Source organism: Paenibacillus sp. NPDC058898 (assembly GCF_049316025.1).
GTDB lineage: Bacteria > Bacillota > Bacilli > Paenibacillales > Paenibacillaceae > Paenibacillus_AQ.
Map to the genome: position 1 here is coordinate 576,716 of NZ_JBMOSM010000001.1, position 115,343 is coordinate 692,058.

At 49.3% G+C, this 115,343-nt stretch carries 85 protein-coding genes and 1 pseudogene (2 of these 86 running past the window's edge); 11 read left to right on the plus strand and 75 right to left on the minus strand.

What is annotated here, in order from left to right:
• The 12 genes from ACOZB4_RS02490 to ACOZB4_RS02545 form a co-directional block, all read right to left on the minus strand.
• Positions 1-980 carry the 5' portion of a cache domain-containing sensor histidine kinase gene (locus ACOZB4_RS02490; RefSeq protein WP_379415227.1) on the minus strand. The gene continues 784 nt to the left of window position 1, outside the view, so the window shows 980 of its 1,764 coding nt (coding positions 1-980); the start codon lies at positions 978-980; its stop codon lies beyond the left edge, outside the window.
• A 296-nt stretch (positions 981-1,276) separates the two neighbouring features.
• The gene (locus ACOZB4_RS02495; protein ID WP_379415224.1) at positions 1,277-4,351 is read right to left on the minus strand and encodes a family 16 glycoside hydrolase; all 3,075 of its coding nucleotides are present in this window, start codon (positions 4,349-4,351) and stop codon (positions 1,277-1,279) included.
• Positions 4,352-4,847: 496 nt separating this feature from the next.
• Positions 4,848-5,084, minus strand: a complete 237-nt coding sequence (locus ACOZB4_RS02500; RefSeq protein ID WP_379415221.1) for a hypothetical protein — start codon at positions 5,082-5,084, stop codon at positions 4,848-4,850.
• 385 nt (positions 5,085-5,469) lie between these two features.
• On the minus strand, positions 5,470-5,676 hold the full coding sequence (locus ACOZB4_RS02505) for an alpha/beta fold hydrolase (protein ID WP_422759460.1): 207 nt from the start codon (positions 5,674-5,676) through the stop codon (positions 5,470-5,472).
• 210 nt (positions 5,677-5,886) lie between these two features.
• Positions 5,887-6,546 carry a hypothetical protein gene (locus ACOZB4_RS02510; protein ID WP_422759461.1) on the minus strand — a complete coding sequence of 220 codons (660 nt, stop codon included), beginning with the start codon at positions 6,544-6,546 and terminating at the stop codon, positions 5,887-5,889.
• An 810-nt stretch (positions 6,547-7,356) separates the two neighbouring features.
• On the minus strand, positions 7,357-7,806 hold the full coding sequence (locus ACOZB4_RS02515) for a hypothetical protein (RefSeq protein WP_379415214.1): 450 nt from the start codon (positions 7,804-7,806) through the stop codon (positions 7,357-7,359).
• A gap of 139 nt (positions 7,807-7,945) precedes the next feature.
• Positions 7,946-8,449, minus strand: a complete 504-nt coding sequence (locus tag ACOZB4_RS02520; protein ID WP_379415212.1) for a DUF3600 domain-containing protein — start codon at positions 8,447-8,449, stop codon at positions 7,946-7,948.
• Positions 8,439-9,002, minus strand: a complete 564-nt coding sequence (locus tag ACOZB4_RS02525) for a sigma-70 family RNA polymerase sigma factor (RefSeq protein WP_379415210.1) — start codon at positions 9,000-9,002, stop codon at positions 8,439-8,441. The genes ACOZB4_RS02520 and ACOZB4_RS02525 overlap by 11 nt, the downstream gene beginning before the upstream one ends.
• A gap of 766 nt (positions 9,003-9,768) precedes the next feature.
• Positions 9,769-10,917: a hypothetical protein gene (locus tag ACOZB4_RS02530; protein ID WP_379415208.1), complete on the minus strand. Its 1,149-nt coding sequence runs from the start codon at positions 10,915-10,917 to the stop codon at positions 9,769-9,771.
• A 175-nt stretch (positions 10,918-11,092) separates the two neighbouring features.
• Positions 11,093-11,326 (minus strand): XRE family transcriptional regulator, encoded by a 234-nt coding sequence (locus ACOZB4_RS02535; RefSeq protein ID WP_339264864.1) that lies wholly within the window; start codon positions 11,324-11,326, stop codon positions 11,093-11,095.
• 1,028 nt (positions 11,327-12,354) lie between these two features.
• Positions 12,355-12,687 (minus strand): winged helix-turn-helix transcriptional regulator, encoded by a 333-nt coding sequence (locus ACOZB4_RS02540; protein ID WP_379415257.1) that lies wholly within the window; start codon positions 12,685-12,687, stop codon positions 12,355-12,357.
• 56 nt (positions 12,688-12,743) lie between these two features.
• Positions 12,744-13,337, minus strand: a complete 594-nt coding sequence (locus ACOZB4_RS02545) for a TetR/AcrR family transcriptional regulator (protein WP_379415205.1) — start codon at positions 13,335-13,337, stop codon at positions 12,744-12,746.
• Positions 13,338-13,951: 614 nt separating this feature from the next.
• On the opposite strand from ACOZB4_RS02545, the gene ACOZB4_RS02550 reads away from it, so the two are divergent.
• A complete protein-coding gene (locus ACOZB4_RS02550) occupies positions 13,952-15,124 on the plus strand; it encodes an MFS transporter (RefSeq protein WP_379415202.1) in 1,173 nt (390 codons plus the stop codon).
• A 441-nt stretch (positions 15,125-15,565) separates the two neighbouring features.
• On the opposite strand, the gene ACOZB4_RS02555 is transcribed toward ACOZB4_RS02550, so the two are convergent.
• From ACOZB4_RS02555 to ACOZB4_RS02645, 19 genes are all read right to left on the minus strand, one after another.
• Positions 15,566-15,817, minus strand: coding sequence for a hypothetical protein (locus tag ACOZB4_RS02555; RefSeq protein ID WP_339290011.1), 252 nt, complete (start codon positions 15,815-15,817; stop codon positions 15,566-15,568).
• Positions 15,818-15,838: 21 nt separating this feature from the next.
• On the minus strand, positions 15,839-16,177 hold the full coding sequence (locus ACOZB4_RS02560; protein ID WP_379415199.1) for a hypothetical protein: 339 nt from the start codon (positions 16,175-16,177) through the stop codon (positions 15,839-15,841).
• Between the two features lie 194 nt (positions 16,178-16,371).
• Entirely contained in the window at positions 16,372-17,943 is a 1,572-nt protein-coding gene (locus tag ACOZB4_RS02565) for a response regulator transcription factor (protein ID WP_379415197.1), read from the minus strand.
• Between the two features lie 76 nt (positions 17,944-18,019).
• A complete protein-coding gene (locus ACOZB4_RS02570; RefSeq protein ID WP_379415194.1) occupies positions 18,020-19,867 on the minus strand; it encodes a sensor histidine kinase in 1,848 nt (615 codons plus the stop codon).
• Positions 19,868-19,943: 76 nt separating this feature from the next.
• Positions 19,944-21,578: an extracellular solute-binding protein gene (locus tag ACOZB4_RS02575; protein ID WP_379415192.1), complete on the minus strand. Its 1,635-nt coding sequence runs from the start codon at positions 21,576-21,578 to the stop codon at positions 19,944-19,946.
• A gap of 49 nt (positions 21,579-21,627) precedes the next feature.
• Positions 21,628-22,500 carry a carbohydrate ABC transporter permease gene (locus ACOZB4_RS02580; protein WP_213647420.1) on the minus strand — a complete coding sequence of 291 codons (873 nt, stop codon included), beginning with the start codon at positions 22,498-22,500 and terminating at the stop codon, positions 21,628-21,630.
• Positions 22,501-22,579: 79 nt separating this feature from the next.
• Complete coding sequence (locus ACOZB4_RS02585) at positions 22,580-23,536, minus strand: ABC transporter permease (protein WP_379415189.1); 957 nt, start codon at positions 23,534-23,536, stop codon at positions 22,580-22,582.
• Positions 23,537-23,761: 225 nt separating this feature from the next.
• Positions 23,762-27,613 carry a family 43 glycosylhydrolase gene (locus ACOZB4_RS02590; protein WP_379415186.1) on the minus strand — a complete coding sequence of 1,284 codons (3,852 nt, stop codon included), beginning with the start codon at positions 27,611-27,613 and terminating at the stop codon, positions 23,762-23,764.
• Positions 27,614-27,867: 254 nt separating this feature from the next.
• Entirely contained in the window at positions 27,868-29,553 is a 1,686-nt protein-coding gene (locus tag ACOZB4_RS02595; protein WP_379415184.1) for a sensor histidine kinase, read from the minus strand.
• 164 nt (positions 29,554-29,717) lie between these two features.
• Positions 29,718-31,160 (minus strand): response regulator, encoded by a 1,443-nt coding sequence (locus ACOZB4_RS02600; RefSeq protein WP_379415182.1) that lies wholly within the window; start codon positions 31,158-31,160, stop codon positions 29,718-29,720.
• A gap of 106 nt (positions 31,161-31,266) precedes the next feature.
• Positions 31,267-32,868, minus strand: coding sequence for an extracellular solute-binding protein (locus tag ACOZB4_RS02605; RefSeq protein WP_422759462.1), 1,602 nt, complete (start codon positions 32,866-32,868; stop codon positions 31,267-31,269).
• Between the two features lie 86 nt (positions 32,869-32,954).
• Positions 32,955-33,851: a carbohydrate ABC transporter permease gene (locus ACOZB4_RS02610; protein WP_212968345.1), complete on the minus strand. Its 897-nt coding sequence runs from the start codon at positions 33,849-33,851 to the stop codon at positions 32,955-32,957.
• A complete protein-coding gene (locus tag ACOZB4_RS02615; protein WP_379415176.1) occupies positions 33,845-34,795 on the minus strand; it encodes an ABC transporter permease in 951 nt (316 codons plus the stop codon). The genes ACOZB4_RS02610 and ACOZB4_RS02615 overlap by 7 nt, the downstream gene beginning before the upstream one ends.
• Positions 34,796-35,201: 406 nt before the next feature.
• Complete coding sequence (locus tag ACOZB4_RS02620) at positions 35,202-36,443, minus strand: Gfo/Idh/MocA family protein (RefSeq protein WP_379415174.1); 1,242 nt, start codon at positions 36,441-36,443, stop codon at positions 35,202-35,204.
• A gap of 76 nt (positions 36,444-36,519) precedes the next feature.
• A complete protein-coding gene (locus ACOZB4_RS02625) occupies positions 36,520-37,341 on the minus strand; it encodes a sugar phosphate isomerase/epimerase family protein (RefSeq protein ID WP_379415171.1) in 822 nt (273 codons plus the stop codon).
• Positions 37,342-37,379: 38 nt separating this feature from the next.
• Positions 37,380-38,549, minus strand: a complete 1,170-nt coding sequence (locus tag ACOZB4_RS02630) for a dihydrodipicolinate synthase family protein (protein WP_379415169.1) — start codon at positions 38,547-38,549, stop codon at positions 37,380-37,382.
• A gap of 199 nt (positions 38,550-38,748) precedes the next feature.
• Positions 38,749-39,900 (minus strand): Gfo/Idh/MocA family protein, encoded by a 1,152-nt coding sequence (locus ACOZB4_RS02635; protein ID WP_379415166.1) that lies wholly within the window; start codon positions 39,898-39,900, stop codon positions 38,749-38,751.
• A 257-nt stretch (positions 39,901-40,157) separates the two neighbouring features.
• The gene (locus tag ACOZB4_RS02640) at positions 40,158-40,994 is read right to left on the minus strand and encodes an AraC family transcriptional regulator (protein WP_422759463.1); all 837 of its coding nucleotides are present in this window, start codon (positions 40,992-40,994) and stop codon (positions 40,158-40,160) included.
• Positions 40,995-41,475: 481 nt separating this feature from the next.
• Positions 41,476-41,904, minus strand: a complete 429-nt coding sequence (locus tag ACOZB4_RS02645) for a MarR family winged helix-turn-helix transcriptional regulator (RefSeq protein ID WP_076321391.1) — start codon at positions 41,902-41,904, stop codon at positions 41,476-41,478.
• 158 nt (positions 41,905-42,062) lie between these two features.
• Between ACOZB4_RS02645 and ACOZB4_RS02650 the strand changes: the two genes are divergently transcribed.
• A complete protein-coding gene (locus ACOZB4_RS02650) occupies positions 42,063-43,373 on the plus strand; it encodes an amidohydrolase family protein (protein WP_339290035.1) in 1,311 nt (436 codons plus the stop codon).
• Between the two features lie 346 nt (positions 43,374-43,719).
• Here ACOZB4_RS02650 and ACOZB4_RS02655 read toward each other — a convergent pair whose 3' ends face one another.
• The gene (locus ACOZB4_RS02655) at positions 43,720-45,066 is read right to left on the minus strand and encodes a lytic polysaccharide monooxygenase (RefSeq protein ID WP_379415254.1); all 1,347 of its coding nucleotides are present in this window, start codon (positions 45,064-45,066) and stop codon (positions 43,720-43,722) included.
• Positions 45,067-46,592: 1,526 nt separating this feature from the next.
• Positions 46,593-48,362, minus strand: a complete 1,770-nt coding sequence (locus ACOZB4_RS02660) for a glycoside hydrolase family 2 protein (protein ID WP_379415160.1) — start codon at positions 48,360-48,362, stop codon at positions 46,593-46,595.
• 135 nt (positions 48,363-48,497) lie between these two features.
• On the opposite strand from ACOZB4_RS02660, the gene ACOZB4_RS02665 reads away from it, so the two are divergent.
• Both ACOZB4_RS02665 and ACOZB4_RS02670 read left to right on the plus strand, forming a co-directional pair.
• Complete coding sequence (locus tag ACOZB4_RS02665) at positions 48,498-48,845, plus strand: hypothetical protein (protein ID WP_379415158.1); 348 nt, start codon at positions 48,498-48,500, stop codon at positions 48,843-48,845.
• Between the two features lie 198 nt (positions 48,846-49,043).
• Positions 49,044-49,289, plus strand: coding sequence for a helix-turn-helix domain-containing protein (locus tag ACOZB4_RS02670; RefSeq protein WP_422759475.1), 246 nt, complete (start codon positions 49,044-49,046; stop codon positions 49,287-49,289).
• 668 nt (positions 49,290-49,957) lie between these two features.
• On the opposite strand, the gene ACOZB4_RS02675 is transcribed toward ACOZB4_RS02670, so the two are convergent.
• The 4 genes from ACOZB4_RS02675 to ACOZB4_RS02690 all read right to left on the minus strand — a co-directional run bounded on the left by ACOZB4_RS02675 (position 49,958) and on the right by ACOZB4_RS02690 (position 53,655).
• Entirely contained in the window at positions 49,958-50,389 is a 432-nt protein-coding gene (locus ACOZB4_RS02675) for a universal stress protein (protein WP_076321397.1), read from the minus strand.
• A 2-nt stretch (positions 50,390-50,391) separates the two neighbouring features.
• A complete protein-coding gene (locus ACOZB4_RS02680; RefSeq protein WP_379415152.1) occupies positions 50,392-51,627 on the minus strand; it encodes a CynX/NimT family MFS transporter in 1,236 nt (411 codons plus the stop codon).
• 221 nt (positions 51,628-51,848) lie between these two features.
• Positions 51,849-52,415 (minus strand): helix-turn-helix domain-containing protein, encoded by a 567-nt coding sequence (locus tag ACOZB4_RS02685; RefSeq protein ID WP_379415150.1) that lies wholly within the window; start codon positions 52,413-52,415, stop codon positions 51,849-51,851.
• A 313-nt stretch (positions 52,416-52,728) separates the two neighbouring features.
• Positions 52,729-53,655 carry a chlorophyllase/cutinase-like alpha/beta fold protein gene (locus ACOZB4_RS02690; RefSeq protein WP_379415147.1) on the minus strand — a complete coding sequence of 309 codons (927 nt, stop codon included), beginning with the start codon at positions 53,653-53,655 and terminating at the stop codon, positions 52,729-52,731.
• A gap of 488 nt (positions 53,656-54,143) precedes the next feature.
• On the opposite strand from ACOZB4_RS02690, the pseudogene ACOZB4_RS02695 reads away from it, so the two are divergent.
• Positions 54,144-54,254 (plus strand): annotated as a pseudogene (locus ACOZB4_RS02695) (DNA polymerase IV); the annotation flags it as partial.
• Positions 54,255-54,336: 82 nt separating this feature from the next.
• Here the strand turns inward: ACOZB4_RS02695 and ACOZB4_RS02700 are convergent.
• From ACOZB4_RS02700 to ACOZB4_RS02755, 12 genes are all read right to left on the minus strand, one after another.
• The gene (locus tag ACOZB4_RS02700) at positions 54,337-54,795 is read right to left on the minus strand and encodes a cupin domain-containing protein (protein ID WP_379415144.1); all 459 of its coding nucleotides are present in this window, start codon (positions 54,793-54,795) and stop codon (positions 54,337-54,339) included.
• Between the two features lie 589 nt (positions 54,796-55,384).
• Entirely contained in the window at positions 55,385-56,758 is a 1,374-nt protein-coding gene (locus ACOZB4_RS02705; protein WP_379415142.1) for a M20/M25/M40 family metallo-hydrolase, read from the minus strand.
• A gap of 313 nt (positions 56,759-57,071) precedes the next feature.
• Positions 57,072-58,352 carry an ACP S-malonyltransferase gene (fabD, locus tag ACOZB4_RS02710; protein WP_379415139.1) on the minus strand — a complete coding sequence of 427 codons (1,281 nt, stop codon included), beginning with the start codon at positions 58,350-58,352 and terminating at the stop codon, positions 57,072-57,074.
• A gap of 22 nt (positions 58,353-58,374) precedes the next feature.
• Positions 58,375-59,091, minus strand: coding sequence for a thioesterase II family protein (locus ACOZB4_RS02715; protein WP_379415137.1), 717 nt, complete (start codon positions 59,089-59,091; stop codon positions 58,375-58,377).
• 40 nt (positions 59,092-59,131) lie between these two features.
• Positions 59,132-60,103: a hypothetical protein gene (locus ACOZB4_RS02720; RefSeq protein ID WP_379415135.1), complete on the minus strand. Its 972-nt coding sequence runs from the start codon at positions 60,101-60,103 to the stop codon at positions 59,132-59,134.
• Between the two features lie 32 nt (positions 60,104-60,135).
• Complete coding sequence (locus tag ACOZB4_RS02725; protein WP_422759464.1) at positions 60,136-70,452, minus strand: amino acid adenylation domain-containing protein; 10,317 nt, start codon at positions 70,450-70,452, stop codon at positions 60,136-60,138.
• A gap of 14 nt (positions 70,453-70,466) precedes the next feature.
• A complete protein-coding gene (locus ACOZB4_RS02730; protein ID WP_379406143.1) occupies positions 70,467-71,270 on the minus strand; it encodes a type II CAAX prenyl endopeptidase Rce1 family protein in 804 nt (267 codons plus the stop codon).
• Positions 71,267-72,076 (minus strand): CPBP family intramembrane glutamic endopeptidase, encoded by an 810-nt coding sequence (locus ACOZB4_RS02735; protein ID WP_379406142.1) that lies wholly within the window; start codon positions 72,074-72,076, stop codon positions 71,267-71,269. Before ACOZB4_RS02735 ends, ACOZB4_RS02730 begins: the two co-directional genes overlap by 4 nt.
• Positions 72,077-72,080: 4 nt before the next feature.
• On the minus strand, positions 72,081-72,953 hold the full coding sequence (locus ACOZB4_RS02740; RefSeq protein WP_379406141.1) for a CPBP family intramembrane glutamic endopeptidase: 873 nt from the start codon (positions 72,951-72,953) through the stop codon (positions 72,081-72,083).
• A gap of 68 nt (positions 72,954-73,021) precedes the next feature.
• Complete coding sequence (locus tag ACOZB4_RS02745; RefSeq protein WP_379406140.1) at positions 73,022-85,210, minus strand: amino acid adenylation domain-containing protein; 12,189 nt, start codon at positions 85,208-85,210, stop codon at positions 73,022-73,024.
• A gap of 28 nt (positions 85,211-85,238) precedes the next feature.
• Positions 85,239-85,622 (minus strand): aspartate 1-decarboxylase, encoded by a 384-nt coding sequence (gene panD / locus ACOZB4_RS02750; RefSeq protein ID WP_339264943.1) that lies wholly within the window; start codon positions 85,620-85,622, stop codon positions 85,239-85,241.
• A 769-nt stretch (positions 85,623-86,391) separates the two neighbouring features.
• Positions 86,392-86,916, minus strand: a complete 525-nt coding sequence (locus ACOZB4_RS02755) for a CueP family metal-binding protein (protein ID WP_379406139.1) — start codon at positions 86,914-86,916, stop codon at positions 86,392-86,394.
• 261 nt (positions 86,917-87,177) lie between these two features.
• Here ACOZB4_RS02755 and ACOZB4_RS02760 point away from each other — a divergent pair, with 261 nt between their 5' ends.
• The 3 genes from ACOZB4_RS02760 (at position 87,178) to ACOZB4_RS02770 (ending at position 89,787) form a co-directional block, all read left to right on the plus strand.
• Positions 87,178-87,579 (plus strand): DUF1877 family protein, encoded by a 402-nt coding sequence (locus ACOZB4_RS02760; protein ID WP_379406138.1) that lies wholly within the window; start codon positions 87,178-87,180, stop codon positions 87,577-87,579.
• A 416-nt stretch (positions 87,580-87,995) separates the two neighbouring features.
• Positions 87,996-88,952, plus strand: a complete 957-nt coding sequence (locus ACOZB4_RS02765; protein WP_379406137.1) for an ABC transporter ATP-binding protein — start codon at positions 87,996-87,998, stop codon at positions 88,950-88,952.
• Position 88,953: 1 nt separating this feature from the next.
• On the plus strand, positions 88,954-89,787 hold the full coding sequence (locus ACOZB4_RS02770; RefSeq protein WP_379406136.1) for an ABC transporter permease: 834 nt from the start codon (positions 88,954-88,956) through the stop codon (positions 89,785-89,787).
• Between the two features lie 168 nt (positions 89,788-89,955).
• Here ACOZB4_RS02770 and ACOZB4_RS02775 read toward each other — a convergent pair whose 3' ends face one another.
• From ACOZB4_RS02775 to ACOZB4_RS02805, 7 genes are all read right to left on the minus strand, one after another.
• On the minus strand, positions 89,956-90,882 hold the full coding sequence (locus ACOZB4_RS02775) for a DUF2268 domain-containing protein (protein ID WP_379406135.1): 927 nt from the start codon (positions 90,880-90,882) through the stop codon (positions 89,956-89,958).
• A gap of 234 nt (positions 90,883-91,116) precedes the next feature.
• Entirely contained in the window at positions 91,117-91,248 is a 132-nt protein-coding gene (locus ACOZB4_RS02780; protein ID WP_379406134.1) for a hypothetical protein, read from the minus strand.
• 6 nt (positions 91,249-91,254) lie between these two features.
• The gene (locus ACOZB4_RS02785; protein ID WP_422759465.1) at positions 91,255-91,629 is read right to left on the minus strand and encodes a cupredoxin domain-containing protein; all 375 of its coding nucleotides are present in this window, start codon (positions 91,627-91,629) and stop codon (positions 91,255-91,257) included.
• Between the two features lie 58 nt (positions 91,630-91,687).
• Positions 91,688-91,882 carry a twin-arginine translocase TatA/TatE family subunit gene (gene tatA, locus ACOZB4_RS02790; RefSeq protein WP_379406132.1) on the minus strand — a complete coding sequence of 65 codons (195 nt, stop codon included), beginning with the start codon at positions 91,880-91,882 and terminating at the stop codon, positions 91,688-91,690.
• A 74-nt stretch (positions 91,883-91,956) separates the two neighbouring features.
• Positions 91,957-93,636 carry a GMC family oxidoreductase gene (locus tag ACOZB4_RS02795; RefSeq protein WP_422759476.1) on the minus strand — a complete coding sequence of 560 codons (1,680 nt, stop codon included), beginning with the start codon at positions 93,634-93,636 and terminating at the stop codon, positions 91,957-91,959.
• A gap of 67 nt (positions 93,637-93,703) precedes the next feature.
• Positions 93,704-94,483, minus strand: coding sequence for a gluconate 2-dehydrogenase subunit 3 family protein (locus ACOZB4_RS02800; RefSeq protein WP_379406131.1), 780 nt, complete (start codon positions 94,481-94,483; stop codon positions 93,704-93,706).
• A gap of 347 nt (positions 94,484-94,830) precedes the next feature.
• Positions 94,831-95,256 carry a DoxX family protein gene (locus tag ACOZB4_RS02805; protein ID WP_076321417.1) on the minus strand — a complete coding sequence of 142 codons (426 nt, stop codon included), beginning with the start codon at positions 95,254-95,256 and terminating at the stop codon, positions 94,831-94,833.
• Between the two features lie 405 nt (positions 95,257-95,661).
• On the opposite strand from ACOZB4_RS02805, the gene ACOZB4_RS02810 reads away from it, so the two are divergent.
• A complete protein-coding gene (locus tag ACOZB4_RS02810) occupies positions 95,662-96,654 on the plus strand; it encodes a lysylphosphatidylglycerol synthase domain-containing protein (protein WP_076321418.1) in 993 nt (330 codons plus the stop codon).
• Between the two features lie 221 nt (positions 96,655-96,875).
• On the opposite strand, the gene rsgA is transcribed toward ACOZB4_RS02810, so the two are convergent.
• The 10 genes from rsgA to ACOZB4_RS02860 all read right to left on the minus strand — a co-directional run bounded on the left by rsgA (position 96,876) and on the right by ACOZB4_RS02860 (position 108,518).
• Positions 96,876-97,955: a ribosome small subunit-dependent GTPase A gene (gene rsgA / locus ACOZB4_RS02815; RefSeq protein WP_379406130.1), complete on the minus strand. Its 1,080-nt coding sequence runs from the start codon at positions 97,953-97,955 to the stop codon at positions 96,876-96,878.
• Positions 97,956-97,969: 14 nt separating this feature from the next.
• Positions 97,970-99,001, minus strand: a complete 1,032-nt coding sequence (locus ACOZB4_RS02820) for a phosphotransferase (RefSeq protein WP_379406129.1) — start codon at positions 98,999-99,001, stop codon at positions 97,970-97,972.
• Positions 99,002-99,125: 124 nt separating this feature from the next.
• Positions 99,126-99,473 carry a hypothetical protein gene (locus tag ACOZB4_RS02825; RefSeq protein ID WP_379406128.1) on the minus strand — a complete coding sequence of 116 codons (348 nt, stop codon included), beginning with the start codon at positions 99,471-99,473 and terminating at the stop codon, positions 99,126-99,128.
• A gap of 583 nt (positions 99,474-100,056) precedes the next feature.
• Entirely contained in the window at positions 100,057-100,815 is a 759-nt protein-coding gene (locus ACOZB4_RS02830; protein WP_379406163.1) for a cyclase family protein, read from the minus strand.
• A 185-nt stretch (positions 100,816-101,000) separates the two neighbouring features.
• Positions 101,001-102,077 carry a Gfo/Idh/MocA family protein gene (locus ACOZB4_RS02835; RefSeq protein WP_379406127.1) on the minus strand — a complete coding sequence of 359 codons (1,077 nt, stop codon included), beginning with the start codon at positions 102,075-102,077 and terminating at the stop codon, positions 101,001-101,003.
• Positions 102,078-102,095: 18 nt separating this feature from the next.
• Positions 102,096-103,064, minus strand: coding sequence for a Gfo/Idh/MocA family protein (locus ACOZB4_RS02840; RefSeq protein ID WP_379406126.1), 969 nt, complete (start codon positions 103,062-103,064; stop codon positions 102,096-102,098).
• A gap of 95 nt (positions 103,065-103,159) precedes the next feature.
• Entirely contained in the window at positions 103,160-104,818 is a 1,659-nt protein-coding gene (locus ACOZB4_RS02845) for an extracellular solute-binding protein (protein ID WP_379406125.1), read from the minus strand.
• 90 nt (positions 104,819-104,908) lie between these two features.
• The gene (locus ACOZB4_RS02850) at positions 104,909-105,823 is read right to left on the minus strand and encodes a carbohydrate ABC transporter permease (RefSeq protein WP_379406124.1); all 915 of its coding nucleotides are present in this window, start codon (positions 105,821-105,823) and stop codon (positions 104,909-104,911) included.
• A 32-nt stretch (positions 105,824-105,855) separates the two neighbouring features.
• Complete coding sequence (locus ACOZB4_RS02855) at positions 105,856-106,806, minus strand: ABC transporter permease (RefSeq protein WP_379406123.1); 951 nt, start codon at positions 106,804-106,806, stop codon at positions 105,856-105,858.
• A 551-nt stretch (positions 106,807-107,357) separates the two neighbouring features.
• A complete protein-coding gene (locus ACOZB4_RS02860) occupies positions 107,358-108,518 on the minus strand; it encodes a GntR family transcriptional regulator (RefSeq protein WP_379406122.1) in 1,161 nt (386 codons plus the stop codon).
• A 380-nt stretch (positions 108,519-108,898) separates the two neighbouring features.
• On the opposite strand from ACOZB4_RS02860, the gene ACOZB4_RS02865 reads away from it, so the two are divergent.
• Positions 108,899-109,396 carry a DUF1579 family protein gene (locus tag ACOZB4_RS02865; protein WP_379406121.1) on the plus strand — a complete coding sequence of 166 codons (498 nt, stop codon included), beginning with the start codon at positions 108,899-108,901 and terminating at the stop codon, positions 109,394-109,396.
• Positions 109,397-109,626: 230 nt separating this feature from the next.
• Here the strand turns inward: ACOZB4_RS02865 and ACOZB4_RS02870 are convergent, their stop codons facing one another.
• On the minus strand, positions 109,627-109,998 hold the full coding sequence (locus ACOZB4_RS02870; protein WP_215157267.1) for a winged helix-turn-helix transcriptional regulator: 372 nt from the start codon (positions 109,996-109,998) through the stop codon (positions 109,627-109,629).
• Positions 109,999-110,243: 245 nt separating this feature from the next.
• Between ACOZB4_RS02870 and ACOZB4_RS02875 the strand changes: the two genes are divergently transcribed.
• On the plus strand, positions 110,244-110,819 hold the full coding sequence (locus ACOZB4_RS02875; RefSeq protein ID WP_339273539.1) for an NAD(P)H oxidoreductase: 576 nt from the start codon (positions 110,244-110,246) through the stop codon (positions 110,817-110,819).
• A gap of 8 nt (positions 110,820-110,827) precedes the next feature.
• Here the strand turns inward: ACOZB4_RS02875 and ACOZB4_RS02880 are convergent, their stop codons facing one another.
• The 8 genes from ACOZB4_RS02880 to opp4C all read right to left on the minus strand — a co-directional run.
• Entirely contained in the window at positions 110,828-110,977 is a 150-nt protein-coding gene (locus ACOZB4_RS02880; protein WP_379406120.1) for a hypothetical protein, read from the minus strand.
• Positions 110,978-111,292: 315 nt separating this feature from the next.
• Entirely contained in the window at positions 111,293-111,586 is a 294-nt protein-coding gene (locus ACOZB4_RS02885) for a hypothetical protein (protein WP_379406119.1), read from the minus strand.
• Positions 111,587-111,612: 26 nt separating this feature from the next.
• A complete protein-coding gene (locus ACOZB4_RS02890; protein WP_379406118.1) occupies positions 111,613-111,846 on the minus strand; it encodes a hypothetical protein in 234 nt (77 codons plus the stop codon).
• A 311-nt stretch (positions 111,847-112,157) separates the two neighbouring features.
• Entirely contained in the window at positions 112,158-112,709 is a 552-nt protein-coding gene (locus ACOZB4_RS02895; protein WP_379406117.1) for an OsmC family protein, read from the minus strand.
• A 115-nt stretch (positions 112,710-112,824) separates the two neighbouring features.
• Positions 112,825-113,145 (minus strand): hypothetical protein, encoded by a 321-nt coding sequence (locus tag ACOZB4_RS02900; RefSeq protein WP_379406116.1) that lies wholly within the window; start codon positions 113,143-113,145, stop codon positions 112,825-112,827.
• A 145-nt stretch (positions 113,146-113,290) separates the two neighbouring features.
• A complete protein-coding gene (locus tag ACOZB4_RS02905; protein WP_379406115.1) occupies positions 113,291-114,256 on the minus strand; it encodes an ABC transporter ATP-binding protein in 966 nt (321 codons plus the stop codon).
• Complete coding sequence (locus ACOZB4_RS02910) at positions 114,249-115,232, minus strand: ABC transporter ATP-binding protein (protein ID WP_379406114.1); 984 nt, start codon at positions 115,230-115,232, stop codon at positions 114,249-114,251. Before ACOZB4_RS02910 ends, ACOZB4_RS02905 begins: the two co-directional genes overlap by 8 nt.
• A 7-nt stretch (positions 115,233-115,239) precedes the next feature.
• Positions 115,240-115,343, minus strand: the final stretch of a protein-coding gene (opp4C, locus tag ACOZB4_RS02915; protein ID WP_379406162.1) for an oligopeptide ABC transporter permease. 781 nt of this gene lie beyond the right edge of the window; the window shows 104 of its 885 coding nt (coding positions 782-885); the start codon falls outside the window, past its right edge; it ends in the stop codon at positions 115,240-115,242.

The following is a 115,343-nucleotide window of genomic DNA, read 5'->3' on the forward strand; positions in this document are numbered from 1 at the left end:
AGAAGCCCTTGCAGCGGTTTCAGCAAATAGCGTGAAAATGCGCCCGAAATCAACGTGGTGACGGTAAAAGCAGCCAGCGTAACTCCGGCGATCAGCCATTTGACAAAAACCATGTCCTGGAGCACGTCGGCCCGGGAACGGATGGTGGTCATCGTCCAATCCGCAATGCCGAGACGGGCATAATTAAGCAGATAGGTCTGGCCTTCCATTTCAAAGGGCTGACTTCCCTCCGAGCGGCTCATCATGCCACTCAAATTACCCGTCTCAACTGCCTGCCTGACCAGCGGTTCCTTCACGGGGTAAACCGCCTCTCCATCAGCGTTCAGCAAGAAGCTGGACGCCCCTTCCGCGGTGTTCCCCTGGACCAGCTTGCGGAAACCGTCCTCTCGGATATTCACGACAATATAAACACCGCTGACCGGGGTGTCAAAGATCGGCTCCAGAATAAGCGAAATGACGCGTTCCTTGCCGGAGAAGAGCATATCCTCATGACCCTCCACCCACAGGTTCTTTTTCTCCTGTTCGATGCGCGCATACAGAACGGTATCCTCGAATGCGGTGAGCCGATTTCGGTTCATGGACGAAGGATAGAACTCGCCAATCGGCGTAAATACGTAGATCGATTGGATTAGCGGCTCGGCGATCCGAGCCTGCGAGAAAACGTTGTCAAGATCGTTCAGATGCATGTAATATCTGCTGGCATCCCCGGAGCCGGCATCCTTCAGCATATCGTAGAAAGGCTGGCTGATCATAAACGTCATCATAATCAACATCAGTTTGTTCAGCTTCTCATCCACAATCTGTGCGGATCTGACCACCGTGTCCTGCGTGAGCTTCAGTGCATTTTTTTCCAGCGTCGCAGTCGAGATATAATAAGACAGTCCTCCGGTCATCAGAACAGAAAGCACGATGACGGCCAGAAAAGCGACCTTGAGTTTGTTGCGGAACGATTGCCTGCGGAGGTACTCCAAGCTTTTCACGCCTTCCGTTAAATTCTTTGCTTTGATTATGTCACTGCAGCCCCTGTTCGACAACGTAAAAAAACGAAGCTGTCCCAGGCAGCCATGTCATGGCTTTAGGGGCAGCTCCTTCTTAGGATCCCATGAACGGTGATCGACCTGTGGATCGGCTTTTTTTGAAGATTATTGAATTTATAAGCTTTCAACGGAGCTGAACAATTCTATAATCGCAAGAAAAACTATTGCTAAACGCGGTCTGTCTTCTGTGAATGTACGTCGATAGACGTCTTTCTTACCGGTACAGAATGTTTTGCTGACTAAATCGGGTCAGGCGTCAGAACCAAAGCATCATCAAAAGTTACGCCAGCCGAGGTGGTCCGAAACCCTATTTTCCCTGCTGTCAGTTCTGTTTCGGGATTGGTCCATTCCATTTTTAGTTCCCCATCCACATAACCTTTTATTGTGTTCCCTTCAATGGAAGCCTTCATCGTATACCACTGGTTCGCCTGAGCTGTAAACGGGGTACTGGATACAAGGGTCATGACGTTGCCCACGGATTTGTACAACTCCAGCTTTTGGGCTGTGGAATGGATTCGGAACATATAGAAATTACCTGCATCCTGTACCCTGAAGAGAATGCCTGCGTTGGCATTGGTGATGGGCATTTTCGTTTTGGCTTCATACGTATAATCCGTCCACGAATCGCCGGCAGTAATGACTGCAGTGGCTGCTTGATTCTGAATCAAGGCTTTTGTGCCGTCAGTTGTCACATTCCAGGAACCTGAAGCAGACGTCCAACCTACCGTATTTCCATCTTCAAAATCGTCGCTGAATTGGATGACCGTAGGATCCGGATACACGGGAGGTTCATTCACGTCCGTAACATGGATCGTAAAGGACTTCTCAACATACAGTCCGCCTGAATCTGTGCTCCTCACCCGGATGCTGTAGCTGTCCTTGGCTTCGTAATCAGGCGTTACGGCTAGAATCAACATATTGTCCGATATGGTGAAGCTGCTGTTGTCCACATCCCCTGCACCTGCTGTCAGCATATAAGTAAATGTTTCTTCCGCATCAGGGTCGCTGGTGGAAAAAGTTCCAACCATGCCTCCCGCCGTCGTGTTTTCAACAACACTGTTGTGTGAAAGGGCAATCTCCTCAGGCGCTTTATTGATGAGGCTAACCACGGCATCGTCAAAATGGACGCCGGCCGAGGTGGTCCGAAATCCGATCCCCCCAGCCGTCAATTCGGTGACAGGATTGGTCCATTCCATCTTTAATTCTTCATCCACGTAACAGGATATCGTGTTCCCTTGCATAACCGCCTTAACTGTATACCACTGCTTCTCAATAGCAGTGAACGGCGTACTGTTTACAAGCGTCAGTTGTCCATTCACGGATTTGAACAACTCCAGCTGTTGATTCGATGAATGAATGCGATACATATAATAATTGTTTGCATCCTGCACCCTGAAGACCATGCCCGCGTTGGCATTGGTGATGGGCATTCTTAATCTGGCTTCATAAACGTAATCCGTCCATGAACCCCCGCTATTAGCGGTAATCAGGGAGGTGGTTGTCTGATTCCCGCTGGACAGCACGTGATTCGTGCCGACTATCGGGACGGTCCAACCGCCGGACATCGACGTCCACCCCGCCGTATTTCCGTCTTCGAAATTGTCGCTGAATAGCGGCGGCTTGGAATTGGCAAAAACGAGACCATATACATTGTTATTAACGGTAACATTCAAGTCGTCCAGGGTTGTTGCAAGCTTCCCTCCAACATAAACATCTGTGAACGTGACGCCGTTAACCCTTCCGCCTTTCGTGGCATTCCCGGAAATTCTGGATTTCTGGGTGCCGGTCTCGCGAACATTGATGTTCTTGACTACAACATTGCTTACATCGCCGGAAGTGCTGGTGGACACTCCAAGCCAATAGTTCCCGAATTGATTGATACCGACGCGTTCGATGTCGATATTCTCAAACGTAATATTTTGGGCGTAACCTTCCTCCGGAAGCGTATTCAGTTGGTAACCATGATCGATAAGCAATGCTCGGGCGCTTTGATACACATACGAATTTCGGATGGTTACGCCGATTTGCGGCTGGGCTACGCCCATGCCAATCTTGAAAGCCGCACATCTTGTCCATGCAAAAGCGTCATCAAAGACCACGTTTTCCAAATGTTCAAGCTCGCCCGGCCAGTCTTTGGACATCCCCGTCTGCAGCCAGGTTTTCGTGGAATAAGTGTCATCATCCGAGATGGCAATCGAATGTTGAACAAGCACGTTCTGACTTTCATTAATATCGATAACGTCGTTCTCGATTTTGTATAAATCCTGGAATCCCTTAAGATTGTTTATGGTTACATTGTCGGAACGAACCACCATAAACGACCAGAAACCGGCATCCCGCAATATTAAGCCGTCAAAAGTAAAATTGGATGTTGCGATCGGAACGAGCAGGTTATTGAGGAACCCTTCATTTTTATTAGGCGCCGGCATCTTTCGCTCTCGCATCGCAATGCCTTTTCCATCAATGGTTCCCCGTCCCCGTATCGTAATATTGGTGGAATCTACGGCAGTACGAATAAAATACGTTCCATCCGCGTTTCGTGAATCCTTGCGAAAATCAATCACGTAGTCTTCCCCCCTGCCCGTGCCGACAATGACGGCGCCTCCAGCCAGGTAAAAGGTTACGTTGCTTTTTAATGTCAGGTTCCCGCTCTTATAAACACCTGCCGGAACGAAAACTACGCCGCCGCCGGCTTGATGGGCGTCATCGATCGCCTGCTGAATCGCGTCCGATGCCAGCGATGATCCCGTGTTATCCGCGTGGTATGGCGACTGTGTCACATTAAAAATCCCGGCACCTGCGGACGGGGGTATATCCGTTTCCAAGGGGTCTGCCGCGATGACAATCTTCTTCCTCTGGTCATTGATTTTTACGATGACATAGGTTGAGGATGAAAGCGTGAACGTCAGCTTGTTTCCGTTAACTGTGCCTTCGATGTTTTTAGCCTGAGGACTGATGGAGAATGATGTAATCGGCACATTGTTGGTAACTTCGATTCGGACCGTGCCGGAAAAAGAAAATTGGGCATAGTCATAGTCAGCCAGATAACTGATTACAGGAATCGCTTTGTTATCGGCTTTCAATGAAAACACGCTGGATGCGGTATAGATGGATGGCATCGGGTAATTTTGTATCGTGGCCGGTGCTATGGCGCTCTGTACCAAAGATGTCGGATCAGCGGCATCCGTTATATCCATTGAAGAAATAGAATAGCTATCGATTTTGGCAGCTTCCGCAGCTCGGGGTAACAATCCTGTTATTATAACGGCAAGCACGACCAACAGACTAACTGCTTTTCTTGTAATGGTAATCATAAATACCTCCTCAAGATTATTCATCTGCCGAACAATAATAAGGCAGCGCAGCTCAGTTCGCCCGATTGTATTCTTGCTTGCGTTTTTTTGTGAAGGCGCTAACATTTTATTGGAAGCAAGCAACAGCCGCCCTTTCTGAGGTTCACCCCCCCCTCCATCCAAACTTTTCACTGTCACGATGGATTATAATCCCTGCCCGCATAAAAAGGAGTGGGGCAAGCCCACTCTCCAGGGATACATTTTAACTGTTCTCCATGCACGCAGGGATTGTTGAATTTCGAAACAGAACAAGTTGGTTCTCGTTGGTGAAGACTATCAAAACCTAAATCAAGAAAAAAATGATCTTACAAACAGCCCTCTGCAACGAACGAGAAGACCTCATATTTGGGTTCGTTTTATTGAATGTATGATTGAGGCAACACGAAGAGCATTCTTGGCTGCGCTTCGTGTTTTTTGATTCCAAAAAAAATCTCCTCGTAGCGAGGAGATCGGCACATTAGATTAGAGCAATCGCGAGCAGCGTGAACAGGCTTAATGTTAAAATGGCGCTGCGAGCCCCGAATCCGAAGGGGAAGAAAGCGGAGGTCGTTACAGTTCCGTCTCTTCGATCTGTCTCCAAGTACACATTATCACAATCCACTTTTACGATTCTTCCTACGTGTACACAACCGTCTCTTGTCGTAATGCGGACTTTCTGGTTCATGAATCGCATGCAGCTATAATAGGCTTCCATCTTATCACCCCTTTCTTTGACAACGTAGCATATGAAAGCGTTGGACAAAAGGTCACGGCAGTTATACCCTCTACAATGAATGAGATCGAAGGTTACCGATAATAATGTAGATTCCGCTGGTTTACGAAATTTTGAGAAATTAAACCCTGTCAGCACAAGGCTGGCAGGGTTTAAACACTGGAACTCAAACATTATAACGATGCGTTGTCATTGGAGTCGAACCAAATTATCTCTAAGGGTTTCAATTCAAAAACAGTCTTCTGGTTCACCACTGCGTTTAGAATTGCTAGAGAAAATCGTAAAAACCGTTTAGACTTGCCTCTGTATAAAGCATGTCATGTTGAAGCTTACTTCTCTCCGTTTTCATTTTTACTAAGTTGCACTTCTAATCATTGGTTTCCATTCTAAGAAATTCTGCTACATTAGAACCAAACGTTTCAGGCTCCTCAATAAAAGGGAGGTGACCACAATCCTGCATCACAATTCTTGTAGAATTCTTTATTCCTGTTTGGATTTCAGCTATTTCCCTATTAAATGAGTGATCAAGATCCCCAATATGGATTAGTGATAAAAGTTTCGATTGCTTTTTCACAACCATTCAGCCTTACCTGAAAATGCTGTTTAATTCCCTGCCATAGCATACTTACTCGATAGTTATGATGACTTATGACAGAAAACAAATTAACGACCATTTGTGAACATTCGAAAAAACAAGGTGGAGCTCTCACTGGCGCTGGCTGCAAAGCCAATAGGCGTCACGCGTAAAATCTCGCTTACCTTGCCTGCTGGGCAGACTTTATTATTATCTTCTTCCAACATGAAACACACCAATTACGGTTGTACCTTCAACATCATACAAAGGGATATCGCGACCATCTGGTGATCTACTGTTCTGTATCGCAATGGCATCCTGAGGTGACTTTGGTTGCTCACTGTCTAAATCTTTTTTCAACACGTATCCTGCAGTGCCATCTACACCTATTGCGCTGATTAATTCAGGTTCTGTTTCTGGAGAAGCAGCATCTGCGGAAGAACCGTATGTCTGTCCGTTTTTATTTTTGGGATAGTTCATATTCTTAGCTCCAATATGAATAGAACCAATTATGTTTACTCCATCAACATCATACAGTGGAACATTACGACTAAGTTCACCGAGATAATCTTTTTTCAGCACATATCCTGCAATGTCATTTATACTTCCCATATGGATTACGTCAGGTAGCAATTCAACCGAAGTGGCTTCTTTAACCGAACCATATGACTGCCCATTTTCATTTTCAGGATAGTTAGGAGAATTTGCGGGTCTTTGATTATTCGTGCTTTTAGCAAATGTGCTTTGGTACCCCAGTACACCTCCCACTACACAAACGATAATAACCAGACCAATCAATTTTCTGATGCCCTTAGAATGCACCCTCACATTTTTCACTCTTTTCTCACTCTTCACTCTGTAATCGTTCATTCCGTCCTTTTCATTTTTTTTCGTAAAAATAACCTCTTTCTATTACCTGGTTTGTATCTTCGGTCACTTCCTCATCAATATCTAGGTTAGCGACTTCATCTCTTGGAATTTGTTTTGGAAAAGGAGCATAATAAAATTCTCCATATTCAGTTACTACCCTTTCTGCTGGTTCCGTTCGAACTTTTCTGTCGTATTCAATTTGCCAATCTTCTAATGTTTTTTTGGTGGAATGGTGTCACTATCATTAATACAAGACAACATGATGCAATGATTATAGATCTTCTTAAATACTTCTTATTTTTCATGATCACTCCCCCTTCTCAGATGCTATTTGTTATTCAGGTGAAATTTGGAATAAAACCTCGAACACCCATTACTGTTTACTCTCGTGCTGCTTTTTTACTTGTTACATATCCTATAAAGGAACCAATCAAACTGGCAGCATACACTATTATTACACAGATGTATCCGAATGTTTCATATGAAACCGAGGGTAGGAAATACCTTAACCCATATACTGGTCCTAAAATAATTATTCCTACTGGTATTGAAAAAAGTATTGAATCTATAAGATACATAACAAAAACACATTCAATAGAGACAAGACAGTAAATGGAGGATTAAAGCCGTGCTCAAAGTTATGGTTTCTATAAATTTAGACATCTTCACTTTTCCGTCCCCTTTCTTGCATGGAGGTTATTTCCTTCAACTGAGTAAACACCAATAAAGCAAAAAAAGTTACATAACAAAATTCATTCTTTTCTGAATGATGGTTATAAAAGTGAAAATCTGGCGTCTTATATATTACAATTACAATATATAACAAATAATGGAACATGTAACTTGTTGCATACAATTATTTTCCTTCTCAAAAAAATTCATGGGGAGTGTGAAGAAATGAATATAATCATTGAGTATTTGTACAATCATAGATCCTAAATCAAATAAATCGCTAGTTGAAAACATCAGCTGATCACGTTGATGCCTTCTTGGTTTTATTGAGCTGTTGTCTCCCGTTAGTTGAACATTGATTTTGCCAAATAGACCATCACTAAATTTAAAATCCTCAACAATAGTTCTTGTTGTACTTATTCGATTTCGAATATCAATGCTAGTGACCTCTCGTTCTATTTTATAACCAACAGCATTGTGTTCTTCAATTGCAAACAAATATGTCTGTCTAGATTCATCAAAGAAATGAAGTCTAACTTTCGAAACGGGTTTACCGGGGACAAATGGATATGGTTCCTTAATCTCCAACTTATACCTTTGATCCGTGTGAGATGGTGCAAGTAGTTTGAAATCGGCAGCATTTTGTAATTTGTATGAATGATAAATTCACATATAATGTGTGAAAAAAAGGACCCATCCACATCGGACGGGTCCCTGCTTCTTTTTCTTACGGCTTGACGGCTCCGTTAATCTTCTCGAAGAACGGGGCCAGCATGGAGACGAGCTGCTCAAACTGCTGCTGTTCTTCTTTGGTCAGCTTTTCCTCATGTTTGATACCTTTTTCATCGGTCATCTTCAGCTTTAATTGCACCATCTGCTTGAACAACTCCATAAACTCATTCAATTCGTCTTCCGTGAGCTTGTCTTTTGCTACTTGAAGCATTCCCTCAATCTCTTGATAACTTTCCTGTGAACCGCCGTGCTGTTCAATGGTTTTAACAGATCCGAATATTTCATCGGCTAGATAGGAAGAAGCAAATACGGCAGAAGGAATCAAGATTGCTACAGCGGCAATACTTGCGAGCATGCGTTTTTTCATAGGAGATCTACCTCTCTTTTCGTTCACAAAATGTTGGTAGGACTGTCGGACACGTCCATACAAATCGGGTGGGCAGTGCATCGAATCTGCCACCTGGCGAAGCTCTTCACGCAATTCCTTATCAATGGACATACGCGTCTCCTCCCGTCATTTCGAATCGTTTCCGGAGTTCTTTCAGTGCCAGATGATGCCTGGATTTCACTGTGCCAACGGGGATCTGCAGAACTTCTGCGATTTCTTCCAGAGAATAGTCGTGAAAATAGCGCAGGATGACGACCACACGTAGTTTGTACGACAACTGGCGGACAAGGTTGAACAGCTCATGCTGCATTTCGAACTGCTGGACTGCTTTGTCCGTCCAGTCGAACTGTTCACAAGTCATCTGGCGGTTTCGTTCAAAGAGGCGAATTCGTCGCCAGGCCTTTCTTTTCCAATCCTGGACAAGACGGATAGTGATCCCGTGCAACCAAAACCGAAACGGCCGGTTCGGGTCGTACTTGTGAAACGACTGCCACATGCGCATGTAAACTTCATTCACGATATCCTCAATGTCCTGTTTGTTGTAGACGAGAAAAGCAACCGTCCGATAGACGTCTTGGTGAGTCGCCTGATAGACAAGCTGAAAGGCCGACTCGTCGCCCAACGTTGCTTTTTGAAGCCACGGAAGTAACTCTTTATCATTCATAGGGGCCCCTCCTGAACGTGTTACAACCCTTAATTCGCTCCCGTGGAGAAAAAGGTTCAGTAAGAGAATAAACTTTTTGATGATACTCACCATTTTAGGAACTTCTTAAGGTGTATCGCCAATTTTTTTGCACACGGTTACCCCTGTTGTCATGGACGCTGGTACTCCTCCAATGAAAAGCGCATTGCCCTTCAAGTAGAACAATCACATGAACTTTCTCTTTAATGGAATCTTATTAAAGGTTTTGGACTATTCTGCCCGTTAGCTTAGCACCAGGCAGGACATATGTACCCAACAACTTATTTTGTGAGCATGTAAAAAAGAGCTACTTTACGGCAGCTCCTTCAGTGTTTCTGTTGTAGACTTCCTTATTGAATTATCGTACCCGTTTGTTCAGCAACGAGAAACAATCTACTTCGAAATATATGTTTGATGTTTGATGTAAACTCGGGCTTATTTACGTAGTCCGCATAGTTTACGACTCCGTTAAACTCCAAATAAGCCTGATAGCGAAAGCGAACACTTGGCTGTGTAATCAAATCGAGAACTCTATCCTTCGCTACCCAACGGCTGTCGGTTGTTTCTTCAGAGAAAGATAATAATTCCCCACCAATAGACGTAAAACGAGTATAAAAAAGGCTAGCCAGAATTTCTGGCTAACCCAATAATCCGTAAATGCCGATTTATCGAATTCTCAAACGACAATTGTTAAGACTCGAGGCTTGCTGTAGAACAGATAATTCCGAGTGGCCGGTTCATCAACCAACTATCTATAAATCGTTGCCAAGAAGATTTGTCCATCCTCTTCCTCGTAATGAAATGACAGCTTGCCTGAACCAAAGTTGTAAATCATGTCATACACGCCCTCAGCCTCATTGAAAAATTCATCATTCGGTTTGCCAAGCCACAATTTAACTGTTGACGGGTACAAATTTCGCTTTTCGGCAAAAAGGTTGAATATCATAAGTCTTGAGCTGGAATCCAGCTCATGGAGATAGGAATCGAAGCCTATCGCATAGTTCTGATAGACATAAAATGCACCCCATTCACCGTTTTCCCGCAGCTTGGCTTTTTTAAGCGTACTTTGGAGCGATTTATGAGTCATGCCGAGCTTGATTCCTGGCTGGTCGGGAAGAATCCCTGTCTTGGCAGCAGCCTTCAGGCTTTCGAGATAAGCGCGGTCACCGATTCCTGAATTTGGCCAGGATGGATGATCATAATCCATGTATCGCGTCTCTGTCAAACGCAATTCCAGCTTGCTCACGTTAAGTTTGAACGTATTAACGGCATACTTGAAAACAGCGTTATTGTAAAACTTGAACTGCACCCGCGCATCTGACAGCATGCGAACACCGTCTTCCCGTCCTGCAGGATAGTAGTTATCCATTTTTTTGCCTTTATGATCGACGAACTTCACGGGCATCAGCGACCCCGAACGAATAATGAAAGGGGTAGCCAGATTGAAATTAGATGTCCCCCATTCTGTAATCATCAGAATATCCGGCGTGCCCTTTTCTTGGCTTCGAATCGTATAATGCCAGGTCTGGGGCAGCGTAACCGAATGCAGGCCAAGATTCACGGACTGTATCGTACCATACGTCGCTCCTTTTTTGACGAGAGCTGCTTTATATGTACCTGTGTATTCCTTGTCCCCCGGCTTATTTCCGGTCCAGTAGTCCATTTCGGTCAAGGTTGATGATTTTTCATCTTGAGCGTAAATATAAACCGTATAGGAGTTCTGATACGTATCCCTTAAATTAAAAGACAATCTGCTTATCTTTTTTAATTTCTCAACAGGTATGCTCTTCCCCTGTGCCTGTGCGGAATCTGCTGACATGAACATGCAAAGTCCTGCCAAAAAAATCGCCAGCAGAAAGGCGCACAGCCATGTTTTGTTGCGATAGTACTGAATCATCCTTCGATTTCCCCCTGTTAATAGAGATGATATGTAGTTTATGTCGTATTTAAGTGTATCATCTCCCTAGGGTATTTCCCATCAAAAAAAATGTCGATTATTCATTGTTATAATAATCATTGCTCAGCTTAATGGATCACATTTGTAGTCTTAATGCAACCTACCACTTATTCCATTAATTTCCTTTTACTTCATTATCGTTCGGAATTAATTCATACAAGGCACGAACATCACAACCGATGGAATCGGCGATCGATATGGCAATTTTGAGTGGCATCACTCTTTTGTTTTCAATAAAGTCGTAAACTCGTTCCGGTTTAAAAAGCAAGTCTTTTGCCAGCCATTCCGCTGACTTTCCGGATTCCATCAATCGTTCATTCAGTAAGCAACGTCCTAGTTCAAATTTCAAGAAGCGACGACCTCCCGCATAAGATAATACTTAACCTTAAGCGTTGTCCATTGCCAGCATGAATATACTTAATAAAGGGCCCCATAACGAAGGATTTCCCCATGCGTCTGGCCAATTTGTTGGGCGAGTTCCATCGCCGGGCTATCGTACCCGTTAGTGAAGCATTTCCTGTTCTTAGAACACAATGATGAATTACATAAATACATCTTTATACCATAATCCCGCAAAGAAGATGATGCCAAATAAGCACATTAGAGCAAATAACGATAATATACCGACCACAGAAACCAAGAATACTTTTTTTGAGAGTTTCTTAATGGTTCATCCCCACCCATTCCGCTTAATTAGCCATTTGTTAGACACACTTAACTTGTAATTAGTTCTTCATTCCTTTCCAGCTAACCTGGCTGATACTTCAATGAAACAAAAAGGAGCCAACTAGCGAAGCGGCTATTTTTTCTCCGATCCTCTAGTAAGGCCCATGTAATCTCAGGTTCATCTCCTATTAGGGTTATCATTAGCTCCTCTTAGACCTTAAATGTTTTCCTTTATCCAAGAACGCAACTTATCAGCAAAGAAAACGCGTTCATTTGGATCGGTCTGAGAACCCTTTGTCAGATAAAGTTGATCATTTTAGGGTTCTTCAGCCCGAACTTTTCCCACATCATACGAACCTCCAAGCTTTGCGAGCATATTCGCAGACTCTCTATTTATTATCCGAGCGTTCTCTTCGCTGTTCTAGCGGATCTTCGAATGATCGGTAGCACGAAAGCGGGACCAATGATCGCGATTGAAGCCAATATATGCAAAATCCAAAAACAATAATTTTCATTGTTCTTTCCTCCTCTTCAACGGACCCCTCTTATTTGATTAGCTCAAACCTTAGCATCACTTCAAACTGATGTTAAGAACCCACTTTAAAGTAGGGTACTTACTTAAAAGCAAGCATCAAAAAAAGCTGCCCGAATTCCCGTCGCAGCTTTTGCTTTCAGTGGATTGTAATTGTATACAAGTTCATTGAACCATGTTTATGATACGGACTCTTCATATTTCCGCTTATTATGATTTTCTCCCCAAGCATAAATGACTTCTGCTACCGGAATCAATGTTCTGCCGTATTCTCTAAGAGAATATTCTACCTTGGGAGGGATCGCAGAGTAGACCGTTCGATCGACGATACCCTCCCATTCTAAATCTCGGAGATGTTGTGAAAGCATTTTTTGTGAAACATCAGGTATAAGCTTTTCCAGATCGTTGAACCTCTTCTTGGATTCAATCAAATGCCATAAAATGATGGGCTTCCATTTGCCAGCTAAAACATGAATGAGTGTCTCAACTGGACATTCACGCCATTTCCAAATATGCAGCAATTGTATTTTGGTGTTTTGTGATGATGTTGATAGGGAGCAATCAAGGATTAACTGACGATAAGGTCTTTGGCTCCGTTCATTACTAAGGGCATAGATTGTTTAACGAATGATTCCGCACTTATTAGACGCCCCTCATTGTTCCAAACGTAAGCCGCCCCATACATCCCCCAGCTTAACATGATAGAAGCTGTATTTATTAAGAATTGCGAGTTTGGACTCGATTGCATCTTGTCTTTGTCTATAAAGGAAAGAAGTATCGTTTGAATTTTTTCCTTTATTTGAATTTCAAATACAGCTCCAAGCGATGTATACCTTCTTTTGCACATCGTGCTTAGATCTTTGTGAAAATCGCATACACCCAGAAAAATACTCTGAATGGTTTCTTCATTTAATACTTCGTGACCGCTTATTCTACTATTTATGATTTTCATAAAGGATTCCATTAGTCTGGCCTCTAGAATTTCGAATTTATCTACAAAGTGCGCATAAAAAGTCGCTCTGTTAACAGTAGCCCGCTCTGCAATATCCTTAACGGTTATCGATTCAAAGTCCTTATCTTGAATTAATGAAGCAAAAGCGTCTTGAAGCAGTCGCCGTGTACGTATCACTCGAGGATCAGCTTCATTTTTTTTAATTGTCATGGTTAAGATCTCCCCTAATAAAACGACATTATAGAAATGGTGTTGTCTATACAACGGTTTATGGTTATTGATGATTGCGCACCATTCGGTTGATATTATAGCATATAAATACAACATGTGTTGTTCAAACAACTACTGTTGTATTGCAGTGCAGAATGCCACTTTTCTAAAAGGAGGAGAGAACCCATGTCGGTTTCACTACCGTCAGTATCGATGGAGCACCAACTTTCTTTTGATGTTATTCGAGAACACGGGTCGGTTCGGATCCCGAGATCAAGATTTCGCGGGAGGAATTGACCGAAACATTGCGGTACTCGGAGATTTGAAGCGTTATAAATTGGCAGAGAAAATTTACTAAATGGCGGTCCATGCGGGTCACATGCCTGCAGAGACGGCTAAATCGTTCGTGGAATGCTATAGGAGTCGGTCAACAAGCTGGGGGCTCCTTTGATTTGATGATTACAATAAACCAATATATGAGTATATGCTCAAATAATGACATAGTCCGGATTTTCTATATTTATCCAAACCGACCGTCATAATGCTTTGTTTTTATATTTCGATATTTTTTTAAAAACATGGTTGTTATTTAAAACACATCAGGAGAGTGAATTATGAAGAGTATATGGAAAGTTTACGTTCTAGCCTTGATCAGCTTTTTAGTTGGAACATCCAATTACATCATTTCCGGTATATTGGACCGGATCGCAGAGACGTTGGGAACAAGCGTCGCGACAGCAGGCCAGCTCATTACGGTCTATTCCCTGGCCTATGCGGTCGGCACGCCTATTTTGATGGCGCTGACGGCCAAAATGGACCGGCGTAAGCTCCTCCTTTATTCGCTTGGCCTCTTTATTGCCGCAAATCTACTTACATTTATATTGTCTGGCTTCGGTCTCTTCATTACCGCCAGAATTATTACGGCGTTAGGCGCCGGGGTGGTCACTGTTAACGCGCTCAGCATTGCCGCCAAAATCGCTCCGCCAGGCAAGCAGGCCAGCGCCATCGCCAACGTCACCATGGGCATCACCGCTTCGCTCATCATCGGCGTCCCGCTCGGCAGAATGGTAGCCTCGGCTTTTGGCTGGAAAGCGGTATTTCTGGCCATCGCAATTGTCGGGGTCATCGCCATGTTTGTCATTGCTGCGGTTTTTCCACGGATGCAGGGCGACAAGCCTGTCCCTTTGATCAAACAATTTGCTTTGTTAAAAAAACCTCAGGTTTTGGTTGCTTTAGCGATTACTTTTTTCTGGTTGGGAGGATATTCCCTCGCCTACACTTACATATCCCCTTTTCTGCTAGAGGTGACTCTTTTAAATGATTCTTTGATTAGCGCAGCTCTGTTCGTGTTCGGCGTTGCCAGTTTGATTGGCTCGAAAGTCGGCGGCTACACCGCGGATAAAAGGGGCATCAAATACACGCTCGTTTCAGGGATGGTGCTTCACGTCATTTCGTTGATTTTGCTATCCTTAGTCGGACAGTCGGTCATTGCCGTATTCGCCATTTTGATCCTCTGGTCTTTTGCTGCCTGGTCATCCGCTCCGGCGCAGCAATTTAACCTGGTTTCGCTTGTTCCTGAATCCTCGGGCGTCATGCTGAGCTTGAACAGTTCCATGATGCAGCTTGCCATGGCTGTCGGTGCAGGAATCGGCGGGCTGATCGTTAACCGTGTTTCTTTGGCATCCATTACCTGGTTCGCGGCACTCGGCGTAGTCATCGCCATCATTGCCGCGTTTGTATTGTCCAGCATGGCATCACGGCATTCGGCGGAGCAGTCAGCGGATTAAGGGTATGCTAAACATGGAATATTTGTTAAAGGACTCTACTCACTAGGTTGATCTCTCGGATCTTATACATTCTTAACAAAAAAGGAGACTGCAAATGAACTGCACCCCAATTGTTGCACGCAACAATGCGGTGTGGTTTCTTGTTGTTTAGGAAAATGGGCCGAGGTCTCGAAAACTTCAGATATGATGCATGCATCGTCATTACGGGTGATCATTCAATAGATGGTTCCATAGAAGAAATACCTGGCCCGTCCCTCCGCTGCACCAGCGTTTTCTTTTCCTTCTATTCTCCACTACCTTTGAGTAAATCCTAAAAGTTTAAACACTTGTTCACTAATGATTTCAGCGACAGATTTTCCTGTAGCTTTCTTAATAATCTCAACCAAAATCTCAGGTTTTTTCCCTTCAAATGATATGTACCTTCTGCAAACTTACGTACTACTACCTTAATAAAAAGCCCGATACATCAGGCTTTTGAATATTTTTATATGTAGACACTTTTGTATCATTAGACACTGGTTTATAAAATTTAATCGAATCGGTAATTGGACCATGTTCTTGTCCTTTTGGGCAATCATACAAGTCCTTGTCCTCGAATCGGGATAAGAACTTGTACCCATAAAACAAAAAAGCCGCTAAAATAGCGACTTCAAGCGGAATATGTTCTTGTTCCTCGATAACATCTAAATTCATCTGGCCAACTCTCGTATCGTATTATGGCTCAATAATTTGTCTGCCCACATTCACATCGTCTACCTTCCATTGGTTATCAACAAATTTATAGAATACATAACGATCAACGAGTTCAAGATTACTAGGACCACTTTCAAAGTAAGCCGATTGGTGCATTCTCGCCGCGGTGGTACTTCTATAGGTAATATCGGCCTTTTTTGTTAGTATGGCGTTATTGTTAATGCTATTGCTTCGAATAATCTTGTTTATAAATGAGTCCGCGAAATAAGGCTTGAAATGTGTTCGAATTTGCGAATAGCTTGAGAGATCGGTGGCTTCATTTATCTTTTCATTAAGTACATTTATTCTCTCTTGACTCATTCTCCAAGGCTTCTACGGCTCTGTATGGATAAAGACCTGTTGCAGACCGATCCCAAATACTCCCCATGGTTACGCCGGATTCATTCGAAGTCATTGGCATCGAGGTAGCCTGCAAGTCATTCTCCCGGAGAAGTCTGAGTAGCACTTTTTTGTGATTTTTTGTATTTGTCGAATATCGCGCTTCTCCTTTCGCATCAAAATCCATCCGCGACTCCCTGCGGCGGCTCTGCTGTCCGCTTGCGGTATTCCTTGGGTGAGAGCCCTGCTACTTTGTTGAACATATGCGTGAAGTAATTGGAATCGTTAAAACCGATGGCTTGGGCGATTTCGAAAATTTTCATATCGGTGCTTTTGAGCAGGATCTTCGCTTTCTGCACGCGCAGGTTTTGGATATAGCCGGTGACGCTTTCGCCAGTTTCTTTCTTGAACAGGTTGCTGAAGTAGCTGGGGTTGAGATGAACATGCGCCGCCACCTTAGCCAATCCGCATTCGTCCATGTATTTCTCTTCGATAAACCGGATGGCTTGCTTGACCGGATTATCTTTTTTGCCGGCAAGCCAGTTGTTATGGGAGAGTAGGAATTCATGGATGTATCCCTGCAGCCAAGCCACAATCTCTTCGGGCGTCTCGCATTTGTAGACGGAACCCCACTCGATGGAACGTGCGGCCATCCGCCATACAGGAAACTGTACTTGCACCAGCCGGAGAAGGGCCGTGGCCAGGAGCAGGGCTTCGATTTTAGCGGTTTGCAGGGGCATACTACTGATCCGCACCTCTTGATCTAGAAGCTCCTTGTTCAAACGGCCATTGTCTCCCGACATAAGCCAAGATACGATTTCCTTCTCCTTTTCGTAAAGTGCCGTCTGGTTAAGTAAAGATTCATAGGCAGTACTGCGCTCAGAGGCCGCCTCCCGGCCCAGCCCGCTGCAATACCGCTCGTAAGCCTGACGCAGGTCCTCCGCCATGCGGCATCGTCCTTGTCCGCAGCAGGCAAGCGCCAGTTTCAGATACTGCTGAATCGAATCGGTGAGGATCTGCAACCAGGAAGAAGGCATTTCCGGCCGGGAATCCGTCCTGTCCACCAATAAAGCCCATTCCGATGAACTCAAGGAAAAAAAACGGAAGCCTCCGCCATTCCATTTATGCAAATGCTCCCTGACAATGTTGCCGAGAGCAAACTGCAATAGCGGCATATCCTGGGCGGAATAATGTTTTTCTGAGGAAATATAGGTAGGGATGCTAAGAAAGTAAAGCTCGCATTCCTTCATCCGTCCGAGCAAAACCTCCACCTCTCCGTTGTTGCAGGACATGCCCATAATCGCTGAGCGAAGCTGGCTGTCCTCATGCTGGCGCTTCCAATCCTCCACCAGCCGCCCGGACTGATTCTCTTCGATCAGCCGTACATAGGTCCGATCGAGCATGTTTAATATATCCGCTTCTACGCAAGGTTTCGTGATAAAGTCCAGCACTCCAAACTTGAGGGCGGACTGGGCGTAAGCAAAATCTTTGAATCCCGTGATGATCACAATCTTGGTCCCCCAGCCTCGAGCCTTGATTTCCTCGGCCAGTGCGAGCCCATCCATATGGGGCATGCGGATATCGGTTAACAGCAAATCCGGGATGCATTGCTCCATCGAAGACAGAGCGGCCAGGCCATTTGCCGCTTCTCCCGCCACCACCCACTCGGCGGACCGTTTCCCGGCCAGCTTGAGCAATCCTTTGCGAAAATTCGGTTGATCCTCGGCGATAAACAGCTTGGCTTTCATCCATTTCCCTCCTAAAAGTTTTGTGAGCGTTACCTCATGATAAGCTTCGAGCAAAACTCGCTTCGAAAGCATAGGCTTAGTACTCTTGCGGGATCGTCTGAATGGGAAGCTTGATGTGAACGGTCGTTCCTTTTCCCTTGACGCTGGAAATCTCTACTCCGTAAGGAGCCCCATACACCAGTTCAATGCGTCGCAGCACGCTTTTAAAGCCAATTCCCGTTTTGTTGTTCTCAGACAGCGCATCCTCAGCTTCCTTCAAAGCATATAAAGTGCTGTCATCCATGCCGCAGCCGTTGTCAGCCACCTCGATATGCAGCGCTCCATCCCGTAAAGCCGCCTTCACCCTGAGCACCCGGTCTTCATCCATATTTCGGAAGGCATGCACAAAAACATTTTCCACCACCGGCAGCAGCAGGCATCTCATCATCCGCAGACCTAGAAGCGATTCTTCGGCCTGAATGATCGTTTCAATCTGGCCGGTAAACAATTCGGTCTGAATCTTAATGTAATTCCGTATCTGCTGCAGTTCTTCTCCCAGCGTCGTATCGGTCTTGACGGATTTAAGCGAATACTTCAGCATCTCCGAGATGGCGTTGATCAGTAGAGCCGCCTCCGCCTGGTCGTCGTTATACAGCTTCCAATACAGTTCATTGAACAGGTTATGCAGATAATGAGGGTTCAATTGCGCCTGAATGGCTTTTAATTCCGATTCCCGCTGGCTGATCTGGGCCAGATACACTTTGTTGATCAGAGTGCTTACTTGCTCCGCCATGCTGTTGAAGCTCTCACCGATGAACCCGAGCTCATCGCCGGAACGGACACTAATCCGAGCCGAGAAATCCCCCGAACGCAATTTGCGCAGCCCCCGCAGCAGATCAGCCAGTGGCTTCAGCAAGGTTCTGGTAGAAATCGTAATCAGCAGTGCGCTAAGAAGCACGACGCCAATTCCGGCAATAACAAAGATATGGATGATGTCTTTGTTTTTGCGTTGAATTTCCTCCAGAGAAACCCCTCCATATAACGTGAAGCCTGCCGGTTCCAGACGATGGCGGACAAATAAATAGGTGACCCCACTCATCTTGACATATTGGGGATCGCCGGCTTCGATCAAGCGCATGAGTTGTTCCGTCTCCTCCTGATTCATATTAGCGTAGAGCAGTCCCTCCAGAGGTTCTAGCAGCAGTACCTTACCGTTGCCGTTCTCCGTAAGATCCCGCAGCACTTTGGACACCAGTCTTTCCTCCATGACCACCACCATGGTTCCGTACGGGATCAGCTTATCATTGAGCATCCGTCTGGCGGCAATTAGCACCGTCCGGCGTCCGCCGGGATCGACACTACTAGGCAGACTGGCCCGTCCCCAGACCAAGTTCCCCCGATGCGATTCCAGCTTGCCCATCAACATGGCCATTTCTTCAGGTCCGGGTTCCCCTGACGCCCCATTTTGGGAGCGAATAGCCAAATCTCCATTTTCATTGAACAGAAAGATGGAACGAATCGACGGCGTATCCACTTGCAGCGTGATCAGCTGCTCCTCCACGTACTTACGGTTCTTGTATTGCGTATAGAGATCCCCTCCGGGATCAAGGCTCTCTGTGACGAACATTTCTATAGAAGGGTTCAGTATAATGGATTGGGATACCTGGCTTACCTCTTGGAAGGTGAGCTCCAATCGGGCCAAAGCCTGTTCATTGGCAATGGAGAACTGCTTGCTGATCTCGTCCTCCATCAATTGGACATTTAAGCGGTAGACCAGCCACCCCGCTAATGCAAAGGCTAATGTGACCATACACGAGAGCAGTACAATCAGCTTCAACTTGAAGCTGCCCTTCATTTCTCCGGCAATTCTCCCCGGCCAACTTATCGGATTCAGTCTGGCTCCCTCCCCCAAACGATGATGTAATCCGATTGTAATCCCTTTCATCCTGAATTAAAACAAAACTTGGCCCGGCTTCTACCGGACCAAGTCCTTATTCTATTCCCCGTGCTCCGTCCGAACTTTACTTTAGTTGGGAGCGGACCATTTCCAGTACATCATCGCCCAGGAAGGCCGTGTCTTTATTTTCTTGATACCACGTATTCATGTATTCCTCAATCTGCTTGCCGCCGCCTTTCTCCCAGGCTGCTTTAGCATCCGCAATAGCCTGCTCGGCCGTATATTTGGACCCGCCTATGATTCCTTTGACAATGATGTCGCTCACTTCTTTGTTCACGTTGGTACTGATAACCACCAAGTCGCTTGTCAGAACCGGCATATGCTCGTAGTGACTCAGAGCGGGATATTTGGCATCCGGATTGAGCAAGAACTGGTCCGCTTGCTTCATCATTTCCAGCCCCGCCTTCTGATCCGGATCCTCCACATTAAATGCCGATACGGAGGTCAAAAATTCATTTTGGGGAAGTGAATAGAACATCGTGTAGTCCGCGGCCCAATCCACTTCCTTCGTATTCTTGTCGGGATCAATCACGATGGGCGCACCGTCCGCTGACTTGTTCCAATGTTCTCCCTCCAGCCCCTTTCTCAATGTCAGCGCTGTATCCGGCTGGAGCATAAAGTTGATGTATTCCATCACAGCCTTGGGATTTTTTGCTGCGGCGTTAACCACGGTTGTCATCTGAATCGGGTTGGTCACGTGATGGGTAAACTGTCCCATAGGGGACTCAGGCTGCATCATCGGCGCAATTTCCGCATCCGGGACCATCTTTCTGATGGTCTTGATATCGGTGACCGTACTCTCAAACCAGTTGTTGATTTGCGGAGGAAGGAATACGCCTACCTTGCCATTCAAATAATCCTTCTTAGCTTTGGAGCCATTCGTGTCTGCCAGGTAATCCGGGTCGATCAGTCTTTCGTCGAACAATCTTTTCTTGAATTTCGTCGCCTCCAGCGTATTATCCCAGCTGCGGATGATTTTGTCGTCAGCCGAGATGGCCCAACCGCTCGAGCCGAACATGGAATCCACCATGCCTCCGGAGGTATAGCTTATATTCGTTCCGTACGTATCCTTCTTGCCGTTGCCGTCAGGATCTTGCTCTACAAAAGCCTTCAAGACTGTAATCAGCTCTTCGGTCGTCTTCGGCACCTCCAGGTTCAGTTTTTTCAACCAATCCACCCGGATAAACGCCACGCTTTGCAGATGGGGCTCGTTAATTTTGCCGATTTCGTAAAGCTTGCCATCCGGCTTGGTGCCCACCTCGCGCAGCTGGGGATACTTCTCCAGCAATTTTTCATATTCAGGGGCATACTGCAAATAATCGTCCAGTGGCAGCAGTTGCTTCTGCTGATATAGGGAATCCCGGAAGCCCGTATCATAATCATTGACCATATCCGGTGCGCTGCCGGATGCGAACATCACATTTAGCTTCTGAGTCGATTCCGACCGGAGCACGGGCACAAACTTGGCCTCCACCGGAGAATGTTCATTAATCCATTTGGTCCAGCGATTCTCCTCCACGGTTCCCTCCGCGACCGGGATATTGCCTCTGTCATAGTTTGAAACGGTAATGACGGGTTTATCTCCGCTTCCCTCCCCTTCTTTTGGCTGGCTGCAGCCGGCAGCCCCCACCGTCAACACGATAGCCAATACTGCGGATGACCAGACCCTTTTGTTCCACTTGGATGTTTGTTTTAACATTTACAAGCTCCTCTCGACCCATGATCTATAATGAATGGATGTGTTTCCGCTAACCTTTAATGGAACCAAGCATAATCCCTTGAACGAAATACTTTTGCAAAAACGGATATACCACCAGCATCGGCACCACCATCACCATTACACCTACCGCCTTCAGTTTCTCGGAGATTAACTCCTGCTGCTGCATGATATCCATCGCCATCATGTTGTCCATGCTCTGAATCTGCAGCATGCTCTGGACAATGACCGTGAGATTCTGCAGTTCCGTCCGATTGATGTAAAGAATGACATTCATGAACATGTTCCAGTAACCAACGCCGTAGAATAACGTCAATGTGGCCAGCATGGGCAGAGATAAAGGCAAAATAATGCGCAAAAGCAGATGCGTCTCTCCGCAGCCATCAATCTGAGCCGATTCCGTCACTTCACTCGGAATGTTTTCAAAGAAGCTTTTCATGATTAACATGTTATAGGTACTGATCAGCCCAACGAACCATAAGGACCAATACGTGTTCGTCAAATGCAGATTGTTCATCACCAGATAAGTAGGAATCATGCCGCCGCTGAACAACATCGTAAACAGCGCGGCCGTTGTGAGCGGCTTGCGGGCATACAGATAGCGGCGGGACAAAGGATACGCCGTCAGAACCGTAGTCAGCATGCTAAGCGCCGTTCCGCCCAATGTGATGATGACGCTGTTGCCAAACGCCCGCAAGGCTGGCGTGTTCTGAAAAAAATATTTGTAAGCGGTGAAATCAAGGCCCACCGGCCAGAACAAGACTTGTCCCAGATCCACTGCCTGCCCTTCGCTTATGGACAAAGCGATCAAATGCAGGAAAGGCAGGATGCAGGTGAGTGCAATGATAATTAAAACCGTGTGAACGAAGACCGAAAAAACCCTTCCGCTAGCCGACTCTCTCAATGCAGTTCCCCTCCCTAAAAGTTTTGTGAGCCTTGCTTTCCGGATAAGCTTCGTACAAAACTCGCTTCGGAAGCATGGGCTAGAATAATCCCTGGTCGAATTTCCTGGCCAGTGCGTTAGCCGACAACAGCAGCACCAAGCCGACAATGGACTCGAATAGACCCATGGCCGTGGTCAGACTGAATTGGGCCTTCTGCAGCCCCACTTTGTACACATAGGTGCTGATGACCTCGGCTTTTTCCAGGACTGTGGGATTCTGCAAGTTGTAAACCTGATCGAACCCTACCTCCATCAAGCGACCCATGCCCAGGATCAGCAGAAGGATAATCGTAGGACGGAGGCCCGGCAGCGTAATATGCCAGATCTGTCTCAGCTTACCCGCACCGTCCAAGGCGGTGGATTCGTACAAGCTGGGATCAATGGACGAAAGGGCGGCGAGATAGATAATGGCACCGAACCCCATTTCCTTCCACATCCCGGAGCCGATAAAGATCGTAACCCAGGATTCGATGCGGTACAGAAACGGTACCGGCTCCATTCCCCATTGCTCCAGCAGCTTGTTAACGGTGCCGCCGTCGATCGAAAACAAGGTTAGAACCAGCCCTGCTACGATGACCCATGACAGAAAGTGGGGAAGATAAATAATCGTTTGAATCCAGCGCTTCAACCATCTTTTTCGAACCTCATTCAGCGCGATGGCGATAATGATCGGCGCGGGAAAACCGAAGATCAGATTCAGAATACTTAAGGAGAGGGTATTCCAGATGATCTGCAGCGTAGCGTCGGACTGAAATAAAATCTTGAAATACTTGAGTCCCACCCAAGGGCTGAACAAAATGCCATCGCGGAAATTGTAATCCTTGAAAGCGATCACAAGCCCGCCCATAGGAAAATACCGGAATATCACGTAATACAGGATCCCCGGTACGAGCATGAGGAACAGCGGAATATTCTGCCGAAACCTCTTGGTCTCGTAAAAGGCTTGTTTGGCCATCGGCACACTGTCCGTTTCGGCGGTCGCAGGTGTTGTTGGCATGTTCTAACCTTCTTTCTTGGTTAATTGCTTTTCGATGATGTTTATACTGTATCGCAGTCCCTCCGGTGCATACCTTAAGAATCTCTAGGTTTTTCTATAGATTTTTTTGTTTTTCGCGTACAGAAAAAAAAGGACGCGTATTCGCTCGCGTCCTTTTTTGGCGCTTCCCTTTCCCGTTTGCGTTAGCTTTTCATTTAGACGCCAGGGCTTGATACTTCCTTCTCATTATTGCCGGGACAACAAGAAGCGTGCGTCCCTAAGTAAATAATTTGCCGCATCGTTCGATATGTGTTTTCCTTTTTCCGCCTGCACCTCGTTAACAAAACTGTTCAAATTGCCGTTCTCCAATTTTTTCTGCAGGCTATTGGCAATTCCGGCATTATCGATCTCCTTGCTCTCGGCAAAACGCGTCACTAATGCCTTTAGCGAATGGATATTTGCTACGGTATAGAACACAACGGTTTTATTGCCTGAGTTGCCGGCTAGATCAACTGAAGACACCACAAGCTCATGCCTTCCTAGCGGCAATGAAAAGAGTGGGATCGTGGTGCCGATCGGATAGGAATACGTATCCAGCGTCACCGTCGTCTTGCTGTTGTCGACCCCTGATGCCGTATCCAGCGTAGTCACTAAAGGGGTCAAATCCTCGCTATCTTCATAGGTGCCGCCATCTCCAGGAATGACAACTTCTATAGTCGGGTCTTTCGTATCCAGCTTAAAGCTGACGGCTTTCGCCATCTCCTCATTCCCTGCTGGATCAACCGAACGATAGGTAACTGTGTAAGTGCCGTCTTGGCTGAATGTGATTGGTGCCGTATAGGTTTGCCAAGTTGTCCCGCCGTCCAGACTGTAGTCGGTTTTTGCAACGCTATCCCGTGGAGCTTTTGCTGACAAACTTACCGTCACCGGATGCGTATACCAGCCATTTTGGCCATTCGGAACTTCTGGCGAAAGAGCCGCGGATGTGATCGGCGCAGTTTTCGATCCTCCCGTAACCATGACTTTGAAATCGTCGAAGTCGATTGAAGCGTTAGCGTAGCCGTCGATGCCGAACAGCTGGCCGGTCAACTTACTGCCGCCTGTATGGCGGAAGAGGAAGTCAGTGGCCGCCGGAACAGGATCATCGTTAATATAAACGGTATAAGTCTTGGCGTCCCAGTTTGCCACCATTCTAATTTTGTACCATGTATTGTATGAAGTGTTCTTGACCGGCTTCTTGGACCCCCCATTCTGTACGATGATTTTACCCGTATCAAAAGCTGTGACCATGGAATAATTGCCGGTGCCGCTGTCATTTCTCACCATGGCACCATTGGCGTACTGAAAGCTGCTGTTTAATCTGGCACGATATTCGATGACGATGCGCTGATCCGCTTCTGCCTTGACCTCGCCTGCAAACGGCAGGAACAAATTTGCCTTGCCCGCAACAGCGGTTGTGGTCAGTCGAAGGAACTTATTCCCGTCCTCTTCTTGCACAGTGGCAGTAGTGCCATTGGTTAGAGCTTCGATGGTAATGCCGTAAGGGTACTTGCCCGTCTCATCGCCGGAGAAATCCCGGTAGGCGTTATAGGTCACGCCATCCTCGGTAAGGTTAAGTGAGCCAAGCAGGGTTACTTCCGCTTCAGCAAGGCGATGCAGCGCCTCCTCAAACTGCTCTTCACGCAGATCAGGGTCTACAGACATCTCTTCCGCATGATCCAGCTCAGCCAAGAGAGCATTATACGCATTTTGACTATAGGTTCCCAAGCCTTCGCCCAGCGGATAAGAGAAACCGACTATCCTGCTGCGCATGTTATCTACAATCTCATCAAGACCCCATCCCGGGATCACTTCTACGGAAACGGCAGCAGGAATCTTCTCGCCATTCAGTGTTAATATGACAGGCACCTGAATCGTGCCAAGTGAGTTGAAGTGTATTCCTTCCAGCTTCCAGCTGACCTCGGCGATGCTTATCTCACCCTTGTAATTGACGTCAACAACGCCGGGCAGCCTCGGTGTCACTCCGGAGGGAGTTTTTACTTGAGAAATAATCTGAGGAACCTGAGACGGATCGGGTGTTACTGTTAAGTTGAATTTTGCTTCCTTGCCGCCGTATACGGCTGTAATCACCGTATCCCCCGGCCCAGTGTCATATACCTGACCGGTGACCGTAACCTTGGCCACGTCTGGTTTGCTGCTGAAGAACGTGGCGTCAGCCGACACATCCTGGACTTCATAGGTGTTGTAGCGAGCTGTTAACTGCAGTTGCCCTGTCAGCCCGCTGGTCAGGATGTTGTTCAATCCGCTGATGGCAATGGACTGCACAGACTTAGGTTCAGCGGCAACGGTAACCGTGGCTGTGGCCGTCTTTCCGTTATATGTCGCGGTGATCGTGGCGCTGCCTGCCTTGAGTCCTTTGACCCCCATCCCATCAATATCAGCGACCTCTTTGTTGGAAGAACTGAAGGAAACTCCGCTGTCCACAGGGGAATAGGTAGTGCCTGTTACCGTATACACGGGCAAACTGCGGCTTTCACCTAACCCCAGCGTGTACCCCGGAGAATCGAATAGAATTTCCGACGCAACATCAAGCTTGAATATATCCATGCTGTCAATTTCGGCAAGGTTGGCACCCGTCGAGAAACGGATGGTATTGTTGCCTTGTTTAAGATAGACTTTCACCGTGGAGGCTCCCCAACGATTCCAGCCGGAATAGACGATGTTCAAACGGGCGCCGGAACTGCCGTTAACCGACAAGATATGTGAAGCATCCACCCCATTCGATGAGCCGTTGGCATTGCGCACAGACAGCACATAAAATCCCGCCTCTGGCACGTTGACTGTAAACTGGGCATAATCATTGGCGTTCTTGATATTGGCGATCTTCTTCTCGTCGGAAGCGGTACCTTCCCACCAAACGCCGGGGCCGGTTCCGCCGCTGGGATCTTTCACCAACAGGGCTGCTTCCGCCTCATAGCGCTGACGTGCCGGCTCCCCTGAAGGCTTGGCAATCGGTTTGTTTGGATCGACGGGCTCTCCCAGGTTTGGCGTTCCGTCTGCGTTCCAGATGAATTTCTGCGCTCGGACATTGCGGGTCCACCCTGATCCTGGCCAGCGGGCGGAATGGTAGATAATCCAGTCCTCACTGCCGTCGGGAGAAGTGGTGAGACTGTGGTGGCCCGGGCCATAAACGCCGTTGGCGCTGGAGAAAATCGGATTGTCCTGTTTTACCCAGGAGCTGGGGTTCATCAAATCATCGCCAATCTTGGCCGTGATCAGTCCGAGGCAGTAACTGTCTGTCCAGCTTCCGTTTGCGGAATAGACCAAGTTGATGGTGTTACCGCGTATATTGACTTGGGGACCTTCGTTGATCCTGCCCGGGGACGTTTCCCAATCATGGTCAGGCGTCGAAATCAATACCCGCTGCGAGCTGATGGTCCGTGGATCGCTCATTTCCGCTATATATAGGTTTTGGAAACTCCCATCCGTTTCCTCCCATCCGGACCACATGAAATAGTGTTTCTCATTTACAGTCAGCACAGTGCCGTCGATCGCCCAGCGGTCCGTGGAATCGGTTATTTTCCCTTTGAACTCCCAGGTTCCGGTCATCGGACTCTCACTGGCGTTCTCCAGCACATACATGCGGTGGTTTGCGTTGGTTCCGTTGTCAGCCGCGAAGTAAATATACCATTTGTATTTGCCATCGATATCTTTGAGATAGTGCATTTCGGGTGCCCAAACATTGGAACTGTACATTGTACCCTTAACCGGTGTCCAGGCTAGGCTCCTCTCGCCCGCTTCAATGCCGGTGATGGTCATCGATCTGCGGATCATGATGCCGCTGGCGTTGACAAAGACGTTGTAATAATAGCCGTCCGTATGCTTGTAAACCCAAGGGTCGGCCCCTGTCTGCATGATAACATTGTAGAAATCAGACACATCCTTTCCCTCCTGCCGGGATGCCAAATCCGCCTTATCTGGCGTTTGCTCTGCCGCCGCAGCCGCTCCGCTCCATTGCGGCAGCATCAGCAGCACTGCGAGACAAAGCAGCAGGTACCTGAATCTTTTCCTATCCCATAAAACCGCTTTCAACTTCATCCATCCCCCTGTCATTGATTTTTTCAGCCATGTCCTCATTCTACTTTCAGAGAAAATTTAAAAAATGTACTATCTTAAATTGTTTTGGTAACCGTTTTAGAAAAATTGTCTTGACCTTCGGATTATACTTAACCCTCTCAACGTCTGATTGTTATCGCCGGGAATTCAAAGAAAAAAAGGACACAATCCCCAATTAAGGGTTGTGTCCTGAAGAAAAACATTACATTGTAGTGTGTCCGGCTATCGACATAACCTTACTCTTCAAAAGGTTTGCGGTTGTTTAACAGCTTTGGAATCCTCACGGTCACGGTCGTCCCATGGCCGAACTGGCTTTGTATGGCGATCCCGTAACCCTCTCCAAACAATAGCCGGAGCCTGTTATGGATATTGGAAAGACCGATACTTGTAGCAGGTTGGCCATCTTGTGTAGGTTCCGGGGATGCCATGCCCAGCTTAGCCTGAAGGGAAGCCAATTGCTCCGGGTCCATTCCCTTCCCGGTATCCGTGATTTGGAAGCATACGTCCCCGTGCGCATCTATGCTCCCGGTAACTTGAAGCCGGCCCCCTTGATCCATCCGCTCAAGCCCATGATAGACCGCATTCTCCACAATGGGCTGGAGAATCATCTTGGGGGTTTGCATCTCCAGGAGTCCCTCGTCCACATCGATCTCGATGATAAATTTATTTTCATACCGGATGGCGATAATGTTCATATAAGCCTGAATACAGTCCAGCTCTTCCCTTATCCGCACAAGATCATCTTTTCTTATACTGTACCGGAATATTTTGGACATGCAAGATGCAATTTGCGCGATCTCTCTGCTTCCGTATTCCAATCCAATGCTGCTGATGCAATTGAGCGTATTATAGAGAAAATGAGGGTTGATCTGGCTTTGCAGGGCAGCAAACTCCGCCTGTTTCTGACTCAACTCAGATTCATATAATCTGGCCTGGGTATTGATCATATCGCTTGCCATCTCTTCCCTTTCATTGATTACCCGGTTAATGTCGCAGGCCAGCATGCCTACTTCATTGGTAGACCGGACTTTAATGCGGAAGCCCATGTCCCGGCTCCCCACTCTCTTCATATCCAGAACAAGTCCCATCACCGGACGCATCAGATTGTTCATAAAGAAACTGCCCATGATAAGCATGCTTAGAATCATCCCAATCCCCACGATAATGCTGACTTTCCGTATAGGGTTCATGTCTGCAGTAAGCTCTTGCACTGGAATCATACTCACAACCCGCCACCCGTCTGCCTGCTCCAAATCCTTAACCTGGACAAGAATATCTTCCCCATCGATAGTTGTTTTGACCCCTTTAAGCAGGATGCCCTTATCCATAGACAGAACTTCCCTGAATAACGCACCTCGGGCATTGGAATTGGTGGAAGCAATCACCTCATCCCGGCTATTCAGAATGTACAAGGTAGAGTTGGGCGTTAATTCCGTATTTTCCACAAGCCCCTGCATTTTGTCCATATTGACCAAAACGGTACAGTAACCCGTAATTTGGGAGAAATGGATTCCCCCGATGGCCTCCACAATCGGCGCTATATAAAAGAACTGTTCCGTTCCTGTTCTGTCGTCTTTTAGAATCGAGGTGAACATCCCCTTGTCCCGCAGCGAAGGATCTTCCTTATACTTCTGGATAAAGGTATCGTAACGATTGAGAAAAAAAATATCTCCGCTTGCTGATGCCAAACTGTAAAGCCGTCTTCCCCGAATATCATTAATTACAATTCCGTCCACGTACGAATTAAAGGATCTCATATATTCCATGAGATCCAATGCATTTGGACCGCTATTAAACGCCCTTTTGTAATCATCATCCACTACAGAAAATTCCTGAACCCGTCTGCTATTGACCGCAATGCTGGTGCTGACCCTGATATCACTAAATGCAGAATCAATTTTGCGGCGTGTTTGTTCTATCATCTGGTTACTGTAATGGGCGGCTCTCTTCTGGGTTAAATTAGAGAAACTATAATAATAATAAAATTCCATGACAGTAAATATGATGATTGAGAAAAAAAAGATAAGCCATATCTGATGCTTCAATTTCAGTTTACTGATCTTCATGGCCCGCCGCTCCGTTCATATCAACTTTTTCTGAATTTGGTGGGGGTCATCCCGCAATGCTTCTTGAACACTTTATTGAAATAATAATAATCGACATACCCGGCCTTAATGGCCACTTCTTCAATGGATAGATCCGTCCGCTTCAGGAGCTCACGGGCTTTCTTGATTCTCAGCTCCGACACATATTCAGAGAAGGTTTTGCCCAGATTTTTTCTGAATAATTGACAGCAATACACCTGGTTAATGAAAAATTGGGCAGATAAATCCTTCAAATACAATTTCTGCTCAAAATGATGGTTGATATAATTTATCATCCTGTTGAAGCAGGACTGGATGTCCCCTACCTGCAAAGAGCGGCTGTTTCCTATCCTGATGGAGTCGAGAACCTCATGTAAAAAGCTGCATAGCGACTCAAAGTGTTCAAATCGTTCCTTGATCTCGGAATAATTCAGGAATTCCAGTTCCATATCCTTCAATTCCTCAGAATATGCTTTTATAAGGATCCCGACGGCTTGATTCCACAGGTAGACAACCTCAGACATGCCCAGATGATGATCCCTGAAATATGCCTGCAGCCCTTTAATGTACGCTTCCACATCGTCAAATTGATTTCCTTGAAGGATGTGGTGGATTTCATCGATACATGGCTTCACCAGATGAAGCTTCGGCTCGTAGTGAACGACGCCCCCAGCTTCTTCAAGAAAAACCTGGGAAGCGGACAGGTCCGCTTCTTTTATGAGCTTGCTCATATGCTTTCGTTGATTAGAGATGCTGCTGACGCCCATAACATGGATGCCCGTCTTATTCAGAACCCACATATCCGAATGTCCTTCCAGACAATCCCTATGCTCCGTCATCAGGACAACTAGCATTTTTCGGGCTCCAGCTTCAACTTCCACAACATGAACAGGCTTTCCCTCCAAAGAAAGCAGGTTCCTAATATTTTTATTTTCTCCCCTGAAATAGATGGTCAACACCTGATAATAGTACACAGCTGCATCATCGGGAAGCGGTAGGAAGCTCTTTATCTCGTCCTCATTCGCCGAGGTCAGCGCATCCAGAAGGAGTTGGTTACGTGCTGTGCTTCTTCGGGAGAAGTGCATGGCCAGCTTCGCGATGAAGGGGTCAGCCTTATCGATATCCAAGGGTTTCAGGAAATAATCCAGCGCCCCATAGCGCAGCGCTTCCTGGGCATATTCAAATTCCGCATATCCGCTTACGATGACAAACTCAATGTCCAGCCCTTCTACTTTGGCTCTCTTCATCAGATCCAGTCCGGATATCTCAGGCATACGGATATCCGTAAATACCAAATCGGGTTCATTCGCTTTTATGGCATCCCATGCCGTGTAAGCGCTTTTAAATTGTCCGATAATTTCAAATCCATATTTATCCCAATCGAAGGCGTTGCGGATTCCTTTAATTGCCCACGGCTCATCATCTACAATCATGACCTTGTACATGGGTATCCTCCTGAACATATGGATTCCCCCGAATAATAGCAAAATTATTCGGGAACAGCAACGAAATAAGGATAAACCACAGACTGGTTTATCCTTATGCCATGGATTACTTGCTCTGTGCTTTGATATCTCTATAATTATTTATATTCTCATCCTGAACAGCCTGACCGCCGGCGTCCATATATTCTTTCACCAGCTTCTCGTACAAGGCGTCGAACTCTGCCGGCTTGGCAACGACCAGCCTGTCACTCATCTGCTTGTTCAAGTCACCCAACGTTTTGCCGTACTTGATACTAGCTTCGTTCGAGACGCCGTAATAGAAGCCTGTATAACCATCCGTCGTATTGATTTTGTATGAATCGACAGCCAGTTTTTCATAGCTCTGATCTCCGGCTGCTAAGGCTGCTGCGTATGTTCGGACATTCTTTTCGGTATCGCCCAGCTCTGCACCGTTTACAATTAGTGTATAATCCATATTCAGATTGCTCGTCTGCATATTTTCGCCGGTTTGCGCAATCCCTTGCGGGATGCCGTTTACAAGCTTATGGTTGACGCCTTCTTCACCAAACTGAAGGAAGAACAACACCTCCGGATCAGCCATCCAGTTCAGATACTTTATGGCCAGCTCCGCATTCTTGCTGCTTTTCGGGATGAATGAGAAAATCCCGTTTTCATTGTATATCTCTTTCAGGTATTTCCCCTCGTCGTTTTTGAAGGTATCTACAGCAACATAGTTGGCATCAGGTGCATTTTGCTTCAGTGGTTCACGAATTTTTTGTGAAAGTGGATAATCCCAGTTGGCAGCGTAGAAGCCTACCTTGCCATTGGTCACATCGGCATCCGCTTGTTTGGTTGTTTTATCCAGCGCAAAGTCGGGGCTGATCAGCTTTTCATTGTACAGTTTGTTCAGCCATTTATAAGCATCCTTAGTGCCGGGCTTCAGCCAATTGGTGGTGGTAACGAATTCCTCCTCCGACATCGGACCCCAGAACGAAGGAATCAGGTTGCCAAAGGTGTAGTTCATGCCGGAAGCCGCTGTTGCCCACGGAATGACACCATCCACATTACCCGGGTTCTTGTCACGGAAAGCAACGAGGGTATTATATAATTCATCCCGATTCGTTGGAGCAGGCATTCCCAGCTTATCCAGCCAATCCTTGCGAATAAACATGCCGTTCCAAGCAATCAGAGTCCGCTTACCTGGGATCGAGATTTGTTTGCCCTCATATTTCCCGTAGGAAAGAACTTTCTCGCCCAGATAAGACTTTAATTGCTGGCCGTGCTTCTCCAACAATTCATCCAGTGTATAGAGGCCACCGCTTTTTGCGAAACGGGTTACGGTATTCCCGTCATAGGTGAAGGAAATATCAGGAGCTTCGTTGGCAGCCATCAACACATTCAGCTTGTCGACTTCTTGGGAACGGGGGACAGGAACAAATTTTACAATGGCGTTATTAGGCTTCCCGAATTTTTCGTTGACATATTTGGTCCACGTGTTGTTGTTCAAGTCCGGTTGTCCCTGAATACCTCTGTCAAACACTTCCACTGTCAAGGTTACTGGGGAACCGGAACCCGTTTCCGATGCGTTGGACCCTTTTGATACCGTCTCCCCATTGTTATGGCCTGCGCCACCACAGCCTGCCATTCCTACGGCTAGAAGCACTGTGCTAAATAGAATTGCTGCTTTCTTCTTTATGCCCTTATACACTTTAACCACCCTTTCGTTCTTGTGATTGATTCTCTTAAATCATCCGCGAGGCCGGGATCCCCCCTTCATCATAATCTGTTTCCCCATCAACCCTTGATAGCCCCAGTCATCACACCATCCACGAAATACTTCTGCAGTTTAGGATAGATCAGCAAAATCGGAATCGTTGTAAACATGACACTGGCCGCTTTCAAAGATTCAGGGACAATATAGGAGCCGACACTTCCTTCTCCTCCTTGTTGGCTATCCAACTGCTGATTGGCCGATATGATCTGGTATAGCTTCATCTGCATAGGGTACAGCTCTTTTTTCGTAATGTAGAACAGCGCATCCTGGAATCCATTCCATCTGTCCACCGCATAGAAAAGGCTTAATGTGGCGATCGATGGCAACGAAAGGGGGAGCACAATCTTGATGAGAATGCCCAGATCCGAACACCCGTCAATGGCTGCTGATTCCTCCAGGCTCTCCGGAAGATTGCTGAAGAAGGTTTTCAGGATGATCAGATTAAACACGCTCATGGCACCCGGCAAAACCAGGCTCCAAACCGAATTCATCATGCCCAGGTTTTTAACCAGAATATAGGAGGGAATTAAACCGCCGCTGAAATACATGGTGAAGACCAACGCCGTCAAAATAAAGTTTCTTCCCTTCAGCCGCTTCTTCGTTAACGGATACGCTGCACATATGGTCAGGAACATGCATACCAAAGTGTAAAATATCGTAAGCACAATACTGTATCCAAGCGTATAGAGCATATCCATATCGCTCAATATGGTTTTGTACGTTTCTGCTGTGAAGTCTACTGGCCACAGTCCGACCTTTTGAGAAATAATCGCTTCGTTGGAACTGAAAGAAAGCGCAATCATGTACAGAAACGGTACGATACATGTGAAGGACAATGCCACGATAAATACAATGATGGCAATATCCGCTACAGTCATTTTTTTCATCTTGCCCCTATTGCTCGCCACCCTCACCATATCCCATCCTCGCCTAATTTTTTCGCAACAAAGTTTGCAGATAACAGCAGGATCAGGCCGACCACGGATTGGAACAATCCTACCGCCGTTGCCTGAGAGAAATCACCCGAACTAATACCAACTCTATACACGAAAGTACTGATAACATCAGAGTAATCGCTAACCAGTGAATTCCCCATCACAAAGGGACGGTCAAATCCGATAGAAACCATTCTGCCTATTTGAAGAATCAACAAAATATTGATGGTTGACTTAATGCCAGGCAGTGTAATATGCCACATTTTGCGAAGCCTGCTGCAGCCATCAATATCGGAGGCCTCATACAACTCCCTATTGATTCCGGTAATGGCCGCCAAATAAATGATGGTGCCCCATCCGATATTTTGCCATACGCCAACGGTAATATAAGTAATCAACCAAGGTGTTTTCTGCGACAGAAACTCGATTCTTTCAAAACCAAAGCCCGACAGGAAATTATTGATCATGCCGCCGTTAGAAAACATCAGATAGACCATACCGCCAATGATAACCCAGGACAAAAAGTGGGGCAGATACAACACGGTCTGGGTCATTTTCTTGAATTTTGCTTGTCTTACTTCATTGAGCAAAATCGCCAGAAGAATGGGCGCTGGAAAACCAGCGATCAAGTCCAGAACATTCAGGACCAGCGTATTCTTCAATGCACGGTAGAAGCTGTCCTGCTCAAAAATAAACCGGAACACATCCAGTCCTACCCATTCGCTCCCTCTAATTCCTTCAAAAATGTTGTAATCTTGGAATGCCATCACAAGGCCATAGATGGGTGCATACTTGAAAATCAGGATATACGCCATAGGCAGCAGCAAAAGAAAATATAACAGACCGTCTCTTCTGATATAGTACAGAAAGTTATTTTTCCTTTTTGTTGCGCCGTACTTTCGGGAGCTGTCTAAAACCGCTTTCATTTTTCCCATCCCTCCGACTGTAATAAGGAGCTCTCATGTTTATCATTTTACCTTCAGGATTAAATAAAAAAATGTACTCCCTTAAATCAATTTGGTAATAACTTAAAAAGGTAGTTGTATGTAAACTGTAGAGTGAGGAACTAGTCAGGTAAACAAAATAAAGAACCAGAGACCATTTGGTCCTGATTCATTTAAATAGGCAGCTTGCCTTCAAAAATACATAAAATGAATTTTTAATACATGTAACATTGTCGGCTTCCCCTTGCAACAAGAAACCCCATCTTTCACTGTTTTGGAATCCAAAAAAACAGTGAAAAGTGGAGTTGCCTCGGAAAAATATTGATATATGGTTTATCTTTAGATTAAACCTCGACATTGTAAAAAGAAGAGCCCTGAAGGAACGCCTCTAATAGGTCGGTCTTTCGTTATTTGTGCACATAGTGGCAGGCAGCTCGAATCGGCTGTAGCCCTCCATCCGGAACGGCCGGGTCGGCGTCGCCCAAGGAAGCCGATATTCACTGTACAGTTGCCGCTTCGCTGCCGCGTCTCTCATCTTCTCGGACAAGCTGGGCAGCAAGCGTACCGTGGAATCTCCATCCTCCCGCTCGGTCACGAATCGGCCGGGAATGGCACGAACGGCACGAGCCGACTCATAGGCGCCGTTGGATACCAGCACGAAGCTTCGGCTTGCCTTGAGCGGCGAGAAGAGTGGTTTCCCTGGGGTTTCAATCGCTTCCATCAGGTTCAGATACATGCTGCACATCAAATCGGTCGGACCAAACGCCAAATCCTCTTCGGCGTCCTGTGCGCGAATTGTCAGCTTGTTCTGGTAATTCCAATGCGCTTCCCCTCGCGTTCCGTGCACGGCAATCGAAGGCACTTCGCTTACTTCGTGACAAAGCATGGCGTAAAAATGAACGCTCACACCGTTAGCCATAACGGCGCGAATACAGGAGACATCGTCCCCCTCGATGTCATTGACGTGGTAAAGCTCGGCCTGCACCGATTCCGGGTACAAGTCTGCGGCGCCTCCTCCGGCCGCCAGCAAGCTATGGTGCAGCAAGTGGGCGAACGGATTGTTGAACGTCCCGTCCAGCACATGCTGGCCGTCGCTGACCAGTTTGCCGGCCCAGCGGGTTCGATCGTAGTAAGAGCGAAGCCGTTTCCACATGCCAATGCCGACCACATGCTCCACCTGCCCGAGCACACCGGAGCCGATCCTTTCCAGCAGCGCTCGGAACGCCTGGCCAGACGTATTCTGGAAGTTCACCTGGCACAAGCGCCCGGTCTCCATCTGCACCGCGATCATCTCGTCCAAGTCCTGGATCGTTACCGCCGGGGGCTTCTCCACCAGCACGTGAAAGCCCATCCGCATCACCTGGATGCACATCGGCTTGTGGGTGGGGATCGGCGTGACGATTACGACGAAATCGATATCTGGATGCAGCGTGAGCATCTGCACGTAGTCCATATAATGGACGGCCCCAAGCGCGGTCAACTTGCCGTAAGACTCCTGATGAGCGCCGACATTCGGCTCCGCAAAAGCAGCAACCTGCAGGCTACCCTCTTCGACCAGCTTCTGCATGATATTCACATGTTCAGCGCCGAATCCCCCGATCCCGATCAGCGCGGTGCGACAAATCTTCACATTCCTTCCCTCCAAAGCTATGCCTTGACGAGCCGGGAACGATTCTCCCAGCCCGCCAAAGCTGCAAATTTATAATTCATACATGCTGCAAATAACGTTCCTTGATGAGCGTGAGCGCCTCGTCTCCCGGCATATCCCATACCTGCCGGTTGAAGATTTCCACCTCGATCGCCCCCACGTAACTAGCCGCTTCAACGGCATGACGCATCCGGCGCAACTCGATAACGCCGTCCCCAATCATCCCTCTGCCCATCAGCAGGTCGGGTACCGGCACGATCCAATCGGAGACGTGGAAGCCGAGTATACGCCCCTTGGCCCGCTCAATTTGCACGTACAGCTCGGGGTCCCACCAGACGTGGAACGCATCGACGACGACGCCGACGTCTTGCGGGTCGTGCTGCTCCGCGAGCGTGTTGGCTTGCGCCAGCGTATTGATGACGGAGCGTTCAGCGGCGTACATCGGGTGCAAAGGCTCGATGCCGAGCTTGACTCCGTGCGAGCGGGCGAACGGTACAAGTTCCGCGATCGCTTCTTCGACCGTCTTGCGGGCGAAATCGATATCCCGGTCTGGCGCCGGTCCGCAAACGAGCACGAGCACATCGGTGCCGAGCTCGGCCGCTTCCTCGACAGCGCGGCGATTGTCGTCCATCCGCTCTTTGCGCGCAGGCGCGGTGGCCGCCGGAAAATAACCCCCACGGCACAGGCTGGAGACGCGCAGGCCCGCGTCCCGCACAAGCCGCTTGCTCTCGGCCAGGCCGGTCTCGGCCACTTTATGCCGCCACAGCGCGATCCAAGGCACTTCGGCGCGAACGCATGCTTCCACGGCCTCACGCATATTCAGCCGATCGGTCGTAATCTGGTTCAAGCTGAGTCTGTCTATGGAATGAAGCGGTTCCATACTGATCCCTCCCGGATTTCAAACATCTCTATAAATGATTACGGCCGAATACCCGCCAGCGCCAAGACAGGCTTCATCCGTTCGGCGGCAAGCTCCGGATCGGCCAATAGCCCGGCCCTGTCGGCAAGCACGAACAGCTCGGCCAAATGGACGATCGAGCGCGATCCCTCCGCTCCCCCGATCATGCGGAAATGCGGTTGGCGGCCGTTCAAGTAGGCCATGAACACAATTCCCGTCTTGTAGGCGTACGTCGGCTTCTGGAAAATATGACGCGACAAGGCAACGGTAGGCTCCATAATCGCCTCATAACTGACCAGATCGCCTGCGTCTAGCGCATGAAGCGCCTGGGCGGCGGCCGGCGCGATCGCGTCGAATATGCCGAGCAGCGCATGGCTGTAGCCCTGCCCATCACCCTTGATCAGTTCCGGGTAGTTGAAGTCGTCGCCGGTGTACATCTTGACGCCTTCCGGCAGCAGCCGGCGCATCTTGATTTCTTTACCGGCATCGAGCAGCGAGATTTTAATCCCGTCGACCTTGTCCGCGTTTGCCCGAATGACGCGCAAACAAACGTCCATCGCCTCGTCCAGATCGTCCTTGCATCCCCAATAGCCGGCCAGAGCGGGATCGAACATGTCGCCAAGCCAATGCAGAATGACCGGCTGTTTCACCTGTCCCAAAATGCGCCCATACACCCGCTCGTAATCCTCGGGCCCTTTCGCGCAGGCGACAAGCGCGCGGCTCGCCATCAGAATGACTTGACCGCCCTCGCCTTCGATGAAGCCGACTTGCTCTTCGTAGGCGGCTTCCACGTCGGCGATCGTGACCGACGGTCCCGGAAACAGATGGTCGGTTCCTGCGCCACAGGCGATTTTGCCGCCGACCGAGCGCGCTTCCGCGATCGAAGCGCGGATAAGCTCCTTCGAGCGGTTCCAATCGAGGCCCATCCCGCGCTGCGCGGTATCCATCGCTTCCGCCACGGCCAGACCGAGCGACCACAAATGGTGCCGGTAGGCGAGCGTCGAGTTCCAATCAATCTGCGAATGATGCAGCGGATCTGCGTCCGCAAACGGATCGCAGACGACATGGGCGGCCGAGAAGGCGATGCGGCCCGTAAACGGCTTGGCCGGCACGGAGAACGATCCTGCTTTGCCCGGAGTATATTCATACAACGCTCCCCCTGCGCGGGGGAGGAGCAACGATTTGGCCATCTGTATTCCCCTCCTTAAGAGGTAATTAAAAAATCGGCTTTTGATCACGAAGTATAGCTATGAAGCTTACTCGACGTCGTATCTTGAATTCAGCCGGGCCTTCCGCTACTCACGTAGGCTCACCTACGCTGCGTTGCTCAGTCCCTAGCTTCATCCAACCTTCTCGGTGCTGAAAAGCCGATTTTTTTAGTATTTATTTTTACAGGCTCAGCTTCGGCACGTCGATCCAGCGGCGTTCCTGCCACGACTGCAAGCTGAGATCGGCAAGCTGGGTGCCCTTCGCACCTTCGAGCAAATCCCACGGGAACGGCGTGCCGATGACGACATGCTTCAAGAACATTTCCCATTGCACCTTGAACGCGTTGTCGAACGACGTGTTGTCCGGAACCTGCACCCATTGGTCGCGGAACTGGAACGGATTCGGAATGTCCGGATTCCATACAGGCTTCGGCGTGTTGACCCGATGCTGCGTCTTGCAGTCCCGCAAACCCGCCACGGCGCTGCCTTCGGTGCCGTCGACCGTAACCGTGAGCAGATCGTCGCGGTCTACGCGCACCGCCCAGGACGAGTTGGCCTGCACGATAATGCCGCCTTCCAGCTCAAATATGGCGTACGCCGCATCGTCCGCCGTACAATCGTACGGAACGCCCTGCTCATCCAGACGTTTCGGAATATGTGTAGCGGCAAGACAGGAAACAGCCTTCACTTCCCCGAACAAATTCTCGAGAACATAGCGCCAGTGTGCAAACATGTCGACGATAATGCCGCCGCCGTCTTCCTTGCGGTAGTTCCACGATGGCCGCTGACCCTGCTGCCAGTCGCCCTCGAACACCCAATAGCCGAACTCCATCCGCACGGACAGGATACGCCCGAAGAAGCCAGAGTCGTTTAAGCGTTTCAGCTTGAGCAATCCTGGCAAAAACAGCTTGTCTTGCACGACGCCGTTTCTCACCCCGGCCTCAGCGGCGATGCGGGCCAGTTCAAGCGCCCCTTCGAGATCGACGGCCGTCGGCTTCTCGCAATAAATATGCTTTCCCGCGGCGATCGCCTGCTTGATGCTTTCGGCGCGGCGCACCGTCGTCTGGCTGTCGAAATAAATTTCATTGTACGGATCGGCGAGGCATGCTTCAAGATCGGTACTCCAACGTTCGACGCCGTGGGCGGCGGCCAGCGCCTGCAGCTTGCTCTCCTGCCGGCCGACCAGAATCGGGTCGGGCATGATGACGTCTCCGTCCGGTAGAGCGACGCCCCCTTGCTTGCGAATCGCAAGAATCGAACGGATCAAGTGCTGGTTGGTTCCCATCCGTCCGGTAACGCCGTTCATAATAATGCCGATGTTGCGAACTGCCACATTCATCGCTCCCTTCGCTTCGTATAACCGTATTGTAGTCGATGCGAAACCGCTTTTCTTACGATTACAGGAACACGATTCTCAATTTTGGAAGCGAATTGTTCAAGCAAAAAACAATACCCCCGCCGGCGCTTATCCGATGGGGGATGAAGGGGAAAATATGTTTCAATCAATCGGCCGGTCGTCCTTTGATCGTTATCTTGTTCGTTTGATCGCACATTGTGCACTCGCTGTCCATTTGACGGAAGGATCCCTGCCTACTCAGCTTGCGCTGGCGCGTTCAGCTCCCGGTACGTTTTTGGCGACAGCTTGGCGACCGCTTTGAACGACCGGTAAAACGTAGACACGGAATCGTAGCCGACCTCGAAGCAGATCGAAATAATGTCTTTTCCCGTTTCCACCAGCAACTTCTGTGCGACGCGGATGCGTACCTCGGTCAAATATTGCATCGGTGTCATGTTGTACCGTTCCTTGAAGATGTTGTTCACGTGCCGCGTGCTGATGTCCAGCTTGGAGGCGATGTCCCCCGCGGTCAGCGGATCAAAATACTTCGAATCGATATAGCTGCGAATTTTCTCGGCACGCAGCTTGTTGGAGCTGGAGCCCGCTCCGGCGGCCTCCGTTCCGGCCGAGCGAACCAGCAAGAGCAGCAGCTGAGACAGCTGGACTTTGAGCGAAAGCCGGACGAGCGGCGACAGCTCCCTGGACTGCTCAAACAGCATTTTCCTCAGCAGCTGACGCAGTTCGCTCGCAGCAAACAATCCCGGCTTCATCAGACAGGAAGCCGGGAAATAGGCGTGGAGCAGTTGCGCCCTCATATCCGGATCGAGCACCACCTCATCAAACGCCAACACTAGCAAGGTCAGCCTGGAGTCAGACATGACCGAGTGGACGGAATACGGCACGATCAGCGCCGTATTGTCGACCGCCAGCTTCCGTACTTCCCCCCCCAGCCGGATAGCTCCTTCGCCCTCCAGCACAAACAGCAGCTGGTGCGTCTGGTGATAGTGCTCGGACACAAGATGTCCGCCCGTATGCTTCTGCTCGTATAAATCTATCGCATTCCTGGACAAGTCAATCCTTTTAATCGTCACGGTGAAGCCTCCGGTTTTTTGAAGCGTTTCATTTATAGCCATTTTAGCGCGATCGGCGGCTTCTATACAACATTTTAGAATAAGCGCAGCCCGGACACCGCAAGTCCCCCCCAGTTGCAGCTTTATTGCGGTCTTCAGGTCCATCTATCCATGCTGTTCGCTCCTTTTTTCGCGGCAAAAGAATAAAGGGCGGTCATTAACGTCACATTCCTGCCTGTTAGCTTAATGAAACTGCATGGAAACATAGTTAGATATACTTATCTAATCGGTAATCGGTAGGCTCATGTTCTTGTCCTCGACTCGGGATAAGAACTTGTACCGATAAAACAAAAAAGCCGCTAAACTAGCGACTTCCAATGGGATAATATTCTTGTCCCTCGACCCCCCTTGGCTTCTATATGTTTTTCCTCGTCGTAAGCGTATAAAATTGGGACAAGCATATTTTGAAAATGTCTCCATAACTTCATTGGAATCATCTTCTTTATATGCGCTCATTGATTTTGATCAACAATTTCTTTAAGACTTGTTTCTCCTCATCGGTAAGGACTTGAACGATTTCTTCCTCCACCTTTTGGAATGAGTCTTGAAAGTCTTCAATCAGTTCAATCGCTTTTGGCAATACATATATATTTTTTTGCCGTTCATTATTGGCCGGGATTTTGCGCTCGATGAACCCTTTTTGCTCTAGACCTTGAAGCATGCTTGTAATGCTGGCCCCACGCAGATGAAACCGATCTGCAAGGTCCTTTTGAATAATATGATTATGTTGGTTCTCGTAAATATAGTCGATTACTTTTCCTTGTTGAGCGTTTAACCCCAGTTCTTTTATACTCTCATCCGCTCTTTTCTTTAACTTAAGACCGATAATCTGAAACAAATCCAGATAAGGCGTATCCTTTCGGGATTGCATGATCGTCCCCCCTTGTGATTGTTAGGAAACTAATTGTAAGCAACTAAACTATACAATGATCCTATAGGCTTGTCAAACAAATATTAGTTTATTGACAGTTAGTTATCTAACAGTTATACTCCGAATTGTTGAACGACAAACACTTGGGAGGAATTCAAATGGAGAAGATAACTCAAAATGCTGCGTTAGAACAAGTTATGGCGATTACAAATGTACGTATCTTTGATGGAGATCAAATTATTGCACCCAGACATGTTGTCATTAAAGGGGAATCCATTATTTCAGTGGGCGGAGACCTTCCGGCAGATGCAACGATTATCGATGGAGAAAATGGGACTCTAATGCCTGGTCTGATTGATGCACATGTCCACACCTCAATCGGCGGATTACGAGATGCCTTAAAATTCGGGGTTACAACAGAACTCGAAATGAACGGCGATTTTACTAAAAGAGGGCGCGAGATTCAGTTGAAAAATGTAAATGACGTCGCTGACGTCCGTTCTGCCGGCACAGCGATCAGCGCTCCGGGTGGACACCCAGATGAGTTACTGCCCGATGGAGATGAAATACCGGAATTCGTATTGAAGGAGCTAGAGAAGTTATCCGAGGAAGACCGTGAAGCGATGTTGGCCGCATACGCTCACGATCACGAAGAAATCCCGCAAGTGACGACGGTGGAAGAAGCGATTAAGCATGTGCATACCCAGGTGGAGAATGGAGCCGACTATATTAAGGTCATGATTGAAGAAGGAACGGTCATGGGGGCACCTGGCCTGCCTGTACTAAGCGACGAGATTTTAAAAGCAGCCGTGAAAGAAGCCCACAAGTTGGATAAGCTGGTCATTGCTCACGTCTTGACGGCTCTTTCATCGCAAGAAGCTATCGATTTTGGAGTCGACGGTTTAGGCCATTTGTTTATCGACAGACCCGAGTACACATCCGACTTAGTGAAGTCCATAGCGGGTTCAGGCGCTTTTGTTATACCGTGCTTGGTGTTGAATTCATCGATTATTGGAAATCCGGCATCGGAATTGGCGAATGATCCACGTGTTCATTCCAAATTAAGTCCGGACTGGATCGATATTTTGAACTCAAGCTTCAATACGTTTCCGCAAGGTAATATGGAAAATAGCTTTCAGAATGTGATGGATCTTCACCGTGCGGGAGTTGATATTCTGGTAGGGACGGATGTCGCGCCGGTTCCCGTTCCGAACCTTGGCGGTCTTGCTCATGGGGCCAGTGTCCACCACGAAATGCAACTGCTGGTGAAGGCCGGGTTCACTCCGATCGAAGCTCTTCAGTCGGCTACTATCAAACCGGCCCGTTGCTTTGGTCTTCACGATCGCGGCCGTATTACCGAAGGTGCGCGCGCTGATCTTATTCTTGTAAACGGTGATCCGACCACTAATATTTCGGATACCTTGTCGATCAAATCTGTATGGTTCAATGGTTCGCAGCAGCTAGGTTAATCAGATGCGATATCCCTGTATAAGGAAAGCTAAAACTCCATGCCAAAGCATGGAGTTTTAGTTGATTTTAATTGATTATTTTAAGTCGATGCTCATTGCTCATCGCAGGGAGCGGTTTGCACTTTGCCGCCCCCCTTCTCGTTGAACCGAATGCATTTCGGGAGGAGGCGAACGGCCCGGCAACAATTCCTTCATCCTATTCTCCCCCCCTTCTAGTCTTATATTTCGCACTGGTAGTATCAGTATGGTAGAGTATTGATGGAATCTATTCGATTGAATCAACCATGAAAAATAAGCCCGCCGCTCTTTGCAAGCGGCGGGCTTCCTGCTCATCTAAAGCATGCGTTTACGGTTGTAGCTGCCAGAGCGCGGGCACGTTACTCGGCTCCCAACCCGGCAAGGAGGTATGGGACTGGATGCATTTGTACACCTTGCCGTCATAGGATACGAGTGCATTGACCTCATAAGCGGTATTTGGCGCCCATGGCGTTGCACTCGGCCCGTCAGGCGTTGACACTGTCACGGCATTGCTGTCGCCAGATTCATTGTTCGACGGGTCGTAAGCGCGGACCGTAAACGTATATTGCGAGTTCGGCGACAAACCGGTAATGACCTTCTCGGTTGCCGTTCCAGTGACGGTAGCGATCACCGTGCTGCCGTTGTAAATCCGGTAACCAGCGATGCCGGAATCATCTGTGGATGCATTCCACATCAACGTGACTGATGTCGACGTTGGGGTGCCCATCACATGCAGGCCGGTCGGATTGGTCGGCGGCGTCACGTCAACCGGTAACTGCGTGGTCGTAAACTGGACACTGTTGCTGCTCGGCGATCGATTGCCGGAAGCGTCGAACGCCTTCACAACTATGTTATAAGTCGTGCCTGCCAATAGATTGGTGAGATTGGCGCTCGTCTGATTGGCAGGTATGGTGGCGATGACATTGACACCGTTGTACACCTCATAACCCGTGACGGCATTGTTGTCCGTCGAGGCCCCCCAAGTCAGCTTGGCCGTCGTTGTGCCAACGTTGCTGACGGCCAAATTAGTCGGCGCCGTAGGCGCAATGCTGTCGCCAGGACCGAATTGGGCATCGATGACGATGTACCAGGCATTTTGGGTATCCGCGATATCCCATACGCCGAGGATGACATTGTAACCGTCTCTTTGCGGCACGTTGCAGGAATGGGTTAACGTGGCCGGCGGCTGCTGGCCATTCCCGTTAATCGTGCAGAACGGAGTCAGATCAAACTGGGCGCGAGTCAAAGGTGCATTGGGATTCCAATCCGGCTTGGTGATGAAATAACGGTAGCTTGTCGTGGCATGACGAGCGGTAAAAATCCAAGTGAAGTTGTTGGTGCCGCTCGTCATGTTCACCTTGTTCCAGCGCGTAGCTGATTGCTGGTCAAGCTGAGCGAAGCCGGCAAGGCCGGCGCTGGCGATTTTGCCGTCAGGGGGTCCGGCAGCAGGAAACCCTTTCGGCCCCTCCAGGCTCTGAGGCTCATAGATGATCGGGCCGCAGTTGGTATTCAATCCGTTTTTACACTGGATCGCGCGGCTGGCCGGATCATTAATATATCCGTGAGCTGACACGGTCTTCGAGAACGCGAACATACAAGCGAATACGAGCAGCAATCCGCCGCCAATCAGCATGAATCGCAAGATGAAACGGGAATCCGAACGGGTTTGAAACATCATCACATTACCTCCCATGATTTGGTTTGGTCATGATGCGCCTTTCGTTTTTCGACACCATCTTTGTCGCGATATTTTGAGCTGCCTCCTCTCTTGAAAATAATCCTCTCAAAGCTGTGCATAACCGTTAACGTGCGGGCATCCGCTCCTTTTTAAGCCGATTTATACAAACTCCTTAGAGCTTATATACTCGTACAAAGTCATGAAAAACAATACCTAATCACATTGTGAGAAGCGTAAAGACAAGCGGGCTAGAAATCTTCGTGGGAAGGGGAAATTAAACGTGAGCAACTCTGCTCTACTATATAGAATCAGCTATGTAAACTGCTGATGAATGCTGACATTCATAGTGCGCAACGATGTAGAGATCAAAACCAAGTAGGTACGCTTATGGGTGAAGCCACAGAGGGGATAGTAATCATGTCTTAATATGGAGGAATCTATATATAGGCATAATCTAGTTTCGTCAAAATTGGAGTTGTGTTAGCGGAGTGTCATGAAGCCAATCGAAGTTGATGTATGGTTAAACAGAAACGAAAGATATATTACCAGTAATTGGTTGTATATAATTATTGAATAATAACCAAATCATGTCAAGGGTGTAATTTATCTACTCTTTGCTCAAGCTCCTGTGAAGGAGTTTAAATTTATCCTCATATTGCCCATTCTTCATACCGATTGGGTGAACGAAAAACTTGTGGCAAATCACCAATTTTCACAGTAGCAATCGGTGTCACGCCCTTAAGTGCATATTAACAAGACCAAGATCACCAATGTTAGACTGGGTACAGGAGCTTGATATAACTCTTTCCGTTTTTTTTCGTTTTGCCATTTGATTCATCCCCTTAAATAATTTATTTCATGCCCTATACATCGTAAGAAACTCTATCTTTGTTTTTCGAGAATTCTGCCTTCTTAGTAGTTTTCCTTCCTTTGTAACAGTCCAATAACTACTCTCACCCCGTACCTTTAATTTGTACCAACTACCCCCATTGCCAGCTACTCCACTATTTTGGACTCTATCCTTCTCAAATATAGCTGTGTCAAATTCCAACAATTCTAAATTAATGTATGTTGTGTCCACAGTTTCATGAGTTAGATATTTATCTAATCGGTAATCGGAACATGTTCTTGTCCTTTTCGGCGATAAAACAAAAAAAGTCGCTAATTTAGCGACTTCTATGGGACTATGTTCTTGTCCCTCGACAGTTTTGTTACGTTAATAGTAACTAATCTTCAATTAAAATACCCGTTACATCAATGAAAACGGCAGGTGATTGTTTGACCAGCTGCCTTTATAACATTATTCAACTATCGTTCCCCGCCGTATTATGAGGTAAGTAGTTGACCACTTTTGTTTTGGGGCTGTATTTGTCAGTAGCCGGGGCAGATCGGTCGTTCCCCTGGGGCTGTCTTCAGTCGGGAATGATATCAAAAAGTCGTATAATTAGCAGCTTCGCAATCACCTTTGTTTTAGGGTGGACTGCTTGCCGTCATCATATTTCACTTTTTTCTTCCTTGCTTCCCTACCCCAAATTAATCTCCCTGATCTTTTCCAGCGCCACTTTCGGTTTTCGGTCTTCGGTAAGCAGGCCGTTAACCTCATGCTGGACGTCCGTAATCTGCGTATAACAGTAGCCGGAAATAAACGGAATAGCTTTAATCGCTCTGGTTATGCTGCCGAATCGCTCCAGGAAAGCTTCCTCATTATCAACCAGATTGCCGTAACCCCAGCCATGCTCGCTCTTGAAAGCAATCCCTCCAAACTCGCTGATGATAATCGGTTGCCCTTTATAACTGTAGCCTTGGGCGAACGCAAATTTCCACTCGTTGTACGTACCGCTGCTACCCGTAATCGAGTCTTTATCCTTGTAGGTTTTGTACAAATCTTCGCCCCGCTCCACATAATCATGAAGAGTCAAAATATCAGAAATGGTGTGCTCCCATCCATCATTGGTAATGACTGGACGATAAGGATCGATAGATTTGGTCAAATAATAAATACCTTCCGTAAATTTTTGCTGCCGTTCGTCATGATTAATATTCTGAATGCCCCAAGATTCGTTAAAAGGCACCCAGGTAATAATGCAGGGATGATTGTATTGCTGCTGCACAACCTCAATCCATTCCTTGGTAAAACGCTCCACAGCCTCATCGTTATATTCAAAAGCAGCAGCCATTTCGGACCAGACCAGCATACCTTTGACATCACACCAGTATAGGAACCGAGCGTCTTCAATTTTCATATGCTTGCGCAAACCGTTGTAGCCCATCTCGGCGATCGCCTCGATATCTTCGATCAGCGCTTCTTCGGACGGAGGCGTCAGATGACTTTCGCTCCAGTAGCCTTGATCCAGAATCAATCTTTGGTAAAGGGGAATATTGTTCAGCAGGATTTGGCCGTCTCTGATCGAGATTTTGCGCATGCCGAAATAAGAGCCCACCCGGTCAATCTCTCGTTCTCCTTCATACAGCACAAACTCCACATCAAACAGATTTGGATTGTCCGGAGACCACAAGTTTTGCAGCCAAGGTCCGTTAATGCTGCTCACCATGCCGGTTTCCGCCGTCAGCCAGGCTCTGTCCACCGAAAGGCTCAGTTTTCTTACCGTTTCGCCTTTAAAGGTAATTTCTGTCTCCAGCCGGAGATCATTTTTGTTTTTTGTACCGTTAAAACGGAAGTCAAACCGAATCATTTGGCGGTCAATGTCCGGTGTCATTTTCACCATATCCAAGCGGGTATCATGGACATGTTCGAGCCAGACGCTTTTCCAAATACCTGTTGTCTGCACATAAAACGAATCGTGATTCCGTCCGGACCAGCGCTGTTTGCCCCGAGGCTGTAGACAGCTATCGCTGTCTTCCACTTTCAGCACAATTTCATTTTCGGCGTCTTGCTTAAGCAGGTCGGTAATATCAAAGGAAAAGCGAGCATACGCCCCTTCATGCTCCCCCGCAAAACGACCGTTCACCCAACAGGAGGCTTTATAATCCACGCCTTCGAAATGCAGGATCGTTTGTTTCCCTTGCGCTTCTGGGGAAAGGGTCAGTTTTCTGCGATACCAGATCTGCTCATGGAATTTCTCCTCTCCGATCCCGCTCGCCTGGGTTTCATAGGCAAACGGAACGTTTATTTTTTGTGCGGTTGGAAAATGGTCCATAAAGCGTTCTGCAACGCCGGCTTTCTCATCATCGAAACTGAAATCCCACTCCCCGTTCAGATCCAGCCACTGGCTCCGTACAAATTGGGGTCTCGGATAGTTTTTTATATAAAATTTCGTAGCTGCTGTGGGCATCTTAGTACCTATCCTCTCTCTGATCACTGAAGTATACTCTATATTTCCTATCACAGATTACTATCTTGTTTAGAGAAAGAAAATGATTTATCCTATCCAATGACTGATCTATTATCTTTTGGAGGAGTGGAATCATTGATACATCTAAAGCGATGTGGATATAATGTAATTCATCCGGAAGGCTTTACTGTTGACCGCCCGGACGGCTCTGGAGATTACGTTTTTTTATTCTTCCGGAGCAAAATGGAGCTTAAGATTCATTCGCAGGCTGTTTTTGTTGAACCTAATACCTTTATTATTTTTAACAAAAACAGTCCGTATTTCTACCGGGATGTCGAACAACCTCTGATTCATGACTGGTTCCACTTTGAAATGGAGGATGCAGATGCTTTTTTTGAACGGCTGAATCTCCCTCTAGATACCTTAATCAAAGCATACGACCCCTTCTATATTTCCAGAAAAGTGAATGATATTCATTGGTAGAATCTGCAAAACGGAACCTTCCAAAATGAGATCATCGATTATACCATTCGTTGCCTGTTCATGAAGCTTAGCGATATTCGAAATCATCTGGAGCCACACCATCAGATTAGTAAATATTATGATCAGTTCCTGAACCTGAGAAATGATGTTTTCAGTTCTCCTTCTACCTGGTATACTGTCGAATTCTTGGCGGATAAGATGAATATGAGTCGATCTTATTTCCAGCATATGTACAAACAAATCTTTGGCATATCGGTAATTAACGATATCATCCTTAACAGAATAGGATATGCCTCTTATTTACTGAAGAACACATCGTATGCCATCAGCCATATTTCTGGAATTTGCGGTTATGAGAACGATGTACATTTTATGCGGCAATTCAAAAAATTCGTAGGACTAACTCCAAGTGAATACAGGGGAAGGTCTGATGGTGGGCAATAAATCTATATTTCCTTCTCCTCCCCTTTCTTTTGACTTGGTTGGCAGTCTGAAAACACAAAACAACTCCAAGAACGCTGCGCACTAATGATAGTTATCGAAACGATTGGAGCATTAATTATCTATCGTTGCTCAACGATGACAGCGAATATTTGAGTGAGTATTACGAGAATTATGGAGCCGAGGAAGAAATCAGGGTTTATGTCTGTAAAATGGACTACCCGAGGCATCACCAGCCGAATATACGCAGGGACATTCGTCCTTCCCTGCGCTATTGCTGAAGAGTTCAAGGTGGCATCCTGCTGATGGCGAGCGTTTCACCGGAGCTTTTGGTGCGCGATGACGCAGGTCACGCTGGGTTTCCCGGACGGCGGTGATCGTCTCTTCCGGTAGCCTTTGGATCGGATCCCGGGAACGTACTTCGGCGCACGGAAGACACGAACGCTTTTTTCAGAGCATCGAGCGCGCCCGGACGGCGGTGATCGTTCTGGAGCACCGTGTAGTGACAGGTCCTCCCTCCCGTGATCTTCAGCGTCAGCATTTGAGCAGCTAAAGGGATACAGAAACAGCGGCATTGTAGGACACAAATATCCTAGAATGCCGCTGTATGATTCATCTATAACGTTCTCCGTTAGTATAACAATGCATCATTTCTGCAGTTCCCGAAGGAGTTAATGTACAATGAGGACTGGGCAACTTGATAGCTGCGAAACCTTGTGGCTGACACTTCCTAGCATCATTTCTTTTATGCCCCTTAGCCCACGGCTTCCGATAATAATAAGTTGCTGCTCGGTATCCCTTGCATAATTTAATATTTCATGTGCAGGATCTCCCTTAAGATGAACGGTTTCCGGATTAATCCCTGCAGATTTTAATTTAGATTTGGCTTGTTGCAGCTGTTCCAAACTCGCTTTCTCCATTTCGTTCAATATTTCTTCCAAGAAATTCTCTGGTACATATGTCATGCCATTCGACACATATTCCTGGCTGACATTAACCAAGGTAACTTGAGTTTGTTTGTTTCGGGCTATTTCAATGGTTGCATCGAGGAGTTTGTTCGTTATTTCAGCTTTATCAATGGCCACAATAATTTTATCAAACATATTTATCGTCCTTTCCGTAGCAGCTCGTAGCTATTTCGGCTGCCTACAAAACGGTTTCTTGCTGCTCCTATACCGACTAAAAAGAGTAAAACCGAAGCGCCAAGCAGAATGAAAAGTGGCAGGTTCCAACTATTTGTCGCATCATGCAGGTATCCTATAAGGGCAGGACCGATTGCGGCAAGAAGATATCCGATCGATTGCGCCATGCCAGACAGTTCCGCTGCTTGGTGCGCATTTTCAGTACGTAACCCGAAAAACATCATGGCCAAGCTAAAGGCGAAACCTCCACCAATTCCGAGTATGATGATCCACAACAGAATGACATTGGAACTGCCGTAAAGAAGTCCGAGCGTCCCCGTCAAAAGCAAGATGGTTGTGATGACCACTAACAAACGTTGGCTAGACATACGTCCAGCAATAACGGGGACAATAAAGGTAAATGGAAGCATAGCTAACTGCATGATCGAGAGGTACCATCCTGATTGATTGGAGTCAATTCCTTGCTGCTTTAAAATTTCAGGCAACCATGCGATCAGCACATAGAAAACCATGGACTGTATACCCATAAACAAGGTTACTTGCCAGGCAAGCGGGGATCGCCAAACATTCACATCGTTGCTGACCATCTGTTGACTCGTCTTGGCTGTTTGTTTCGTTTGATTTCTTAATTGGGGTAACCAACAGAGGATCGATACAAAGCTTAGAATCCCCCATATTCCCAATGCTCCCTGCCATTTTAGCCCTGCGTTCATGGCTAGCGGTACACTGATTCCCGATGCGATTGCTCCACATAAATTCATTGAAATGGAGTAAACTCCTGTCATGGAGCCAATTTTATTTGGGAAATCCCTTTTAATTATACTGGGCAATAATACATTACAAATGGCAATTGCGAATCCAAGAACTGCTGTCCCAATAAACAGATTAACTGCGCCAGATAAAGATCGTATTACAATACCAACAGTCAGAAAGATTAGGGCAATCAAAATGATACGCTCGACCCCATACCTTCGTCCTAACTTTGGTACTAGAGGCGATAATAAAGCAAAGGCAAGCAAGGGTACCGTTGTGATCAGGCCTGCTAATGTATTTGAAATATGAACGTCATCCCTTATGAGACTCACTAAAGGACCAACTGAGGTTAAGGGAGTACGTAAATTAGCTGCAATAACAATAATGCCGAGAATGATCAGCCCTATAGAGGATGGTACGTCTTTTTTATTTTGTTTGTTCGGCATTCTTCATTTCTCCTTCTTAAATTCAGACATATTATTTCTTTCCTGCTGATTGAAAAAACTATGCTATAACATCCGCGCGAACAATAAAAGTATATTACAATATACTATTTTAAACAAGAAGTATTTCATAACATACTTGTTCTCATCTAAAAACAAAAATACAACTCTGAATTCCCGTCATGGAATTCGGAGTTGTATTGAATAAGTGGAATTTTCGACTTTTAGAAACCATATTTTAAGGATATATGGAGCACTGTTTCACTATTCGTATGATTCGTATAAGAGTGAGGAGAATCTGCACGAAAACTGATCGTATCATATTGATTCAATGTGTAAATCTCTCCATTGACTTGAATTTCAATGGAACCCGTCATTACTGTCGCAATTTCAGTTGTATTCACATGATGACCTTCAGGGTGATACGAGCTTTTTGGCTGTAAGTAAGCCCGACACATTTCAATATCGCTGCTTGCGTTTTTAAAGACTGGTTCAATGATCCAATTTTTTTGATCATTAGAAAACCGCAGTCCTTCGCCTGCTCGATACAAACTAACAGGGTCTTCTGATTTGAACAAAGCCAATAACGGTAAAGATATGCCTTTTGAAATTTTCCATATAATCGCCAAAGTTGGATTTGTATCGCCACGTTCGATATTTCCCAGAGTAAGTTTGCTTACGCCCGTTAATTCCGCTAAGTCGTCTAAACTCATGTTTTTTTCTTTTCTGTACTTTTTCAAGGCACCGCCGATTTGTAATACAATTTGTTTTGATTCATCGACTTCATCCATTTGATATTCACCTCAACAAATAACTTTATAGCTAGTATATTGTTTATCTAGACTCTTTTCCATACGATTAGTATTTGATGGTGGACTACAAGTTCTTTAACGATATCTAATGGTAACTTCTCAGTCTGCACCGCGTGTGTTGCAAAGGCATGACTAAAATACTTATCTAATTGGTAATCGGCTTATGTTCTTGTCTCTCAGTAATTTTCTTGTCCTCCGACATTTGTCGCTTCAGCCTAAATCAATTAAACTATCGCCTCCGTTAGTTCAATGACTACATCAACAAAAGAACGGAAAAAATGCCGTTCTTTTGTTATTGCACGAATTGTTTATCATCCATATTTGCTTGTATAACGTCCAGCCAATTTGTATTATTCATCATCTCGGAAGAATCCCCATGAAATGCCTTCATGGCTTCCTGATCATCATACAGCCGATATCTCATCCAAGCCGTCAAGTAACCCCTATGATTGCCACCATTACCTTCAATCGCTGTATGAGCTGCACCTTTTGCCATCCCCATCATAACAGGCGTGCTTGCGTTAGTACTATGCAAGGCTAATTGATTCGTTGATACCGGTGAGATTAGAAAATCTCGTGTACCGCCCATAATGAAGAAAGGAACGGTAATACGTGCTGTATCGTACATATCTTCTGGATCACAATGCTTCAAATCCGGGAGAGCGATGGATACAACCGTCTTAATCAACGATCCACTTTTATAGTTGGTATGAGCATTGATAACCCCAGTAGACCCTTGAGAATGTCCAGCTACACCAATATGCTCCATTTGTATTTTTTGATAAAACAAGCTGTTTGCTAGTTGGTTTTCATTTTTTAAATAATCAATAGCCTCCACAATTTCTTGGCCTGTTCCTGTTGTCTTGCTATAGGAATCTATTACAATGAATCCCCAGCTAGCAAGATGAGTTAAGAGCTCATCATAACGATCTGGCGTGGCATCTGTTCCATTCCCCCAAGAAATAACAGGATAGGATTCGTCTCCTTGAAATGCTGGGTAGTAAATTCTAAATAAAGCCTCACCACTCGTACTCTTAACTTCTTCTACCTTTACATGATAGCTTCCTTGCTGTGCATAACGCTGCTCAATGCTTCCTTCTGCAAGTTCTGGTACATTAGAATGAATGATTATTTGCATGAAAATTGATATTGGAACTGCAACGATAAAGACTAAAGCTGACAACCATAAAATCCACTTTCGTTTTTTCAAAACCGACATACACGTGACCTCTACGATAGTCTATAGGTTCCTCTATCGTTTTCTCTGTTAAAATATAGAACTAAAGGGATATACGTGAAAGATGTAGTTATGTTTCATTAAACAAGATGTTAGATTGAAAAATAGATACGGAGGACCGAGAATAGCTTAAAAAATACGATTTGCTGTAAGTGCAATAGACTCGAAGTTGATCACCAAAGAGATGTGATGGTTGATACTCCGATACTTGAGTGAATACGACGCTCGTTATAGGAATCAATATAGGACGTGACCTCGTTATAAGCTTCTGCTTTGTTAGTAAATAAATTCGAATGTCGTGGCTCAGGTTGATAACCTTCTTCGTTGAAACACCTAATCGACAAAGGTCCTCCACAATGCACCCAATTTTGTGTCAAAATCCTACAATAGGTATAAAAAAAGCCCAGAGAATCAGGCTTTAGTACTGTTCGTAATGTGGTCACATTGGTCTCATTAGACATCATCCCGCAGAATACAAGAATAAACCTTTAGTTGTATCAGGAGATCCTGCCCGCCGGTCGGGAATTATTCTGGCAGCTAGTCCGCTCGAAATTGGAACCGGGGCATCGCTAAAGCCCCGGTTCCATGGAGCCCGGAGTATACGTACATTACTGTTGCGGCGGTTTGGGTTTCGGATTTCTCCGGCGAGTAGAAATTAGAATGTTACGCTTGTTCTGCCCAGTTAGCCGGATATGTTACATAAATAAATCGTGCATATTCTGGCACAGAAAATTGAATCCTGCTTCCATTTGGAATCAGGATCACTTCTCCTGGTCCAACTGACACCTTTGTACCATCGATGATAACGTCCAGATGTCCCTCAATCACATAATCAATTTCATCGTAGTTAAGTGTCCAGTCAAAGGTTGTTTTTTTCATCTCCATGATACCGCAGCCAAGTCTTGGACTTTCCTTTAGCGAAAAAAGATCTTTACAATAGACGATATCATTAGGGTTGCCTGTATCGAGACGATCCTCTTCTGTTACTTTCATATTTGGCACTTTAATAGAAGTAATCCCTCCAGGACCTCTATGAACGTTCTGTTCAATAGCATCAGTCCCTACTTTTTCCATGATGACTTTACGAACCATCTCTTCAATCATCTTTTTATCGATACTCATGGGTACCCTCCTCTACTTCTTAGGTGCAGTTTTTTGGAACCATTTTACTTGCAATGAGCATAGCAACCATTACAGCCGTGATACACTTTTGAACATCGATTCTGTTCTCGACTAAAAGAGGTGTGAAACAAATTTTTGCCATTTCCTCATCTCCCATACCAGAGAATAAACACAAAAAGGCCTAAAGTTATACCGCTTCCTAACAAGTAGGAATGCTATAACCTTAAGCCTCTTTGCTTTAGTTAGACTACGCCTTTGTAGTCCTCTATTACATTTTAAACGTGAATGAAACGTTTGTTTCACACGCTGTAGATTCAAATTGCATGCTCCCTTAAGTTTATCCTCTACATAGCTATTTTCAATAGATAAAACTAAACTTTTTTGTGAACATTCTTCAACGTTGAATCCTTTGCCATCATCTATAACTCCAATCGTGCAAAAGCTGTTGTTGGCAACTCATAGAAATAACGATGTGTCCATGCTCACAATCTTGAAAAGCTATGCAAAAAAAGCGCTTGAAATGGCCATTTGCATTTCAAGCGCTAATAAAATTGTAAATATGCGAATATTCAAAACGTTTTAAAAGGCATCATGGCATCGCTCCGTACCGTTCCAGCACCCGGTAAATCGCATCCGTGCCGAACCCGACCGCTTCTACAGGAATGCGTTCATCAGCCGCATGAATCAGTTTGGTAAACTGCATGTCCTTGGGCAGCGGCATTGGCAGGAAACCGTAGGTTTGGATGCCGAGCCTCGCAAACCATCTTCCGTCCGTTCCTCCGGGCAGCAGCATCGGCACCGGAACGGCCTCCTTATCCGCTTCTTTCAGCACGTCGGACAGCAACCCGAACATCCCCATGTCGGGAGCTTCGGCGCATGGGTCATGACGCAGCACCTCCAGCTCGATCGAATCATGAATCGCGAATCGGCGCAGCTCGTCCATAAATTGCTGCGGAGTGACGCCCGGCAGCGTTCGGCCGTCCAGCTCAACCGTAATTTCGCTTGGATGAACGTTGATTTTCTCGCCGCCGCGAACAACGGTCGCGCTGATCGTATTACGCAGAAGAGGGGCGAACGTCCCTCCCTTTTCCCCCAGCAGCTTCAGGATGAGGCCGCACAGCCGGGGACGCAGCAACCCTCTCAGCAGCAGCGCCGGCAGCAGCGGCAGTGCGGCGGCCATGCCTTCAATCATCAACCGCGCCGCTGGTGTCACACGTATCGGCAGCTTATTCCTGCTAAGCGATTGAAGCATGTTCCCCAATTGCGCCATACAGTCGGCTCCCGGATTGCCCATGGAGCCGTGGCCACCATCTCCTCGAATCGTCGCTTTGAGCCAACAGAGCTGCTTCTCCGCCACCATAATCGGATAAAAGGTTTTTCCCAGCGCATGAAACGAGAAGCCGCCGAATTCGCCGAGCGCATACTTGACGCCCGCAAAATAATCGGCATGCCGCTCTACCAGGAAGGAAGCCCCGTATTCGCCCCCTGCTTCCTCGTCGCTGACAATCGCCAGAATGAGATCGCCACGCAGCGGCAGCTTGCGTACATGCGCGAGGAGGAAAGCCGATACGAGCATCGCCAGGCCGCCTTTCATATCAAGAGCGCCCCGCCCCCAGACGAAGCCGCCCTCGATGTTGCCCCCGAACGGGTCGCGGCTCCAGTCTTGCTTCCCTGTGCCAACGACGTCGACATGCCCGTACAGCAGCAGCGGCGGTGCCTCCCCGCTCCCCTTTATCCTGGCCAGCAGATTGGGCCGGGCCGGATCAAGCGAACAGATCCGCGTCTCAATGCCCGTATCCTCAAGCAGTTGCCGGATATACATGATGCATGCGGCTTCCTCACCCGGCGGATTTGTTGTATTAAAGCGGATCAATGCCTGCAAAATCTCCACGGGAGACGGCAGCTCTTCCGGGCGCTTGACTCCATCTTGATCCAACTCGTCATTGTCCAGCCGGATACCCATGCCCCCGCTCCTTCCTAATAAGAGGTTGTTCAAAAAGTCCGCTTTTGATAAGAAAACCAATCGAGGCAAATTCAAGGCTGAGCGACCGCGATTCAGAGGTAGGTTTTCTTGCGATATAGAAATTCATCAACTCCGTTGATAACTTATAAATCCTATATCTAACACGAAGTAACACTGAAAGCATATTCGACATCGAATCTTGAATTCAGCCGGGCCTTCCGGTGCTCACGTACCCACTACGTACGTTCCGCTCCTCTGACCCTAGCTTTATCCAACCTTCTCGGTGCTGAAAACCGACCTTTTTGAACACGCACTATAATGGACTGCCCACGTATGGCCGGTCGGCAGGAGAAACGCCTGGCAAGCCGCGCAGACCGAACTCACCCTGCAGTCTTGCAAGCCGCCGTTCCTGCTCTTCGGCTGGCGTGCCTTTGGTGCGAAACACCGATTCCAGCATCGCCAGCGCTTGCCGAACATGCGCTTCCGCCACTTGCTCTCCCGTCTCCCGCAGCCGATCAACCAACTGCTGCACGCCGCGGTAAGGCGAAACGACGCCTTGTTCATATTCAGCCGCGTTCCAGTTGCGGTTGCGGACGCAAGTGGCGATAGCCAGACAACGATTCAGCAGATCAATCGAATAAGCGTCCGTTTGCCGGCTTGCGGCAACCAGATGCGCTTCATCCTCCTTGTCGTCAAAAGCGAATACGCGCAGTCCGTCCGCTGGCGCCAGCCGTTTCAATACATTGCCCGGACCCAGTTCTACGGCAGAGGCAACGCCAATACTTTTCTGAAAGGCAAGGACAGCCGGCCAATTGACAGGGTCCGTCAATCCCCTGGTCAGCATACCCGCGATCTCCGCCGTATTCCCGTAAGGCAGACCCGTCAAGGAGGAAACTACGGGAAAGTCCATTTTTCCAAACGGGACGCCGCTAAGCACTTCGGCAAATTGCGCCGCCGCCGGCGCCATCAGCGGACTATGGAACGGCGCGCTTACCTGCAGCGGAATGACTGCGGCCCCATGGGCGGACAGTCTTTCGGACGCTTCATGGACAGCCTCTTTGTGGCCCGAAATCACCGTTTGCCGCTCTGAATTCATATTCGATACCACAACCATACGGCTTCCGTCCGTGCAGCCTGCGCTGATTTCCAAGCATACTTTGGCGACAACATCAGGACTCGGTCCGTTCACGGCGGCCATTGTGCCGATCCCCGCAGCGGCGGCCCCTTGCATCAACTCGCCGCGGCGGCGTACGAGCCTGAGCGCATCCGGGAACGTTATGGCTCCCGCGCAGGTTAAAGCGGTAATCTCGCCCAGGCTGTGGCCAGCTGCCATCGCAGGCTGGTATCCCCATTCACGACTGTAGACGCGGTACATTGCCACACCAAGCGCAAGAATAGCGGGTTGGGCATTGTCCGTCCTCGTCATCTCCGTTGTCGAGCCTTCATACATCAGGCTGTCAAGGCGCATGCCCAGCGCTTCGTTCGCTTCCTCCATCGTCCCTTTGACAACCGGATACCGCTCGCTCAGCATTTTTCCCATCCCGACGCGCTGCGATCCCTGACCGGGAAACCATATCGCATGTTTGTTCAGCATCTTCCATCACGCTCCTTACGGGTCAGATCGGGGCAGGCGCCTCGGTCAGCTTTTTGTTAATCACCGCTACAACATCGGATTCCCACTCATGCAGGAAAAAATGTCCGCCTTCAAACAGCATCAGCTCGCAGCCTCCCGTCGCATACCGCTCCCATTCGCCGAGCGGGCCTTTGACGCAGCCGTCATCTTTACCGCTCAAAATGGTGAGCCGGAGCGGCAGCGGCGGCCGCATCCGATGCTCGTATTCGCCGACAAGCTTGAAGTCGGCTCTTAGGATCGGCATAAACATATCCAGCAGCTCCCGATGCCGGAACAGCTCGTCCGGCATGCCGCCGAGCCGCTTCACTTCCTCGAGAAACTCGTCATCCGGAAGCAGATAGGTCCGGCGAGCCTCCTTCTGCTCGCAATGCGGCGCCCCTCTGCCGGAGAGGAAGACTGCAACTGGCAGCGGGAATCCTTCTTCCCGCAGCGCATGCAGCACCTCATACCCAAGCAGGCTGCCCATGCTGTGACCGAATAAAGCATAGGAGTCGGAGCCAAGCGCCGTCTCCCTTACCCGCGGCAGCAAATCCCGCACGGCCTCCGCCGCGTCCGCATAGAACGGCTCGTCCATGCGGCTTCCCCTGCCCGCCAGTTCGGCCGGCACCAGACGCACGTCAGGATGCAGCCGGTTCGTCCAGCGTTTGTACACTTGAGCGGAGCCCCCTGCATATGGCAAACAAATTAAAGATATCGTCATAACGCCCGCCTCCCGGGTAACATGTTGACGCAAACGGCCATTACGCGCCGGCGACAAGCGTGGTCCAGAACGTTTTTTCCTTCGCGAACAAATCGTCCGCGAGCGCCAGCTCTCTGCCGCGTTCGAAGTCCCCCGTCACAAAGCGGTCCTTCACTAGATCCCATCCGTCCCTCACTGCGCCAAGCTGACCGGACAGCGACTCATGCAGCGCTTCGCCGATCAGCCCCTTCTCCCGCATGGAGCGGAGCAGCGACGTGTTGGCGATATGCCGGTTGCAAATGATGTTGACGCCGACAAGGCCATAGGTCAAATGAGCTTGCTTCTTCTCCGGGTCGGAATCTACATTCCACATGCCCTCTATGGAGAACTCGCCAAGCTCCCTTGCCAGCCGCTCCGCATTTTCCACCACTTCAGTCAGCTTCAACTCGTAGGGCTGAATTTTTTCCTGCAAGTTGTATACGTAGAAGGCAGGCCCCAAATAGCTCGGGTTCACGTTGTATTCCGAGTTGCCGTACGCCTTGAGCAGCCTTTCCTCCGGCACCTCGTGCTCCTCGTAGCCGGCAAGCGTATCGTCAATGACGTAGAAGACGCCGCGCTCCTTGTCGTATCCGTTAAACAGCGAATAATGATACCAATGGAACCTTTTCCAGGCCATACTGCCCGGCAGCCAGTCATACAAATCGACGTTTACGCTCAAGTTGCGTCCGCCTTCCAGCATCGCCCTGATTTCATCCGGCACCGTCTCCATGCTGCGGAAATGACCGGGCTCGATATAGCGGATCACCTGCGACAGCGGGAATCTGGCCGGATCGTCCATATAATACAGCGTGTCAATAGTCGGATAGCGGAAGTCTTTGTCGGTTGCGGCCTCCCAAGGAAAGTACCGGTAAATGTTCAAATACGCCGCATCCCTGTAGCTGGGATCCTCGGACACCGCTATGGAAAAGGCCTGGTTCAGCATGCAGTTCATCCAAAACTCGTTAAACGGTTTCCTTTTCATCGACAGCTTCATCGTTCGCGCCCCCTTAGGCTCAGAATTTTGGTTCAAGCAAGCTTGCTTGCCGCAAGCACAGCACTGATTTTTTTCTTTGCTCCGTCTTCGACCAGCGCGTGTATGATCGCCGTATAATCATCCGCCAGCGCCCAGGCATTTTCTTCGCGGAAAAGACTTGTCGCATATTCCAGCGTAAAGCCGATCTTGCCGTCCCGCTCCGCCGCTTCAAGCGTCAAATCGAATTTGCTGACGCCCGGATCGAATTCCTTGGGATCGAATTCAATGCCGCCCGAACGGTAAGCGACGCGATCGATATTTTGCAAAATAAACATCGTATCGAACAGCGGGTTGCGGCTGCGGTCCTGTTCGATTCCCAGCTTTTGCACCAAATCCTCAAACGGGTAATTCTGGTGTTCCAGCGCCCGCAGCACATCCTCATGCAGCTCGGTCAAATAGTCGCCAACGGTCCGGTACGATTCCGGGAAGCTGCGAATCGCGACCGTATTGACGAACATCCCGATCAGCCCTTCCAGCTGCGCATGATTGCGGCCTGCTACCGGTGTGCCGATAATGATATCCTCGTCACCGCTCCATTTACTCAGCAGCATCGCATAAGCTCCGAGCAGAACGGTGTACAACGTCGTGCCGCGCTCGCGCGCAAACGCCTTGATCTGGAGCGTCAGCTCCTCATCCAGTCTGAAGTTGATCAGACTGCCCTTGAAGATTTGCAGTTCCGGTCTTGGCAAGGAAGTCTTGAGCTCCAGCGTTGGCAGTTCCCCTTCGAACGCCTCCAGCCAGTAGCGCTCATGCCCCATATAGGCCTCGCTGCCGATTTGTTCTTCTTGCCATACCGTGTAATCCCGGTACTGGATATCCAGCTCTGGCAGCTCGCCGCCGCCGTACAAAGTGGTCAGTTCCTGCAGCAGGACGCTGGCGGAAACGCCGTCGGTAATAATATGATGCAAGTCCAGCAGCAGCAAATGGCGCTCCTCGCCAAGCGGAATCAATCCGGCACGGAACAGCGGGAGGCTGCCGAGATCGAACGGACGGATAAAGCGCTCCATCAGCGCGCTGATGCCGCCGAATAATCCTTCGTCTCCGCCTTCCGCGAGCAGCTTGCCCGCCGCCATTCTCAGCCTGGCACCCTTCTCCAGCGTAAATACCGGCTCCGCATGCACGCGCTGGCGGAACTCGTCCTCCTCGTGATGGAACGTCGTTCGGAGCGATTCATGGCGGCGTATTATCGCAAGGAAAGCTTCCTCCAGCCGCTCCACATCGAGCTTGCCTTGCATATGCACGGCGAACGGCACATGGTACGTCGTTGCCTCGCCCGAGATCAGCCCCATCATAAACTGGCGGCGCTGCGCCCTCGACATCGGGTAATGCTCGCGCTCCGGCTGCTTCGGAATGTGTGCGGCCGCCACGGTTCCGCTAGTGTCCAGATGGGCCGCTAAACCTTCAAGCGTAGGGTTCATAAAAATATCACGCAGCGGCATTTGGATGCCAAAGCGTTCCGCAATGCGGCTGATCATGCCCGCCGCCTTCAGGGAATGGCCGCCAAGATCGAAAAAGCTGTCCTTGGCGCTGATCGCATCCGTACCGAGCAGTTCCTTCCAAATCTCCGCCAGCTTGCGCTCGGTATCCGTCGACAGCGGAACAAGCTCGCGTATGCCAGCGTCGGCCGGTCCCGGCTTCGGCAGCGACCTTCTGTCGATTTTGCCCGTTGGCGTAAGCGGAATCGCATCCAGAACGACCATGAAGGCCGGAACCATATAAGAAGGCAGCTTGTCCCCAAGATATTCGCGCAGCTGCACGGTCAATCGGCCGGATGGCGCGGCGCCGTCCGGCTCCGCATCCGATGCCGCGACGTTCAACATGACGACATACGCGCAAAGCGCATATTCCCCATCCTCTTCCTCAAATGCGGTAACGATCGTTTCCTTCACCTGCTCATGGCGAAGCAGCAGCTGTTCAATTTCACCAATTTCAATCCGGTGGCCCCTGATTTTTACCTGGAAATCGCGGCGTCCCGCGTAGGCGAACTCGCCATTTTCAAGCCTGCGCCCAAGGTCGCCCGTGCGATACATGCGTTCGCCCGGCGCATACGGATTCGGCACAAAAGCGACATCCCATTCGGGATGGCTGAGATACCCGCGCCCGACGCCCGGCCCGCCGATGCAAATTTCGCCCGTCACGCCTGTCGGCTGCAGCTTCAGTCCTTCGTCAAGCACCATCATGAGGGAACCTTCGATCGGCGTACCGATCGAAATCTCCTCGCCTTCGGTCACTTCCCGGATTGAGGTCCACACCGTCGTCTCCGTCGGACCGTACAAATTAAACAATCTGGCTCCGGTAGCGGCGCGCAGCCTGCCGAGCACATCGGCCGTGAGCGGCTCCGCCCCGATCATCAATATGCGCAGCTTTTGCAAGCCATCCGTTTCGCCTCGCTGGTTCATCCACCATTTGAAGCGCGACGGCGTAATTTGCAACACATCGATGCCGTGCGTGTCGATCAGGCCTTGCAGCAAGGCGGCGTCGCCCCGTTCCTCTTCGCTCGCGAGTACAATCCGCATACCCAGTGTGAGCGGAAGCAGATTTTCAACGACAAAAATATCAAAGGAGGCCGATGCCATCGCCAGGATGCTCTGACCCTTCTCAAACGGAATCCGGTTTCGGAAGCCGCTGATAAAATGCGCCAGCCCGCGATGCTCGATCATCACTCCTTTGGGACGGCCGGTCGAGCCCGACGTATACAGCACATACGCCAAATGGTCCGGCTTATGGACTAACTCCGGATTGCCTCTGTCCGCCGCATACAGCTCCGGATCGTCCAGATACCACTCGGCAACGGCTCTCGTTACGACTCCTGCATATACTTTTTCCGTCAGCAGAAGCGCTTCGCCGCAATCCTCAAGCATCCAGTCGATCCTCTCTTTCGGATAAGTGGGATCAATGGCAACATATGCGCCTCCGGCTTTCAGAATCCCCAAAATGGCCACAAGCAGCAGCGGGCTACGGGACGCCATCAGCGCGACAATGCGCTCAGGCCCCACACCCTTCGCCCGCAAGGAATGGGCAAGCCGATTCGCGCGTTCGTTCAGCTCGGCGTACGTCACCGTCTCCGTGCCGAATTGAATCGCCGCCGCATCCGGCGTGCGCGCCGCCTGGCGCTCCACCTCCTGGACAAACCCCGTCCATTCCGTCGTGGCTTGCGAGGAAGTCATCGCATCTCCTTGCTGGTCCGTCGTGTCTTTCTCGGCTCGAGTTTCCATCCTACCATTGCCCTCCTCTCTGCTAGCGGCCAGTACCGGCATGCTTCCTCCGGCCAACAGAGCCAGCAATTGATCCCGCTCGCTTTCACTCATCAGCTCAAGCTCGCCGACCGTGCGATCACGAGATCTGCACATCTCCCTTACGAGTACGGTATAGCTTTCCGCCATACGGCGCGCGATTTCTTCATGAAACAAATCCGTTGCGTATTCCAGTTGAAGCTCGATTTCCGCTTCCCGTTCCACCGCTTCCAGAGTCAGGTCAAATTTGCTTGTCCTCGTCTCGAATGGCATCACACCAAAGACGAGCCCGCCTGCTTCCATCACCGCCCGGTCCATATTTTGCAAGACAAACATGGCGTCAAACAAAGGATTGCGGCTTCTGTCGCTATCTGCCTTCAGCCCCTCGACCAGCTCCTCGAAAGGATACGTCTGGCGCGAAAGCGCCTCTACGACATGGTTATGCAGCTCCGCCATGTAGGCCCTTACCGTCTTGTCCCTTGCCGGCCTAGTCCGCAGCGCCAGCGTGTTGACGAACATGCCGATCATGCTATGCGTATCGGCATGCTCCCTGCCGGCGGCGGGAGTGCCCACAATCACTTCAGCCTGCCCGCTGTATTTGGCCAGTATCGCGGCAAAAGCGCCCAGCAGAACCGTATACAGTGTCGTCTTCGCTTCCCGCGCCAGCTTTCGCGCCTCCGCCGTTGTCCGCGCGTCCAGCCGGAACGAATGGCGACGGCCCTTATAGCTCGGTAGAGACGGCCGCGGCCGATCCGTCGGCAGCTCCAGCACAGGAAGCTTGCCTTCGAAGATTTCCATCCAGTACCGCTCATCCTCCGCATAAGCGGCATTTGCAAATCCGGCTTCCTGCCACACCGCATAATCGCTGTATTGCACGCGCAGCTCCGGCAGCGCTTGTCCGGCATACAACTGCGACAGCTCATTCACCAGCAAACCTGAGGATACGCCGTCCGTAATAATGTGATGAACATCGAGTAGCAGCAAATGATCTTCCTCATTCAGCTGCAGCAGCCCCGCACGCAGCAGCGGCAGATTGTCCAGATGGAACGAGCGCTGGAAAACTTCCATCAGCCTCGTCACCTCGGCGCCGTCCGGCGTTGCTCCCCGCAGTGCTTCGGCACCGTACAACGCTGTAGGGTCCAGCAGCTCCAGTTTGAACGCATACGGCGGATGAACCATTTGCCTGAACTCGTCCTTTGTCATATGGAAGGTCGTCCGCAAGCTTTCGTGGCGCGCGATAAGCGCCGTAAACGCGCCTTCCAGCCGCGCCGCATCCAGCCTGCCCTGCAAGCGGAGCGCGAACGGCACATGATACATGGTGGCGTCTCCGGCCAGCATTTGCATCATATATTGGCGGCGCTGGGCGCGCGACATCGGATACCAGTCGCGGCGCTCCGCCTTCGGGATCGGCTCGGCCGCCACAACGGCACCGTCCCGCTCCTTCAGCCAGGCGGCTATTTCTGCAATGGAGGTAAGCTCGAATATCAGGCTAAGTGGAACCAGGGTGCCCGTCGCCTGCTGCAGCTTTCCCGCCAGCACGGCAGCCTTCAAGGAGTGGCCGCCGTGCTCGAAAAAGTCGTCGTGAATGCCGATTGGCCCGGCCGTATCGCCCAGCACTTCCTGCCAAATGGCGGCGACGCGCTCTTCCATCCCGTCTCGCGGCAGCTCCGGCTCCACCCGCTCCTGAAGTCCGAATTCCGGCTCCGGCAAGGCGCGCCGGTCCACTTTCCCGTTCGGCGTCAGCGGTATCGCGTCAATCGCCGCGATATAGGCCGGAATCATCGCTTCCGGCAGCTTGTCTTTCAACTTTCTTCGCCATTCCCGCGAAGGGAGCTTGTCCGAAGCGACCACATACGCGCACAGCTCCTTGTCGCCACTTGCCTGCTCGCGGGCGACCACAACCGCATCCTCCACCTCGGGAAGGGAAATCAATTGCGAGCGAACCTCGTTCATTTCAATCCGCACGCCTCTGATTTTTACCTGCTGATCGGCCCGGTCCACATACACAGCGTTGCCGTCCGGCAGCCACTTTGCGATATCGCAGGTGCGATACATGAACCGGCCCTCGTTGTACGGATGCGGCAAAAAGCGCTCGGCTGTCATATCCGGTTTGTTCACATAACCGTCGGCAAGGCCGCTGCCGGCAATATACAGCTCCCCGGCTGCACCGATTGGAGCAAGCTGGCCGCCATAGCCGAATATATAAATTTCGACATTGTGCATCGGCCCGCCAATCGGCACATAGCCGCCGCGATAAGCGCCCGGCTTGTATGTGTACATATTGGAGCAGACCGTCGCCTCCGTCGGGCCGTAGCCGTTAATAATCCGCATCCCGGGATTAAGCTTCGTATACAGCTCCAGCGTTTCGTCTTTAATCGGCTCTACCCCAACGAGCATTTTGTCCAGCGTAATCACGGAAGCCGATTGTTCCAGCAGCCGCGCAACCTCTTTCAGAAAAGACGGCGGCAAATAAGCGAATGTAATCCGCTCTTCCGCAATCACTTCGGCAATTCGCCGCGGATCAAGCAATTTCGGCTCCGGGTAAAGTACCGTGCAAGCCCCGAACATAAGCGGCATAAATAGCTCCGCTACGCTGACGTCAAACGAAATATTGGTGAGGCTGAGGCATCTGTCTCCCTCACCGTATTGTCCGTCAAAAAACATCCTGAGCGAATGTCCGAAATTGTAAAAGCTGCGGTGCGGCACCATGACGCCCTTCGGCTGACCCGTAGAACCGGAGGTATAGATGACATACATCGGATCAGCGGCGTCCTGCGGCCATGCGGCGACGGCATCGTCTCCGCCGGAGAACAGCGTCTCATCCGCAATGTCCAGCACCTGCAAGGTGGCCGGTACGACGGTCGTAGATCCGGAACGCGCACCGTCCGCGAATACCAGCTCCGCGCCGCTGTCCTCCAGCATATAGCGGATGCGCTCCTCTGGATAATGCGGATCTACAGGCAGATAAGCGCCTCCGGCTTTCATAACGGCGAGCATAGCGGTCAGCATGGGGATGGAGCGCTCCGCCATGATGCCGATTACGCTGCTGCGTCCCACACCTTTGGCGCGCAAGGTTCGCGCCAGCGCATCGGTACGGCGATCCAGCTCCCGATAGGTCATGGATTCACCGCCGCAAGCTACGGCCGGCAGTTCGGGAACGGCCAGCGCCTGTTCCTTAAAGCAATCATGCAGACAGCGCGGCGGCGAAAAGTCCGCTTCTCGTCTCCCCAACGCCAGCATGTGCAGGCGCTCCTCCTCCGTCAGCATCTCCACTTCGCCTAGTGTGGCGTCGGGACGGAGCGTCACGCTGCGCAGCAGCTGCACATAATGCCGCATGAACCGCTCGGCTGTCGCGCGGCGAAACAAATCGGTATTATATTCCACGACAAGCCGCAATTCCGCACCATTCTCCACAGCCTGAATCATTAAATCGTATTTGGCGGTTCCATGCTCAAAGCGCTGGTGGCGATACGACAACCCCTCAGATGAAGCGTTTGGAATACCCAGGTTTTGCATGATGAACATCGTGTCAAACAGCGGACTCCGGCTGGCATCCCTTCTGTCCATCCATTGCGCGATTTCCTCGAATGGATAATCGGCGTGGGCGTAAGCCCCAGTCGCCATCTCTTTCACTTCGGACAAAAAAGCTCTGAATGGCTTGTCCGCGCGCGGATAAGCGCGCAGCGCCAGCGTGCCGGTGAACATGCCCGCGATCGCTTCTAGCACGCGCCTATTCCGTCCAGCAATCGGCGTGCCGACGGCAATGTCCTCGGCCCCTGTATAGTGGGCGAGGAACGTGTAATATGCCGATAGCAGCACCATAAACGGAGTCGTGCCCGATTCGGCCGCTAGGCTGCGCACAGCCTTCGTCAAACCAGCCTCGACGTAGACGTCGAACGTTTCGCCGCGATTGCCTTTGACGAGCGGCCGCGGGGCATCGGTTGGAAGCGCAAGCGTCGGCCAGTCTCCCCGGCATTGCTCGCGCCAATACCGTTCGGCGTTCCCAGAGAGCGGCCTGCTCTCCTGCCATACCGCATAATCCTTGTATTGCAGCGGCAGCGGCGGCAGCGAACCTCCCTGATATAAAGTCATCAGGTCGGACAAAAGAATACCCGCCGACATGCCATCGGATGCAATATGATGCATATCAAGAAACAGCACATGGCGCTCCGGCCCCAGCGTCAGCAAAGCTGCGCGGAGCAGCGGAGCCATATCGAGCCTGAACGGCCGAAACAAGCTTTGCAGCATGGTCTCCGCTTCCGCTTCATCGGCCTCCATGCGAATCAAGCGGAAAGAAATGGCGTCGTGAACACGCTGTCTGATCTCTCCGTCGATGACGTGGAAGGTGGTGCGAAGCGTCTCGTGACGCTCTACAATGGCTTGCAGGACGGCCTCCAGCCGATCTGCATCAATAACCCCGTCCAAGTGCAACAATTCAGGCAAATTATAGCTGCGATCATCCGGCATCGCCTGCTGTTGCAAATACATACGTTTCTGCGGCGATGAAACCGGATAATGCTCTTGCGGAGCCGCCTTTGGAATCGGCTCCAGCGTATCGCCGAACAAAGAGTCGGACACTTGGCCGGTCAATGACCCGTCTTGCATCCTGGTTACTCTTGATCCGCCAACACCTCCAGCCGCCGCTTGACCGTCACGAGTACCGTCCGCCATTTCCCCGTCAATGGTGCCGGCTACCGCTTGCCCGCCGTTCGCCTCTTTCTCGCCGATCCCAACGCCTGCCCCTTGTCGATCATGCCCTACGCTTGTTCTTTGCGCTGTCACCGCGCCGCTCTCCCTGAGACGCTGCTCGATCAGTGCTGTGAACGAAGGCAGATCCGCATGTCCCAGCAAATCCGCCGCCTGAATGCGGACGCCCACAAGCTCGCTGACCCGGTTTACTATTTTGAGCGCAATAATGGAATCTCCGCCCAGCTCATAAAACCCGGCATTCGCAGGCAATTCGTCATAACCTAGTAGCTCTCCCCAAACATCTGCGACATGCTGCTCCCATTCCATGCCAGAGCGCTCCCCGGTTAATGTAACACCACGGCGGCGCTGACTTGTCATCCCGCCGCTCCGCTCCAGCGCGGTTTGCCATCTGGCAAACGTCTCGTTCATTTCTTGCTCAAGCTCCTCGGGAATATCTCCACCAAGCGTATCGAGCCTATATTCGCTCCAGGCCGCAAATGGCGTATGAAGCGCTGCTCCAGCCCGCGTCTCCTCCACCCAGCAACGATGAGCATCGAACGGATACGTCGGAAGCGGCAGCCGATGGCAGCGTTGTCCCCGAAAGATTGCCTTCCAGTCGATCTCGTATCCGCCCACGTAACGTTGGCCCAGCTCCAGCGCTTCCAATTCCCGTTCATTTGAACCGGGTTGCTGTCTCATATTCCCGACCGGAGCTGAGTCGGCTGTCCCGAAGAGGACGTTCGGCAGCGCAAGGCCGTTAAGGCCGCTTTCGGCAACGGAATGCAAGGTGTGGACAAGCTCCTCCCAGCCGCTTACCGCAATCGCCAGGCGATACCGATGGGCTCCCCGCCCAACGGCCAAGGTGTAGCAAAGATCGGCTAGGCTGCGGTTCTCATCACCGCGTTGCTCCTGAGCCCAGTCCCGCATCAGCAGCACGAGTCGCTCCAGCGCCGTCATGCTGTGCGCTGACAAGCAGAACAGCTCCGCTCTGTCCGAATGCCCCGATGGTGTACCGGTAGGAGCCTCCTCCAGCACAACATGGCAATTGGTCCCGCTCATGCCAAACGCGCTTACTCCACATCTTCTTGCTTCGCCGTTCGTCTCCCATGGCGTCAATTCGTCATTGACATAAACGGGCGAATCCACAAACGGAATGTTGCGGTTGGGCGAGCGATAATGAAGCGTTGGCGGAAGCTGCTTGTGGACAAGTAACAGGATCGCTTTGAGCAGCCCTGCAATGCCGGCGGCATGGTCGAGATGGCCGATATTGGTTTTCAGCGAGCCGATGGCGCAAAATTGCCGCTTATCGGTATATCTCCGGAAGGCGCGCGTCAGCCCGTCGATTTCGATCGGGTCACCGAGCGGGGTTCCCGTGCCATGAGCCTCCATATACGTCAAGGTTTCGGGATCAATGTCCGCATCCTGCCAGGCGCGCACAATGACGTCCTCCTGAGCGAGGGCGTTCGGGGCGGTAATGCCGACCGAGCTGCCGTCCTGATTCATCGCGCTGCCTTTGATGACAGCATATATAGGGTCGCCGTCCTCCTGCGCACGCGACAGCGGCTTAAGCAGCAGTGCAATCACCCCGTCGCCAATGCCAGTTCCATCTGCCGAGTCGTCGAATGTTCTGGCCCGGTTGTCGCTTGACTCGATGCCAAGCCGTATACCGGTATCAAGTGGCAGCACGTTAATCTTGACGCTGCCGGCAATCGCCGCCTCACATTCACCGCTGCGAATTGATTGACATGCCAGATGGACCGCTACCAGTGAGGAGGAGCAGGCGGTGTCCACGCTGATCGCCGGTCCGCGCAAATTAAGCAAATACGAAATCCGGCTCGGTATCATGGAGCTCAGATTGCCTGGCGCCGCCATGGACAAGGCATCCGGGTCCAAAGCTTCGATGATTCGCTTGTAATCATGCAGCGCGTCCCCGTTATAGCCCATAAAGACGCCGGTGCGCGAACCATGCAGCGCAGCTCCGCCGTACCCTGCATTCTCAAGCGCTCCCCAGGCCGTCTGCAGGAACAGGCGTTGCGCTGGACTCATCAGCGAGGCTTCCTTGGGCGAAAGCCGGAAAAAAGAATAGTCAAAACCCGAAATATCTTCGATATACGCCCCGTCAAAAAAGGAAACGGAGCCGTATTGCGCCTCCATGCGGCGCAAATACGGCTTCAATTCCTCCTTGCGGGAATCCGGAAATCCGCCTACCAGATCTTTACCACTCCGCAGAAGCTCCCAGAATGCTTCATGCGATTCCGCGCGCGGCAGCTTAGCGGATATACCGACAATCGCAATATCCTTTAGGGAAACATTGGAGACGGATCCCCCGCTCCGCCCCTTCCGCCCGGATGTGTCTTTTTTGGTATCCAGCAAATCCAGTTGAAACATGGCGCCCTTACCTCCTAGTTAGTAATGGAATTGCTTACGGCCTGTTCTTTGTCCGCCCTTCCGCCAATCCCGCGCAGCAGCAGCAACATATGCGCCGCGATGCCGAGTCCGCTGATCAGGGCTAGTAATCCAAGCGTACCGAGCTGCCAATCGCCCGCCCATTGCAGCACGATATACAAAGTGCCTGTGCTGCACACATGAGCCGCAAGCGACCCCCAAAGCGAATACGACCCGGCGCGAACGGCGCCGTATACGATCGCACCTAGCGCCGCAAATGAGCCGACCGTCACATTCATAAATACCGTTCCGAACAATACGGCCTGGAGCAGAACTGTCCACGGAACCGAAAGACGTTGACGCAGCGTATGGAACAGCATTCCTCGGAAAAGCCATTCTTCCAGCAAAGACCCCAGCAGCAAGCTGCCGAACACAAAAATGATCAGGCTGCCGCCAGCGACAAAAGCGACCAAATCCGAAATGGGAGGAAAGGTCGCTTTTACCCACGGAAGACGGGTAAAAGCGCTGATAAACAAGCCGAGCCAGACGCCTGTCCCGGCGGAAAGCAGCAAAGATCCGGCCCGCGCAGGAACTAATCCTAAATCCTTCAGCGAAATTTTTTGCCAGCGAAGCAGTGGAATGTAGACGGCAAGCACGATGATATTGGATACAATCAGCACAATGCCGGAATTGCCTTTGATCCATTCTTTCAGCCCGGGATCGCCGACCCAGTTGTAGAGGACTTGATTGACAAGCATCACGACCGTCGCATAAATGACCAAATATAAGACGGTATTTCCCGCTATTCGCAGTCCCTTCACAATGGCGTCACCGCCTCGGAAGACAGCGTCGAGGAGATCGAAGTGCGATGCTTGACCGCAAGGAATATGCCAACCGCAATCATGGCGGCCGCCACAGCCATCACAACCGACATGACGGTGACGTCCGTCGTCTCCGGCCCGTAATGCCAAAGCAGGTATTGGCTGCCCTGACAGGCGACTTGCGCGGCAATCGGCGCCCAAATGGATTTAAACCAGACATACAAGAGCGCAAATATAACCGCGCCGAGAAAACCGTACAGCGACAGCGGAATGTCTCCGAAAAAGAACAACGCCCCATACAACACGCCCTGAATCACAATTGCGATCCAAACCGGGAGTACGCGTCTGAACTCATTCATCAGAATGCCTCTGAACAACGTCTCCTTGTAAATATTTCCGAGAATCAGGAAAACCAGAAATACATACCATTCCGCGCGGTTCAGGTAATCAAACAATTCGCGGAACTGGTACTTGTCCGATGCAATGGCGGGAAGACGGGAGAATGCGACCGTAAACAGGCCAGCTCCAAGCCCGATCCATAAAGCGATCGCTACTGATTTGCCGCCCATCACGCGAAACTTAGCCGCCTTAAACAGATTTTCTTTGAATATAAGCCTCCAGGCCAGCAGCATGAGCGGCAAACCCACCATATCGTTCAAAATAATGACGGTTACCGTGTTCTGTTCAAACCACGTGCTTTTGGGGTACACATAATCAAAAAATAATGTCGTTACGGTAAAAAACCATGCAAAATACAGGCCGATAACAACAGCCACGCGAGCCAGCATCATTCCCCACGACTTCATGCGGTCAGCCCCCCTTTTGTGCTGCTGACGGCGTGTCAGCCGTCAGAGCATGACCGGCGCGTGCGCCGATGCCGCCGCTGCCAGAGGTCCGCCAGACATAGACGGAACCTCCAATCAACGCAGCCAGACAGAGCGCTGTAATAATATACAGCGAAACATCGCCCAGCTTGCCAAACCATTCGTAGAACCCGATGTATTTAAACAGAAAGATTGTGCCCATGGTCGTATTCTGTACCAGAATAGGCGCCCACAGCGACCCGGTGCGAAGATACAGTGACCCGTAAATCAGGCCCGAACCGATGCTGATGACCGAAAGCGCCAGGCTCGGCTGGAAGTAGGCGTATGCTGCGGCTTGCAGCACCAGGGCCACATATACCGGCATAACCCTGCGAAGCTCGCTGAAAATGAGACCCCTGAACAATATTTCTTCAAATGCCGGGCCGATCAAACCGGCGCCCAGAATGACATACCAGATCGAATCCCCCCTGATCGTATCGTTGACAAGCGCGGGAATGGACGGAAATTGCCGCGCAATATCGTCAATGACGATCAGGCCGATACTGAACAAACTTCCGGCAAGACCCAAACCAATCATTAACAAGACGCGCGAGGCTTTCAGCCGTTTAAAGCCCGACGCGCGAAACAGATTTTTTTCCGCATGGGGCCATATCCATCCTTTGATACGAAAGATGAGCAAATAAACAAGCGTAATCAACGTGAACAGAACAGCCATAAACATGGCTGGATTGCGATCCAGAAACTTGGCGAAGGACAGCGTCACTTCGTAATTGTAAGTAGAGCGAAGCAGATAGAGCAGCGCATAAAAGACCCCGAGATAAAGAGCGATATTACCTATCATGATCAACACTTTTTTCACAGGAATGCCCCTTTCTTCCTTCTATCAGATGTATTCTCAGGGTCAGGCTAAGCCCGACTTGACCCATGCTACGTCCCCGATTCGGCGCTTCCTATTGCGACGCGATATTGCTCGACCACGCTTGACAGCAGCTCCAGATAAGCGGAAGCCCAATCCAGCACCACTTCCTTGCTGAGGCGCCGGGCGTCGTATGTCCATACCCCGCCAAGCTCTGGCACTTCCGCCCCTCGTGGTGCGGCGGCAGCACCACTCATATACAGCACAACATCGAATCGTTCCAATAGCGCCTCCCGCTCCTTGAACCCGTGCAACGCTGCTCCTGCAAATAACGGAAATAAGGCAAATCCGGCTTCGGCTTGCGGCTGCTTTCTGATTTGTCGCGGGGTATAACATTCTCCCGCGTTCACCCGTTTGGCAGCATGCCGCAGCAGCGTATCGAAATCGCGCACCTCCCCAAAGTCGATTTCCTTCGGAGCAATCAGCCCGTTGTCCGTCATTGCCGGAAGCACAAGCCGGCCCATGCCGGACTTGCCGCGCCAGAAGTATAGATATACGGCATACGCCGCGGCTTCGACCGTTACCGAGCGGGATGCCGCAAGTTCCGTAAGTCCTTCCGATACCATCGTGTCCAGTTGGAACTGAACGCTGCCGATACGCTCCGCGGCATAACCATTGCAGACGCAGTCATCTGCCACCAACAGACCGCTCCAGCTCCAACTGGCGAGCTCCCGATTTCTCGACTCCAGATAAGCCGCAAGCGATGCGATCGTCGGGTAGGTGAACAAATCCGTTACGCCCAGAGCGCCGGGATACAACTCCTCCAGCCGTTGATGAGCCCGCACCAGCAGCAGCGATTCTCCCCCAACATCGAAGAAACGATGATGGATGCCGAAGTCGTCCCTTTGCAGAATTTCATGCCATACGGTGGCAATCGCCAGTTCAATATCGCTTGCCGCTTCGACAAACGGAGTGGCGCTACCCGCGGCCAGCTCCGGCTCCGGCAGCGCCTTCCGGTCGATTTTGCCGTTTGGAGACAGGGGCATGGCTAGCAGTTCCACCACGGCCTGCGGAACCATATAATCCGGCAAGCGCAGCGCTGCAAAATCCCGCAGTTCCTGATGGTCCACAGGTTCGGAGCCAACGATGTACGCGCATAAATATTCGCTTCCGCTTGTGGCGTCCCGCTTCATAACCACCGCTTCCGAGACCGCCGGATGACCGAGCATCACATGCTCGATTTCCCCACATTCAATGCGCTGGCCCCTTATTTTTACCTGATGGTCGATTCGGCCCAAATATTCGATCGTTCCGTCAGGCAGCCATCTGGCAAGGTCTCCTGTCCGATACATCAGACTGCCCTCCGTAAACGGATTATCGACGAACTTTTCTTCCGTCAAATCGGGCCGGCCGATATAACCCCGCGCCAGACCCGCACCAGATATGCACAGTTCCCCGGCAATGCCGACAGGCTGGAGCTTCATCGATTCGCTCACGATATAAAGCGAGATGTTGTCGATCGGCTTGCCAATCGGTACATTGATCGAAATATCATTGATCGAAATATCGCCGTCAGAGCAATCGTAATAGGAAACGTCAACCGTCGCTTCGGTCGGGCCGTACAAGTTCACAAGCCTGGCATTGAACGGAACTCCGATTCGCTCGCGGAACCTCCGCACCTGATCCGCAGTCAGCGCTTCGCCGCTGGCGAACACGTGACGCAGGCTCTCCAGCCTGGCATCGCCGCGCAGCAAGCCGGGATGCTCCAAGAACAGGTGCAGCATGGACGGCACAAAATGCATCGTCGTTACGCCATGCCGCGCGATCGTATCCATCATAAGCGCGGGGTCCTTTTCGCCGCCCGGAGGCAGCAGGACCAGCTTGGCTCCCGCAAAGCTCCACCAGAACAGCTCCCAGACCGATACATCAAAAGTAATCGGCGTTTTCTGCATAACGACTCCGCTTGCGTCCAGTCCGTATTGCTTCTGCATCCAGCCGATCCGGTTGACGACGGAATGATGCTCGATCATGACGCCTTTCGGCTGTCCGGTCGATCCCGAAGTATACAGCACATAAGCAAGCGAACGTGAATCATGCAGCTTCTCCACAGGGAAGTCGTCCCGCTCCTGCGTCATCACCTCATGAACGTCCGTAAATGGCAGAGACGTCTCCAGCCCTTCTGGGGCTTTGCCCTTCGTCAAGACAAGCTTGGCTCCGGAATTATCCAGCATGTAGCGGATTCGATCGGGCGGCAAGCTCGGCGTAACAGGCACATAAGCTCCGCCCGCCTTCAGCACGCCAAAGATTGAAATCATCATCTCCAGACTGCGATCCATCACGACAGCCACGCGCTCCTCGCGCTTGACGCCTTGCTTTCTGAGCGTCTGCGCCATCTGGTTCGACCTCCGGTTTAATTCCGCATACGTCAATGCTCCGTTCTCCGCCGCAACCGCAACAGCCTGTGGCGTTTCCGCCGCTTGCCTTTCGAGGTAAACCTCTACCGTATCGCCGTTTGCATACGGCGCTGCCGTGCGATTGAACGCTTTGCTCTGCTTCTCTGCCTCTGCGGCGCCCTGCAGCCCGATCCCTCCGAGCGGTCGCCCCGGCTCCGCCAGTGCAAGGCCGACAATACGGAAATACCATTCCGCCATTCTGCGTATGCTGTCTTCCTTAAACAGCGCCGCCCTATATTCGATTGTCAAAGCTGCGCCTTTTGCGCCATGATCCGCAATCTCAAACGTCAAGTCCACCTTCGATACGCGAATGTCCGGAACTTGCACCTCAAATTGCAAGGCGTCCGCCGCCGTCTGTCCGGCCTCCATATGCTGCATCACAAATATCGTATCAAACAGCGGATTGCGGCTCAGGTCACGCGGCACATCCAGCATCGTCACCATATGCTCAAACGGGAGCAAGCTGTTGTCCAGCGCCGCAAGAACAATTTCTTTGAGCTGCTCGGCGAACGCTCTGAACGGCAGTTCGCCGGATGGCTGGCTTCGAATCGGCAGCGTATTGACAAACATGCCGACCAGAGACTCTGTTGCGGGATGGAAGCGGCCTGCGATCGGCGTGCCGACAATAAGATCGTCTTGCCCCGTCATCAGATGCAATAACGTATGGTAGGCGGTAAGCCATATATGGAATGGCGTAACGCTCCATTGCTCCGCCGCCGTTCCGATCCTCTCGGCAAACTCCGCCAGAATCGGCAGCGCAAGCTTGGCGCCTTCGAAACTTTGTTCGGGCGGACGCGGATAATCAGTCGGCAGTTGCAGCACAGGAAGCGTACCCGCTAGCCGGAACGCCCAAAATTGCTCTTGCTGCTTTCTCGCCTCCGAAGCCATCCACTCCTGCTGCCAAACGGCGGCATCCTTATAGTGAATGGGCAGCGGCTGCAAGGAGCCCCCGCGATACAGTTGCTCGAAATCGCGCGCCATCACATTCATGGACACGCCGTCGGCGACGATGTGGTGAATGTCCAGTAGCAGCGTATGCCGACTTTCGCCGTCTGTCGCGAGAAACGCCCGAATTAACGGAGCCTTTCGCAAATCGAACGGGCGGACGACCGCGCGCGCAAATGTATTCAAGTCCGCCGCATCCATCAAGGCATGGACGGTGAGTTCAAACGAAACCCGCTCATGGACATGCTGCACCGGCTTTCCGTCTGCCCAGTCAAAGCTGGTGCGCAGCGGTTCATGGCGGTCAATGAGCCCTTGAATCGCCTCGCGAAGCCTGTCCTGATCAAGCTTGCCCGTCAGGTTCAGAGCAAGCGGAAGATTGTAGGCCGTGCTGCCCTGATAAAGCTGCTGCAGCACAAACAGCCTGTTCTGCGCGAGCGACAACGGGTAGAACGATCGGCTTTCCGCCCGGGCAATAACCGCGGCCCGCTTAGGAGCCGCGTTGTCGATGCGGGCCGCCATTTCTTTCAGCAGGGGAGCGTCGAACACATCCTTCATCGCAAACGCCGCTCCATAATGCTGCTCGATCAAGCCCGCAAGCTGCGCGGCGCGCAAGGAATGGCCACCCAATTGAAAGAAATGGGCTTCTCTCCCGATCGCCACCGGGTTGTCCGACCCGCTTGCGGCCAGACCGAGCACCTCCCGCCAAAGCTCGGCCAGCCGCTCTTCCGTCAGTGTACCCGGTGCCTCGCCGCAAGCCGCCGACTCAGCGAACCGGGGCTGCGGCAGGCGACTGCGGTCGGTTTTGCCGCTCGGACTCAGCGGAAACGCTTCCATTGCAATAAAATACGAAGGAATCATATACTCCGGCAGCAGTTCCTTAAGTGCCGCCCGAAGGCTCGCTTCCTCCGGCGCCTCCCCTTCCGCTGTCACTAGATATGCGCAAAGAGCTCGCTCTCCCGCATGGTCCGTCACCGCCGTCACCACAGCATCGCGAACTTCCGCCTGTAAGAGCAGTGCGTGCTCGATCTCGCCGCATTCGATGCGGAGACCGCGCAGCTTGACCTGATGGTCAAAGCGTCCCAAATATTCAATATTACCGTCCGGTAGCCACCTTGCGCGATCGCCAGTACGGTACAGCTTCTCTCCTGCGGCAAACGGATTCGGAACAAAGCTTTGCTCCGTCAAATCCGGCCTGTTGCGATATCCGCGCGCAAGACCGGCACCCGCGATGCACAGCTCGCCGGACACGCCGATCGGCTGCGGTCTCATCCGCTCGTCCACAATGTAGAGCCGGATGTTATGGATTGGCTTGCCGATCGGAACCGCACCCGCCCCAGTGTCCGGGCAATCGTAATAGCTGACATCGACCGTCGCTTCCGTCGGGCCGTACAGATTAATGAGCCGGCATTGGCAGCCGCCGCGCTCCATCAGGGTGTAAAAACCTGCGACATGCGCGGGCTTGAGCGCTTCTCCGCTCGCAAATACATATCGCAGGGAACAAAGCTCGCCGCCTCTGCCGCTGTCCGCCGCATAGGGCAAAAAGACACCCAGCATGGACGGCACAAAATGCATAACCGTAATCGCCTGCTCCTCAATCGCGCGCAGCATGGAGGGCGGCTCCTTCTCCCCACCGGGCTCCAGCAAATAAAGCGAAGCGCCGGCAATGCTCCACCAGAACAGCTCCCATACGGAAACGTCGAACGTGATCGGCGTTTTTTGCAAAATAATGTCACGCTCATTCAGTGGATAAGTCGTCTGCATCCAGTTCAGCCGGTTGATCACCGCGCGGTGCTCCACCATAACGCCTTTGGGTTTGCCGGTGGAGCCTGACGTATAAATGACATACGCCAAATGCTCGGGGCCCGCTTGAGGCGGCAGGTCCGTTTCTTCTTCGCCCTTCGGCAGCTCCGATGCGGCAGCAGCCGCAAGCGTGTCCAGATCGAGCGTTTCTCCCTGGAAGGCCGGGAGCGTATGAATCCACTTGGCCCCCGCCAGAAGCAGCCTGGCCCCGCTATCCTCCAGAATGATGCGGATCCGCTCAGGCGGATGCTCCGGGTCGATCGGCAAATAGGCCCCTCCCGCCTTGAGCACCGCTATGATCGTAATCATCATGGACAACGAGCGCTGAGCGGCAATCGGCACAATCGTTTCGACTGCCACCCCCTTGCTTCTTAGCACGGCAGCCATGCGTTCGGCGCGGTCGTTCAGCTCCCCGTACGTCAGCGATCCTTCGGCAGACCGCACCGCCGTTCGACCCGGCCACCGCCGTGCGGACTCCGCGAACCATCCGTGAATCGTCTTCTCCGCCGGGTACGGATGTCCCGTATCATTCCATGCCGCAAAGGCGGCTTCTTCGGCAGGTGTCGCCATTGCGACGTCGCCACAGATCAGGTCGGGGCTGGCGGCCGTTTGCTCCAAAATGTAAAGCAGCCGTGCCGCCAACCACTCCATCGTTCCCTTATGGAACAATCCCGTATTATACTCCAGCTCCGCCCGCAGACCGCCTTCGCCATCGCTGTACAGATCGAGCTTAAAGTCCAGCTTGGATGTTCCGTGGCTGACGGGCAAAGGCTCCATGCTCCAGCCGTCGCCGCGCGCCGCCAGCTTCTCGTCTTCAAACTGGTTGTGAACGATCAGCATCGTATCGAACAGCGGGTTGCGCGACGGGTCAGGATACTGGGCCACTTCCATCATGTGCTCGAAGCTGACATCGCCATGCTCGTATGCGGCAAGCAAACGCCCATGGGTCTCGCCGACAAACGCCAAGATTGGCAGCTCGTCCGCCACCCGCATCCGAATCGGCAAAAACTGGTTGAACATGCCGATCATCCGGGCCGTGTCCGGGTGCGTCCGGCCTGCCGCTAAAGAACCAATTGCAAATTCCGACTGATGCGTCGTTCCCTTGAGCAACAGCGCGTAAGCCGCAAAAAGAAGGCTGTTCATGCTCGCTCCGGCGCTTGCGGCCGTCTCTTTCAGTCGTGCGGCGAGCACCGCCGAAATATGAAAGGTATACGTATCGCCCGCAAATGTCTGACGGTCGCCGCGCGGCCGATCCAGCGGCATATCGAGCGGCGCCGGCGGCCCTGCAAGCTGCTCCGTCCAAAACGCTCGGCTTGCCCTGGCCCGCTCCGAGCCGGACGGTCGCTCCTGCCAAACGGCATAATCCTTGTAATGCAGAGCCAAAGGCGCAAGTTCCGCGCCGTCGATCAAAGCGGTCAATTCCTCCAGCAGCAGCTTGACGGCTATGCCGTCCGCCGCGATATGGTGGATGTTGAGCAGCAGATAGGCCTCCGCTCCTTCCGATTCAGGCCGGCAATAACATGCGGCGAGCAGCGGCGCTGCGGCAAGCTCGAGCGGCCGGAAAAACTCGCTCAAGCATTCCGGCAGCAGCGTCCCCGTGAGCTCCGCCGTTTGAAGAACAAAATCGGCCGAATCGTGCACAATCTGGGCCGGAACGCCGTCAATCCAATGATAGGAGGTCCGCAGCGGCTCATGCCGTTCGATCAACTTCCGAAGCGCTGACGCGATTCTGGTCTCATCCACCACACCCGACAGTTTAAGAGCAAGTGGAATATGATAGGTTAGTCCGATATCAGCCATGCTTTCCGCCAAAAACATGCGGCGCTGCGGCGGGCTGAGCGGATAGGCAGCGGCTTTTGGCGCTTCTGAAATAGGTTCGTACGCTTCCTTAGCAGCCCTGTCGATCCAAGCCGCCTGCTCTCTGACCGTCGGCAGCTTGAAAATTTCCTGGAGCGACATGCGCACCCGGCAATGCTTGTAGATTGCCGAGGTCAATGCGGCCGCCTTCAGGGAATGGCCGCCATGTTCAAAGAAGTGGTCAAGCGCGCCAACCTGCCCCACATGAAGCACTTCTTGCCACAAACCTGCGACAATGATCTCCGTATCGGTGGCGGGCGCTTCATATGGGACTGCGTACGCCGCTGCGACCGCTGCTCGCTCCGGCGCAGGTAGACGTTTTTTGTCCACCTTGCCGCTCCCGTTCAGCGGCAGCTTCTCCAACTGCACAAACGCGGCTGGAATCATAAATGCCGGCAGCTTGCCTGTCAGTTGGCTCCGAACGCTTGCCTGCCCTTCGGTTTGCTCTGCCACGATATAAGCGCATAAATACGGCGCACCGTCATTCTCGATCAGCGCCACAAACGCTTCCTTAACGCCCGCGCAATCCAGCAGCCTGCATTCGATTTCGCCCAATTCAATCCGGTAACCCCGCAGCTTGACCTGACTGTCGATCCGGTCCAGAAACTCCAAATTTCCGTCAGGCAGGCGGCGCACCAGGTCGCCGGTTCCGTATACGGTTTCGCCTTCCCGGAATGGATGCGGCTGGAACTTCGAAGCGGTCTGCTCTGGCAGATTCACATAGCCAGATGCGACACCGTCACCCGCAATCCACAGCTCGCCTGGCACAAAGTCCGGCTGCAATCGACCCTGCTTACTCAGCACTAGCGTTTCCGAACGTGCAATCGGCGTGCCGATCGGCACGGTGGCCGTTCCTCGTCCGTCCCATGTCTCTGTGACCCTGTAGCAGGTAGCGAACACCGTCGTTTCCGTAGGGCCGTAGACATGCAGCAGCACGCCCGATCCAAGCGCGCGGAGCGCTTTGCGGATATGCGGTACGGAAGCCCGCTCTCCGCCAAATAAAATATGGCGCACGCCGCGCAGCGACTCCAGCCCATGATCGACCAGCGTATTGAACAGCGCCGTCGTCACAAAGAATACGGTAATGCCTCTGCCCTCAATCAGCTCGGTCAGTCGCACAACGTCAGCAACCTCTTCCTCTCCGACCAGCGTCAGCTTCGCGCCGTTCAACAGCGCTCCGTACAAATCGAACGTTGAACCGTCAAAGGCATAGTTGGAAAGCTGCAACAGCGCATCGTTTTCCGAAATGCTTACATAATCGGTATGGACAGCAATCCGGGACACATTGCGATGTGCGGTCATAATCCCTTTCGGCTTGCCCGTCGATCCGGACGTGTACATGATATAAGCGAGATCGTCTGCCGAGCCATCGAAGTCCAGATTATGGCCGGACTCGCCGTCCCATCTGGTATCGAGTCCATCCATCTCGACGACATCTATGCTGTCTCCGGCAAGCTGTGCGACCATCTCCATCATCGCAGCCGCAGTCACGATCATCCGCGCTTCTGTATCCTGCAGCATAAACAAAATCCGTTCTTCGGGATATTGCGGGTCAATCGGCACATAGACGGCTCCCGCTTTCAGCACAGCCAATATCGCCGTAATCATATCGGGCGAACGCAAGAGCAGCAGAGCCACCTTTGCCCCCGGCGCAACGCCGCGCCGTACAAGCGCGCGCGCGAACCGATTGGCACGTTCGTTCAGCTCGCCGTAGGTATACGCCCTCTCGCCCATTTCAACGGCAATCTTCTGCGGTGTCTCCACCGCTTGCCGTTCAAACAGCCTGTGCAGCGACAGCTCCTGCGGCGGTGCGGCGAATGAACGTCCACGCCGGAGCAGCCGTTCCCGCTCCCCTGCATCAATGGGATCAAGCTCACCAAGCGCCGCATGCGGCTGCGCGGCGACTGCCCGGGCCAGTGCTACATAATGCCGGGCCAATTGCGCGGCGGCCCGCTCATCGTACAAATCCAGCGCATACTCCAGCGTAAATGCGATACTAACGCCGTTATCCGCGCACTCCCAAGTCAGGTCAAACTTGGCCGAGCCGCTGTCCATCGCTTGGGGTGCATAAACGACATTCTTGCCCCTCCATTCGGGCAGCTCCATATTTTGCAGCGTAAACACCGAATCGAACAGCGGATTCCGCCCATATTCCCGTTTCACATTCGCCAACTCGGCTATTTCTTCATAAGGCACATCCCCATTGCCGATAGCCGCAAGCGCCTCCCCATTGACCTGCATCAGCCATTGATCGAAGCGCAAACCGCTTTGCCCGCGCAGGCGGATCGGAACCATGTTGACGAACATCCCGACTACGCTTTGCATCTCCGGCCGCACCCGTCTTGCGGCTGCTGTACCGACAACAATGTCGGATTCGCCCGTATATTTCGCCAGCAGCACATAATAAATCGAAAGCAGGACGGTGTATAATGTTACGCCCTCGCGTCTAGCTAACGCCCGCAGCGATAAGGCAAGCCCTGGCTCCAGCTCGAAGCGCTCAATTGCCCCGCGGTAGCTTGGCTTCTGCGGCCTTGGACGGGGGGACGGAAGCGCCGGAGACAGCACACCATCCCGAAAGATTTCATGCCAATAAAGCTTCTGACGCTCTAGCCAGCCGCCGCTTCGGCCCGTTTCCTCCCACAGCGCTATATCCCCGCCATGAATGGACAATGGCTCCGGCGCGTTCCCCTCATAAAACCTCGTAAGATCGGACATCAAAATGCCCATCGACGTTCCGTCCGTAATGATATGATGCATATCCAGCAGCAGCACGCTGGATTCGCGCTCCAGGCGCACAAGCTCCATCCGCAGCAGCGGCGCTTGCTCCAGATCAAACGGCTGCAGGAAGCTGCGCTGCCGCATCGTCAGCACAGACGCCGGCCAGCTGCTTCCGTCAACGACGGCAAGCGGAGGCTCAACCGCCTGCTCAATGCGCTGCATCACATTGCCATCTTCCATATAAAAGGACGTCCGCAGCGCCGGATGCCGCTCTATCAGCGCCTGCCACGCCGCGCGGAATCGTTCAATATCGAGCGGGCCCTTCACCTGGACCGCAAACGGCAGATTGTAGCCCAGCAGCCCCGGATTCAGCTCTTCCAAAATGAACAGTCGCTTTTGCGCCGAGGTCGCCGGATAAACCGTCCGCTCCTCTGCTTTGGACACCAGCGGAGGGACGGCGGCGGCTGTTCCTTCGCCCTCCTGGGCCTTTTGCTCCAGCAAAGCGGCCAGCGAACCCACCGTATCATGCAAAAACAGCTCGGTAAGGGTAAGCTCGACGCCAAACATCTCTTGCAGCCTGGCGGCGGCATAAGCCGCCTTGAGCGAATTGCCTCCTTGCTCGAGAAAGCGGTCCTTCCGGCCTATGGAATCCTTTTTCAACACCTCGCGCCAGATGGACATGATCCGCTCTTCCGTCTCCATGGCTGGCACCAAGCCGACATCCCCGCGCAAGGCATCGTCGCCTTCCGCATCACACCGCTTAAGCGTGGCCGCCGCTTCCAGCTCAGCCAACTCGGCAAGCGTTTCGGCAAACTCGCCTTCGCGCAGCGCTTCCGCTAATACGTAGCGCCTGATTTTGCCGGAGGTCGTTTTCGGAATTCGCCGAATGGGGACAACAAAAGCAACGTCCAGACCGGCCGATCTGTTCAGCAGTTTTTTCACCTCAGCCATCAGCGGTACAAATCCGCCGGTCTTGCCGCGATGTTGAATAAAAACGGCGATCGCATCCCGTTTGGTCGTTAGATCCTGAACGGCGGCAATTGCCGTTTTCCCGATTTCGGCCCCTTTCAGGCTACTGATCAACGTCTCCAGGTCATGCGGATACACATTTTGCCCGTTGACGAAAATGACGTCCTTCATGCGGCCCGTCACATATAAACGCCCTTCCAGCAAGAAACCCAAATCTCCCGTATTCAGCCAACCGTCCGGGAAAATCGTTTGCTTGTTTACATCGGGCCGCTTATAGTAGCCGCTTGTAACGTTGCGCCCTCTAATATGAATCAAGCCTACGCTGCCTGCTGCCGAAGGGTTTCCCGTTTCGTCACAAATGCGCACCTCGCACTCTTGTACGGGGAAACCCAGCTCGACGATCTCGATCGCGGCATGATCCCCGTGTGCGGCCATTCGTACAGGCTGTCCGACAGCGAGCGATTGGCGCTCAAGCAGGGCAGTATTCAGGTGATCTTCCGTCCCCGGGAACGTTACGGCCAGACTCGCTTCCGCAAGCCCGTATACCGGGAAAATGCAATTCCCCTTTAACCCGTACGGCTTCATCGCCTCCAGAAAATCGCGGCAATGGGCGGCCGATATCGGTTCGGCCCCGTTAAAAATCAACCTGACGCAAGATAAATCCCATGCCGCCGCCCCTTCCGGCTTCCAATGCTGCAGAAAATGTACATAGCCGAAATTCGGCGAAGAGAGGCATGTCACCCGATGCTTATGCGTAAGTTCCAGCCATTTCATCGGATGAAGCACAAACGTCGAGGTTGGCAAGTGCAACTGATTCATGCCGCAAAACAGCGGCGAAAGATGAAAGCCGATGAGCCCCATATCATGCGTTAATGGCAGCCAGCTTAGCGAAGAATCCCTCTCCGTCGACTGCGCCCCAAGGATAATGGCGCGCATGTTCGACAGAATATTGCCGTGCGTTAATACGACCCCCTTCGGATCTCCGGTAGAACCTGATGTAAACTGGATGAATGCGGTGTCCGTCTCGGCAGCGTCATATGACTCAGCCTCGGGCCGAACTGCATCCGCAGCCGCTGCAAATATCTCAGCAACCGGCACGCTGCCGGACTCGAGCTGGGCCAGCGCCTCCGCCTCCCCGTGCTTCAAAGCGTAGCCTTGAATTCCCGGCCAAAGCTCTTCATCACAGAGCAATCTTGGAGCTTCCAACTGCTTGCATACCTGGATCAGCTTTTTGTGTCCTTCGTCCGTACGCGCCGCCGTCACAGGTACAGGGATAATGCCGCCGAGCACGCAAGCCCAGAATAGAAGGATAAACCGTTCGTTATCTTCCGTCTGCATAACGGCAAAGTCGCCTGGCTCAAGGCCCTGCTCGCGCAGCAGATGGAGCGCCCTTCCGGCCAATACAAGTAATTGGCCATACGACAAGTAACGCTCCTGACCGCTTTCGCAAAATAAAATTCCCGCATCGTTTTCCTTGCGCGCCAGCAATACGCCGGACAAATTACGGATGGTTCTCATAGTCGGCAGCCCTCCGTTCTGTCTTTTATTACACCGTTGTGGAATGCAGTTCTTGATAATCCTCCGTTACGATGCGGTTATGCTCGTCCAAAATGACGACATGCGGACGATACGTCCGGGCTACCGATTCCTCCATCATTGCATAAGAAATAATAATGACGCGGTCGCCCGGCTGCACCAGTCTGGCAGCGGCGCCGTTCAAGCAAACCATACCCGAGCCTCTGGGGCCTGTTATGACATACGTCTCCAGCCTGGCTCCGTTATTTATATTGACAACTTGCACTTTTTCGTTCTCCAGGATGTCCGATGCATCCAAAATATCCTGATCGATGGTTATGCTTCCCACGTAATTCAAATTGGCCTCCGTCACGACAGCACGGTGAATTTTGGACTTATGCATCTCTCTAAACATGAATACACTCTCCTTGTGGAGTAGTCTTTGGAAAAATAAAACTTACTAACTTCTTTATAACGAACGTTATTTGCCAACTATTCTTTTTTAATGAACATTCAGAGTGCAAACAAACCTACATTGTTTCTCTGTCTTAACGAAAAAGAACAATCTGGAGCAATCAAGCCGTTCAAAAAAGAAATTCTGCGGCAAATTTGTGCCAATGTGGCGGTTTCGTACGGAATAAGCAAGTTCATGCTTATGTGTGGGATCATGCTGAGTGGGTTATTTCATGCCATTGTGAGGGGATCATGTTGACTGGCAGCTCATGCTTTTTGTGTGGAATATTGCTGATGGGCATGCTCATGCTATTGGAGAGAGAGTCATGCTAATTAGGCAGGTTAATACTTTGTGCGGGTTCCAGTTGATTGAATATCTTGACAGCAGAAACAAAAAAACGTGGCTTGTACTTACATCGCAGCAACTCATCATACAGGCAGTTCAGTACTGCGCAGGGGAGGAAATCATGCCGTGTAACCGGGTGTAGCGGTAATGGACTAAAGTGTTGCTGCGCAATAACTTTTCTCGAATCTCTTACAACCTACCCTTATAGTAGTGCTAAACCTTCACTTGTGATAGGGAGATAATCTTTCAACAGAGGGGTAAATTCTTTTACTTTTTTGAGCATTCCTACCATAAATTAAGAGCCCTATGAAAAAGTTCCTGATTCCACCTATACCCATAAAATAAAAAAAGCCCGAACGATCAGGCTTTAATGCTTTATTGTGTGTTATGTTAGTTGCATCGTTGTGATACAAGTATTGTCATCTTTAAAAGTAGCGATTTCAGATTCTACTGTTTTGCCATCATACTCAATTTTCACTTGATATGTCCGATCTCGCGGTAACCATAGATCAATAAAACCATTCTTTAAAGAAGTAATGTTTTCATCCATCACCACATTACCTTCTTCATCCCGAATAAGCACATCGAAGTTTTTTTCTACTAATTCGCCTTGGCACCCTGTTAAATTGTGGATAGCACATTCATGTGTGTATTCAACAAACGGTGCAATCGAAACAAAAAATTCGTTCTCTGGAAGGTCAAAAGAAGTCTTTTTACCATTATCAGTCACAATTAGTTCATGTGATGTAATAGATGCAGTTACATCCTCAAAGGTACCAACACTATACGCATGGACTTTTTCTTTAATTTCCTGTATCCCCACTTCATTCGATACACTATTATCGTTGTTACAAGCTACTGACACAAGACTTAGTAATAAAACCGAAGCTATGAGCAAACCCTTTTTCATTATTCCACTCCCTTTTTCTTGTCATATTGAAAGGCCAAACTTTTTTGATTGTATCACATTTCTACTTAAGTAATCGGTGCTCAATTTCACACCATTTCCTCCTCCTTATCCTAATTATAGATAGAGGCAGCACCCTTAAACTTTACTTTAAACACTTACATTTGACGATTATATCCAAAATTCCTTGAAATACACAATTTCCGGGTGTTACATTTAGATAGTTCAGTAGAGTCACTACTAAAATTGGAGAAGGGTGACAACATGGGGATGTACGGGTATTACTTTGCTATTGATGACAAACTGGTGCAGCAAATCGCTATCGGCGAAATTGCATTGGAGAATTTGAAAATAGAGGATTATCCCGGACTGGATATTGATAGATCCTGGGAGGCGATTCACTACTTGCTTTGTGGAGATATAGTCGAAGGTGAGCCCCCTCTTAGCTATGTTGTTCCAATGACGACAGAGCGAGGCATCGACTTTGGATCATGCGGTGCGTTTTTCTTGCGTGCAGAGCAAGTTGCACAAGCGCTTCAGATTATTTCTGAGCTGAACGAAGCGCAGCTCCGCTTGCGATATGATTTTCCGACCATGATCAAGGACGAGGTATATCCTCTTGAGCCTGGCATGGTTCTACATTTTCTGAATCCAATCTTATCGTAAGCGTAACAAAAACCATTACAGGCTCCTCATGGGTTTCCTCCCCTAACTTCATATGCTCACAATCAATTCGTGATTTTGTCCAGCTTTTCGTTTTCTTCCGCTCTAAGCATGAACTCCGCGTTCACTATCATCACCCGCTTTTTCGCGGAATGGCGTTACATATATCTTGTGATTGTAATATTGGAATCGGGAGCTCAGCATGCCTTCTCCGTCTTGAGACAGAGACGAAAACCATTCTGTCGCCCGTCACTCCTTGGCAGAGCAATACGGTATCTTAATATTAACGCCTGCTCATATACCGGTAAGGATACTTAGGCACTAGCTCAACCACAGCATTGATCAGTCAAAGAATACATACTCTCACGGGGTTCAGACACGAAGCAGCAAAACCATAGTACGAGCAGAAAGGGGCAAGAATGATGAGGCTGATCTATCAATTAGAGCATGTGAATAAAACGTACAAAAAAGGAAAGGTTATCGCCAATCAAAACATAAGCTTCGACGTTCAACAAGGGGAGATTCTCGGTTTGCTCGGTCCGAATGGAGCAGGAAAATCCACGCTAATCAAGCAGATGGTAGGCCACCTTGCTCCCACCTCAGGTTCGGTACGTTATAAAGGAACCAGCGTACAAACCCAAACCAAGCGAGTTGCTCAGGAGGTGGCCTACTACTCGCAAGAGCCTCACGCCCTGACCAGTTTAAAAACCTGGGAAGCTTTGTATTTTACGGGAAGATTGCGGGGGTTGACGAAGGAGTCTGCCGTAATCCAAACAGAGGAATTGTTGGAACGTTTTGGAATGCAGGGCCTCCGTCATAAGCTGTTGAAAAACGTTTCTGGCGGACAGAAGCGTTTAATCGGGATTGGTACTTGCTTGATCGGCTTTTCCCCCGTCATGATCCTGGATGAACCGACCAATGAACTGGACCCTAAAAAGAGAAGGCTCGTATGGGATCTGATTCAGGAACGCAATCGCCAAGGAGTAACCGTAATCTTGGTGACACACAACGTGCTGGAGGCCGAACAGGTCGTAGACAGAGTAGCTGTTGTAAATCACGGCAAGCTATTGGCCATCGATCATGTCAGTGTCTTAAAACAAAGGGTCGATCAGCGGATGAAGCTGGAAATTACGACTTCCTTAGGCGAGAGCGATTATGTTTGCCGAAGCTTAAGCGCGCTGGGACAGTGGACCAAAACAGGAGAAAACCGAATCCGGACACTGATTGAGAAGCAAGATGCCAGCCACGCGATTGACGTCTTGACTGAGCAGCAGTTACCGATCGAAGAGTATTCATTGGTCCCTCCGAATCTTGAGGATGTCTATTTCCATATCGATGACGAACAGGATCAGCCTGCCAAAACGGAGGTGGTCTAACATGGAACAGATGAAACCATCCATGCAAAGTCATGACTTGCAACTGCAAGAAGCGGTCTTTCTCCAAGGGCACCAGCAGCAGAGCATAATCCAACGCAGAATGACGGAATGGCTGATCCTGGCCCGCATTCAATTCACGATTATCCGCGAGGCATGGGTTTGGATTTTCATCATGGCATGCATGTTTCCTTTAACGACGCTGTTGTTTCTCAAATTCTTTACGGTCGACCCAACGCCGGCTGTCATGACCCGTATTATTACAGGAAATATGCTCTTCGGCTTAATCGTCATGGGCCTCAATTCCATGGCTCAGGAGATATCTTGGCAGAAGCATCAAGGCCACTTCACGTACTATTCGTCCCTGCCGATTGCCAAGGTAAACTTCATCTTCGCCAATCTGCTGCGCGGCTTGATCATGTGCGTACCGTCTTTTATTATCCTGGCGATGATTGGTCAACTTGCTTACGGCATTCAATTCCACTACAGCTGGGGACTTGTCCCTGTATTGCTGCTCACCGTCTTTAGCGTGGTTGGCGCGGGTGTACTGATCGGCTTCTGGTCGCCTAGCCATCAATTGACGAATATGCTGGTCCAGGCGTTGATGATGTTCATCTCGTTTTTGACGCCTGTCATGGTGGATATGGATCAATTGCCTGTGATCTTGCAATGGTTCTCTTATATCTTCCCAACCACTTACGCAGCTGAGGCCATGCGGGAGGTGCTGATATCGGGTTGGTCCGGGTCTGTTGCCTGGAACTCGCTTGTACTCTTGCTTTTCTCGCTGATCTCCATCGTATTGATCTTGAAAAAGGTAGATTGGCGTGTTGAGAAGTAGAGAAAAGTTCTGTCCCTATGCCTCGATTATTCAATGGAAGGTCCCTTCCCCTCCTTATCCGCTTTAGTGCGCAGTTCATTTTTTCCGAAAAAACGAGAAGGCAGCTGATCACATTGATCGGCTGCCTTCTTATTTTGATTAAGCTACCGTTCCCCGTAAGCTTAATCATTAATAACTAATAATGGTTTCTTCATTCCAAAATTCTTTTACCTCGTCTAGTATTTGAGCAGCAGGTGTTATTGTGGCCTCGAAAATCGTTCTTCCTGTTTTTCTTAAATAATATTGGATTAAATGATATCCGCAAGCGTATCCGGCACTATAAGGCATGTTAACCGGTGTAAAGTTTTGAAGTTTTGCAATCTCGTCACCGTAAAGATACGGAGCAAATTGATCAAACCCAGTTAATTGCAATTGCTCTCTAAGCACAGGCTTTATGCGCCTGTTCAGTGTTTCTGCATTTGTCTTCGTTACCCAAGGGCCGAGCAATTCTTCTCCAAACATGAACGTAGCATAGTTTTCAGCTAATCCTTCACTTACAATCAGCTCGCCCAGATTAACCGTGTGATCCCACTGAATAAATTGATATCGCACATTATGGTTGCATTCGTGCGCCAGCGCAGCCTTCATTCGAGGAATCGTGTACTCATTTGGCAAGAGTGTAACCCAGATAAACCCAGGAATGCCCCCAAAGCCGCTATATCCTTCGTTTATTGCTAAGGCACCGTTTTCCGGATTCCCTAGTTGAATGGTAAACAAATAATCGGACACGGGGAGGTTAATTTCATGCTCTACAAATAGATGCAGGCTTTTCTTCACAGCATGCTCACACTCTAACCAAAATGATTCGGACGAAATCAGCTCGATCTCTGCCGAAATCTGAGGGGTAATCTGATCAGGGGATCGATGCATCATACTATTAAACGTAATAACGTCAAAACCATTCGCCTCTTCAGCTTTAAAAGGAATCTGTTGAATTTGCCATTGTTTCATAAAGGGAGCCATCATTTCGTTTCTGAATAATTCAAGCTTTTCCTCGGATGAAGCTTGGGCAACTTTTTGATAAATATGATCTGAACGCAGTGATTTTATATTCATTTCTCTCACTCCTAGTTATGTATTCATAGAGAACTATGCACTATGACCTAACGTCATAGTCAAGAACTTATTATCTTCTAACATGAATCCAACCACAGTCCTGAGCGTGGACGATTTATTGAATAATACACAAACATTATATTTGAAAAGAAGACAACGATGATATGTCGACTATAGATATATTCATTTATTATCTCTTCCTAAAAACTATCATGTCATCGATTCAGACAATTCTCATAGATTGCTGAATTCACAATATGCAAAAAAAGCGCCGCCAGCGCGAACCTTTACGGTCCGGCTGGTCAACGCTTTCTTGATCTGCCTCCCGCAGTCATCCAGGCGGCAATCCGGCGGTCTCAACCACATACATATTTATTCAACAATCAAGGTCCCCTTCATATCGCTGTGACCGGCTCCGCACATGACGGAGCAGTGGAATTCATGCTCACCAACTTGATCGGCGGTAAATTCGGCCGAGCCAGGCTGCTGCAGGTCAACGTTGAAATCGGGAATGGCCAGGCCGTGATTTCCATCTTTGTTCTCCAGCGTAATTTTGACTTTTTCGCCCTTTTTGACTTTAATCTCGGTAGGCTCGAACTTAAAGTTTGACGCCGTCACCTTAATTTCTTTTACACCATCCGATCCGCCTGAAGACGAGGACTCGTCCGACGAGCTGCCGCCGCCTCCGCATGCGCTCAGCACCACAACCAGCAGCAAGGTAAGTCCAATCAACATCCATTTTTTCATGTCAAATCCCTCCAGATAAAATAATTAAGTTGCCATCTTCGAACCAAACAAACCATTCCTAGTGATCTTCCTGGCGGCGCCCTGCGTCCTGCTTCTCTTCGTCCTCTTCCGTCAGATGACGAGCGGAGCTGCGGAATTCGTGAAGTGTCGCTCCCACCGCCCTGCCAAGCTGAGGCAGCTTGGACGGTCCGAACAGCAGCAGGGCGAGCAGCAGCAACAGCAGCAGCCCCGGTATTCCAATCGTCGAAAGCATAGCCGATCCCTCCCTTCCCATGAAGTCTCATGAAGTAGCATGTTAATCGCATAAGCATGGAAGGCCTTGCCCGTTCAGACAAGCATGCCTCCCTGTTTCAAATATTTCTGGATCCCTTCCGCCGCCCTGTAGGAGAGCGCGCCGACGGTATCGGTCGGATTGTATCCACTATTATGCGGGAATGCCGAAGCACCCACCACAAACACATTTTCCGCTTCCCACATCTGCAGGTAACTGTTCACGGCCGACGTTTCCGGGTCCGCTCCCATAATGACACCTCCGGTATTGTGGGTGGACTGGTAAGGAACGATATTATACGGGTCCAGCTTGTCCTTGATCTCCACATGGGAAGGCCCCATTTCCTTCATAACCTCGCCCGCCTTGGCTGCCAGAAACTTCGTCAGCTCTCGGTCCTGATCTTCGAAATCAAACGTAATCCGCAGCAGCGGTTTGCCGTAAATGTCCTTATAAGTCGGATCCAGATCCAGGTAATGGTGCTTCCAGGGCAGGCTAGCCCCTTGCGTCGCCACAGTCAGCACCCGGTTGGCATACTTAAGTGTGGTCTCCTTCCACTTCTTGCCCCAGGTCGGCGTACCCTGCGGCGCCGGATTGTTCTCGATCGGACGTAGGCCGTTCTGGCTGATCCGGATTCCAGCCCCGTGCAGAAACTTCAAATCGGAATGGTCGAAATTATCCCCGTTGAAGTCGTCGAACTCCATCCCGAGCGCCCCGGCGCCCATGAACGTGCTGAACTCTTCGTCATCGTAAAAGCCGACCGCATGTCCGGAGTTGACCTGATACGCATAATTTCGGCCGATGGTCCCCCGTCCGGTCTTCCGGTTGTAAGGCGTCCCGAGCTTGGAGTTCAACAGCAGGCGCGCATTGTTCAGCATGAAGCTGCCGAGAACGACCACGTCCGCCGGCTGGGTCACCTCTTCCCCGGTCACTGTGTTGATGTACACCACGCCGGTCGCTTTTTTGCCGTCATGGAGAATTTCGGTCACGTTCGAGAAGGTGCGCACCTCCAGCTTGCCGGTGGCCATCGCCGTCGGAATGACGGTAACGACAGGATCCGCCTTGGCACCGTACTCGCAGCCGAACCGCTCACAAAATCCGCAGTACTGGCAGGCTGCCCGGGATATGCCGTCGGGATTTTTGTAGTTCTCGCTCAGGTTTGCCGAAGGGATCATGTACGGATGGTATCCGAGTTTCTTCGACGCCTCTTCGAACCGCTGCAAAATCGGCGTTTTCTTCATCGGCGGGGTCGGAAACGGATTGGACCGTTTGCCAAGCATCGGATTGGCTTCCGATTCCCCCGAAATGCCGGCTACCTGCTCAAACTTGTCGTAGTACGGTTCGATTTCGTCATACGTAATTCCCCAGTCCTGCAGCTGCATGCCCTCGGGAATTTTGCCTTTTCCATACCGTTCCACCGTCTGGTTGTAGATTTCAAAGTCATACGGCAGGAAACGGTGCGTCTGCCCGTTCCAGTGCGATCCGGCACCGCCGAGCCCGTCTCCCAGCAGAAAGGAGCCATAGCTGCGCATCGGCAGCGCCCTCATTGACTCCGAATTGCGGAAGGTGATCGTTTCCTTGGATAGATCCTGCATCAGTTCAAAACGCCGCGCGTACCGGAGCTCGTCATGATCCATGAAATAATCCTCTGTGCTTCGGCTCTTTCCGCGCTCCAATCCGACTACCTGGATGCCCGCTTTGGTCAGTTCGGCCGCAATAATGCCGCCGACCCAACCCATTCCAACAATAACCACTGGTACTTTAGGTAATTTGCCCACGTCTGATGTCCCCTTATATCTGTGAAATTTATTCGCTCATGTGAGCCTGCAGGCTCTTCGGCTTCATCTGAACCAGCCCTTCCTTCGTAATCTGCTGGGCATAACTCATCTGGTTGCCCGGAAAATTCCGCATCTTCCACCCGTTCATATTCCGGTTGCCGCCATAGAGCGGATCCGCGTAGACCCCTTCGATCGTCAAATTTCTCAGCATCTTGAAGAAACTGCTGCTCGTCACCCCACGCATGGGAAATTTATCCTCCTTTTCCATGGCGGTCAGCACTTCATCCTGCTGCTGAACCTCAAGTTCCGTAAAAACCTTTTTATATTTTTGCTGGCAGTAACTCTTAAGTCCCTCCAGACCCAACGTGAACATTTCGTTGCGTTTCAGGCGCGACTGCTCTCCCTGCGTTGCCTGGGCTTGGACAAAAGGACCCATCATATAGTCCCGCGCATTATATCCCCAAGGACCTGCAAGCTGATGATCAATAAAAAAGGCTACGCCCAGCGCCTTGGCTCCAGGGCCGTTCTCATCTTCGGGATAAATCCGTTCGACCGCCGCTTCGGTCATTTTAAACTGCTCCTGATTAAAGAACATTAGCGCATCCTGCAACGAAGCTTCCGGCTTGCTGCTGGCCGGTGCGGGGGAGTTGTTTTTCTCAAGATTGTCCGTCAGGACACCCCCGAACACGCTGCCAACGATCAGACCGCCCAGCGTCATACCCGAGGCTTTCAAAAAATTCCGCCGGGATTCATCCGGTTGTTCTGACCGGGCCGGCTTGCTGTTCTTTCCCAATTTCAGTCCTGGCAATATGATCCCTCCAATTGTGATATTGTGGATACAATAATAAAGACCACTTTGAATCAGTTACCCAAAATTTATCTTTTTAAAAAGCAACATTTGTCATCAATCGTCGAAATGCAACTAAGTTCCTAGTAAGAGACCCCGACGCTTGCGTTAGCCTCGCCCAGCTTTTTCATAAAGGAACGACGCCCGCAGCGCCAGCCCTATTTACGTCTATGATAAGAATAGAGCGCCTTGCTGCCTGCTTTTTTGGAAACAAAAAAGAGCCCCCCGGTTTTCTACCGAAGGACTGACATGACCACTGATTCAACCATGTGGTAACATCGCAATATTCAAAATGTTGCAATTGTATTTTAGTGTAAGCGGCTCTTTGCCGGTCGTAGAGCCCACGAAAAGATATTTAGTGCAGCATATGAAAGCGGAAGGATAAGATTAAAACCGTAATCACCATAATCGTTAGCAAATGCATGAGACAATGCCGCACCCGTCATCAAAAAGAAGATTCCTGCGTGAACCCATTCTTTAAGTCGAGGTAAACCTGGCACGACGAGAGTGATGGCTCCAAGCACTTTCCATATCCCGAGAATAGTCAATATGTATAATGGGTAGCCCAGATTCGTAACTAAATCGAGGTTGCCTCCAAATTGCATCAGTTGTCCGATACCACTTAGCATAATAGCTGCTGCGAGTAGTAATGTGACTGACCAATAAGCAACCATTTTTCCGTGGGGCTGGGTATTTACTTTCATGGTCGTTTCCACACCGATCATCTTACTCATTTGTTTCCCTCCTCATTTCTATTAATTACAAAAACGAGTCCCGTTCCAATTCCTAAAACGATAAAGCTGTCTTTTTCCTCTAGCGTATAATTTGCCATATTCAATCCCTTCCTTTCTTAGAGTTTTCAATGATTTGTCATTTCGCTTGATGGGTAAATAATAACTTTAAATTATGTCAAAAAATGATACTGTTTTAGGGGAATCGTATCAGCAAATTTAAAAACCAGAAAAACGCTGCTTAAAAGCGGCTATTCAAATAGCGTGATGACCTTAGTTAAGTTTCGGTGTACCCCATTTGCTTTAAAAGAAAAGTATGAATTGATAATTGATACTTAGCTTCGGATTTTAAATGAGAGTCCTTATGGGCATACTAGATATACGATAAACGTAAGGGGAAGAATGCAAATGGCAAAGGTGAAAAAGCAGTTTGCACGATTGGGGAAATTAAAACTCATCTCAACATTATATCGCATGAAAATTGTGAAGATCTTGATTCCTATGATCATCCTCGGAATGATTGTTTGGGCGGGAAAGTCTGAGCTGGGCCGGATTGACTGGGCTGCCACGCTGGATATCCTTAAGCATCTTGACCCTACACGAATCTTCCTTCTATTGTCTCTATCCCTAGTCGCAGTCGCATCGGTTAGCGTCTATGAGTTTTTGCTTCGGCATCATTTCAAGCTTCCTCTCGGGATTTGGGCGACTTTCCGCTATGCATGGATTGCTAACACGTCAAACAATGTTATAGGATTTGCCGGGATCGTTGGTGCCGCGCTTCGTACCTTTCTATACCGAGGGCGAGGAGTTTCGATACCAACCATAACAGCTTGTATTGCCTTTCTGGCTACTATTACAATTACGGGAGTTTCGCTGCTGGCTTGGGGGGATTTGACCGGGCTGTTTCCGATCGATGCGGTGATTCAATCTCATCGCTGGACCTTGTATGCCGTCTGGGCGATCGCGCTTTATCTGCCGGGGTACCTGCTCTTTCAGCGGACTCCCTTCTATAGCAAATGGCTGAACCGCAATCTGCCCCAGATGAATCTGTCCATAATCGTTGCAGCTGTAGGTGTCTCTGTCGTGGAGTGGCTATTAGCAGGCGTTGCCTTCTGGGCGATTGCGGCGACTCTACTTCCGGAATTTCCTCTTCGAACGGCATTAGGCATTTATACCGTCGCCGTAGCGACTGGTCTTGTCAGTATGACACCTGGCGGCATTGGCGGTTTTGATCTCATTACCCTGCTTGGTCTTCAGGCCCTTGGATACCCTCCTGAAACAAACGCTGCGGTTCTTGTATTATTTCGTTTGATGTACTATTTGATCCCTTGGCTCATTGGACTGGTAATGGGAGGCATTGAGTTTGCACTAGGTCGATACCGTACCCAGTTTGATGTATAAACTTCCGGAAATACTGGTTACCCGCCGTCAAGGATTTGACACCGTATCAGCCAAATAATATCTCAATGAGGTACCGTTCTTACTTCTGCATTGCCCTAATCCAATAATGTTATTTGTGATAGGGGTCTCCGCCTGACTGTATCTGTAAAATTTTAGGGCCATCCTTTTGTGGGATGGCCCTCTCTTTTTTCTCACTTGGTTCGTATTGCTTATCAGTAAAATCAATGTTTGTCGTTAGTACGACGAGTCTCCTTACTCTTCTGCCTTTCCCATACTTTCATCGTTACTTGCCGATGGTCTTTACTGCGTAAATAAGTAGCTTTATCATCAACAAACGCAGCTTCCTTTTTAAGAGTTAGATAACTTTCCCACCGTTCATAGGCAAGGTATCCGTCCTCAATCGCCATTCTTATCGCACAACCAGGCTCGCTTTGGTGCTTACAATCTGAAAATTTGCATCGTCCTAAAAACTGTTTTACATCAGAAAAGCTCTCTCTCAAGCCTTCAGAAACATTCCACATACCAAGCTCACGCATGCCAGGGGTATCAATAACCATCACGCCGCTGTCCAATCTAATCAGCTGACGATGCGTGGTGGTGTGTCTTCCTTTGCTATCATCTTCTCGAATTTCTTTGACAGACATCACCTTCTGGCCTGCCAAAGCATTGACAAGACTGGATTTTCCCGCACCCGACGATCCGAGAAAAACAACGGTCTTTCCTTTTTTAAAATAGTCTGCAAGTCCGTCAATGCCATAGCCCGTTTTTGCACTGATCGCGTGAACATCCACGCCAATCGCAATTTGTTTGACTGAAGTAAGTTGTGCAGAGTAGTCTTCTATTAAATCTGATTTCGTCAGCACCACAACAGGCACTGCGCCCGACTGCCATGATAGAGTTAAATAGCGTTCTAATCGCTTTAGATTCAAATCGTGATTAAGGGATTGCATGATGAATACATAGTCGAAATTAGCAGCAACCGTTTGCTCTTTAATGGTTTTGACATATTCAGACCCATGACCGGATAAGTCATTTCTCGCAAATTTGGATTTGCGTTTTAACGTTTTTATAATAAGGCTTTCACCCTCTGTATTGTATTGAATTTCTACAAAGTCACCAGTAGTGGGGAATTCCTCAGTACAGTTGTTGAAATAAACACTCGATTTTAGTTTTGCGGTGCATTCACCAAACTCGGTAACAAGGCTGTGGCTCCCTTTATGCACAGCGGTAACTCTTGCATAAGTCCCCTCTGTGTCTATTGAATAATTTTGAGCCGGAAAGCCGTAGTCTTTTAGATTCATGATACCTCCAATTGTCATTGTTCATTCCTTATCTCAAAGATTTTTTGCAGGGTTTGGATGTGCAGCATTCTTTCATCATCTGTATCTTGGAGTTTGTTTTCTGATCCTGCGTCCATATACCACTCTACAAGCCTGTATCCGAACATCAGTAGAATCAACTCATAAACGCAGTTATCCTCAATGTGTGAAATATCCGCATATTCTGAAAAGCCCTTGTAATACGCCGGGATACATCTATGGTAGTATTCAACCATGTTTTCAATATCGGCTTCGTCCGCGATAAGACTTGCCATATCTTCACCTAAATAGCCCCACCCCGTGGTATCCCAGTCCATGAGTATGGTTTTACCGTCTGAATAGAATATGTTTGCCACCCAAAAATCCCTGTGGCACAGCACGATGGGCAGCTTTTCTATACGGTTGAATATTTCGTCTGCGTTTTCATCAATGTCGATGAGCATATTACATAGGTGTTTCGGGATTTCGCAATCGTCGGAGCGTATATAATCGTACACTCTATTCCAAGACCGATAATGAAGATAGAAGTTCTTCATACAATCCACTTTACTCAGGTTGGTCAAGTTCTGTAAAATGATTGGCTGTTCGGCATATAACTTGCCTTGGAACCGTCCTAATTCCTCGGCTGCGCGTTCATACATATCGCCAGTCAAATCTAAACCCGCTATGCCGTCGATATATTCCATCCATATCTGCGTTTCGGTTTCTTCTTCGTTCATTTTGGCGTGATAACATTCAGGCCAACGGAATGATTCAGAAAACAGAGCACTGAAATTGGATTTATAAAAATCATATTCCCTGCGCCAGGAATCGGGATCGCTGTAGCGTTCCCATTTCTTCTGCGTTTTTAAAACGATTTTGTAAGGCAACGTCCCGGCGTCAGTGGTTTTGGCATTGCCCGTTACAAGCTGTACATCACCCACTGTACCGCCTTGTAATGGTTTGGTTTGGAAATCGGTGGAGATTATTGGTGTACCGAGCATTTTACTTATGATCGGTGTCAAAGTTTCGGCTGTTATTTCGCTCATTATGAAGTCCTCCAATCGTTTTTTTACAAGGTGAAACATTTTTGTGCCTGTTGTTCGCCGTTCAAACCTAATTCATCAAAAATACTTCAAGCAATGGTTTATGTAATATAAGAAACAAATCAGTTCACATGACATCCAACCTGTTTTTATAAAATGACTCGAATTCAGCAACAGAGTCGAACTGGTTCAAAGATACACCTTCTGTATTGAGGTGATTTTCTAACTTTTCAATAAGCTGCAGAACGGCTAATCGCAACGGTTCAAAATCTGTTGGATCCAAAAGCGCGACAAGATCTGGATACCCATAACGGACGTAAAACTCGCGATGCTCACCCATGTCAACATGACTAGGCCAACGTCCCTTTTCCGCCGCGTACAACATTCGGGCTACTCCATCTTGTATACCAATAGCAGCGAAGAAAGCTGTTTCGTAATGTCCTTTTTCGCATGCCGTTAATAGTTTGTTCATCATTCCTCGTTCCTCTTCGTAGTACCCCTTCATTTGGACTTTATAGGAGCGAGTTTCCTCTTGTCTGTTTTGTCGCTCCGATATAAGGCGAAGCGTATCTTCAGTCAGTTTCTCACATGCTGACATAATCTCATTTGGAGTAGTACTGAACATTATGGTGGGTAATGGGTCTTGATATGTTTGACAACAATGTCAGCTACAGCAAAAACATCAACCATCACATATCCTCCTTGTTATATTTCATGTTTAGGTTTTGTTGTACTTCAAGTTTAGGTTGTCATCCCGTAGAAGTGAAGGGAAATGGTAATTAAAAACAAACTCCCCCTGAATGGTCACAACTTATTAAACTGACTGTCAGCTTTAATCAGGTTTAAGCAAATTTTGGGATATATATCATATTCGGTGACCTATTTATCTCCCGACCTGGCATTTGAAACTAATTTGCACGTTAACGTAACGACGGCAGCCGATCATCTAGACCGGCTGCCGTCGTTTTATGGTTGAGCTATTGTGCCCGTTACTTCAATGACTTTGAAGATCACATTACATCCAACAACACGTTGATACTCGCTTTATTTTTTTTGTCTCATTCCTCCACGATTGCGACTGGCCGGGCCCAGCCGGCACTTGCCTTTTCTACATTAATCGGAAAGCAGCATACTTTGAAGCCAAACGGCTTCGGAATTTTCTCCAAATTGGCCAGCTTTTCAATCTGGCAATACTCCCTGTCCTTGCCGACGTAATGCGCTGCCCACAGAACGCCTTCCCTCGGCTGCTTTTTATACGCTTCAGCCTGCAGGTTGAGCGGAATATCCCAGCCCCAGCCGTCAGTACCGACTACCTTGACGCCTTGGTCCAGAAGCCACAGCGTAGCATCGGCCGATACCCCGGCATGAAGAAATGCATAATGATCGTGATACAGCCGTTTGTCCGCATCGCTCCGGATGAGAACGATATCGAAAGGTTTCAGCGTATACTCGATCCGTTTCAGCTCGACGATCAGGTCGTCCGTCGTAATCTCGTATCCCGGCGGCTTCGCGCTGAAATCGAGCACCACGCCGTCGGAATAAAACCATTCGAGCGGCAGTTCGTCAATCGTCCTTGCTTGCTTCCCTTCCGAAATCGGCCAGTAATGCCACGGCGCGTCGATATGAGTACCCGAATGCGTATTCAGCGTCACCGTTTCCGTCGCCCATGCCTTGCTCTCTGGAAAATCCTCCTGCTTGAGGCCAAGTATCGCCGCCGCCTGCAGCGCCCCGTCTTCATGGGTTGCATATTCGATCTTCGCTGGCAGCGGCTCGCGGATGCGCGGACTAATCGGCACGCTCAAGTCAATAAACTTCATCATGATTTCCACTCCCCTCTTATCCCGATTCATGCACATTATACTAAATTGTACAAAAAGCCGGTAGAGGTTCTGTGGCATCCCTTTGAGCCCGTTAGCTTAACGCATGAAACCAGCGTGACAAGAACATCTACCCTGAGGGGAAATTACCACGGAAAAGCGCTCTTTCTTGCACGTCCTTATTCCTAATCAAAATAAACGGTTTTGCCTGTATCTGCGGATATATACACGGCTTCTAATATTTGTGAAACAACCATCGCTTCCCTCGGTTTAACCAAGGGTTCGGTATCGTTCACGATACTGTGAATCCATTGTTTGGCTTCATACTCGAAATCGGTCAACTCTTCTCCCCTGAATTGTTCTCGTGCATTCGGATTCACCTCAATTTTATTTAGGAACAAGCTCCCGTCCCTCTCGCCATTGATCCGCAGTTCATTTTCAGCAAAATCCGCTCCTCCCTTCGTTCCGCACAGCAGGTTGCCACCACCTTCCGCAATGTTGAGGGCCCAACTTGTTTCAATGATGACCGTAGCTCCGTTTTTAAATTTCACATACCCGAACGCCGAATCTTCTACCTCGAATTCGTTTGGATCCCAGGCTCCCCATTCGTTCGCGGCATTTTCGGTATGCTTCAGTTTATGGAAGACACTGCCGACGACACTTTCCGGTTCATAGTTATCCATCAACCATAGGATCAGATCAAGGGAATGGGTTCCAATATCGATCATAGGACCGCCCCCTTGTTTCTCTTTATCAAGAAACACGCCCCATGTAGGTACGCCTCGTCTTCGGGTAGCGACAGCTTTTGCAAAATAGATATCTCCAAGTTCCCCATCGGCGATCATCTTTTTTAACAGCTGGCTTTTGGCGTTGGAACGATTCTGGTACCCGACGGTTAGTTTCTTGCCTGTTCGCAAGTGGGCTTCGTACATCGCTTTGGCCTCCGCACCTGTGACTGCCATTGGTTTTTCGCACATGACATGTTTGCCACTCTCGAGCGCATCAATGGAAATCGTCGCGTGGGAGCTGTTCGGTGTTAGCACATGTACGACCTCAATCTCCTCCATAGCAAGCAGATCCTTGTAATTGGTAAACACCTTAGCGCCTTGCGTGCCGTATTTTTCTGCGGCTTCCTCGGCTCTTTCCGGCTTCAAGTCGCAGAAGGCCACCATCTGTACGTTATCTAACTTGGACAAACACGGCATATGTTTGCCGTTCGCAATCATTCCGCAACCGATGATCCCTACTTTTACGGTTCTCATCGCATTCCCTCCCCCGCGTTATTTAAACTCTACCGTTCGGTTTTCCTTATGCGCGATGTATGCTGCTTCCAATAGCTCCGTCAATTTCGTCCCCTCTTCCAATCCGAAGGGCATCGGTTTGTCATAAATCAATGCATCTGCCCATTGGATGATGGGAAGCGGCTGCTCTTTAGGGAGCTGATTAGGTGAAATCCATCCGGAAAAAGGTACATCGAGCTTCTTCGAGCTGACTCTAACGGTATCATCTGAGATCATCAGGGTGCCCTCCGTACCATAAATCTCAAGGGCAGAAGGAGTTTTGTACGTAACAAGGCTTGTTTCGACCAGTGCGACCGCGTTGTTTACGAACTCAATGGAGCACTGCGCATTATCTTCCACTGCACGATTGGTGAAATAATGAAACATGGATGTGATTCTTTTGGGCTTACCGAGCAGCATACTTGCGATGTACATCGGATGACAGCCCAAATCCATCATGGCTCCGCCCCCTGTTTGCTTCTCATCATACCAGTAATCCGGGAGCCAATTATTCAATGCACCGTCGTGGCCGTTACGAATGCGCAAAAGCGTGATGTCTCCTAATACATGGTCATCTACTAGCTGCTTAGCGAACAATTGGTGCGGCCTTGTGAGAGCGGGAAATGAAATGCAGAACTTGACGCCTGCTTTGCGTACTGCTGCAGAAATAAGGTCGCATTCTGCTACGGTAAGAGCCATGGCTTTTTCGGTAAAGATGTGTTTGCCGGCCTCAGCAGCTGCTACCATGACGTCTGCATGCATGCTTGTAGGGGCATCCACCACGACGCCATCGATGTCTTCCCGCTCTAGCAGCGTGTCCAAATCCGCTTCAAAATCCGTTCCCAATTGGGCAGCCCATTCGCTTCCGCGTTCAGGCTGTTCGTCCCAGACTGCCGTGAGTTTAACGTTACCGTGAGATTGTAACCTTCTTGCGTAATCATCTGCATGCACATGCCACTTACTTAACATCGCAACGTTCAACATTCGTCTTCCCTCCGTAATCTTTTAATCAAAGTAATTTGGGATGGCAGTGACACCATCCCATCATGGATAAACTTCCTTCACTAGAACCCTACATCATCTCTTTCTGCAGCTTTTTGAGCCACGAACTCCGCCATTTCCTCCACACCGGCAGCTCTAAATTTTTCTTGAACACTATGAAGCATATCTAGAGCTTCTTCATCTGACGCCGCAAAATACGCTCTCTTAAATTCCTCATCGAAATTCAAACTGCTGGTTTTGCTTATAAATTCCTGATATTTGGGCCACTCTCTTGCAAGGTAGTTGGCGCTTACTTTGTCTATAATTTTGATAGGCATTTTTGCTGAGAGACTCTCCTCCAACTTTTTCCACTTCGTTTTTTGATCCTCGGGCATAGGCCAAGTAATATCATTGGAGAATGCCCCGATGAATCTTCCTGGAAGATAATTGAGCCCTGCGTCTCTTTTCAGATCCGGGTTATCATCGAATTGTTTTTTTACATCAGGAATCCACCGGGGTAACCCGTTTTCCATGGTGTAGTGCGTTCCTTCGATCCCGAAATACGCAAGCAATCGGCCTTCTTCGCTGTTGACATAATCAATGTAACGTAATGCCGCATCAGGATCTTTGATGTTAGCGCTTAAGAATAGGGCAGGGAAACCGGAACGGCCGGGTTTTTCCACTTGCGTTCGGATTTCTCCTCTCTTATTCTTCATCGGCCCGAGTAGTTCATATTGCATTTCCGGATTCGTCTTATAAAGCGTTTTTTGTAAATCATCTAACATCGGCTGGGCTCCGAATACGGCAAGTTTACCCGTCGTAAGCTTTTCATTCGCTGTTGTACTCGTATTGTTAAAGGCTTCAAGATCAAACAAACCTTCCGTTAATAACTTCCTCATGTATAACAACTTAGCTTCATGGTCCTTGGATTGCGTCCAGTGAATCAGTTTTCCATCCACTTGATGGAAGTCCGAAATCGTGTAATCCGACCACCCGGCTAGGAACTGGCCGGAATCCCATCCATTCCACATCGTTCCTGCCGGGATGACCGGCTTCCCGCCAATATCCTTGAAACCTCCATCTCTGATCTTGACCAATAGATCATATAGTTCTTCTTGCGTATCAATATCCTCCGCTTTTACATTTAAAGCTTTCAGGATATCCCCCCTGGCAAAAAGACCGTAATTCCAATTATGAATGCTCTCAGGGGTGCCGTCCGGGGTCTCCGTAGGAATGAGATAAGTCTTGCCTTCAAAATCGGGACTATTGAGATCGAACTCGGCAAAATCCTTTGCAATCCCGGTAGTCACAAGTCTCTTAATATTCGGGTATTTATCGAGATATGGGGTTAAATCCAGAAGCTGTCCTTCCATGGCTGCCTTCTTGATGACTTGTCCTTCTCCTCCTGTAGTCGACCAGAATGGTGCGTTAACAATATCCGGAACCGTACCGGAAGCAAATATGGTGTTTAGTTTTTCTACTTCGCTTGTTGTGATGGATTCCAGTTTTAACGTTACTCCGGTTTTCTCCCTAATTTTTTGGGCTACAGGATTATTCTCCTGGTCCTGCGGGAAACCGGCTCCGCCGCCGTTCCAAGCACTGAGAAAAGTCAAGGTTACCGGTTTTATTTCTTCAGTACCTTGCTCCTTCGGACCTGTGTCAACCGTGCCTGCATCTTCCCCTCCGCCTTTTCCCGTGCATGCCGTCATGGTCACTAAAAGCAGTAAAGCGATTAGTGTCATAACAAGAACACTCCTACGCTTGTTCCTCCTCATACTACAATCCCCTTCCACTGGAAGTTTTTATATAAAAGGCTTTACCTTTTATACCAACTACTCCTTAAGAGAGCCTACCAATACGCCTTTTACAAAATATTTCTGTAGAAATGGATACACACAGATAATCGGGGTCGTTATAATGATGACGAAAGTCATCCTCAAGGCTTCGGGCGTTACTCCTCGCAGTTCCATCTGAGTCTGGGTCATGTTTTGAATAGCAGATCCGCTATTTCCCGACGTCATCGACTGGAAAGAAGCTTCGCTGATCATCTTATTAAGGAACGTAGCTGCAGGCTGCAGTTTTTCATTCTGGATGAAAAACTGACCGGTAAACCAGTCATTCCACACGCCCACTCCGACAAACAAGGCAATGGTAGCAAGCACCGGCATCGAAAGAGGCAATATGATTTTTGCAAATACCGCCAACTCACTTGCTCCGTCGATTCGGGCCGATTCCGACAGAGCTTCAGGGATCCCGTCGAAGAAGGTTTTCATAATAATCGCATTAAAAAAATTATATAGAGAGGGCAATACCAACACCCAAAACGTATCCAGGATGTGTAATTGCCGGAACAGGATAAACGTCGGAATAAGCCCTCCGCTGAACAACGTGGTGAAGAAAAAGAAAAACACGATATATTTTCTTCCGGGCAGACCTTTCCGTGAAAGGGCGTATGCCAGTAAGGCCGTCAAAAATACGGAGCCAACCGTTACCACAATCGTTCGTGTAATGGAAATATAAAACGAATTTAAGATTATAGAGTTGCTAAAAGCTTTCGCATAGTTCTCTAATGTAAAAACTCTAGGAAAAAAATAGATTCCACCCTTCATCGCATCGTAGCCGTCATTGAAGGAAAGGGCTAGAAAATAGATAAATGGATATAGTGCTGTAGCGCAGAATAACAGCAGCACCGAATAGTTAAGCGTCATATACATTTTATCTGCTGTCGTCAGCCTTCTCGCACCCATACACACACCTCCTCATCTTTTGCGCTAGCTGATTACCATAACGATACGTCACTCACGCGCCTGGATATATTATTGACAGCAACAATGAGCAGCAGCGAGATCGCCGATTTGAATAAACCAATGGCCGTGGAATATGCTAGTTGCCCCTGTTGGAGGCCTGTTTTTAGGACATAAGTGTCCAAGATCTCCGAGACGCTTAATGTTGCCGGGGACTGCATCAGCCAGATTTGGTCAAAACCCGCGTTTAGTATTCCGCTGAGGGAGAATATGAGCAGTATGGCTATCGTTGGAACAAGGCATGGAAGCGTAATCTTAAATAGTTTGCTCCATCGACCCGCCCCGTCGATTTCCGCAGCTTCATACAAGTGCGGATCGATATTCGTTAACGCAGCTAAATAAATGATCGAACCCCAGCCTATACCTTTCCAGATGTCAGAAATGATGACCAGTGGATAGAATAATTCCGGCTTTCCCATAAAAAAAATCGGATCCAAACCCATTTGGTACCGAATGTCATTGATAAGCCCTACGTTCGGAGACAGGATTTTTTGAAGTAAGGTAACGACAACGACCCACGAAACGAAGTGCGGCAGATAGGAAATCGTTTGAAACACTCTTTTGATTCTTTTGTGCATGACGGCATTGAGCATTAAGGCTAGAATCAACGGAGCTGGAAATCCGAAAAAAAGTTTAAGTGCACTAATGGATAACGTATTTCGGAGTACTTCGTAAAATTTGGAATCGTTTAAAAACTGTACGAAGTATTTGAAGCCTGCCCATGAACTCCCCATGATCCCCAGATTGAATTTGTAATCTTTGAACGCGATTATAATGCCGTACATCGGGTAGTAAGCAAAAACCAGAAACCAGATGATAGCAGGAAGCAAAAACAAATAGATATGCCTGAAATACCATATTTTAGTTAGTTTCCTGTTCTTTTTTAATTGCTCAAATCCGTGGATAACCACACCCTTTGGTACCATTCCCCGTACACCTCCTACTTCGTCGTATCGGATTTTTACGAATCGATTCCCGATAGCTTAGGAACAGAGCCAATTTTCGATGTTTCGACGGTAAATAGCGACTGTCTCCCCCTCCTTCATTGCAAGCGGTTTCATTTCTACAGTTTAAATATATTCAATATGGTGTAAGAATCATTCCATAATTTTATTTTGTACATCGTGTGCACTGCTCCCTGGGCGTACGATGCGTCGTTTGGGGCATGATCGATGGCTGTCGGCCATATTCAGGTGTTTTTATTCCTTGGCAAAAATACATATATATTCAATATATACTTATGAAATTGTTTGATAAAAATGTTTATTGAAATAAAGCAACCTGTGAATGGTTTGAAGAGCTTCTGCTGGATTTCTTTATGGATTTGGGACTTATTATGGGAGGATTTCATGAGAGGAAGTTGCAGTTGACGTAGTAGAAGAGCCCGGGGAACCGTCGCTTCCATTGTCAGGTTTTGAATAGAAAGCGCGTCGGACTCGTTATTAGGTTACCTATATAGGGGAAACGGGTGTTGATATCACGAGGTGGAGAAAACGTTTTTTCCCGTTGTCTCGCCAATCACCAATTCCGGCTCCACTAGGGTTTTAAAGTATTTTCCTTGTTGCCCGTCATCATTGTTAATGACCTCAACCAGCGTGTAAGCCGCGCGGTAGCCCATGTCTCGTTCAAACTGTTTAACATGTGTGAAGGTGCTGTATCCTTCGATGATTGAAGTCGGATCGTCAAAACTGATGATGGATATGTCCTCAGGCACCTTCAATCCAACTTGACGCGCAATCTGATAGATTTTCACTCCAAGACTTCCATTTAGCGTAATATAGGCCGTTGCCATTCGATTTTGGATATAGCGGTACAGTGGATGTGTTTCAGCTTGCTCAAGACTTCCGATTTCAAAACCGGTCACGATGTGGGCAGGGTTTATGAGTGATCCCTTTTCCTTGAAGGCATTCATATATCCATCGATCCGCTCTTGAACGGTGACGGTTTGTATGGGCGAATCGGAGCATATGGCGATTTCACGATGTCCCAGTTCCCACAGATAATTTACAGCCATATTAACGCCAATCCTACCGTCTGATGCTATATAATGAGTTTCCACCCCAGGAAGGTAACGGTCGATGAGAACGAACGGAAACCCCGCAAATTTCATGCTTAATATTTCCTCGTTGAATAATTCCTCGTCAACCGGGAAAATCAGTAACCCTTCCACTCCGATTTTACTACATGTCTTAATAGCCTCTTTTTCCTTATCAAGATTGCCCTCTGATAAATAAATAACACAACGGTAACCGTTTTCATTTAGCGCTTGCTGAATACCTTGTATAAGTCTAATCGTAAAATAGTCATAAATGCTGGGCAGAATTAGGCCTATCAACCGCGTCCCCATTTCTCCACTGGTTTTATGGATAGGCTTTACGGCAATTTTAGGAGATGTTTCCGGCATTTCATATTCAGGCTCACTTACAAAAGTCCCCTTTCCGGGCACCCTGGTTATGATTCTTTCGTTAACCAATCCAGCCAAGGCATTAACGACAGTAATCTTGCTTACGCCGAAACGCTCCATGAGTTCCTTTTCCGTTGGTATGCGGTCTCCAATCTTCAGTACTTTTGACGTTATCAAGTTGCGTATATACTCTTGAACCCTCTGATATAAAGGTATTCTTTCCGTAGAGCTCATCCGAATCACCACATTTCATTCAATATGTTCAATATATAAATTACGAAAGATGCAACCGTTTTATTCCATGTCCTTTCTTTGTTTGTGGTTGGTGCTGCGCCCAAAGGAGCCATTGGGTTATGTTGCAGTGTAAAACAATCCCCGGCCGTTTAGCCGAAACTTTTCGCCAATTTGGCATTTGGTGGAGAAGATACGCGGCATGCAGGTGGTCACGATTATGCGAAATTCCTACAAAATGGTCGCTTTTGTGCATTCTAAAGAGCAGTTCTGGTTAATAGGTAATTTGTTATCCCTGAGTAATTAAATGAGCAATTGATAAGAAATCATAACATTTGTTACATGCTATGATATAAGAAACATAGCATGAAAGGAGAATCAAAATGGCAACAAACAATATCAGTGAACCAGAGAATGATGATGCCCTTACTTCACAAAATTCGTCTAAACCAGATCCAGCAATGGCACGCTTGAATGTCTTCGTAGGGAAATGGAATACAGAGGGTGTGATTAAAGCGAGTCCGTCTGGGCCAGCTGATCAGTTGAAAGCAATAGATACTTACGAATGGTTGCCCGGTGGTCATTTTCTTATTCATCATGTTGATGGTCATATGGGGAAAGAAGAGGTTAAGGCTATTGAGATCATTGGCTATGATGCTTCCAGTCAGAAGTACACCACACACTCATATGACAACCAAGGCAATTTCAGTGCATACCAAGCGAACCTAATCGACCGCGCCTGGACAATTTTGGGCAAATCGGAGCGATTCACAGGAATGTTTAGTGAAGATAGCAACACCTTAACAGGTAGTTGGGAGCTGTCAAACGACGGTAAGAATTGGGTACATTGGATGGACATCAAATTGACTAAAGTCATTTAGCCAATAGGCTGGTACTACCCCTTAATGCACAAAATATTGGTTTTAATAATCTAAACTCCTATCTAACATCCACTGGCCGAATAAGTTGGTCTGCTCAACGATTAGCTCACTCTTGTTGAAAAAATCAAAACACCTCCAAGATTGTCTCTATTGAAGCATTCCCTTGAAGGTGTTTTGATTGATCCCACTCTATGGGGTCTTTTAAGTGTATAAATTTACTGTGTACAGCCTTAAAACTCTTCCAAAACCTTGGATTTGTCACCATAAACCCTTTCCAGGTGATCCTCTCCCCAATAGCATAAATAGTCTAGCGCGGGCTTTAATCCCCACCCGTAGGCCGTTAACTCATACTCCACTTTAGGTGGGATCTCTTTATAAACCTTTCTTGCAACAATCTCATCCTTTTCCAGGCCTCTTAGTTGAGTGGTCAGCATTTTTTGAGTAATGTCGGGTATTAACCGTCGAAGCTCAGACGTCCGTTTCCGGCCAGTCATCAAATGATAGATGATTAAGGGCTTCCATTTCCCCCCCATTACTTCTAATGCCGCCTCCACTCCAACTTTATACTTCTTTTGAACGTTATTTTTGCTCTTTTCAGTCATCTCTTATTCCTCCGTTAAAAGGCTGTGTTTTTGCTAGGAACATAAGATTCTTTCATTTCAGTCCGTTATTCAGGTAAGTTTCTAGGGCATCTTTCTAGGGCACTTCCATGTTTCTATGGCACCTCTATCATCCTATAGAACTTGAAAGTGCGTACTTCCAGAGTATTTTGTTACTGTTTATAATAGCATCAGCCATTGATCGTGGCTACGAGTTAGCTGTGAAGAAAGGTAGTGAACATACAGGCATGAGAGTATTGAGCGTTGTTTCGCACCCAAGAAAGGATTCCCTGACTTTTAAGGTTGCCGATCGTTTTGTAAAAGGTCTTGCCGAGGCTGGCCACGACTATGAGATATTGGATTTACACGGGATTGGCTTTGACCCTGTTTTAAAAGGCGTAGATGAACCTGATTGGTCAGCCGAGGAACAGTCCTTTTCCCCTCAGGTAGAAATGGAAATAAGGCGAATGAAGGAGCATGATGCCTTGGCATTTATTTTTCCAATTTGGTGGTGGCATTTGCCAGCTATGCTAAAAGGTTATATTGACCGGGTATGGAACAATGGGTTTGCGTACGGTTCGAACCAGCTTCATCATCAGCATGTCTTGTGGATTGGTTTGGCGGGCGTTTCGAAAGAACAGATGAAAAAGCGTAACTATGATGAGATGATGACGCATCTTCTCAATGTGGGAATTGCAGATTATTGCGGTGTATCCAATTCCAAGGTAGAATTTTTATACGAGACTTTGGATTCCAATCCCAGGCATTATGAGATGCTGCTTAACCAAGCTCATCACTTAGGGCTAAATTATGCCAAGCAGTAAGCTTTAAGTTAAGTCTGAACTATCATATTTGCGTTATTATGCGTGTACGTTGTTGTTTGCTCTTGCCCACTGCTGCTGCCACCTTCTGCGTACGATTTACCTACCACGTCATAACTGTAACAAATCGCCGTTCCATCAGGCAGCGTTTCTGTTGCCATTTTCAGGTTTTCATGCTGTTCATTAAAATCACTATTGTGCAAATCTGTTTAGATCATTATCTAATCGGTAATCGGACCATCTTCGTGTCCTTTACGGCACCATCCTGCCCATTAGTTGAACAAAGGCAGCCGATCTCGTAAACGGCTGCCTTCTCTTGTCTTCTATTGAACTAACCTCTCCCGTTAGCATAATGATCAGCAATTCTACTTATGATACGTTTCACCACCGTATAAATATCTTACAATTTATCAACGTATGTCATGTATTCTTTTTTTCGGCAGATGAAAAATAACGCTTAATTAATACCCTGTTCATTATTTGTTTAGTGTAATCTTCTTTCGACCATCTTTTGATTCAAAGATGACTTCCTTTTCATTCAGCCATACAGGACGATCAAATCCTAATGTTCTCTCAGCATTTGGATGTGAATCATGATCATAAACCGTAATTCCTACATCTTCTTCAGGTAGTTTTTTCATTAGAAAAGGAAACGACTTTTGATAAAATTCGTATGAATAATGGCTTTCGCCTAAGGTTGCTACTCGGTGCTTTATTATTAGAGTTTCCGTTCCTTTAGGTGAATCCACATAGTCGTATTCCCATTCCATAAATAAAAAAGCAATCCGATAACCTATTAATAAAAAGAATAATATGACAATAGGAAGCCATATAATCTTTTTTTTGATATTAATAACATTAAAGTTAGTACTACTATATTAAATACGATAAAACCATTCCATCCAGAAGTATCAAAGATTAAGTAGTATTGTTTAAGACTAACTAAAAGCAATGTTGAATCTACTATCAGCGCAAGCATAAGCAATAATAAAACGTATTTTTTACTTACGCTTGTTTCCACATCTTTCATCTAACGCCACCTCCGATGGACAGGGCCCGTTGGCTTAGCGTGGACTCCGTGTCACTTGCAGCAGCCATCATTATACCGCACGCCAGAAGAGGCACGCGGTAAGAAATAATAACAACTCTCCTCCATTATACTACCATCTTTGGAAAATTGTATTATAAAACCTTGAAGTCTTTTTACTATACATAACTGCCCTTAGCGCTTCTTCTTGTCTTTATTGAACTATCGTCTTCAGTGCCCTGTTATAGCATAAAAGGACACACAATCCAAATTGTGTGTCCACTTGTCAAGACTATGTATCTATACCTTCATATCTAATAGGAAGAACCTTCTGGCTGGCTAGCAGGCGAGCGATGCACTAATCCACCGGTAATGGATTGCGGATACTTTAGGAGGTTGTATATCGGGCATGCGCGCTCAACCACTTCATGAAGCTCGGCGATGGTTTCGGCGGATTCTTCGGATACGATGTGAATGTTATATTCGATATTATGCGGAAATATGGGAATGTCCTCGTATCCCGGTTTGCCGGCAAGCGGGTGCAACTGACCCGTGACTTCGACTTCAAGGGATTCCAGCGATATGCCCCGTTCCGCAGCTTTAATCAACGTAATATGAGTCAGGCAGCTGCCTAATACACCAAGCTGAATTTCAGGTGATGAGGGACCGAGGCTATATCCGGCATAATTCTCAGGGCTGTCGCTGATAATTTGGAAGTCGCGTATACGTATTTCTCGAACGCCGCTGCGGCCTTTCGCCTGTACCTTGGCCGAGTAGGTATTCGGCTTGGGGTCTTGCTCCGCTTGAGAACGCAGGGCCTCTGCCGCCGCTTTTTTTTGTGCTAAATATTCATTTAATGTAGTCATGGTATCTCCCTCCTTTACAATTTTGATATTTTTAACGAAAAAAAGACACAGCTAAGCAGCTAATCCCTGCTTAAAGCTGTGTCTCCGACGATTCGGTCAACACTCGTTTGCTTGATTATTCCATTTCATTGACGGAATTGGATAACAGGCTGGGGGGCATTCCCAAATAATCGAACAGCCCCTGCTCGATTTGTTGAACTCGTTCCACTCGTAAACTATAGGTCGATACCGTCTCTCCGACGACATGAACGTTGAGCAGTCCTGCACTGCGCAAAAAGTGCAGAATCCGCAAACGGCTCTTCTCGCTCAGACTGCGAAGAAGCCGGTATAAATGAAGCGACGGCTCATCGTCTGCCTCAGCATACGGCTCGATCCTGGATGCATAATGGCAGAGGGTCAGGCTTCCGTACGAATAAAAGATATTGCCGGGCTGCACTCCTTCTTTGACCTCTTATGATTGACTGGCTGCCGGTATCCAGCAGCCATTTCGCTCATATTTTACAACATTTCGCATCATCCGAACACGCCCCCCGGGCATATCCTCAATGTGTTACATAAGGATCCGAAGATGGCGTGCCGCTTCAAACGAGATGACATGCCACGTAATGATCATCCCCCATGTTGCGGAACTCGGGCACGACTTCCTTACACTGCGCCAAGGCATAAGGGCAGCGTGTATGGAACTTGCAGCCAGAAGGCGGTTGAGCCGGACTCGGAATGTCCCCTTTGAGCACGATCCTCTCCCGCTTCAGCCTCGGAACCGGGACAGGGATCGCCGATAGCAATGCTTGGGTATATGGATGCAGCGGACGGCTGAACATTTCGTCACGCGAAGCCATTTCCATCATGGAACCGAGATACATCACCCCGATGCGATTGCACAAATGCTCCACGACGCTTAAGTCATGCGAAATGAACAAATAGGTTAATCCGCGATTATGCTGAAGTTTTTGAAACAAATTGATGATTTGTGCCTGGATGGACACATCAAGCGCGGATACCGGCTCATCGGCGATTATGAAATCAGGATTCAGCACCAGAGCGCGGGCAATGCCGATCCGCTGCCGCTGGCCGCCTGAAAACTCGTGCGGAAACCGATTGTAGTGATAGGCAGACAGGCCGCAAGCTTCCAGTACATCCAGCACCTGACCACGAACCTCGGCTTTTTCGGCCAAATCGTGTTCAAGAAGCGCTTCGCCGATTGCGTCTCCGATGCGGATACGCGGGTTAAGCGAGCTGTAGGGGTCCTGAAAGATAAGCTGCATTTTAGGCCTGAGCTTTCGCATCTCCGATTTGGGCAGGTCGTGAAACGGGATACCTTTGTACAGGATGTCCCCGCTGGTTTTCTCATGAAGCCGGAGTATCGTGCGCCCAACCGTGCTTTTGCCGCTTCCGGATTCGCCGACCAGGCCGAACGTTTCTCCAGCCCGAATTGTCAAACTGATATCATCGACCGCTTTGACCTGACCGACGTTACGATTAAGCAGCCCGGCGGTAATGGGAAAATATTTTTTTAAATGTCGTACTTCCAGCAATGCTTCACTCATGCCGCGCCTCCTCTTCATACAACCAACAGGCCGTTCTGTGACCGGGTTCCACTTCTCTTAGTGACGGCTGGCGGGATCGGCAGATGGCCATGCAGCTTTCACAGCGATCATGAAAATAGCAGGATTCCATCAGTTCAAGCGGATTGGGTACCTGGCCTGGGATGGAGTACAACAGGTCTGAGTGCTGGCCGAGGATCGGTTTGGATTTCAGCAATCCCTTCGTGTAAGGATGTTTCGGACGGTCGAAGATTTCCTCGACGTCTCCCTCCTCGACGATTTTCCCCGCGTACATGACGATGACATAATCCGCCATCTCGGCCACCACACCAAGATCGTGCGTAATCAGCAGAATCGACATATTGGATTGCTCTTTGCTTTCCCTCAGTGTTTCCAGTACCTGCGCCTGGATGGTAACGTCCAATGCCGTCGTCGGTTCGTCGGCAATCAACAGCTTGGGGCTGCACGAGATCGCAATCGCAATCATGATCCGCTGCAGCATCCCTCCCGACAATTGATGGGGATAGGAAGCCGCGATTTGTTCCCCTCGGGAAATGCCGACCAGCTCGATCAGCTCGAGCGCCCGCGTATAGGCTTGTTTTTTGTTCATTTGGCGATGGAGCATAAGCGGCTCCATGATTTGCTTGCCGATCGTAATGACCGGGTTCAGGGAAGACATCGGTTCCTGGAATATAATCGAGATGTCGTTGCCCCGAATTCGGCGCATCTCTTCTTTGCTGATCTTTAGAAGATCCTTGTCCCCGAATTGGATCCGGCCGTTCACCACTTTCCCGTGCGGCCCTTCGACCAGTCCCATGATCGACATGGCCGTGATGCTCTTGCCGCAGCCGGATTCGCCCACGACGCATACCGTTTCGCCTTCGCGGATGCGAAAGCTGATATCGTCCACCGCTTTGACCGTTCCGGTTCCGGATTCGAAATAAGTGCTTAAATGATTGACCTCGATTAATGAATTCATTATCCGTTCACCTGCTTGTATTCTGTTTAGGATCGAGAACGTCCCGCAATCCGTCACCGAAAATGTTGATGGCAATGACCGTCAAAAAAATCGCCAGACCTGGCGGAATCC

Coding starts and splice junctions, on each gene's coding strand:
- ACOZB4_RS02685 (WP_379415150.1), bottom strand. CDS start 52,415: ATGGATGAAGTCGATGAATCAAAACAAATTGTATTACAAATCGGCGGT.
- ACOZB4_RS02770 (WP_379406136.1), top strand. CDS start 88,954: ATGGAACAGATGAAACCATCCATGCAAAGTCATGACTTGCAACTGCAA.
- ACOZB4_RS02705 (WP_379415142.1), bottom strand. CDS start 56,758: ATGGGTATCCGGCTGGACAATGACGAGTTGGATCAAGATGGAGTCAAG.
- ACOZB4_RS02885 (WP_379406119.1), bottom strand. CDS start 111,586: ATGGAATGGGAATACGACTATGTGGATTCACCTAAAGGAACGGAAACT.
- ACOZB4_RS02550 (WP_379415202.1), top strand. CDS start 13,952: ATGAAGAGTATATGGAAAGTTTACGTTCTAGCCTTGATCAGCTTTTTA.
- ACOZB4_RS02615 (WP_379415176.1), bottom strand. CDS start 34,795: ATGAAAGCGGTTTTAGACAGCTCCCGAAAGTACGGCGCAACAAAAAGG.
- ACOZB4_RS02865 (WP_379406121.1), top strand. CDS start 108,899: ATGGCAACAAACAATATCAGTGAACCAGAGAATGATGATGCCCTTACT.
- ACOZB4_RS02910 (WP_379406114.1), bottom strand. CDS start 115,232: ATGAATTCATTAATCGAGGTCAATCATTTAAGCACTTATTTCGAATCC.
- ACOZB4_RS02650 (WP_339290035.1), top strand. CDS start 42,063: ATGGAGAAGATAACTCAAAATGCTGCGTTAGAACAAGTTATGGCGATT.
- ACOZB4_RS02670 (WP_422759475.1), top strand. CDS start 49,044: ATGAATATGAGTCGATCTTATTTCCAGCATATGTACAAACAAATCTTT.
- ACOZB4_RS02675 (WP_076321397.1), bottom strand. CDS start 50,389: ATGTTTGATAAAATTATTGTGGCCATTGATAAAGCTGAAATAACGAAC.
- ACOZB4_RS02530 (WP_379415208.1), bottom strand. CDS start 10,917: ATGATTCAGTACTATCGCAACAAAACATGGCTGTGCGCCTTTCTGCTG.
- ACOZB4_RS02560 (WP_379415199.1), bottom strand. CDS start 16,177: ATGAGTCAAGAGAGAATAAATGTACTTAATGAAAAGATAAATGAAGCC.
- ACOZB4_RS02625 (WP_379415171.1), bottom strand. CDS start 37,341: ATGGAACCGCTTCATTCCATAGACAGACTCAGCTTGAACCAGATTACG.
- ACOZB4_RS02875 (WP_339273539.1), top strand. CDS start 110,244: ATGAGAGTATTGAGCGTTGTTTCGCACCCAAGAAAGGATTCCCTGACT.
- ACOZB4_RS02765 (WP_379406137.1), top strand. CDS start 87,996: ATGATGAGGCTGATCTATCAATTAGAGCATGTGAATAAAACGTACAAA.
- ACOZB4_RS02495 (WP_379415224.1), bottom strand. CDS start 4,351: ATGATTACCATTACAAGAAAAGCAGTTAGTCTGTTGGTCGTGCTTGCC.
- ACOZB4_RS02690 (WP_379415147.1), bottom strand. CDS start 53,655: ATGTCGGTTTTGAAAAAACGAAAGTGGATTTTATGGTTGTCAGCTTTA.
- ACOZB4_RS02595 (WP_379415184.1), bottom strand. CDS start 29,553: ATGATAGAACAAACACGCCGCAAAATTGATTCTGCATTTAGTGATATC.
- ACOZB4_RS02860 (WP_379406122.1), bottom strand. CDS start 108,518: ATGAGCTCTACGGAAAGAATACCTTTATATCAGAGGGTTCAAGAGTAT.
- tatA (WP_379406132.1), bottom strand. CDS start 91,882: ATGCTTTCGACGATTGGAATACCGGGGCTGCTGCTGTTGCTGCTGCTC.
- ACOZB4_RS02745 (WP_379406140.1), bottom strand. CDS start 85,210: ATGAGAACCATCCGTAATTTGTCCGGCGTATTGCTGGCGCGCAAGGAA.
- ACOZB4_RS02660 (WP_379415160.1), bottom strand. CDS start 48,362: ATGCCCACAGCAGCTACGAAATTTTATATAAAAAACTATCCGAGACCC.
- ACOZB4_RS02525 (WP_379415210.1), bottom strand. CDS start 9,002: ATGAATGATAAAGAGTTACTTCCGTGGCTTCAAAAAGCAACGTTGGGC.
- ACOZB4_RS02720 (WP_379415135.1), bottom strand. CDS start 60,103: ATGAAGCTGTCGATGAAAAGGAAACCGTTTAACGAGTTTTGGATGAAC.
- ACOZB4_RS02775 (WP_379406135.1), bottom strand. CDS start 90,882: ATGAATATAAAATCACTGCGTTCAGATCATATTTATCAAAAAGTTGCC.
- ACOZB4_RS02850 (WP_379406124.1), bottom strand. CDS start 105,823: ATGGGTGCGAGAAGGCTGACGACAGCAGATAAAATGTATATGACGCTT.
- ACOZB4_RS02500 (WP_379415221.1), bottom strand. CDS start 5,084: ATGGAAGCCTATTATAGCTGCATGCGATTCATGAACCAGAAAGTCCGC.
- ACOZB4_RS02645 (WP_076321391.1), bottom strand. CDS start 41,904: ATGCAATCCCGAAAGGATACGCCTTATCTGGATTTGTTTCAGATTATC.
- ACOZB4_RS02735 (WP_379406142.1), bottom strand. CDS start 72,076: ATGAAGTCGTGGGGAATGATGCTGGCTCGCGTGGCTGTTGTTATCGGC.
- ACOZB4_RS02630 (WP_379415169.1), bottom strand. CDS start 38,549: ATGGCCAAATCGTTGCTCCTCCCCCGCGCAGGGGGAGCGTTGTATGAA.
- ACOZB4_RS02715 (WP_379415137.1), bottom strand. CDS start 59,091: ATGACGATATCTTTAATTTGTTTGCCATATGCAGGGGGCTCCGCTCAA.
- ACOZB4_RS02805 (WP_076321417.1), bottom strand. CDS start 95,256: ATGAGTAAGATGATCGGTGTGGAAACGACCATGAAAGTAAATACCCAG.
- ACOZB4_RS02890 (WP_379406118.1), bottom strand. CDS start 111,846: ATGAAAGATGTGGAAACAAGCGTAAGTAAAAAATACGTTTTATTATTG.
- ACOZB4_RS02570 (WP_379415194.1), bottom strand. CDS start 19,867: ATGAAAGGGATTACAATCGGATTACATCATCGTTTGGGGGAGGGAGCC.
- ACOZB4_RS02785 (WP_422759465.1), bottom strand. CDS start 91,629: ATGAAAAAATGGATGTTGATTGGACTTACCTTGCTGCTGGTTGTGGTG.
- ACOZB4_RS02610 (WP_212968345.1), bottom strand. CDS start 33,851: ATGGTGAGGGTGGCGAGCAATAGGGGCAAGATGAAAAAAATGACTGTA.
- ACOZB4_RS02760 (WP_379406138.1), top strand. CDS start 87,178: ATGGGGATGTACGGGTATTACTTTGCTATTGATGACAAACTGGTGCAG.
- ACOZB4_RS02590 (WP_379415186.1), bottom strand. CDS start 27,613: ATGAAGTTGAAAGCGGTTTTATGGGATAGGAAAAGATTCAGGTACCTG.
- ACOZB4_RS02835 (WP_379406127.1), bottom strand. CDS start 102,077: ATGAGAACCGTAAAAGTAGGGATCATCGGTTGCGGAATGATTGCGAAC.
- ACOZB4_RS02855 (WP_379406123.1), bottom strand. CDS start 106,806: ATGGTACCAAAGGGTGTGGTTATCCACGGATTTGAGCAATTAAAAAAG.
- ACOZB4_RS02510 (WP_422759461.1), bottom strand. CDS start 6,546: ATGAACGATTACAGAGTGAAGAGTGAGAAAAGAGTGAAAAATGTGAGG.
- ACOZB4_RS02585 (WP_379415189.1), bottom strand. CDS start 23,536: ATGCCAACAACACCTGCGACCGCCGAAACGGACAGTGTGCCGATGGCC.
- ACOZB4_RS02600 (WP_379415182.1), bottom strand. CDS start 31,160: ATGTACAAGGTCATGATTGTAGATGATGAGCCGTGGGCAATTAAAGGA.
- ACOZB4_RS02820 (WP_379406129.1), bottom strand. CDS start 99,001: ATGAGCGAAATAACAGCCGAAACTTTGACACCGATCATAAGTAAAATG.
- ACOZB4_RS02545 (WP_379415205.1), bottom strand. CDS start 13,337: ATGACAATTAAAAAAAATGAAGCTGATCCTCGAGTGATACGTACACGG.
- ACOZB4_RS02795 (WP_422759476.1), bottom strand. CDS start 93,636: ATGGGTTGGGTCGGCGGCATTATTGCGGCCGAACTGACCAAAGCGGGC.
- ACOZB4_RS02575 (WP_379415192.1), bottom strand. CDS start 21,578: ATGTTAAAACAAACATCCAAGTGGAACAAAAGGGTCTGGTCATCCGCA.
- ACOZB4_RS02680 (WP_379415152.1), bottom strand. CDS start 51,627: ATGCCGAACAAACAAAATAAAAAAGACGTACCATCCTCTATAGGGCTG.
- ACOZB4_RS02845 (WP_379406125.1), bottom strand. CDS start 104,818: ATGACACTAATCGCTTTACTGCTTTTAGTGACCATGACGGCATGCACG.
- fabD (WP_379415139.1), bottom strand. CDS start 58,352: ATGCTGAACAAACATGCGATATGGTTTCCCGGTCAGGGATCGCAGCGC.
- ACOZB4_RS02905 (WP_379406115.1), bottom strand. CDS start 114,256: ATGAGTGAAGCATTGCTGGAAGTACGACATTTAAAAAAATATTTTCCC.
- ACOZB4_RS02830 (WP_379406163.1), bottom strand. CDS start 100,815: ATGAAGTTTATTGACTTGAGCGTGCCGATTAGTCCGCGCATCCGCGAG.
- ACOZB4_RS02780 (WP_379406134.1), bottom strand. CDS start 91,248: ATGTGGTTGAGACCGCCGGATTGCCGCCTGGATGACTGCGGGAGGCAG.
- ACOZB4_RS02565 (WP_379415197.1), bottom strand. CDS start 17,943: ATGAAAGCCAAGCTGTTTATCGCCGAGGATCAACCGAATTTTCGCAAA.
- ACOZB4_RS02725 (WP_422759464.1), bottom strand. CDS start 70,452: ATGTTTCAACTGGATTTGCTGGATACCAAAAAAGACACATCCGGGCGG.
- ACOZB4_RS02700 (WP_379415144.1), bottom strand. CDS start 54,795: ATGAGTATCGATAAAAAGATGATTGAAGAGATGGTTCGTAAAGTCATC.
- ACOZB4_RS02755 (WP_379406139.1), bottom strand. CDS start 86,916: ATGAAAAAGGGTTTGCTCATAGCTTCGGTTTTATTACTAAGTCTTGTG.
- ACOZB4_RS02840 (WP_379406126.1), bottom strand. CDS start 103,064: ATGTTAAGTAAGTGGCATGTGCATGCAGATGATTACGCAAGAAGGTTA.
- ACOZB4_RS02880 (WP_379406120.1), bottom strand. CDS start 110,977: ATGGCAACAGAAACGCTGCCTGATGGAACGGCGATTTGTTACAGTTAT.
- ACOZB4_RS02825 (WP_379406128.1), bottom strand. CDS start 99,473: ATGATGAACAAACTATTAACGGCATGCGAAAAAGGACATTACGAAACA.
- panD (WP_339264943.1), bottom strand. CDS start 85,622: ATGTTTAGAGAGATGCATAAGTCCAAAATTCACCGTGCTGTCGTGACG.
- ACOZB4_RS02895 (WP_379406117.1), bottom strand. CDS start 112,709: ATGACTACATTAAATGAATATTTAGCACAAAAAAAAGCGGCGGCAGAG.
- ACOZB4_RS02655 (WP_379415254.1), bottom strand. CDS start 45,066: ATGTTTCAAACCCGTTCGGATTCCCGTTTCATCTTGCGATTCATGCTG.
- rsgA (WP_379406130.1), bottom strand. CDS start 97,955: ATGAATCTAAAAGACTACGGCTTTCCGGCTCAAAATTATTCAATAGAC.
- ACOZB4_RS02810 (WP_076321418.1), top strand. CDS start 95,662: ATGGCAAAGGTGAAAAAGCAGTTTGCACGATTGGGGAAATTAAAACTC.
- ACOZB4_RS02520 (WP_379415212.1), bottom strand. CDS start 8,449: ATGTCCATTGATAAGGAATTGCGTGAAGAGCTTCGCCAGGTGGCAGAT.
- ACOZB4_RS02555 (WP_339290011.1), bottom strand. CDS start 15,817: ATGAATTTAGATGTTATCGAGGAACAAGAACATATTCCGCTTGAAGTC.
- ACOZB4_RS02870 (WP_215157267.1), bottom strand. CDS start 109,998: ATGACTGAAAAGAGCAAAAATAACGTTCAAAAGAAGTATAAAGTTGGA.